This window comes from Streptomyces sp. Ru62, from assembly GCF_002920615.1.
GTDB lineage: Bacteria > Actinomycetota > Actinomycetes > Streptomycetales > Streptomycetaceae > Streptomyces.
Window position 1 is genome coordinate 1 of record NZ_PQSU01000035.1, and the last position, 91,304, is coordinate 91,304.

Below are 91,304 nucleotides of genomic sequence, written 5' to 3' on the forward strand. Positions count from 1 at the left end.
GACCCGGCCTGTGGTCGGCTAACGCCTGCCCGACCGAGGAGGGAGCCCCCCGGGCGGGGCGGCCGTACTGCGTCTCCATGCCGGGCGCGGCCCCGGAAAAAGGCCGTCTGATCTGCGCTTTCGACTTGACGTGGAGCTCAAAACTTGATTGAATTAGCAGTGTCGGAAGGGGGCGGGAATCCCCGGAAGGCACCGGACCTGCGGTCCACACCGAAGAACCTCAACGAAAGGGAAAGAGCATGACTGGAGCACTGGACGACGGCCCCGTCTTCGTTGACGACACCCCGGCCATCCCCGCGAACGTCGCCGAGCAGGCGCGACCGGCGTGGGAGCTGTACCAGAAGACTCCCGGCGCCACCCAGATTGCGGAGTTGATCACGGATCTGCTGCACCTGGCCGACAAGATCGAGCGTCCGGGCGGCGCCGAGCGCGCCATCGAGGAGGCTGTGGCCGAGTACCGGCGCGATCGGGCGCGGTACCTGGAGTTCATGGTCGAGCGGGTCAAGCGGGGCCGGTCCGCCACCGCCCCGAAGCTCCCGGTGTACCTGGGTCAGTTCCGTCCCGCGGGCCAGGACTGGATCACCATCGCCGAGGGCTACGAGACGGCCGAGCGTATCGACGTCGCGGGCTGCCTCACGGTCCAGATGCAGAAGGCCGACTTCCGGACCGGCGAGATCCGGGCGCACGTGGAGGACCTGGCTCGCGGCGCGGTCCTGACCGCCGATAACGGCACCGCATTCCGCGTCATCGAGAACCCGGCCCGCCAGGGCTGACCCTCACCCCTGCGGGGTGGACGGGGCGGGAATCCCGCCCACCCCGCCGGATCCACCACCGAGAACCTCAACGAAAGGCACCATCGTGGACTTCACCCTCGCGGACTTCGAGAACCTCGACCGCATCCCGCTGGACGGCACGAACGCGGTACTGCGGCCGGTGTTCGACCCGGTCCTGCGGACCTTCGCCGTCCAGCTGTGGGAGGGCGACGGTGAACCCAAGGGCATCCACGGCCTGGTGGAGGTCTTCCAGTACGCCGACGAGCCGCTGGAGGCGATCGACGCCTTCCTTGCCGAGCACGGTGTCCGTGCCCTCACCGGCGATGAGGCGGTGCTGCTCTACGCCGGTCTCGTCCAGGCCAAGGGCGGCCCGGACTGGCTGATCCTCCAGATGGACATCACCACAGCTCTGCAAGCCTGACCGGTTACGACTCCTCAGGCGGGCGGGGGCGGGAATCCCCGCCCGCCTGCGGGCCCCGGCCACCGAAACGCCTCAACAAGGAGCACGTCATGAGCAGCGCCGCCGCCCCGACCCCCGCTTACCGCGTGGATCTCCACAAGAGCCCCGCCGTCTACCTCGTGATCGTCGACGACCGCGACCCCGGCTGGGCCGAGCGCCGCAAGGAAGACTGGCATCCCAGGCGGCGCGTGGTGTACGTCGAGCGCCAGGCCGACCACCCGGCGGAGCGGCGGGCCCAGTGGGAGGAGCTGACCGGCTCCTGCCTGGACGCCGAATCCGAGTCGCTGAGCGTGCAGACCTACACCGCAGTCAGCCACGCGCACGCCGCCTCCCTCGCCCGCCGCGAGTACACCCTGTCCAGCGCCGTCGCCCGCATGGGCGAGGTGATCGCCACGCACCTGGAGGACGGCGGTAGCGGATGGGTCGCGATCCGCCTCACGGACGGCGGCAGCGACGGCGAGCTGTACGGCGACTACGAGGACGCCTGGACCGCCCAGGAGCACCCCGAACGCTGCACGTACTTCCCGATCTCCCCGCTGACGCCGTGGACGCCCCGCATGTGCGAGGAGCACCTGGAGTTCACGACCCACCTGCGGCACGGGTGCATGGTCTACGGCCGTCCGACCTGCCGCTGACCCGCAGCCGCCGGTGACGCGGGCGGGGCGGGAATCCCGCCCGCGTCACCGGCCCGACACCGATCAACCTCAACGAAAGGCCAGTCATGACCGGCTTCCACCAGAACCTCTCTGACGACCGGGCGATCACGGCCCCCCTCACCCAGCTCCGCGCCGCAGGGGTCCACTGCCTGCCCGGCTGGGACCGCAGCGCCGAATACGTTGCCGTCCCGCTCGCCGACGGTGCGACGCTCCGCTTCACCGGCACCACCCTGCCCGACGACGACGGGATGAGCGACGACGTCAGCATCGAGCACCCGGTCCGGGCCCACGAGAGCTGGCGGGCAGAGGTTGCCCACCCCGTTGACGGCACGACCGAGCTGTACGACTCCGCGGACCGCCCGCTTCCCTTCGACCAGGACACGGCAGCCCTCGTCGCCGCCATCCTCCAGCGCCTTCCCCGGCATGGCGGCAGCGTGCCCGCGGAAGACCCGGCGGAGGCCGGAAACGCCCAGTCCGGCGATTGATCTGCGGCCACCGTCCGGTGACGCGGGCGAGTGGCGGGAATCCCCGCCCGCGTCACCAGGCCAGCAGCCCGACACCGATCAACCTCAACGAAAGGCACGAGCATGACCACCACGACCCTGGCTTTCCGGCTCGGCACCCCTGACTGGGAGCGCCGCTACCCCGTCCTGATCGGCGAGAACACCGTGATCGGCGCGGTTTTCCGCTGGCACCGCGACTGGCTCACCCTCACCAGCGAGGGCGAGCGCAACCTTGGCCGTCCGGAGAAGGGCCGCCGCGGCGTCCGCCAGGCGGCCGCGCAGGCGGCGGCCGCGCAGGTGGCCGCCGAGTACGCGGCCGGTCGGATCACGGCCCTGACCCTCTCGGACGTGACGGCCGCCGTGCCGGTGCTGGACGGCGACGTGCCGCTGCTGCACCCCCGGATGCCGCAGACCCCCCGCAACATCGAGACCGCACAGCAGGTCATGGCGGCGCTGACGCTGCACCGCTGGAAGCCCTACACCGGTTTTCCCGGCAGCGACAACCCGTGGTGGCAGGAGTGCGAGCTGTGCGGCTGGCAGGGTCCGCGCTACTGGTCGCACCAGCGCGGCCGCAACGGCGAACTGCCCAGCACCTACCGGCACCCGGCGTCCGCCGAGTTCGAGGCGCCCGCCGGGTGCGTCGGTGACGCCAAGGTCCGCGAGCTGATCGCCGCCTACAGCCGGTAGCTCCGCCCCGTCGCTCGCCCGGCCAGCCGGGCCCGGATCATCCCGGGCCCGGCTGGCCACTGGCCGTGGGGATGCCGCCTCACGGCCAACGAGCCGGCGGGGCGCCGGCCGCAGACGCAAGGCGGCCGACGGGGCGCAAAAGCGTGGGAATCCCGTCGGCCGCAAGGCCCGGCCACCGAAGGCCCTCAACAGGCCGTCAACCGAGCACGCCAACATGGTAGACGCGTTCCGCACACACCGAGGAGCAGGACTGATGAAGACCATCGACGGACGGTCGTACGCCACCCGGGCCGAACTGTCCGAGCGAGCCGGGTACAAGGGCGACGCCACCCTGCGCGCCCTGTGGGCGGACCGCGAGGACAACGGGCACCCGCCCGCCCGCAGGATTGACCGCGTCCTGTACTGGGACCTGGAGGAGTGGGAGCGCTGGTTCACCGCGTACCAGCGGCAGCGCAACGGCGTCGACTACAGCGGCAACCCCGACGAGGAGCTGCCCCCCGCCGACCAGGCGAAGGTGCTCGGGATCGACGTCAGCGCGATCAGTCACTACCGCGACAACCCGCCGCCCGGGTGGCCCGCCCCCGTGCGCACCGAGGAGCTGGAGAGCGGCCGGGTGCGCGAGTACCGCACCCGGCGCCAACTGTGGGAGTACGCCGACTCCCGCCCGCGGGCCGGAGCGGCCGGCCGCCCGCAGACGAAGGGGCCGGACCCCCGGGTCGCCCTGGCGGTCGAGGCCCTGGCCGCCGAGCCCGGCCGGAAGGCGGGGGAGACCGCCAAAGCCCTCGCCGAGCAGTACGGAGGCCACTGGACCACCTGGAGAGCAGCCGTCACCGAGGCCCGCAGGCAGGGCTGACCGGCGGCCGGAACGTGCCCGGCCAGCCCCGCCTCGAACGGGCGGACGCTGGCCGTCGGTGTGGCCGCGAGAAGGACGAGAAACCAGCCCTGATCTGCGATTTCACCTTGACCTACACCCCAAAACTTGATTGAATTAGCAGTGTCAGACGGGGCGGGAATCCCGGACTGACGCCACCGAGAAGCCTCAACGATCAAGGACGGACCACATGGACGAGACCGCACCGGAGGAGCCGACCCCGCAGACCTGCCTCCGGGTGGCCCGCGAGGCCGCAGCCCTCGCCGTCGCCGCGGCGGACGAGGCGATGAACGCTGTGTGCCGCAGCCGCTCCGGCAACACGGCCCGGCTGGAAGAGGTCATGCACGCGGCGCACCGGGAGGCCACCGAAGCCGAGGGGCACGCCGCCCGGGCGGAGCAGTGGGCGGCCGACCCGGAGATGCGGGACAGCGCGCTGCGCCACTGCGCCCGCGGCGCCGTCGACCACGCCGTGCGCGCCCAGGAGACGGCCGGGGTTGAGGTGACGGCCGCCGTCCTGCGGCCCGCCCTGGAGCGCAGGCTCACCGCCCAGGAGTACGCCGAGCTGGAGAGCGAGCGGCGCCGCGCGGAGGCCGAGCAGGAGGCCGCCGAGCGGGCCGCCACCGGCATGGACAGCGACAACCGTCACTTGGCCCGGATGAACGCCTACCTCGCCGAGAGCGCCGTGCCCATGCTCGGGTGGACCGTCGGGCACGTCCGGGTGCTGGAGGCGGCGGAGAGCGGCCGCCTGTACTGGCGCGACGGACAGGCCCGGCAGGCCGCCGTGCACGGCGTGTGGAGCGGCGGCCGCAGGGTTCACCGGGAGCGGACGCAGGATCTGCGCACCGCTGGGTTCCTCACCGCGGTCGCCGGTCCCGACGGCGTCGAGGTGCTCGTGCCCACTCCGATGGGGCAGGTCGCCCTGGAGCTCGCGCGGCTGCACCCGGCGGGCCTGTACGACAGCGACACGGCGGCATATGAGGCCCGCTACGCCCGCGTCGCGAAGCAGTACAAGCGCATGGACGACAAGAAGGCCGCCGCCCGCCGTCTGCCCGCCCTGGAGTACGGCGCGGTGGGCCGGTACCGGCGGCCGGTGACGCTCGCCGAGCAGGAGGCGCGCGCCGAGCGCGAGGCCGCCGAGCAGTGGGAGGACGAGGGCGGCTACTGCCCCGGCGTCCCGACCCCCGCGCCCGCAGTCGAGGACACCGCCCGATGCCCCTGCTGCGGACTGCACAAGGCCACCGTGGCCGGTGTCCTCACCCCGCACAAGCCCACCCGCACCGCGGACGAGGACTGCCCCGGCAGCGGACTGCGCCCCGGCGCCGAGACGCCTCGCCCGGCCGCCGAACCCCGGGCCAAGGACGCGCCGGCGGCAGCCGCCGAGCCCGCGCCCGCACCGGGTGCGGACGAGCTTCCCTGGCCCCCCGGGGTGCGGCTGGTATCGCTGATGTCCACCCGCTACCGGGACTGGTGGGGGCTGGAGTGCGGCCGGTGCGTGCCCGGCGTCAGCGCCCCGCTGCCCGGCAAGTGGGACGACAAAGGCGACGCCCGGATCGCCGCCTACGCGCACTACGACGAGGCCCACCGCCCGGCCGACGACGTGCTCACCGAGCAGGAGATCGCCGAGGTGGAGCGCTGGCCGCTGTCGGACGCTCAGCGCACCGTGCTGCACTGGGCCGAGCACTTCGAACTGCGGGAGTACGACGACGGGTTCTGGGCCCTGGACTGCGTCCCGGACCGCTGGGACGTCAACAAGCGCGTGGCTCGCGCGCGGGTGACCGGACTGTGGGCGGCCGGGCTGCTGGACGTGCACCTGGACAGCTCCGGCCGTCGCCTCGCGCCGTCGCAGACGGGGCGCCGGGTGGCCCGGATGCTGTGGCGCGCTGAGCGCCAGGGCGTAGCCGAGCCCGCAGCGAAGGACGCCAAGCTCGCCCCGCTCCCCAAGCGCAGCAACGGCTACCCGCTGCAGTCCGAGGGGCGCCGCTTCAAGGGAGAGGAGCGGCCCGCCGCCGCCCCGGCCCCGGCCCAGCCCGCACCCGTCCCTGCGGCCGCCGAGCCGACGCCGCCAGCGGTGGCGACAGTGGCGGCGGTGCGCGCCGACCAGCCCCTGCTGCGGCGCCTGTTCGCCCCACGCGCCGCCTGCGAGCAGCGACCCCAGCACGGCGTCCACACGGTCATCCGGCGCCCCCAGCGCACCCTCACGCCGGAAGAACGCGAAGTCGTACGGGGCACGGCGCTGTTGAACCTGCAAGGCGCCCTGATCATGGGCATCACCGACCCGGTGCCCAACGCGTCGCCGATGCCGGAGGAGGCGGGTGCGTGGGTGCGCGAGCACGTGTGGCCTGCGCACTTCCAGGCGATCGAGCGCAAGTACCCGTGGGGGTTCCACCGGTGGAGCATGTGCGAGCGGGGCACCTGCTGGAACTGCCTGTCCGGGCGGTGCGACATCTGCGTCCACCGGCAGAAGGGCGGCCCGGACGTCGACGGCAACTGGGACTCGGTGACCAACCATCAGGGGCGCACTGTCGCCCGGCTCATCCTGCGGCCCGACGGCGAGCCGTGCGTGTGGTGGTGCCGCTGTGCGTGCCCCAAGGACGGCCCCGCTCCGGCCCGTCCGGCAGCGAAGGTGAAGCCCGCTCCGGCCGCGCCGCCGGCGGCGCCCGCACTCGCTCCGGTACCGGCCGCGACGCCGGTCCGGACACCGGAGGCGGGCGCGCTGCAAGCCGCCTTGTGGTGACGCGGGGGGCGCTGCCCCCCACACCCCCGGCCCTCTCTCGGAGGGGGCGGGGGGACGCAGGCCGACCTCGCGGTGAGTGGGTGGGGCGTGGGGGTGGGCGGCCGGGGGGGCTCCCTCCCCGGTCGGGCACCCGGAGGGGACCACAGCCCGGGCCGGGCCGCCAGGCCGAGCCGCCTGCGGCGGTCGCCTTCGGCGAGCCTGGCACCCCGACCCGGCCCGCGGTCGGCTGACGCCTGCCCGACCGAGGAGGGAGCCCCCCGACCGGGGCGGTCGTACGGCGTCCCGACGCCGGAGCGGAAAACGGCGTGTGACCTGCACAAACACCTTGACCCACCCCTCAAAACTTGATTGAATTAGCAGTGTCGGATGGGGCGGGAATCCCGGACCGGCACCCACCGAAGACCTCAACGACAAGGACCAGGGGTACATGATCGAGACCGAACCGGAGGAGCGCACGGCACTGCCCGAGTGGCTTGCCGACGTGGCGGAGGACCTGGCGGAGGACGCGGCGGCCCTCCGCCAGGCGGCCGGACATCCGGACCTGATCGAGTGCCGCCGCACGGCCGATCTGCTCGTCGACTTCGCCCAGGCTCACGGGAGCGACGAGGCCGCAGGGTGGGCACTGGACGCCATGCTCCGCGTCATCCAGTGCGCGTACGCCGTCGTGGACGGTGAGACTGGGGAAGCCGCCGAGTGTGGCCGCGCAGCCAAGGGCGAACGCGCCGCGATGACGCTCGACCGTCTGGAGTCCGAGGACACCGCCGACCGGCTCGTGGCCCTGGACCGGGAGACCTACGAGCTGTTGCAGTGGTACGCGGCCCCGTGGCCAGTGGAGTGGCTGTTCCCGCCGGCGAAGGACGACCAGGGCCGCCCGCGCCGCCCCCGGATCGTGGTCCTCTTCACCGGTCCGGGCGGACTGACGCACGGCATCCTGCGCATCCTGCGCGCCAATGTCGACATCGTCGGCGTCGACCTGGACCGTGGGGCCGTGGCGACGTCGACGGCCGCCGGGTACCGCACCATCCACGCCGACGTCACCGACCTGGACCCCGAGCACCCGTGCCTCCAACACGTCACCGGGATCGCGCTCACCCCGCCGTGCCAGGCGTACAACCCGTCCGGCCTGCGCAAGGGCCACTACGCGGGCGCGATCGCGCTGATCGAGCACACCGTTCTGGAGGCCGCCGCGGCCGCCGGGTTCTGCCCGGTCGTCACCCCCGACGGTGGCGATGTGGCGCCCGGCTGCGAGGACGGCTACGCGCCCCGCTCCCGGATGACGTGGGACGAGGTCCGTGAGCCGCTGGAGCAACTGGAGGACGCCCGTGCCGGACTGATGGCGGAGGTTGTAATCTGGCCCCTGGCAATGCTTGCCCGCGGCGGCAGCGTGGAGTGGGTCGCCGTCGAGCAGTCGAGCGCCCTGCCCGCCCGGATTGAAGCCGCGCTGATGGACCGGCTGAGCGAGGCCGGATGGCACACCACCGAGGCGTTCACGCTGGACGCGGTCGACTACGGCTCCGCCTCCCACCGCAAGCGCCGCCTGATGGCCGCCTACCGTGGCGAGCGCCCGTTCGTCGACCTGACGCCCGCCGAGCCGTTCCCCGACACGACGTTTGCTCAGGTCGTGGGGTGGCCCACCGGCCGCACCTACCTGACGCGCGGGAATCGCCCCGTGGACCCGGTCACCGGCCGCGCCAAGGGCGGCAGCGCCCGCAGCGCCGACCTACCGTCGACGTGCGTGACGGCGACCGCCTACGGCTGGACGTGCGCTGAGACCGGCGAGCGGATCTCGCAGGAGGACATCGGCCGCCTGGTCGGCTTCCCGGCTGACTACCCGTGGCGCCACGTCGGCCGCGGCCGCGGCGTGCGGAACATGGCCCAGCAGGCCGCCGACGTCGTCTGCCCGATGGTGTCGGCGGCACTGTTCGGACGCATCCTCGGAGACCGCCAGTGGGAGGCCAAGACGCGGGCGTACGTCGAGGAGCTGTACCGCCCGGTGGAGGTCGAGGAGGGCGGGCAGATGCTCCTGCAGATACTGTTCTCGCCGCGCATCTCGGCGCAGAACACCGGCCGGTCGACCGTCGCCTGACGGCCACACGGAAGGGCCCCGGAGATCCCGGGGCCCTTCCGTGTGCAGCGGGTCTGTGCCCCCGCCGACCCGCACCCGCCCACGGCGTCCGCCGACCCGGAGCCCAGGGCGCCGACCCTTTTCCTCCCCCCTCCCCGCAAGGCCCTTCCCCAGGCCGGGGGACGGAGTGTCAAGGTGGAGCGCCCGCACCGCAGGCGTGTCCGTGAGGAACGAACGGACACGGCGAGGAGCGGACGTACGACCTTGACGCGGAGGAGTCCGGCCGGACACTGGATCGGCCGGGGAGGGAGTGATCACGACGAAGGGCCCCGCGCAGCGGGGCCCTTTCTCTGCGTTGCTGGTCAGTCGGAGGCGGTGCTAAGCGACGCCGACGGTCGTGGACGAGTCGCCTTGCGACGGGATGGCTCCCGCCGGCGATGCCGTCTCCGGCACCGCTCCAGAGGACTGTCCGTCGGTCTTCTTCACCGACGACCGCGACCGCTTCGAGCGAACCCGGGGACGCTTCACCGGCTCGTCCGCGCCCAGCTTCGCCAGTTCCTCCGGCGTCCACCCAGCCGCTTCAGCATCGACGTACGCCTTGCCGTACGGCACATCGAGTTCGGCGAGCTGGTCCAGCAAGGCGCTCCGCCTGGCCAGAACTTCCACCAGGGGACCCACGGCCGCTTCCCGGCGTTCCTGGAGTGCCCTCAACCTCTGCAAGATCACATCTGCGCTCGGCATGCGGTGATCGTAACCACCGACATCCCGGCGGCCGACCGAAATACCTGTGCAGTACCGCAGGTGACAGCAGCTTTGACCGCACGTCACGACTACCCCGCGCCTTATGAGGAGACAGTAAGCGCCGGAAGCGAGTTATTGGTTACTGATATCAGTAACCGGGACTTCGGCTGAGCACCGTAAGGTGGTCAGCCGAAGATCATGTCCGGGCACGGACCGGTAGCAGGGGAGGCCGTCGTGGTCGAGTCAGTGGCAACGGACGGTCAGCGGCGCCCTCCAGTGCGACGCCGCGAACGCGAAGCCGGCGGCCGACGCTCCAACCGATTTCTGGTGTCCTACAACGACGCCGAACTGACGATCGTCCGCACCGCTGCTGAGCGAGACAACCAGGCACTCGCGTCCTGGGTCGGCAGCGCCGCCCTGGACGTGGCGACGGAGAAGGTCATTCCGGTGTCGGCCGATACCAAGGACGTTTTGCAGGAGCTGATCCAGTCGCGCGGACAGCTGCGCCGCATCGGCAACAACCTCAACCAGATCGCGCATGTCCTCAACTCCCATGGTGAGGTGACCGATGCTCAGGTGAGGGCGGTGCTGGAGTATGTCCAGGCGGCGGTGCGCCGGGTGGACGAGGCCACGCTGCAGCTGATGCGTGAGCGGCGGCCGCGGCTGTGATGCCGAAGAAGGCCCGCGACGGCAACGACACCTCGGGGCTGCTGCACTACCTGTACGGACCGGGCAAGCGGGACGAGCATGTCGATCCTCACCTGGTGGCCGCCTGGGACCCCAACATCGAGGACCCGGCGCGCTCGCCGGGCATGACTCTCACCGACCTCGCGCTGATCCTGGACGCCCCCGTGTACGCCCTACCCGGCAGAAAGCCGGACCGGCACGTCTACCACGTGGCGGTGCGCAATCCGCCGGAGGACCGGACGCTGACGGATGCGGAATGGGCGCGGGTGGCACGCGAGCTGATGCACGCCGCCGGCATCGACCCGCACGGTGATGACCAGGCCTGCCGGTGGGTGGCCGTCCGGCACGCCGACGATCACATTCACATCGTGGCGACCCGGGCCCGGCAGGACGGACGGCAACCCGACATCAGCTGGGACATCGTGAAGATGCATGAGGTCGCCCGCCGCTTCGAGGTCGAATTCGGGCTGCGCCGACTCACCCACGGCGACGGCACCGCACGGAAGTGGCCGCGCACCGGGGAGGCGGAGAAGGCTACCCGCCGTGGCCTGCACGAGGCCGCCCGCGAGACATTGCAGCGCTTCGCTCGTGAGGCAGCTGCGGCCGCCACGAGCGAAGCTGATTTCTTCGCCAGGCTCGACGCGGCCGGGCTGCGGGTGAAGCAGCGGATTGCCCCGGATGGGCGCGTCACCGGTTACTCGGTGGCGCTGCCCGGCGACCGTGACGGACGCCAGCAACCGGTCTGGTTCTCTGGCTCGCGGCTGGCTGCGGACCTGTCACTGCCCCGCGTGCGCGAGCGGTGGCAGAAGACTTCAGTCACCCAACCGTTGTCGCCGGCGGAGGCCTGGAAGGTGGCAGAGGTCAAGGTGCGGCAGGCGGCCGCCTACCTCGGGGCACGAGGGCTGCACCAAGGCGCCGGGGACGTCGCCGCGCTCGGCGACCTGGTCGTGATTGCCGCAGTCGTCGCGCCCCGCTCGGTGCGAGATCAGCTTCGCAATGCAGCGCGTGAGTTCGAGCGGGCCTCTCGGGCTCCGGCTGCGCGGAGTCTGGAGGGCCAGGCACGCGCGCTGTACCGCGAGTCGACACAGGTGCTGTCGAAGTCGGTGGCGGCCGCGGGCCGTAGCGACACGGTTGCCGTGCTCGGTTTCCTGCTCGCCCTGATGACGGCGGTGGAGGCCTCTCGGAGGTGGCATGAAGCGCAGGAGCACCGGGCCCAGGCGCACGCCGCCGGACGGGCCGGGAGACTGCTGCGCGAGGCGGTTGAGGTCACGGCGGGCGTGGCCGCGGCTCGCAGGTTCAAGCCGCGCCGGCGGAAGACGTCCGCTGACCCGGGCGGGCCCAGGCGGCGCCAGGCGGTCGCGGGTGACCGGCTGATGGCAGGTGTCCTTCAGCAGGCAGTCCCCGAGCACGCTCACCAGATCATGGCTGACTCGGCATGGCCAGCTCTGCGGGCTCGCCTGGCAGAGGTTGAGAAGGCCGGCGACGACCCGGCCGACGCGCTTGCAGCGGTAGCCGCTCAGCGGGAGTTGAACTCTGCGGACTCGGTTGCTGAGGTGCTTGTATGGCGGCTGGACGGCTGGAGGCGGCGGCGAGGTTCGGCGGCCTCCGCCTCTGGAAGTCGCACAGCTACCGCGCCAGCGGGTACGGGGCGAGCCGACCGGGGCCGCAGGCAGGGAACGCCCTCGCCGGGCCGACGGATGTCCGGCGAGGAACAGCAGCGTAAGGACGGCCCGAGTCGAGGCCGCTAACGAGGGGAGAACACGACATGGCGACACCTGCGGGGGAGTCGTTCAGCGAAGCAACCGGAGAGGCAGTGCAGACCGCTGCCGCGGCGGTACGTCTGGTCCTGGCCATCGCGGACGCTACGCGACGCCACGAGCAGCGCAGGCTGCTAGGGCAGGAGAGGGACTGGCCGAAGCGGGCGGTGGGTGAGGTAAGCGAAGACGTCAAGCGTCTGCTGCCGCCCGACGTCTCCGCGGCTCTCATGGAGGAGGTTGATTGGCCGTTTCGGGCGCAGGAGTTGCTGGCGCTGCGCGAGGCGGGCGTCGACCTGGGAGAGTTCCTGCCGCGTCTCGGTGAGATCGCCGTTAGCGTGCGGGATCAGGTAGCGGCTAAGTCCCGGGAGACGCCTAGTTCACGGTGGGAGCGGGTCGTGCGCGAGACCCTGCCGGCGGGGCCGGTGCGCGAGGCGCTCGTGTCGGCTCCGGGCTGGCCGGAGCTGGCGTTGGCGATGGACAATTTGGAGGGGCGAGGCGTCAACGTGCGCGAGGTCCTGGCGGCCGCGTATGACGAGGCTCTCGGCGTCGCCCAGGTGGTGGCGGCGGGGCTCGGTGCTTCGGTGGAACCTGCGGTGAGTCAGGATGCCCAGGAGTCCTACGGACCACTGACCACGGGGCTCGACATTCCCAGGAACCTGAATCTGTCCAACCGCGTCAGGGCTCTCCAGCAGCTCGCCATCTCGCCATCGGACAACCAGCGCTATGCCCGGTGGGTCATGGAAGCGATGGCTGGCCGTGACCGCGAGGCCAACCTGCTGCTGTCAGCCCGGAAGTGGCCGTTGGTGGCCTACCGGATGGCCAAGATGGAGGCCGAGGGAAAGCCGGTGCGGGAACACCTGAAGCACCTGTTGACGGATACCTCGTGGGCAGCCGGGCCAGACGGGCAGCTTGGGGCCCGTCTGGTGCAGGCCGCCGCTGAGGCGCTGCGCCGACCTGTCGGTCACGCTCAGCCGGTGAAGGCCGTCAACACCGCAGCTGCGCGGGCGACGTCGACCACCGTGGACCCTACTGGGCCGCAGGCGGCGAAGGGCGCGACGCCTGCTGAGCCGGCGGTCACCGCGCACAGGCAGGCAATGTCCGCGTCCAAGAGCGGCAAGACCCGATAGCCGTTCCGTCGGCATCCGTGTGCCGCAGGCGTGACAAGGATCTGCGGCACACGGTCAGGTGATCACCGTTGGAGCAGTCCTGCCCGGTAGCGTGGAATACGGCGCCAGACTGGCCGTGTAGCCGATGTTGATCAGCGGCACCAGGTGGGCATCTTCCACACCCTGCACGCAGTGAATCGTGTTGATCATCATGCTGTGCGGGATGATCGATTCCGCTAATTTTCGACCGTGACTGCTTCGCAACCTCCCTCGATACGCGGGCTTTCTGTCGACTTCAGCCGCATCCTGTTCGGTCCCCAGGCAGATCAGATCCACGAGCCCTGGAGGCGCCTGTTCAGCGATCCGCAGTTCAGCTTCCGGGAAGGCCTGACTCCGCAGGAGCGAACGGCGCTGTCCTATGAGCGCTTGCACCTGATCAACGAGGCGATAGCCGACCCTGTCGCTTTCGCGTCCGACATCGAGGCCCTCACGGCGATGCACGAGTGGGCTGGTGTCGTGGACGCGGGCATGGCGACCATCGCGAGCATTCACTGGAACCTGCACATAGGCAGCCTCCTGGACCACGACCACGATGGGCGTGATCTATCCCTGTACGCCCGTATGGAGCGGATCGGGACTTTCCTGTGCACCGAACTGGACCACGGCAATGACGCGGCTGCGATCGAGACCACCGCGACGTGGGAGGCGGGCGGCTTCACGCTGAACACTCCGACGCCCGGGGCCTGCAAGTGGATGCCGAATACGTCCTCCGTCGGGGGCGCCAAGACCGCTGTGGTGGCGGCCCGCCTGGTGGTGGACGACATCGACCGCGGCGTCTTCCTGTTCCTGACTCCGCTGACTGACAACGATGGCAGTCACTACCCGGGTATCGAGGTGCAGCCACTGCCGCAGACGGCGAGCGCTCCGGTCGACCACTGCGCCACCGCGTTCCGTGACGTGCGGTTGCCCTTCGAAGCTCTGCTGCAGGGGGAGCACGGTCGGCTGTCGCGCGACGGCACGTTCAGCAGCGCGCTGGGCAATCCGCGTAAGCGATTCCTGCGGTCAATCAGCCGCGTCCATTCGGGCAAGTTGTGCATGGCCGCCTACAGCCTGGGCGTGGCACGTCATGCCCTGGCGGTCGCGATGAGGTACTCGTACCGGCGCCTCACCTCGGGGATGACGACCGGGCGCAAGGTGCCCCTCATCGAACACCGCAGCCATCACGCCCCGCTGCTGTCCGCCGTAGCGACGACGTACGCGGCAACGCTGCTGCACCGCAGCGTGGTCCGGCAGTGGGCCAGCTGTGCGGACGCGGAGCAAGCTGACATCGAGCGTCTGGCAGCCATCAGCAAGGCGTGGATTACCTGGCAGGCCCGGGCCGTGATGACGGAATGCCGTGAGCGCTGCGGCGCGCAGGGCCTCCTCCTAGCCAATGGCATCGCGTACCAGCTGGCCGCGAATGAAGGCACGGTCACCGCAGAGGGCGACAATCGCGTGATCTGGGTGAAGGCGGCCGGCGAGATGCTGATGGGAGGGTTCACCCCGAAGCCCGCCTCGGAGGTACCCGCGGCCGGCCGGTCACTGGATGAGTCCGCCTTCTTGCAGGACCTGTTGACGGACATCGAGCGAATCTGGCACAGCAGGGCCCGCAGTCGGTTGCGCAGCGGCCGCCGCGGCAACCCTCTCGCACGGTGGAACGGGACGGTGACACCCGCCCTGAGCCTGGTCGAGGCTCACGTCCACCGCCTGGCAGCGGAGGCCCTGCTGAACGCTGTCGACCAGGCCTCCGATCCGCGGGCCCGAGAGGTGCTCCGGCATCTGCACCGCCTCTTCGCGTTGCGCCAGGTGAAGGCCCACAGCGGCGACCTGCTCGCCGACGGCAGTCTCACCGCGGATCACGTTCGCCGCCTGCCCGATGTGGAGGAGGTGACCATGGAGGCGCTGCTGCCTCACGCCACGGAACTGACCGACGGCTTCGGCGCCTTGGAGTCGTGCATGGCGGAGCACCCGATGCTGTGCCAGGCGGGAGACCACCAGATGGTGCCCGCGTAGCCCGGTCACCGCTTCGCTCCGCCGCGCCCCTTTACTCAGACCGCGTACAGCGAGCGGTGCGTGGTGTAGGTGAACCTGTCGCCGGCACTGAGCGCGTGGACGACCTTCTCGCAGTACGCCCAGTACTCCTGCTCCTGCTGGGCGTTCAGCGCCATCATCTTCACCGGGCCCGCCGGGGCTGCCTGACGGATGCCAGCCAGCAGGTGCGGGGGCGCTTGCAGGGACAGGACCCGCAGGACACGGCGTAGGCAGTCCACGAGGTCCACCCCCTCGCCGCCGTCAGGGCCGCTGCCGGACTCGTTGATCTCACGCAGTATGTCAGCCAGCGGGTTGGACCACCCATCGAGCTGTGCTTGCCGCAGCATCGTGTAGCAGGCCTCAAGACGGCGCACCCGGTCACCGGCTTCCACGGCGTACAGCCTCGTCAGGCGCTGGCCCGCTACGCCCTCCAGGACGTAGTCCTCTTCCTCGAAAGCGGCCTCCGGCACGTGGGCGCGGAATCGCAGCGGGAGCATCTGTTCGATCTCGCCCCAGCTGTCGTAGGCGTCCCGGACCGTCCGCATCTGCGAGTCGGTCAGTTCCGTGGTGTACCAGTACTGCAAGGAGTAGAAGAGAGGCTGCTCCAGCGGTATGAAGCAGGACTTGAAGACCGGGTCGTCCGGGATCAAGAACACGGCTCCTCCAGCGGTATCGGGCGAAGATTCATGGTCAACTCGTCGACGCGCCATCGAAGAGGAGGGTCACAAGGCGGACACTGGCGGCTTCGGCCACCATGACGCGCACGTGCCCGTCCCCCTTCCGGGCATGACGCAAGGAACAGACACGCCCATTGAGGCCTGAGTCCGCCCGGGGCACTTCCCTCATCCGGGGGTCGTTGGCGAGGTCCGCGAGCAGGCGGCGGACGGCCGGCTCGGAGGGGTACTGGTAGCGCAGCAGACGGCACTCTTCGATGAGGTAGGGCGCCCACTCCTTCTCCCAGTGGGCGAGGGTGACACCTCGCGCATCCGGCGAGAGGAGTGCCCACCGCCAGAGGTTCTTCGGAGGGACACCACCGGCGAACATCTGGGCGAACGGTGCATTGTGGGCTATCAGCCGTCCGTCGGGCGTAAGGGCGCACATCATCTCTTGCTGGCCGTCGACCACGTGCCGCCAGTGCGGTGACGGTGCGACCGGCGGCAGCATTGGTTCCGACCTGAAGAGGTCAAGGTGTGCTACCCGCGTGTCATGCCTGCTGAAGCGAAGAACTTCGGTGATGCGGGTGAAAAGCTCCGGGGAAGGCCGCAGCCGCCCGCTTTCCACCTTCTGGTAGACACCGGCGCCACTTCCGAGGACTTCGTCGACGTCGGGCTGCCGCAACTTGGTCGAGCGCTGCCCACCTCGGCCGCCAGGACGGGGCTCCAGGCCCACCTCCGGCCGCGTCCGCATCGAGCGGTAGCGCCTCATCAGTTCCCGGTATTCGCGCGCTGGTCCGCGCCTCACAACTATCCCCCTGACTGCTCGATGAGCCCCGCCCCATACGCACTGACATTGCGCGCAGATCTCGTGCGCGCGGCTCTGGAACGTTGCTCCATCACCTGGTCTGAACGATGATCAGCATCCAACCATGCATGCGGTCTGTTCTGGTAGGCGTCACCGCCCCCCCACCGCTCGGCTCATCCATCCATAAGCCATGAAGCGGACACGCCCCCTGGACGGCCAGGTCAAGCCTCCCGCTCGACCGAGTGAACGGGTGGATGAATTAGCTAACTCTCCGTATCGAAAGACAGGTGATCTTCACTGTGAGTCTCACGCATGACGCCATACCGAATGCCGTACCAGGGGAGCGGTCGGTATTTACCTCGCCAGCACCAGCCGCCAGTTCCACGGACGGTAGCGACTCCGTAACGCCGCCTCCCGCATGCCCCTTCATGCTGCACGGCTCCCGGCCGGGCGGTCTCAGCAACGCCCAGGAGGGGCAGCGGCTGCGGAGCATGGGCCCAGCGCCGGCAGCTCAGCTCCCCGGTACGCGGGCGCGCGTCGTGGTCGACCACGGCCTCGCACAGAGGCTCACCGCCGGGTCGAACGTGAGCCGGGACGCTCGGGCGCACTGGCCGGACCTGGCCACCGCAGAGGGACTGATCGCCGCCTGGACCGGAACGCACAACGCCCTCAACAGCGAGGGAGCCGATCACACACGATTCAGGGCACCCATTGCCGCTGCCCTCTCGCGCCGCCGTGTGGAAGCGATGACGCCCGTGATCGAGGCCATCGTGACCGAAGCACTGACCGACCTGGACGCCGAGACGGGGGTGATCGATCTGGTGCAGGCCTACGCGCTGCGCATCCCCGCCCAGGTGATCGTGCGCCTGCTGGGCGTACCCGAGGCGGTCCTGACCGCCTTCCAGGGGGCCGCGGCCGTCTTGTTCGACACCGCGGCGAGCCCGGCCGAGGTCGACCATGCCAGGAGAACGCTGCTCGACCTGCTCGGGCAGATGGTGGACAGCAAGCGTCGCAGGCCCGGCGACGACCTAGTCAGCGACCTCGTCAGGGCCGCGGACGCATCCAGCGACGCCCTGTCCGATCAGGAACTGTGCGACCAGCTGATGCTGATCGTGATCGCGGGTACGGAGACCACCGTGCACGCCATCGGGACACTGCTGGTGCACCTGATGACGCACCCGCTTCAGCGGGCCCTCATCACCGACGGCACGGTCGAGCTGGAGGACGCGCTTGAGGAGAGTCTGCGACTGCAGCCCCCCGTCAGCTCGGTCCCCCTCCGCTTCGCTGTCAGAGACTTCACCGACTCGGTCACGGGCGAGGCCTTCACCCGTGGAGAGGCCATCCTGATCCACACCGCGGCGACCGGTCTCGACCCCCAGGTGCACGACGACCCGGAGGTCTTCGATGTGCGCCGGCCGACCTCCCGGCGGCACCTGGCATTCGGCAACGGTCCCCACTTCTGCCCCGGTGCACCCCTGGCCCGCCGCGAGGTGGTGACCGCTGTGGCCCAGTGGCTGGCAACCTTCCCCGACTCCCGGCTGGCCGTGGACCCGGACCAGCTGCACCTGGTGCCCTCGTTCATCTCGAACGGGTACCAGACCATCCCTGTCCACCTGCGGTAACCCACCGGACGTAAACGCCCAACGGGGCGGCAGCGAACCGCTCGCTGCCGCCCCGTGGCCGTGTTTGACCCGTCCCCGCGGCCTAGCCGCCCGACGCCTCCTGCCAGGCCAGGATCTCCGGGCTGTGCGGCAGAACTGCACTGAGGTACTCGGCGGCCCACGGCGACGTCTGCAGCAGCTCACGGCCCCGTTCGGCACGCATGTCCAGGCCCGCCAGCGCTGTCGGAGTCGCGATGCCAGACACGAAGTGAGCGTTCATCTCCGCGATCTTCCACGGCAGCGCCGCGTAGTCCCGCCGGCACATCAGGTCAACTCCTGTGTACGCCGCGACCCACACGAATGACGTCTGGTCGGGCCGCACGCCCGGCTGCAGCTCCTCCAGCCTCTTGGCCTCCTCCAGCAACTGGGTGACCCGCGGGATGTACTGGGACCAGAGGTAGCCGAACGTTTCCTCGTGATCCTGATCGGTCGCCAGCCGGGCAGCTGCTTTCACCACCGGGACCTGCGGTGTGAGCCACGCCAGAGTGATTGAGGCATCGACAACCGCCTGCAGGGGCCCCACCACCGGCGGGGTGTCGTCCATGGCGAAGCCCTCGGTGACGACGGCCACCGCTATCTGCTGCTTCGTCTTGAAGTGGTAGTAGAGGCCGCCCTTTTTCAGGCCGGTCCGATCCAAGATGTCCTGGATCGAGGTCTGCGAGTAGCCCTTCTCCGCGAAGAGGGCCGCCGCCGTATCGAGAATCTCTCCCCGCGTGGCCCTCCCACGAGCCTGCTGGGCAGGTTGCCGCTGCACTGTCACGTTCTCCATCTCCAAGGCGCTTTGCGGCCGGCGCGGGGCCCACCACTGCTTCACCACGATGCGCGATCTTCCTCTGGCCGGCTGAGCGCAGCGACGGTAGCCGCACAATCACTGTGCTCACTACACCGGCGTTGATTTCCCTTCCTGCGCGTGGAAGAGTCACGATCATCCAACCAGTCCTGTGGTCGGTTTTACAGCCGGTCCGGGGAGGCGTGACCGACGGTCTCAAGCCATGGGTCGGTTTTCTGTTCGCGCAGCTGACCGGCTTCAGAGTGCGGGGGTCCGCGGCGGTGCTGCGCACTGATCCGCCTTCGACCGGAACACCACAGAACAGGTTGGAGGCGGCCGGACCTTGATTCATGCAGGAACGGCCGCGCACGACCACACCAGACCGGATCTCCATCCGAGGGGGGACAGGCCAACGTGAGCCACCACGTCGGCCTGCAGGAGGACCAGTCCACCGCACCCGGCGGTAGGCAGGGGAGGACTGGTCCTCCTCACACCCTTGGTTGGCCCGGTCACCACTGACTCGCCCAAGTCAGCGCCCATCCAGCGAGACGCCCAATCCGATCGCTGGGGGCACTCCCGCAGGCGTGCGCAACCACGTCATGCAGGTCGGCACGCCCGGCGTGAGAAGCACGCCGGGACTCGGGTCGGCCGGAGCACGGAGGCCCCCAGCTCTCACACAGGAGGCCTCCGTGCCCATTCCACATCGCTCTCGGCACCGCCTTGTGCGGCGCATGAGGCAGACTGCCGCCGTTTCGGCCGTGTCGATCGCCCTCATCGGCGGAGCGGTAGCCCTGGCGCCGGCCGCGACGGCCGTGGGCCAGTCCGCCTGCTCCGGCCCGACCTACAACCTCCCCGTCCGCACCAACACGGGCAGCGTCAACCTGCGTTCGGGCCCCGGTACCTCTTACTCGTCCAAGGGCCTGCTTTCCAAGGGCACCAAGGCGACCTGGATCTGCGACAACTCCCGAGAGAGCTGGGCTTACGTGAAGATCAAGTCGGGGGTCCACAAGGGCACCTTCGGCTGGGTCAGCAGTCGGTATATCGAAAGCGACTGATCAGCCTTCACACCGACGAGGTCCCGGCGCGTAACGCTCCGACCGGACCTCCCCGCTGACTCCCGGTCAGGCGTTCCCGTGACTGGCCGGGTGCGGCCGAGTGCCGTGGCTCCGGCCGCGATGCTCCGGCCCCGTGGGGTGCCGTCGTCCCCCTGGCGGCGCCCCACGGACTGTCCCTCACTCCCACCAGGACCTGACGCCCGGAATCGGTCAGACGTCAGGTTTCTCCCATGCCATCAGGAGTGCCCGTGCCCGCCACCCTGTCCGCCGCCCGTCCAGCTGCTCCGCAGGCACCCTTTGCAGTACGCCGGAGCACCAGGCAGGTGTGGGTGCTCGTCGTCGGGGCCGGTGCAGTCCGCGCAGCTGGGTTCTCCTATCCGTTCCTCGGCTATCGTCTCTCCGACCTCGGGTACACGGCCGGGGGTATCAGCGCGGTCCTCGCCCTGTACGGCGTGGGCTGGCTCGCCGGCCAGGTCGTCTGGGGGCGCCTGTCCGACACGGTGGGCCGTCGTGCCACCCTCGTCAGCTCGATGCTGATGGCGGCGGTGGTCCTGCCGTGCCTGGCCGGTGCCACTGGCCCGATCGCCATAGGTGTCTCTGCCGTCCTGGCAGGGGCCGTGTTCGATGCCCCGCGGCCAGTCGTCTCGGCGGTCGTCGCCGACCAGATCGACGACGCCGCGACCCGTGCGAGGGTTACCGGCTGGCGCCACTTCGCCACCAACGTGGGTGCCGCGATCACCGGAGCGGCGGGTGGACTGCTCGCCGGCACGACCGGCCTCCCGGCGCTGTTCTGGGTCAATGCGGTGGCCTGCGCGGTCTTCGCGCTGGTCGCGCTCCGCTGCGTGAGTCCGGATCGGCCCCCACGCACTCCGTCCGCCGGGTCCCGCAGCGGCTACCGAGCAGCACTGCGCGACGCGCGGCTCTGGCTCCTTTGGACGGCCAGTGTGTGCACGCTGACACCGCTGGCGGGTCTTTTCAGCATCATGCCGCTGCTGATGACGGACGCGGGACTGCCCGCCTCGGCCTACGGCTGGACCCAGGTCGCCAGCGCGGCCGCCGTGCTCCTGCTGACCCTTCCGCTCAACGGCTGGCTGGCCAAGCGCGCCTGCCGTTCCTCCATGGTGGAGCTGCTCGCCGCCAGCGCGCTCGTGCTCGGGGTCGGCATCGGCTCGGCAGGCCTGGCCACCGCGTCCTGGCAGTATGCCGCCGCCGCGGCCGCCGCCGTGCCCGGCGAGATCGTTGCGTTCGTCGCGGCAACGGCCGTGCTGGACCGCATCACCCCGCCCGACGCCCGAGGGCTGTACGCCGGGATCTGGGGGTCAACCCTGGCCACCGCCATCATCTGTGCCCCCGTGCTCGCAGGCTGGTCCCTCGCTCATGGCGGACCTCAGCTCGTCACCCTGACGACCCTCGCGTGCGGCGCCGCCGGCGCCGCGATCTGCGTGCCACTCGCGCTGCTTCTTCGCCGGAGCTGAGCACCGGGACAGATGCCCCCACCCTCCGTCCTTGACTCGTTTGGAGTGCCGACATGCTGCACAACGCCTCGGCGTCGACCACCGTCCAAGACCGCCCCCTCCTCCTTCTGGGAGCCGGTGCGAGCACCTACCGGGAACACCTGCTCCAGCGGTTCGCCGCGCAGCGCCCGGTGGTGCTAGCGGACAGTGAACAGCCCGACTGGGTTCGGCCCTACGTGCATGACCAGCTGATAGTCGACCTCGCCGACACCGAAGGCGCCTCCGCCGCGGTCAAGCGGTACGCCGAACAGACCCCGCTCAGCGGGATCGGCACCTATATGGAGCACCACGTCGTGCTCGCCGCCCGCCTGGCCAGGCAGCTCGGTCTGCCCGGTGCCGACCCCGAGGCGGTGGCGGCTTGCCGTGACAAGGCGGAGAGCCGCCGACGGTTCGCTGCGCACGGTGTCCCCTCGGCTGACTCGCAACTTGCTGAAGACCAGGAGGCGGCAGTCGAGATCGCACGGCGCATCGGCTATCCCGTCGTGGTGAAACCGAGGGGGATGGCCGGCAGCGCCGGAGTGGTCAAGGCCACCACGGACGATCAGGTGCGCTCCGCATTCCAGCGCGCAGGGTGGGAGACGGTTCTGGGCCTGGACAGCTATGCCGTGCCGGGGGTCCTGGTGGAGGAGTACCTCAGCGGGCCGGAGATCAGCGCGGAGACTGTCGTCTGTGGCGGTGAGGTGACAGTGGTGGCGATCACCCGGAAGCAACTGGGGCCGGAGCCCAGATTCCTCGAAGTCGGGCATTGTGTCGACGCCAGCGATCCGCTGCTGGCCGACGCCAAGGTGACTGCAGCCGTCACGGATGCCGTCCGCGCGCTCGGCCTTGAGGTCGGCGTCCTGCACATCGAGATGCGTCTGACGCGACGTGGACCGGCTCTGATCGAGGTCAACGCGCGACCCGGTGGTGATCTCATCCCGGTCCTCGTGGCTCATGCCACCGGAATCGACCTGGCGGGGGCGGCGACCTCACTGGCCACCGGCTCCGTTCCCGACCTGACCCCCATCCGTCAGCGAGCGGCCGCAGTGCGGTTCGCCTACCCGGACCGCAGCGGCGTGGTGACGAGACTGTACGCACCCGCCTCCCTCCGCTTCGAGGCGTGGCTGGAGCGGCTGGTGTTCACCCGGCAGCCCGGCGACCAGGCCGTGACCCCGCCGCAATCCATCAGCGAGCGGCTGGCCCACTGGGTCGTCACCGGTGCGGACCGGAGCGAGTGCGAGCGACGGCTTGCCGCCGTACGGTCCCAGATCGCCCTGGAGGTCGGCGCACCGACACGAACGACCAACTGCTCTCGCTGACCACCTGCCCGCGCCGCCCTCTGCTTTGGAGCCAACACCCATGGCCCTCACCATGCCGCCGTCCTGGTCGGCCGCCCGCCTCAACTACGCCCTCGATGTCAGCAGGGACCAGAGGCGGGCCGCGCTCGGCCTGTACCTGCCTGTCGGCTACCCGACCCGCGACTCCAGCATGGATGCACTGCACCTCATGGCCCAGGCAGCCGACGTCCTGGAGCTGGGCATCCCGCACACTGACCCCCACCTCGACGGACCAGTCATCCGGCAGGCAGCAGCACAAGCGCTCGACGCAGGCTTCCAGATGCCCGACCTGTTCCGGGCCGCCACCGAACTGACCGCCGCTACCACCGCGGCGCTGCTGGTCATGTCGTACTGGGCGCCCATCCACCGATACGGCGCTCAGGCCTTCGCCAACGAGCTGGCGGCGGCCGGCGGCGCGGGCGTACTCATCCCCGATCTGCCGGAGACGGCGGCCTCGGCCTGGCAGGCGACGGCCCGCGCCGCAGGACTGCATACCGTCACGCTCATCCCGCCTCACGCGTCCGCCGCTCACCTGGCTGCCATCGGTGCCACCACCAGTGGCCTGGTCTACGCCCCTGCCACCCCCGGCGTCACCGGCGCCCAGCGCCCCCTCAGCCCCTATCTGCCACGCCTCGTTCGTCGGCTCCGATCCGCAACCGGTCTGCCCGTCGCCGTCGGCATCGGCATCAGCACGCCGAGCCAGGCCGCCCAGGTCTCCGCGTACGCCGACGCAGCGGTGGTCGGCTCAGCCGTCATCCGCCGCATGCAGGACCGCCCGAACGCCCCGGCAACAGCCGCTGCCGAAGCCGCCCGCGAATTCGCCGACGGGATCCGCAGCGTCCATCGTGCGGCCTGACCGCCGAGCGCGACCGCTGTTGTGCGTGGTCGACACGGTGCGTCCCGAGTGGCTGTGTTCACGGGCCGGGTCACCCTGCCGGGTCGGTGTCGCCTCCCCTGGCGAGAGTCCTCCGCCTAGCCGCGGAGATCACCGGCTGGGGCCCGAGCACGCCGCGGGCGCGCAGCTCGTCCAGGTCGGGCAGGCGGATGCCGGGCAGGGAATCGAGCAGGTCGGCCTCAACAGCGCGGATGGACACGGGCGTCTGAGGGCCGGTGCCCAGGTGGCGGCGGACAGTCACTCGATCATCGTACGCACGGTGCACGCCCGGCTGCTGAATCCGGCGAACCCGAGATCACGACCTTCAAGCGCAGGTAGAAGAGGGGAAGTTGCGGCGTGATTACCCATCCAGAGCGAGCAACCCCAGACGCCGGGGCCGCGGTAGCCCTGCGATACGCGCTGATTCCCTGCACTGGCTCTCGCCTCGCGCAGGAGACGGTCGCCTGCATGCTCGACCCGGAGGCATCGGGGGCGGCCCGACTGTTGCACGCCGGTGAATCTCTTCCGTACGGAGCACGACCGGTCCTGCTGGCCGACACCACGGTGTACGGCGCGGTGTCGGTCGAACGCATGCTGCGCGCCTGGACGACAGCGCTGCCCCGGCCGTGGCTGTTGCTGATCGCGGATGCGCCCATGCGACCGGCGGCGGCGGCCCGGTACCGCTTCAGGGCCCTTCGGTCCCGGCTGGCCGGCATCGCCACGGTGCCGTACCTGCCAGCTCTGCGGGCGGTCGAGGGGGCCAACGAGGCCCTGAAGGACAAGGACGTTATGGCCGCTGCCGCGAAACTGCGGCGCGAGATGGAAGGAAAATGATCAGGCGATGATCATGCACACGGTCACGCACCTGGTCGTGCTCGCCGACGGGCTCATTCCCGGGGCCAAGCCGACCAAGATTCCTGGCCTGTCCGACCCCGTAGCCCGCCTGTTCGGGTACGGCCTGTGGTTGATCATGCTGGCCGGCGTCGGTGGCGTCGGGTTCGGTCTCTTCAAGCTGGCGGTCTCGGACAAGTCCCGTCATGGCGGCGGAAGTGAGTCGTTCAAATGGATGGGGTCCGGTGTGGTGGCGATCCTTTTGTCCAGTTCGCTGATCTCCATCCTCAACGGCGTCGCGGGCTAGGGGGCAGGGGTGTCGCGGACCAGGGGGACATGGAACACGAAGGGCGTGTGGGCCACCGGAGTGGCCCTCGCCGCGGTGGTGGGCCTGACGGGCTACCTGGCGCTCAGCGGTGGGAGCGACAGTGGCCACGAGGGCACGGGAGCGGGCGGAGCGAAGCCCGGCGTTTCCAGCTCGGCCAGTGCCACCCCGGCCTACCAGGTGCCTGACGACTGGACGGAACCGGACCGGTGGGCCGCTCTGCCGCGCGGTGCGCGGACCGACAAGTGGGGCAGTGAGGTCGACTACCCGCAGACGACAAACGGTGCGGTGGCGATGCTGGCAGCCGCTCAGTCCACCACCGTCGACGAGCAGAAGTCGACCGTGGACGAGCATCTACGGATCTACCACTCCTACATCGCGGCCCAAGACCAGAGCGGGGCGGCCGCCGAACGCGTGGAACTGGGGGCCGTGCAGACCGACAAGACCCTGCACCGGCAGATGGGCGTCAAGCCGGGCAGCCCATTGCCGTCCGGCGCATACGTGCGCACGGCCGTGGTCGGTTTCAAGGTCATCAAGGATTCGACGGACGAGGTGAGTGTCTGGCTGCTTACCCGCGTGGTGCAGAAGAACGGCGAGACCGCTAAGGAGCAGGTCGCCTTCACCCGCAGCGTGGTGGCCGCGCGCTGGGAGCACGGCGACTGGAAGACGTCCGCAGAGGCGACCGTGGCCGCCCAGCGCCAGGTGCAGGGGCAGCCCAAACCGGCCGGCGCCGCGCCCGGCGACGAGAAGTTCAACCGCGCCGGGTGGACGGCGATCCGGGAGGCGTCGTGAGACGCCTGGCGGGCCTCCTGATCGCCCTGATCGCTGTGTTGGGCCTGACGCTGACCGGCGCCCAGTCGGCCGTCGCCGACGGGCCGATCGCGGGCGGCGCGGACATCGCGTGCGAAATCGCCGGTGGGGGCGTGATCGGTGACGTCATCGGCAGTGTCACGGGTGGGGACGACCCCGGCGTGTGCGAGATCGTCGGTCACGAGGTCGAGAAACGGATCCACCAGGCCTGGAAGGCCGTGTGGGACAGCATCCTCGGTGACGTCATCAACTCTGCCAAAGACGTCGTCAAATGGGTCATCAAGAAGGTCCTGACCGTCGCGCTGCAGGGCCCCTCGATCGATCTGGCGGGCACCGGACTGTTCGGATCGCAGGCGACGTTGGCAGGCATGCTGACCTGGCTCGGTCTGGTCATCGCCACGTTCGGGGCGATGTGGCAGATCGGCAAGATGGCCGTCACAGGTCAGAGCAGACACATCGGACGCGCGATGCTCGGCTGGGTGGAGTCCACCCTGTTCTCCGCCGTTGGGGTGGGACTGATCGCGGTCCTGGTCACGGCCGGGGACGCGATGACCAACGGGCTTGTCGACGCCACCTTCAAGGACGACGGCGACGCCTACGAGAAGATCGTCAACACGCTCGTCCCCAACGGGGTCAGCAACCCGATCACGATGCTGTGCATCGTGGCCATCTTGCTGCTGGTTGGGTTCGTGCAGCTCATCATGATCTTCCTGCGGCAGAGCGCCATCCCGATCCAGTGCCTGCTGCTGCCCGTGGCCGGCGGCGGCCGCACCGGCGGCGAGACCACCCGCCAGTGGGCCCCTCGGCTGGTCACCTCGATCTGTGTGGTGATCGCCTACAAGCCGATGCTGGCCATCATCATCTGCGCAGGTTTCAGCGAGTTCGGGCACTCGCACACCCTCGCCGAGTGGCTCCGTGGCTGCGCGACGCTCATCCTTGCCGTCCTCGCGCCGGGCCCGCTCACCAAGCTGTTCGCTCCCTTCGGGGAGGCAGTCGGGACCGGGCTGGCGTCCGGGGGCATCGGAGGTGCGTTCGCCAGTGCCGGAACATTCCTTGCGGGCCGCATGGGCACGGAGCGGGAATCGGGGGAGGGCGCTGGCCCCGCAACACCCATGCAGCATGCCCAGTACGTCGCGCAGAGCATGGGCGGTCAAGGCGGCCAGGGCGGCAGCGGAGACGCCGGTGAGGACGGCGGGCAGGGCAGTGACGCCCAGCTCCAGGCCACCCGCAACGCCTCCGGCAGCCGGGTGCCGGGCCAGTCCACCGGAGATCCGGCGGTCACGGGTACGAACGGTTCCAACGCCGCTACACCGAGCGGACAGACCCCCGGTGTCGCCACCGGCGCAGGCAGGCCGGTCGCCGGCGGCGCCGTGGCCATCCAGGTCCTGGACGGCATCAACAACGGCGTCCAGGGCGCGGGCGGGCAGATCGGAAACGGGGGCAACTCCCAGTGACCACCCATGAGGTACCCAAGGCGTTGATGGCCGACGGCTTTCGCGTACGGCGTGAGTTCGGCTTCGCCGGACTGAACAAGACGGCGACGATGGTCGCCGCCTGTGTCCTGGTCGCGGACGGTCTCATCGCCACACAGGCCCCCATCACTCTCCTGGTCACCCTCCCGGTGACGCTGGGGATTTTCGCGCTGGCCGCGGCCCGCCGGCACGGCATGTCCGCGCTGTCCTACTACTGGGCCCGGCTGTCATGGCGGCGGGCCGCCCGGGCCGAGGCCACCTCCTACCGGCGGATCCTGCTGCCGCACCCCTACGGGCTCGACCTGCCCGGCGTGGGCGCCAGCAGCACCTTGATCAAGGCCTACGACCCGACCACCGGCAAGGACGTAGGCGTAGTGCACGACCGCGTCAGTGGCCGCATGACCGTCACCACGCTGCTGGCACCCGGCGGCACCCTGATGGCCCCCACCGGGACCGTGCAGTCCAACCTGCGCACTTGGTCGGCCGTGCTGGACGCAATGAGCACGGATGAGCAGATCAAAGGCGCGAGCGTCACCATCCAGATCACCCCAGGCGCGGGGGAAGCCCTCGCGGACGACGTGCGGGCCCGCAGAGACCCGGGCGCACCAGCCCTGGCCAGGCGAATCGTTGACGAGCTGGTCCGCACGACCCCGCACGCGACGGCGAGCGTGGCGCCCTGGATGTCCGTCGTAGTGGACCCGACCGCGTCGGCCAACCCACCGCAGGAGCTATCCGAGCAGGTCGCCGAGACACTGCGGGTGGTGGACTCCCTGGACCTGTCCGGAACCGGGGCCGACATCCTGCGTCGCGCAACCGACGTCGACCTGCGACGCATCGTCCGCAGCGCCTACGACCCGTCCGTCTTCAATGCACGCGACGCAGACTTCGCCGAACTGTCCTGGGCGGAATGCGGGCCCCAGGCAGCCGACGACGCCTGGACCGAGTACGCGCATGACGGCGGGGTCTCCACCAGCTGGGTGCTGCGCGAGATGCCTCGCCGCCCGATCTCCTACAGCGTGCTGCTGCCCCTGCTCGCCCCGGGCCGCTTCCAGCGCCGGATCACCCTGGCCTACCGGGTGCTCGACCCGCACGAGGGCGAGGCGGTGCTGGAGCGGGAGATCAGTCACGCCTACCAGCGCGCCCAGGCAACCGCCGAGGTCAAGGGGCGCGCCAAGTGGTCGCAGAAGGCCGACGCACAGCGCGCCGAGCAGGCCGCCGCCCAGGTGGCCGGCGGCTCCCAGGTGGTCGACTGGACGCTCATGGTCACCGTCACCGCCCGCAGCACCGACGAGTTGCCCGCCGCCCGCCAGGAGCTGGAACGCGCAGTCAAGGCCACCCGGGGGATCCGGATGCGGCCCGCCTACGGAGCGCAGGCTGCGGTTTTCGCGGCCCAACTGCCGATCGGCTACAACCCGCTGGTCCAGGACTGAGAGAGGGGGACCACCACGATGGCACGCAAGTCCCGGCTGCCGGAGGTGACCACGCCCAAGCGGCTCACCCGGCCGGTCGAACAGGCCCCGCCCCGCGAGGACCGCCGGTCCGGCAAGAAGCACCGCTTCGCGCCCCGCCGGGGCTGGGGAGGTCGGTTCGGCGGACGGGCGCCGGTGGAGGACACCGGGACCGTCTACACCGGACCCACCAGCCAGGTCGGCAGCCTCTACCCCTGGCTGCTCGGGGCGGGCCTCCCGCCGCGCGGGGTCCCGGTCGGCCGGGACGTCCTGACCGGGGAACTCGCCTGCATCGACCCCTCCGGCTGGACCGGCCAGTACACCACCAACCCCGGTGTCTGGGTGATGAGCCAGCCCGGCGCGGGCAAGAGCGCTCTGGTCAAACGGATCTGCCTGGTCTACTCCGCCTACGGGCACATGATGGTCTGCCCCGGCGACGTCAAGGGCGAGTACACCGCCCTGGTGAAAGAACTCGGCGGTTCGGTCGTGCGCATCGGCGACGGCGTCGGCCGCATCAACCCGCTCGACTCCGGCCCGCTGCGCGGGCGTGTGCAGTCACTGCCGGTCGACCGACGGCAGGCGCTTCTCGACGTCCTGAACGGGCGCCGCCTGGAGACACTGGTCGCGCTGCTGTCCACCAAGCACGGTCTGGGCCGCAGCCCGGACGAGGTCGAGCGCAGCGCACTCGACACGGCCGTTTATCTCGCGTCGGCCGCCCAGGAGTCGGGCAGCGACCCCATCGTCACGGACGTCACCGATGTGCTGCGGGCCGCGCCGGAGCCGCTGCGGGTCAAGCTCGCGGCTGAGGGCGAGACCTACCAGAACCTCACCCGATCGGTCATCGCCGGGCTCGACAACCTCGTCGGCGGCCCCCTGCGAGGCCTGTTCGACGGGCCCACCACGGTGCCGCTGGACATCGCGGCACCCGCGGTCTCCGTGGACATTTCCGCCCTGCGGGCCCGAGGCAACGACGTCCTGTCCGCCGGGATGATCGCGACCTGGGCCTACACCTATTCCAGCATCGACTCCGCCCGCAGCATCGGGCTGCTGGACCGCAAACTCGTGCTGCCCATGGATGAGATGTGGCGGGCACTGCGGAGCGGCCCGGGCCTGGTCGACGCCATGGACGCGATCAGCCGCCTGAACCGCGTCACGGACGACGTCACGATCTACGTCACGCACTCCCTGCTCGACGTCGAGGCCCTGCCGACCGAGATGGACCGGGCCAAAGCACGGGGCCTGATGGACCGCTGCGACACCTGGGTGCTCGGCGCCAGCACCACGGAGGAACTCCAACGCGTCACGGGCAAACGCTCGCTGACCGAGCAGGAGATCATGATGGTCAGCTCCTGGTCGTCGGCGACGTCCACCGGCCTGGACGTTGCCCCGAGCTACGACGAGGACGACACCCGCCCGGTCGAGGAGGAGAGCGTCCGGCATCCGGGACGCGGCAAATACTTGATCAAGCTCGGCACGCGGCCGGGCATCGCCGCCTCGCTCGAACTCACCTCAACCGAGCAGCGGCTGTACCGGACGGACGCCAACCGGCGCCGGACCACGGGGGTGGGTAGCAGATGATGACCGAGAACGACCGGATGTGGGCCGCCGCCGGGATCCTGTTCGGCGGGGTGGCCACCCTGTCCGCCGCCACCTGGGCCGGAGCTGCCACCGGTGCGGTCCTCACCGGTGAGGACGTCGCCCCCGCCTCACCGCTGACCGTCTACCGCATGGCCTCCGACTGGGCCTCGGTGTGGCCGCACTCCCAGACCGCGTCGGCCGTCGGCGCCGGCCTGGTCGACCTGGCCGTCACCGTCCTGATGGTGTGGGCGCTGCGCGTCGCCTTTCGCTGGTTCCGCAACCCCAGCCATCTCGCAACCCTGTACCAGGTACGGGAGCTGACCCCCAAGCGCGCCGCCCGCACCGCGACCCGGCTGCGCGCCTCACTCAAAAACGTCAAGCCAGGCAACGTCAAGCGGGCCGACCGCGGCGTGCTGCTCGGCGACCACATGCCGTCGGGTGTGGAGCTGCGCGGCTCCGACGAGGACACCTTCGCCGCCATCATGGCGCCCCGCGCTGGCAAGTCCACCGCGATCGCCATACCGGTGGCGGAAGAAGCCCCCGGCCCCCTGCTGATGACGTCGAACAAGCCCGACGTCTACGCGGCGACCATCGCCAGCCGCTCCATGGTCGGCCAACCGTGGATCTTCGACACCCAAGGCGTGGCCCAGTCCGAGCGGCGCATGTGGTGGGACATGATCGCCCAGGCGGAGACGCTGGAAGGTGCCGAACGGCTCGCCAGCCACTTCATCACCCAGATCAGGTCCGAGCAGGCCGACCCGTTCTGGCACCAGTCCGCCCAGGACCTCCTCGTCGGCCTCTTCCGTGCCGCCTGGTGGGACGGTGGCACCGTCCGCGACGTGATGCAGTGGCTGTCCGACCCCGCCGAACAAGCGCCCATGCGGATCCTCCATCAGCACGAACCCGTCCTGGCCGAGCAGGTCGAGTCCTCCGTCTCGATCGCGCCGGAAACCCAGAGCGGGATCTACCAGAACGCCCGTACGGCGGTCTCGGCGCTGCGCGACGAACGGGTGCTGGCCTGGGTGATGCCGGACAAGAACTGGCCTGCGTTCGACCCTGAACACTTCGTCACCAGCAAGGACACGCTTTACCTGTTGTCCAAAAAGGGCGGCCCGTCCAGCGCCGTGGTCGCCGCGCTCGCCGACGCCGTCTTCACGGCCGGCGCCGAGGCGGGTGAACGCAACGGCGGCCGTCTGCCAGAGCCGATGCGTGCGGTCCTGGACGAGGCCGCCAACATCTGCAGGATCGCTGACCTGCCCGACCTGTACTCGCACCTGGGCAGCCGGGGGATCACGCCGTATGTGATCCTCCAGTCGTACCGGCAGGGCGTGATGGCCTGGGGTGAGGTCGGCATGGACGCCATGTGGTCCGCCGCCACGCGGAAACTGATCGGTGTCGGCATCGACGACTGGAACTTCGCTCAGGGCGTCTCCACCCTGGTCGGCGCACACTTCGTCAACCGCAGCTCGCATTCCAAGTCCAAGGACGGCTCCTCCTACAGCGTTAGCGAGCAGCGCGAGCAGGTCATGGACCCCGCCGAGATCCGAGCTATGCGCAAGGGGACCGCCCTGCTGCTGTCGACCGGCATGCCCGTCGCCCAGATCGCCCTGCGCCCCTGGTACGAGGAAAAGGCCATGGCCCACATCGGTCCAGCAATGGAGAACGAGGAGTACGCCATCACCAAGAGGGCCGTCGCGGCGTACGAGGAGCGGAAGGCTGCGCGCCGTGGCCGATGACATGCCCGACTTCGACGTCCCCGTGGGCATGTTCCAGGACGTCGAGGACATCAAGGCCAGGGTCGCCCGCCTGGAAGCCCTGGTGCAGACGCTCGCCGGCGGTGAGTTCGACAGCGAAGTGGGGGAGGCGCCCGAGGAGACGACGGCCGACGAGGACACGGACGGCCCGGCCGACCCCGAGGACGACTGGAAGTACCCGCCCTTCATCCTGCTGCTGGACTCGCCCGAGTACGACGACGAGCTGCGCGCTCTGACTGAGTGGGTCGAGGGCGTCCTCGTTCCCGGCTACCTTGCCTCGCCGAGCGCTGACGCCCGCTGGTGCCACCTGTGGTGGGAGCACCCTGTCGCCATTGCCCGCCTGCATGCCCTTTGGCTGGCCTGGCAGGAGTGCACCGACCCGGCCTCCTGTGGCTACACCGGGCCCAGCGTCTGGCACCGCGACCACCTCGATCCGTGTATGCGCGAACTGCGCTCGTCCACCGGGCCGTTCCAGGGCTGCACCAAGACCGAGCACCAGGTCGCCCACCGCATGCCCAGCACGGTGCCCAGCGCATGGCGTCAGGAAGGCTCCTGACGAGGGGCATTCGACGGCCGGGTGGGGCATCGCGTGCTCTCGTACGGCAGCACGTCGCAGCACGTAAGCACCGCCGAAGAGACAAGCAACGGGGGAGGACATGAAAGGGCTCATCCGGGCCGGTGCCGCGGTCGCTGCCTTCTTAGTGCTGGCGATCACCGGCATGGTGGCGCTGGTGCTAGCCGACGACGCCGCCGAGGCCACCGAGATATCCGACGGCGGCCACGGGCTGCGCGGCGTTCCTACCGAGTTCCGTCCCTGGATCCTCAAGGCATCCCAGGCCTGCAAGGAGCCCGAGCTGACTCCTGCGCTGCTGGCCGCCCAGCTCTGGCAGGAGAGCAAGTTCAAGACCACGAAAAAGGAGGCCACCAGTGAGGCCGGCGCCCAGGGCCCGGCCCAGTTCATGCCAGCGACCTGGGCCACCTGGGGACGCGACGACGACGGCAACGGGGAGGCCTCACCCTGGGACATAGGCGATGCCGTCATGGCGCAGGGCCGAATGATGTGCTCCCTGCTCAAGCAGGCCAAAAGCAGCGGATACCCGGGCGACGTCCGCGCGCTTGCCCTCGCCGGGTACAACGCCGGGTGGAACGCCGTCGAAACCGCCCGGGGCGTCCCCCGCTACGCGGAGACCCAGAACTACGTGCAGATCATCCTGTCCAGCATGCGCCGCTTCCAAGGTCCCGCCCTGGTGGAGGTCGCCGGATCAGGAGACGGACCGGACGCCGTACGCAAGGCCGCCGCCCGTATCGGCACGCCATACTCCTACGGCGGCGGCGGGCCCGACGGCCCCAGCACCGGCTTCTGCGACGGACACAACGGCTACCTCAACGGCCGCTGCGCCGCCTCCAGCACCGTCGGTTTCGACTGCTCCTCGCTGGTGCAATACGCCTACTGGCCCGACCTCAAGCTGCCCCGGACCGCGGCCGCGCAATACGGCGCCACATCCGACCGTCCTGTCTCCCGCAGCGACCTGAAGGTCGGCGACCTGCTGTTCTGGTCGCACGGCGGCAACTCCGGCTCGATCTACCACGTCGCCATGTACGCCGGAGACGGCAACGTCGTCCAAGCACCGCGCACCGGAAAGCACGTGGAGCTGGCTCCCCTGACCTCCGCCATGCCCGAACGCGACTACTACGGCGCGACCCGCCCGTGACGCTCAGGCAAGGGAAGAGTTCGTGCGCTGCCCGGTAGTAACTATCGTGGGCGCTGGCGTGGTTGCGCACGCCGGCACCCCGGTGAGCGGGATGGGCCCCGTCGCTGGTGGTGCGTTGACTCTGGGCGAGTCACAGGTGGCCGCTCCGACGTGAGTAGGAGCGGCCACCGCGTTTGGGACTACTGGGCGAGGTAGTCGAGAGCACGCTGAAGTAGCGGGCGGTGGGCGGCGTACAAGGTACGTCCGGCGGCGGTGATCGCGGCGTCGAGCTGGGCCAGGGAGCCGAACGGCCACCAGTTGGCGTCGAGGGCGTCGCTGTCGGCGACGGCGGTCACCGTGGCGGGCAGCCGGTACAGGGCGCTGGTGGAGGCGACCCAGGCGTGGTCCGACTGCCGCCAGTCGTCCACGATGTCCCGGCCGAGGATGACCGGCTGGTGGTCGGTCAGGTCGACACCGGTCTCCTCGCGCAGCTCCCGGACCAGGGCGGCCGGGGCGGTCTCGCCCGGGTCGACCATGCCGCCGGGGATCGCCTCGACCCCGATGTCGCTCCGGGTGATCAGCAGCACCCGCCGGGCGGTGCCGTGGCCCGCGACCACGATCGGGTCGGCGGCGGCGTTCTCGCCCCACTTGCCGAGGTTGCGGCCGGTGCGGCCGGTGCGGCCCTGCGGGTGCAGCGGCCAGCCCCGCTCGTCGAGCCGGAACGGCACCAGGGCGGAGGCGATCCGCTGGTCCCAGTCGCGGACTTCGGCCGGCGTCGCGGCGGCCTCCGCCCAGTCGGGCACCTGGTCGGCGAGCGCGGCGGGCAGCAGCTCGGGCGGCGTGACGTCGGCCGGCGCGTACTCGGGCCAGGACACCGACCAGTCGCGGAGGGCGGCGGGGACGGCGGTGGTCTCGGTCATGATGGGCATCTCCTGGTCTCGTGACGGGTCTGGGAGCGAGGGGCGGCCGTGCGCCTGGCAGTGAACGGCCGCCCCGGCGGTCAGTCCTGGGTGGGGCGCTTGCCTGTCAGGGCCCAGATCTCCCACTCGCTGGGCATCCGGGCCTGGAGGGTGTCGCGCCGGTACTGGGCGGTGGAGCGGGCGGTCACCCCGAGGGCGCGGGCCAGCTGGCCATAGCTGCCGCCGCTGGCGGCGTGGGCGCGCATCGCGGCGTCGCGAATGCCCTCCAGGCGCGGCAGGAGCCGCTGCTCGACGTCATGGATCGCGTTGACCCAGGTGTCGGCGGTGGCCGGGCGGTCCGGACGTGCGCCGGGACCGTCGTCCTGGTCGGCGGGGACGGTGTCGGTGCGCAGGACGGCGAGTGCCCACAGCGCCCCGGCCATCGCGTCGGCCAGCGGGCCCAGTTCCCCGCCGATGGCCTCGGCCTGCTCGGCGGTGAGGCTGATCGTGATGTCCACGCCGCCGAGCGCGGCCTCGTTGCCCTCGCGGAAGCTGATCGACATGGGTGGTCCTCCCTCACGAGTGCTTGCTGTACGGGAGTTCGTACGGTCTGGCAGTCATGACTGTACGGGTTTCCGTACGGTGGTGCAAGGGGTTGTCCCATCGGCTGTGGGTCGGCGCAGGCGGCGGCGGAGGCGTGGACGCGCTTCGAAAATGTGTGGCATAACGAGGGCTATCCTGCGGATCGGGCGACGGCGAGCGTCGCCCGGAAGGAAGCCCCGCGATGACTACCGAAGTTCCCTCCGCCGCTGAGCCGGATCCGTCCGTGCTGCTCTGCTCCAGTGACCTGGTCGGCCCGTGCGCGACCTGCCAGCGCAAGACGCACAAGTACGGGCGGGGCGGACTGCCCCTGTGCCAGTGGTGCATGGGCCTGGCACGGGAGCGATGGGGGTCGTCCATGCGATTCCGCACCACATCGCGCAGCTAGCTGCACGACCGCGGCGCGGCCCCCGCAAACCGCGGCCGCGAAGACGGCGACGGTCGTCGCCCGTACAGCGTCTAGTCGAGAACGCCCAGCTCGGTGTCCGGACGGCAGTGTGGGCACGCCGGCACCTGATGCCGGAGAGCGTCCGCCGCCTGAGCCCGGGTCGCCGGTCGGCACCGCCCGCTCTTCTTCGCTGCCCAGCAATCACCGACGTGTACGGCGTCCACGTTGATCCGGTTGAGGCCGTACTGGATGAGCCAGCCCGCCGCCAGCGCCCGCCGCTCCTCGGCAGCCCGGCGCCCGGCCTCCCGCATCTCCTCGCTTGCGATCCATTGGTCGATAAGTGCCAGCTGCCGCGTGGCCTGCTGCTCAACGACGCGGCGGGTGAAACGCAGCATGTCGAGTCGGGACAGGGGGCGCGGGTCGTTCATGCGTTCGATATTAGAGGGTACGCTGCCCACCGGCACCAGAAGGGGGCGAGAGAGGAGGAGGCGGGCATGCACGATGACCTGCGGATTCTCACGGCCCTCGGCATTGACCCGGCGCGCTTGGGCCCAGCCCCGGACGGGCCGCTGCGCCACTCCGGGGCCAGGGATCGAATCCACCCGCCAGGCCGCCATACATGCTCAGCCTGCGGAGCCCCTGCCGTCGCCACCTGCCGCCGGGCCGTTCCCGGGCTCGGCCTGCGCTGGCAGGACTCCTGCCGTAACTGCATGATCATCACGTGCGGGCTGTGATGCAGCCTCGGTGACGGCGGCGATGACGAGCTGCACCTGGTCGTCATCCAGCACGGCCAGGGTGTCCCGCAGGTTGATGTCGTACTCCCCAACGAGCGAGGCCGCGACCGCCAGGACGGCCGTCTCGCTGCTGGACGTTGGCACTCCCTCCCTGAGCAGGTCACCGATCTGGTCCCAGCGCAGGTGCTGGATCGGGCCGCCGTGGAATGGCGAGCGACGGGTCACGTCAGGGATCTCCGTCACGCGCTCGTACCGACGATGGGTGGCGAAGTCCCCCGGCTCCAGGAACTGCCGGAGCCAGAAGGCGTCATCGTGCTGGGACAGGAGTCGGCTCGCGGCGAGCATCTGCTCATTGCCGACTCCGCTGGTCACCTCGAAGAAGAGCGTCTGAAAGGTGGACTTCACAACTCAGCTCCCGTGGTCGGGCGGCGCTGGACTCGATCACTGTCCCGGCCACCCGCCCCAGCTGCTGGACGACACGCCTCGATCCACGAGGCTGACAACCAGGAAGGGCCCCGCCCGCGCGGCTGAAGCCGGGCGAGGCCCTGGTGGAGGAAGCAGGCGGCGTCCCCTGGCTACCGGGGTCAGTGTGCGGGAGGCGCGTACGTGATGCCGACGTCGCCGGCGGACGTCGCGGCGAGAGCCACCACCCGCCAGATCACTGCGGGGACGCCGTCCCGGGGCCCGTCGCAGGCGTCGTTGAGTTGAGTGCCGACCCTGGTTGGTTCAGTCCTCGTCGCTTCGGACGATGCCGCCTGGCACGTGCGGGTCGAATCGGCCGATACGCATGGCCTCGATGCACTGCAGGACACGGGCGAAGGACGTCAGCCCGTACGTGATGTATCGCGTAGGCGAGTCCCCGAGGACGCTTTCATGCTCGATGGGAACGCCGCCCATGATTGCCCAGTACGTGTCACGCACCTTGTGCTCGGGGTGAGCCCCGATCCACGCCATCTCGGCGTCCGACGCGAACTCCTTGGCGCTCGTGCAGGTGTACTGGTCCCAGTCCACGACGGGCTTGGTCGGGTCGAGCGCGGCGATCGTGCGGATCTGCTCGATGCAGCGCTGGTAGATGCGGGACAGCTCGGCGTTTAAATCTTGGCTCATCAGGTTTCTCCCTCTCCCGCGCCGGACCGTCCGGCGACTGGTGAACCCTGCCCGAGGCCGCAGTGGAACAGTCGCGTCGCCTCATATGCGATCCAGTGGCCCGAGGGGGCGAAATCGGTCGAGGGCGGCCCCGTCTGCCGGAGCCGCCCTCGTTTGCTGTCCGGGGTCAGTGCTGGTTCTCGTCCCGCGCCTGAGCTACTTCGGTGCGGAGCTGAAGGGCGAGGGCACGGGCCTCTTCCGCCTGCTGCGCCGCTTCAGGACGCCCGTCCTCCACGGCGATGCGGTCGAGCAGTGCGGCCTTGCGCTCGGTCAGGCGGGCGCGGGCCTCCGGGTCCGGCGGGGTGCGCATGTCGCCGTAGAGGTGCTTGAGCGCGTCGAGGACCTGGACCATCTCTTCCGCCGTGCTCAGGGCGGGCAGGTGGCCGGTGACTGGGTGGTCCGTCTCCCGGTGTGCCGGGATGTGCTCGCGTGCCCATGCGTCGAGGTTCCGGCCGGCGGTGGTGGGCGCGTACGCAGCCTCGTGCAGGCGTAAGCCGCGTACGGGGGCGCCGGGCGGGGCGGGGCAGTGCGGCTCCTGGAGGGCGAGCTGCCACTCCGCGACGGCGTCCTTGTACTTCTCGTGCGCGGACTGCCGCTTCATGTCGAGCTGCTCGCCGATGGCCTCCCAGCTCGTGTGCTTCTGCCGCTCGTAGATCACTGCGCGGGCCAGTACCTCCTGGGCCTGGTGGACCAGGTCGAGGGCGTCGCCGACGACTTCGCCGGGCCGGGCCCACATGTCGTTCGTCGTGGGGACGCCGGCGGCGGCACGGTCGGCGAGTTCGCGCAGTTCGGCAGAGAGGGCGAGGCGGGCCAGGGCGGTGCGGCTGTAGGCGAAGCGCTCGCTGGCGGAGTCGTGCTCAGCATCCGTCATGTTGTCAGGCTAGGCCTGACGAACGTGACTGTCAGGGTCGGCCTGACGAGAGCTTGACTCGTACTGTGCTCGCGCTCGCGTGAGGCTCGTTTCATAGGTGGTGGTGGGGGGGGATGGCGCCTTGGGTCGTCGCTGAACGACGATGAGAAGAGGGGATCTCTTTCAGCCGCTGCTGAGGAGGCCCGCAATGGTATGGGGATGGAATCAGAAGGCGCTTCGTGCCCTAGTGGGCATGGTCGTCCTGAGCTTTGCTTTTCGGACCGTTCCCAGACTGGACCTGGGCGTCGTGGGCGCGTTCGTAGGTGGGCGTAGGTGTTGACCTGGCAGTACGAGGGCCCGGATCGCCGACGGCGGCGGCCGGGCCCTCATCGTGACCAGGTCAGCGCTGCGTCGGCCTGTGGTTCTGCTGCTGCGACTCGGCGCCGCCCCGGCGCAGATGTCCGGCCTGCTTCGCGGCGGCACCCGGCTTTTTCGCGATGCCGTTCGGCTTCTTCGACCCGCGCCGCGTAGTCGACTTGCCCCGCGCGGCCGCCGCGGAGACGCGCCCGGCCTTGGCGGCAGGCAGCGGCCGGGACAGTGCCTCCCCGAGCTGTCGCAGCGCCGGGATGTCCACCGTGGCGGAAGCGGCATCCCGCGACGCCGACGGCGGCCCGCTGGGGGAGGCGTAACCGGTCGCGGCGTCCGCGACGCCCCGCAGAGCATCGGCGGCCGGTGCGTCCGGGCCGTTCCCCTCGCCCCGCTGCCGCAAGCGGTCCGCCGCCGCCTGCGCCCATCCGGCGACCTTGTCGCACGCGGCGATCGAGACCTTGCGGAAGAATTCGCCGACGCGGTGGTCCCCCATCAGCCGATCGAAATGCTCCCCGGCCCGCTCTTTCATGACGCGGAACAGGTGGCCGAACGCGCCGCGCACCGTTTGGATCTGGCGCCACTCTGGGAGGTCCTGGAGCGCGGTGTCGTGCGTATCGGCCTGCTGCAAGGCGGCGTTGACGTCGGCTGCCTGCTGCGGACCGGGCGGGGGCGCCGCCGCTTCCACCGACTTGTCAGGGGCGGCAGTGGCCGGGTCGGTGGCGGCGGGCGGCGCCGCCGGCGCGGCGGGGGCGACGGCCTCAGCGAAGGCGCGTTGCAGCGTCGCCAGGTCAGCGTCGAGGTCGGCGACCAGGTCCTGAGCGGTGCCGTTCTCCGGCGACACGTGCTCCTCCCAGGCCTCCAGGACCGCCTGGAACTCGGTGCGGACGTCCAGCGGCCCGGCCGGGGGTTCCGTCACTGCGGTGCCCGCGGGCGGGGTCTCTGTGCTGGTGGTCCACAGCGGCAGCTCGCCAGGCTGCCGGACGGCTACCGGCTGCACTGCCTGGAGGGCGTCTTCCAACGCCCGGCGGATGCCATCGACGGCGGAGTCGAGGGCCGGACCGTTGTCCTCGGGCGGTGCCGCACCGTTCGGGCTCTCCGGGCCCGCAGCGTCCGCGGGCTCCGCCGGTGCGGCCAGAGGCTCCTCCCGCGCTGCCTGACTGGTCTGTGAGTCCGGGACTTCGGGACTCTGCAACTCCGTGGGTTCCTCGGACGCCCCGGTGTCCGCCGCAGTGGTGGGCTCCGGCCGCACCTCGGGCGCGGGCTCGGTCGGGGCAGCCTGTTCACGGACGGCGGCCCGCTCCGCCTGGACCGCGGCGAGCGTGGCCTGCACCTGGTCTTGCAGGCGCCGTGAGTCGTACAGGAGATGGGCCAGCGGGAAGGCCATCTGACGTCGCTCGGGATGCGCCGGGTTGGTCGGCAGCGTCGCTCCCCACTGATTGACGGACCGCTGGACGGCGTCGAGATGGCTCGTCATCTGCTGGGAGTTGTGGCTGTCGGAGACGGCAGTGGTCACGACGGCGAGACTGCTGATCAGGTCCTGAAAGCGCGCGTCCTGCTCGAAGTCGGGGTAGGCCCGTCTGGCTGCGTAGATCACCGCGTTGCGGTGGTGCTCGGCGGTGTCGCGCAGGTTCGTCCGCAAGGCGTCCACCCGCTGATGGGGCGTGTCGCCGACAGCCGCGTCAGCCGGCGGACCGTACGGCGCGCCGGTAAGCGCCGAGTAGATGACGGCTGCATGGCCTGCCGCACCCTGCGGCGTATCGGCCAGGTAAGTGACGTCGGCGGGCAGGTCCTCGACGGCCAGCCGCGCGAACCATCCGAACTCTGCCGGGTGGATGGTCGCGATGACGAGGTCGCCCTGCAGCACTTCGCCGGAGTCGAACGGCTGGCCGTCCAGCCCGGACAGGCGCAGCCGGTAGCTGGCGTCCCCAGCGAGCGCGGCGGTCTCGACGTAGCGCTGGGGCTCGGGTGGTTCCTCTGTGGTCGGTTCGCCGGGTGCCTCGGTGGTGTCCGGGATTGGCGGGGTGGTCATAGTCGGTTCCTCCGAAGCGTCTCGCACCGTCTCGTCACTCGGGGCGGCCTCACCCGCCAGGGCCGGAGCCGGCGCGGCCGCCGTGCCGGGCTCCGGCGTCTGCTGGTCGCCGTCCGTCGTCTGGGGGCGGTCCTTCTCGTGGAACGACGCTTCGCGCTGTTCCTCGTGCATCCCCTCATCTGGGGTCGCGCCCGCGGGCTCCGGTGCGGTCTGGGGGGCCGGCAGGCGATCCGACGCCGGATCGTCGTCCACCACGGTGTCCGCCGCGGTATCGCCCGAAGCGTCGTCGACAGCGGCTGACGGATCCCGCTCTTTCCGGGGGGCCGGTGCTGGGTTGTCGTCCGTGACGCTCTCCGTCTCGGTGTCCGCGGTCGGCGTGCCCGCAGGCGGTTCCCCGAGGCCTTCGGCGGCCGCGGCCGGGGCGTCGGGGCCCTGCTCGGTGCGGGGCTCCGGGGCGTCGTCGGCATCGGCGGGCGGCTGTTCGGCGGGTCCGGTGTCGGCGGCCGCGCTCTGCGGGGCGGCGGTGTTCCGCTCCGCCGAGTTCGCGGTGAGGGCGGCCAACTCCGCCTCGAAGGCGGCGACCGTCGCCTGCGAGCGGGAGGCCAGGAGGGCGGCGGCCTCCCGTACCTGCCTCAGTGGGCCGCGCAGGTCTTCGTTGACCACGGTCTCCAGGACGCCACTCCAGACCGCCACTGTGTGGACCTCAAGCACCAGATCGGCGGGCGAGATCGCGGGCCCCTCCCGCAGCATCCGCTCAGCGTCCCGGTAGGCCGTCGCCAGCTGGGCGACGGGGTTGGTCGGGATTCGCTGGCCGTCGGACCGCTGCTGCCGGTCCGCCTCGTAGTAGCGCTGGACCGTGGGCAGGGCGTCCCACCGCGCGAACGCCGCGCTCAGCCGGTCGATGTCCGCCTGTGCTTCCCTGTCGGTTTCGTACGGCCCGGCAACGTCGAGAGTCGCCAGGTCGACGTCCAGGAGCACCACGTCCAGCTCCGGCACCTCAGCGGCGACCGGTGCCTCAGCTGCTGCCGACGTCTCTGGGTGGTGGGCCTGGCGGTGCGCCAGAGCCAGTGCCTCACCGGCGGGGGCGCGGCCGGCGTCCTCGGCGACATCGGCGCGCTCGGTCCAGCTGCACACACACCACGCCTCGACCCACGACATACCCGGGCCGCCGAGGGTGACGGCCGTCGCGTGCGGCACCCCGTCAGCAACCGCCGTGGCGTGGAGGCGGAGCCGTTCGAGCATCGGCGCCCACGCGGACATGTAGCTGTCGACGGCGGTGCAGGATGCGATCAAGGTCCCCGACTGGTCCTCGATCAGGAGCGGCGCCAGGTCACCGGAGGCGGTGCGGCCTTGCCACTCCCGGCGGACTGTATAAGAGGCGCCGGTCTCGGCGGTGATCGTCCACGAGCCGTCAGGGTGGTACTGGATCGCCTCCGACTCCCCGACTTCCGGCAGTATCCACAGTCCGGCGTCATAGCGCATGCGGCGGGCGACGGTGAACCCGGCGGCCAAGTCCCCGCCAGTCTTGGTCGCATGCTCAGCGACGGCCGCCAGGGCCGCGCTCTCGCCCTCGCCGGCACCGATGCTGATCACGTCCCACCGGCCCGACGGCTCTACGCCGTGCCAGGTCGCCCGCCACATGATCCCCCGCGCGTCCTTGCCCTGGTTGTCGTGGGAGATCTCGTACTTGCCGACGGTCAGCCCGGGGCCGGTGACGGTGAACTCATACGAGGACAGCTCGCCATTGCGGCCCCGCGGGCTGACGGTCAGCGTATTGACGTCGACGACCTCGGGTACCGCCTCAGCAGGCTTCGTCGCCGCGTCGCTGCCCCCCACCCCCAAGCCCGCGAGTTCGAGGATTGCGACGGCCACGCGGTCGGCCTCGTTCGCCGCTTCCATGGGGGTCGAGCCACGCCGGGCGACCAGCGCGGCCCGGTCCTGGCGGACTGTGAACGCCTCATCCGCTGCCCGCTTCTGTGCCTTCGCGTCCCCACCCGCAGCCTTCACCTCCGCTCGTGCTTCACGCATGGCACGGTCGTCGCCCGCTTCGCACGCCTCGGCGATTATCTGAGCCGTCAGAGCCTGGGCGGGCCATGGGGCGGTCTCTCCGGCATCCAGCGCGGCCGACAGCATCTGTCCGGCAACCTCAGCGATTCGGTCGGGCCACTGCCGCCAGTGCAGGTCGCCCACCTTCGGATCACCCTTGGCCAGGGCCTCCACAAGGCTCTGAACGTCGCGGTGGCCGATGTGCCTGTCCTCGTCGTTCAGGAGCCGGTGAGACAGGCACCGCGCGCACACGGTGTAGTGGCCAAGTTCGCTGCCCTGGTCAGTGTCGACGGCGACCGTGTACCGGGCACCCGACCGCTTTGCGCTGCACTTGCCGACGTGCGGCGTCGACGCATCGCAGTACGCGTCCGGCGTGTCGGTCATGTCGTCCGTGAGCTGGGCTACGACGCGTAGCCGCGCGTTCGGGATGGCTTGCTGGGCTGAGTGCCAGATCTTCCACTCGGCGACGTACTGCCGGTTATCCGGGCCCTTGCGGGACCAGTCCTCACCGGTGCGGCCCTGCGCGCCGTCCGGGTCGGTCAGGTGCTCCCAGCCCCACCGGCACGACGCGATGAGGCCGATGCGGCCGAACCGGCTGACCAGGTACACGCCCTCTTCGAGCTGGACGCGGTCTGTGGTCGTCTCGAACTGGGGGGCCTGCGCCGTCAGGTGCGCGTACCGGGCCCACAGGGACGCGAACCGGGTACGGGTCGCCGAGTCCTCACGGATCCGCGCCAGCACGGCGGTAAGGGGCCGGTCCTCCAGGTTCGCGGCCCACCAGTGGGAGCCTTCAGCGTCGTGACCGGCCTCCCACTGGTCCTCATCCGGACGGGCGTACGTCACAGGGCGCAGCCGGAACGTGTGTCCGCCCGCCGTTGTCAGAATCCAGCCCGTTGCCGGTTCGCGCGAGTCGGTGAACGACACGGGGGCGATCGTCTCGCCCTCGATGAGCGCCGCCCGAAGCTGCGCTTCTCGCCCGTCCTCGGTCATCACCGACTGGGCAAGTGGTTCATCAGCAGGATCGGCCCGGCTGTCCGAGGCCGTCTCCGGCTCCGCCGGGCCCTCTGCCGGGTCCTGTGCCGGATCGTCGAACAACCCGAGCTGTTCTGTCCCTGCGCCGGGTGCGACCGCGCTCCCTCTTCTCCGGGCGCGAGTTCGGTCGGGGGTGGGTGTTGGCGTGGGCTGCTCGACGTCGGCCGGAGCCGCCACGAACGCGTGCTCGGCGGCCACGGCCGGGTCGTCCGGGCTGGGCTCGGTGCGTTTCTTCCGGACATCGGCGGAGGGCTGTTCGGTGGCTTCCTTGTCGGCGGCCGCGCTCTCCGGGGCGACAGTGTTCTGCTCTGCCGAATTCGCGGTGAGGGCGGCCAACTGTTCCTCGTGGTCGTGCGCACCCGAGTCAGCGAACGCATGGCTGGTGACGTCAGCGCCCTCGGCTTCCCGTCGGGCTTTGGGAGTTAGGGCCGAAGGGCCGGATGATTCGGTGGCCGCCATCTTCTCGCTCGCGGCCTCTAGGACTTCGGTGATCTCCAAGCCGTAGAAACGCTCACCTTCGACATCTGCGGCGTACAGCCCGTCGTCATAGCTGATCTCGGCTCGGCGGTACTGCCACTGTCCAGGTCCGAGCGATCCAAGCCGGACCCCTTTGAACTCTTCCGGCGGCGAAGGCGGCAGGTTCGCGTCTGGCGTCTCGACGGAATCGTCTGGCGGAGCGCCCCTTTCACCCTCGGCATGCCACAGGAACAGCCGGTAGGCGTCGCCCTTCGTACGGCACCAGGCGTCACCTTTACGGCGTGTGACGAAGCCGGTACGGCCGGGGCTCTCGCAGGTGACATGCCACTGCCCGTCTCGTTCCTGGAGCAGCCGGCCGGGAGACCAATCGAATCGCGTGAGCTGGGCGGTGTGGTCGCCGTGCTGCACATGGAGGACGGAAACGGTCTTAAGGGGGTTGCCAGCGAGGCTCTCCTGCGGCGAGACAGTCTGCGTCAGCCCGTCGTTGGTCGAGGCCTCCGAGGTGGCGGACACGTCACTCGCCTCCTCACTTGTAGCGGTACGGTCCCGCGCCCCTTGCTCAAGGTGGTCGGCGTCGGCGCGTAGCTGGCGAGCCTGTACGTCGAGGTGCTGGCGCAGCCGGTGCAGGGGCAGGCCGACGTAGCGGTTGAGTATGTCGTCGTCGGTGGCAGCAAACAGCGCGGCCGCGGCGGCCTCCGCGGCCTCCATCGCCGCGGCGTTGGCCCGGTAGGCGTCCACGCCCCTCGCGGTCGCGTCGATCGCCCCGATCGCCCCGCTGAGCGCCTGGATCTCGTCCTGGGGGCCAGCGCCGTCCGGCCAGACGCGCGAGGTGACCTCGGCGACGGCGGCGTGCAGGTCGTAGGTCCGCTGAGTCTCCAACGCGACCTGGTCGTGGCTGCCGTGGCGGCCGAACACTGCGGCGACGACCTGCGGTGCCCGCCGCTCGCGCGGCACGACCTGGACCTCATCCGTGAGGTTCAGGGCGAAGCCGTTGGCGGTGCCCTTGGCCACGTCGCGGGTGGAGAACGCCATGACGCTGCCCCTGCGGTTGTTGTCCGCGAACCGCAGTTCGGTGACGGTCTCGCCCCGCGTGCCGCCGTCGGCGATGAGGTCGCCCAGACGGATCTGCGCCACGGTGCGGGTCTCCGGCCGCAGGTCGTCACGGTGTTCAGCCGGGATGAGCTGCGCCCGCGCGGGCAGTTGCCGGATGAAGACGCTCTCTGGCGCGGTCACCTCCCTGCCGGTCTGGTCGAGGATCACGGCATCGAGCAGCGTGGTGTTCTGGTGGTAGTCGCGGTACCCGGGGTAGACGGTGCCGGTGACGGTGGCTGTTTCCGGCACGGGCAGTCCCCAGGCCTCGCCGTCCCATTCGATGCTTCTGCCGCTCACGACAATCGTGATCCGGTCGCCGCCCTGTAGCGCCTCGCGGGCGACCTCGTGGGGGTCCTGCGATGCTGCGGCGGTAGCCGTCTCCTGTGCTGCGGGTCCTTCCGGCTGCTGTTCGTTGTGCTGCTCGGCATCGGCCGGCGGGGCCTCTGGGACGGCGGCGGTCGCGGGCTCGGCGGCCACGCGGGTCCCCCAGATCTGGCGGGCGCGGGCGAGTTTACTGACCTCGGATCGCTCCACGTTGAAGGTGGAGACGACGTGCTCGAAGCACAGGGGTTCGCTGTCGCCGACGCGGTAGAGCGGCTGAGGCTCGGCGTCTGCCGCGTGCAGGTCGGCCCCCCCGCACCTTCCGCCGGCCGCCAGGGCGAAGTCGTAGTCGCGGTGGTGCGCGCGGAGAGGCCTGGCTGCGTCTTCGCGGGCCTCCCGGACCACACGCTCGCAGATCTCGACCGCTTCGCCCCGGCTTTCTGCCCTGCCGAAAGCCCGGACCTCTTCGCCGTCGATCTCGATGTGAGGTGTGAAGAGCTGGGTGCCACTTGCTTCGTGGCGGGTCACTTTGACCACGAACGGCACGCCGTCCGCGAGGACGTCGAAAACCAGCTCCGGCCCGCGTGGCGTGGTCTCGCCGACCACGACCGGGATTGGCTTGCGTACTACGGCCAGGCCCTTGCGCGGCACATAGTCGGCGTACGAGGTGAGGGGCTCGGCGGGGATGGAGTCCACGGGGGGCATGTCCTTGAACGGCACCTGTTCCGCCGGCCCGTCGGCGGGCCGCAGGTCCACAGCGGCGCCGTTGAGGGCGTATGTGTAGCCGGTGGCCTTCTTCCCGCTCCGGCTGAGGACGTGGTACTCGCCGGTGACGCCGGTCCGGTCGGTGCTGACGTACCAGGTGTCCTTGCTCGCGCCGGGTGACATCACCTGGCCGGTCACCTGCTGGCCGTTCCGCCCGTCTCGCCAGGTCACCCACGAGCCGATGTCGTACTCCGCGGGCGTCAGGCCCGGGGCGTCCTGCTGGTGGGTCAGGCTCAGGGGCGGCAGCGGCCGGAACGGCGCCAGGCGGTTGGCCGCCTTGTAGGTCCGGCGCCACCGGGCCAGCTGATCGGCCTGTTCCGCGGGCGTCTGGGTTGCCTGCTCGTCCTTGACTGCGACGACCGCAGCGAATTCGCTGCGGCGCCGCTGATAGTCCTCCACGGCCTCCTGGTGGAAGCCAGCGTCCGCAGGGACGGCGAGCAGGGTGAACGTCAGCCGCCCGTCAGCGCTGGTCAGGCGCTCTCGCCCGTCGTCCGCCGCGCCTGCACTGGCCGTGTCATGCCTGGCAGGGGCCGCCTCGGGCTGGACCTCTTCTACGGTCATCTGTCCGTCCGGGATGCCGTCGCCGTCCCCTTCCGTGTCCGTCTCCGGCTCATCCTGCGGGGCCGGGCCCAGGATGCGTTCGGGCGGTGCCAGGCCGAACTCCTCGTACAGGTTTGCTGTTCCGTACCCGTCGCTGTCTTGCTCCGGGGTCGGCTCGGTCGGCTGCTGACTGGTGTTGCGCTGTTCGAGCGTCGGCGGGGATGCCTCGCTGTCCGCCGGTTCCGTGTCCAGCTTGTGCAGTTCGCGCAGGGCGTCATAGTGCTTGCTGGTGCCGTGCTCCGGCTCGCGCACCATGTAGTTGCCGTTCCGGGTGTAGCTGATCACGGTGCCGATGAACTCAGGCTGCGGCACGTAGGTCTTGTTCCACGTGTCGTAGTTCATGGGGGTTACGCGGACCTGCTCGCCGGGCGCGTAGAGGGTGGTGACGTCTTCGACGGCAGGCGCCTCCGCGGAGGGCGGAGGGCGTTCTTCGGTGTCGCCGGGCGGCTCGGCGGACTGCTCTGCCGGTTCCTCGGTGCTACTTTCCTCTGGCTCCGGCGAGGCCTGCTCCCGAGGAGCTTGGGCCTCATCCACAGGGTGGGCGCCGGAGCTAGTAGTGCGCCTGCCGGTCGTTTCGTCGGGCGCAGGCGCGGGCACGGGTGCCGGGTTCGACGCCGGCGCCGGGGCTGTGGGCAGTTCGGGGGCGGGGGTCGTCTCGTCGAATACGGCGAGGGCAGCCGCAGCCTGGTCCACTTTGGCCTGATAAGGAGCGCGCTGCTTGGCTCGCTCCGCGATGGCCTTCTTGCGGCTCTCCGGAGTGGGGTACTTCTGCGGATCGAGCATGGACTCGGTCAGCTCCGGGAGCTTGTCCCGCTCGGTGACCGCACCGACCACGGCGTCCAGCAGCTCGACGCGGCGCCGGGCGTGCTCGATGGCCGGGCCGTAGTCGACCGAGGCCTGCTGCGCGGCGAGCAGCGTGATCTCGGCTTCCAGGACCGGAAGACGCTCGCGGTCCATGAGCTGGTGGTCTTCGGCCTTCTCCAGCGCGGTCGCCAGGCGGCCGATGATGGTGCCGCCGAACTTCGGGTTGGCCAGGTCACCGATGGAGCAGACGGATTCGCTGTGCCGCAGGTCGGGGAAGCCGACGTGGGCGCGGATCTCGCCGCCGTCCAGGATCTCCGGCCGTACCGCGAAGTCGAGCCCTCCGAAGGTGCCGATCACCGTCCACGACCCCATCCCGAGGCTGCTGTGGCCGCGCAGGGCGTCGGCGACGGCCTGGCGCACGACCGGGCCGGCCTCGCCACGCTTGTCGAAGTCGCGGCCGCCGACCCGGATCTGGAAGGTATCGCCGCGGATCGTGGCGGTGACCTTCGGCAGGGCGGCGTCCCGGGCGGCGATGGCGCGCTGGGTACTGGCGAGTTCGTTCTCCTTGGCGAGCAGCAGCTCCGCCTGGCGGACGCGGTCGGCGGCCGCGTTGCGCCGGTCGGCTTCCAGGCCCTTGAGGCGGACCTGGGCCTCCATGAACTGCCGCATGTACGGGTTGCCGCCGATTTCGGCGGCCATCGTGGCGTAGTCCCAGTCGCTCGCGCCGATCTCTTCGACGGTGTCGTTGTCGTCGTCGCCCTCGCCGGGCGGGCGCTGGATGTCGCGCAGGCCCTCCGCCTTGGAGGTGAGCAGTCCGACCTGCCAGGCGTCCATGCTGCCCTTGGTGGCCAGGAAGTAGATGTTCACTTCCTCGTGCTGGTTGCCGGGGCGGATGACGCGGCCGTTGCGCTGGATCATGCTGGCCGGGGTCCAGTCCTGGTCCAGGTGCATCAGGGCGTAGGCCCGGTTCTGGCCGTTGAAGCCGGTGCCGAGGACTTCGGTGGAGCCCATGAGGACCGCGATGCCGCCGTTGTTGGCGGCGTCCGACATCGCGGCCTTCTTCTCCGGGGTGGCGTGGTCCTGCGCGAACTGGACCATGTCGCGGGGCACGCCCCGGGCGGCGAGCAGGTCACGCAGTTCGGCGTAGGCGTCGAAGCCGCCCTTGTTGCTGCCGCCGGGGGTGCCGCTGTTGCAGAAGACGAAGAACAGCCCGCCGGGGACCGGGTGCGGGGTGTCGTCGCGGCTGGATACGGCGTAGGTGTGGTCCTTGTGGGCGTGGTAGCCCGCCGCGATGATGTCGGCCGCTGTCACCAGCTTGTTCGCCGCGGGCGCGCCTGCGTCCACCAGCCGGGGGTCGAGCGCGACCGCGCGGCCCTCGCCGGAGACGGCCAGCATGTTGTCCTCGTCGCGGGTGACCTCCCCGGCGTGGATCGCCTGGCCGCGGGCCACCAGGGCCTGGAGCCGGGCGCGCTGGTCGGCGGTCGGCTCCACCAGCACCAGTTCCGGGGCGCCGCCGGCGAGCTTGGGCCGCTCGATCCCGACGTCGTCGCCGGTCTTTGTGTCGGCGGCCAGCCCCCACATCACCTTCATCGTGGACTTCGACACGAACCGGGAGAAGCGTTCGACGATCGTCAGTCCGCTGCCGTCCGGTGCCATCTCGATGCGCTGGACCTTCTGCCCGAAGGTCTCCGACCACAGGTCCGGGCCGTGCACCCCGAACTGGTCCAGCAGCCACGGCGTCGCCAGTTCGAGCACCGAGTACTGCTCGAAGATGGAGTTTTCCATCGGCGTGCCGGTTGCGAGGGTGACGGTGGGGCGGCCGCCGTGGGCTTCCGCCACCTGGTGGTGCCACCTGAGCTTTTGGTGCAGGTCGACCGCGCGGACGCTCGCGGTCTCGCCGCCGGCCTCCTTGGAGCGGAAGCCCACGGCGGTGAAGCGGTGCGCTTCGTCGATGAGCGCGTAGTCGAACCCGAGGTCGTTCCAGTACACCTCGCCCGGGGTGCGCATCGGTGCGGCGTTGCGCCGGATGCGGGCTTCCACCGTGGTCAGGCGCCGTTCCAGCTGCATCAAAGCGAAGTTGTTGTGCGGGACTCCGCGCTCGCGCTTGAGCTGTTCCTTGAGCGACTCGATCTCGCGGAAGAGGTACAGCTCTTGCTGCTCGGGGCTCATCCGGATCGACCCGAAGGCGCCCTCGGTGAAGATGACCAGGTCCGGGGTGTTGGCGCGCAGCCACTCCAGGACCGGGCGCCGGTTGCCGTCGGCGAGGTCGTCGGAGGTGATCAGGCGGATGTCGGCATTGGGGTAGAGCAACTTGGCTTCGTCCAGCCACTGCCGGGCCAGGTGCGGCTGGACCACTGCGAAGGGCTTGGTGATCTGCCCGGAGGCTTTAAGGGCCTGTGAGCCCAGCACCATCGTGGTGGTCTTGCCGAGGCCGACCTCGTGTGCGAGGACCACGCCCCGCTCGAACTGCATCCGTGCGGCCGCCGAGAGTTGCCACGGGTGTGGGGTCCGTTTCGGATTGTCGGTGTACCCGGCCAGGGTCGGGGCGAGACCGTCGTAGTTGCGGACGACGTGTCCGTTCATCTGCCGGTTGTAGGCGTCGGTGAGCAGCGTGACCCGGGCGGTACTGGCGGTGCAGTAGTCCTCGAACGCCGACCGCATCGCGTCGGCCTTGTAGCGCATCGCACGGGTGGCGTCCTCGTCCACCCCGTCGCCGTCGAGGACGTTGACCACCATCGAGGCCCGCCCGAGCAGGGCCTTGGCGATGTGCACCGCCGAGCGCCGTTCGGTGCCCTTGAGCGCGTTGATCGCGTCGGGCACCTTGCCCGCGGCCAGGGACCAGCCGTAGCGCTCGTTGTGGCTGACCTGGAGGGTCGGGTCGCCGAGGTACTCCCGCAGGAAGCCCTGCACGAGGGGCGCGGGAATCCAGTGCGCGCCGAGTTGGGCGGTGAACTGCCCCAGGCGCTTGGGCGGCGGCTGCACTGCTTCCAGCGCGGCGACGTTCACCGCGTACGTCGGATCGGTGGCGGCCGCCTCGCGGGCCTGTTCGAGCTTCACTCGGACCGGCCCGGACAGGTAGGCGCCGGCGTGCTCCAGCTTCTTGGTGACCGGGTTGTCGAAGACCTCGGTGCCCAGGCGGCGGCGGGCCTCTTCGGGGGTGGTGCCCAACAGGGAGGCGATCAGCGGCAGGTCCACGCCGCCGGTGGCGCCCATCACGGCCGACAGCGCCGTCTTCGGGTCGTCCGTGGGCTCCAGGTCGCCGCGGCGGGTGCCCGGCCGCCGGGTGAGGACCTCGGAGGGTACCGGCCGGTCGTTCGCCCGGTCCCAGTGCTCCAGGCCCAGCACGACGGCGGCGTGCGGGTCCTGGTGGAACCAGCCCCAGCCCGTGGGAAGGCGTTCGTCGTCGGCCAGGTCGACGCCGGCGGCGCGGGCGGCGGCCCTGGCCTCGTCGGTCGGCAGTGCCATCCGGGTCTGCCGGGGCCGGGACAGCGGTCCGTGCGCCGTGGTGTAGGCGGTGTGCAGTCGGGCGAGCTGGCTGCGGACCTCGCGCGCACGGTCGGGGTCGCTGCCGGTGCGGTCCAGCTCTTGCAGTTCGCTCGCGGTGTCGCGCAGTGACAGCAGTGCCCGCAGCTGCTCGGTGCCGGTGACACCGTCGGCGGTGATGACCCGGACCGGATCCTCGCCGTTGATGTGCTGCCAGATCCGCCCGTCGTCGTCGGTGTAGAGGCGGCCGGTGAAGTCCGTCGCGTGCTTCTCGCGGGCGGTCTGCAGCAGCAGCGGCGCGCGGTCGGGCCCGTCCTCGTGCGGGACGTAACCCTGGCCGTCGGCGACCGCCGCGGCGGCGGAGGCCTCCATTCGCTCGCGCAGCAGCCGGGGGGCCTCGCCCGGGTCGCCCTGTACCGTCACCCGCGGCCCGTACGGCCCCGTCTCGGACGTCAGGCGTCCCAGCACGTTCTCGGGGTGCTGGGTGAAGTAGGCGTTCACCGGGAGGGTGTTGCCGCCCAGGTCCCGCTCCGGTGCGTCGATCCACGTCTGGTCGCCCGGTTCCTCGCCCTCCGCGCGGCGGCGGAAGACCAGCACATCGGCGACCACGTCGGTGTCGGCGGTCTCGCCGAAGGTGCCCGCCGGCAGGCGGTACGCGGCTGCCAGGTCGCCCCAGCGGGACATAGCCCGGCGGGCGGAGGTGTCCTCGCCGTCCAGCGTCCACCGCGAGGTGATCACGGCCATGTAGCCGCCCGGCCGCAGCAGTGCGAGCTGCTTGATGATGAAGCCGTTGTGCAGGGAGTGCCCGGTCGCGCCGTAGCGGCGTTCCCCGAATGGGGCCTGCGCGAACGGCACGTTCCCGATCACCAGGTCGAACGTGCCGACCGGGGCGTCGGTGTCGGTGAACGACTCCGGCAGCACGTTGGCGTGCGGGTAGATCCGGGCCGCGATCGCCGCGGTGGTGGGGTCCACCTCGACGCCGGTCAGCCGCGCGGTCTCCGGGGCCACCCCGAAGAACGCGCCGGACCCGCATCCGGCTTCCAGGACCTCCCCGCCGTCGAAGCCGTACGCGGCCAGGCCCTGCCACATCGCCTCAGCGACGCCTTGCGGGGTGTAGTGGGCCGACAGCACGGCCCGGGAGGCCGCCCGCCACTCGAAGGGGTCCAGCAGCTCCCGCAGCTCGCCGCGCACCCGGTCGTACGACTCCCAGCGGGCATGGTCTGCCTCGAACCGGCCCTCCCACTCGCCGCCGGGTGCGTAGATCGGCTCATCGGGGTCCGGCTCGTCGAGGAACACGGTCGGGACCGAGCCCCAGCCTGACCAGCGGGCCAGGACGCGCTTTTCCTCGGTGGTGGCGCCGCGGCGGGCGCTCTCCAGCTCCCGCAGCACCTTGATGGCTTCGAGGTTCGCCTCAGCGCGGGCCATCGGACCGCGCGGCAGGTCGGCCGGGTCGGGGCGGAACCGCGCTACAGGTTCTCCAGCTCCCTGCGGATCGCCGCCAGCTCCAGTGCTTCCGGACTCAGCGGCGCCGCCGGGCTGTCCGCGTCCTCCGGCGGCGGCAGCATCTCGCGCAGCACCTGCTCCCGCGCTGTTGCCTTGATCTGCTCCATCTGCCCCACCCGGGCCTGGTAGCCCGTCTCCGGCTCCAGGGCCTCCTCCAGGTCCTCCTCCGCCGCGGCGATCGCCTCGCTCATCTGCGCCCCCAGCTGCCGGAAGTACCGGTCCGGGTCCTGCATCGCCGCCAGTTCCTGCGGCCGGAACTCCTCCCAGTGCCTGCGCAGCAGTGTCTCGTACTGGCTCGTCGTCGACATCGGCCTCGCCTCCCTCTTGCTCGTTGACGGTACCGGCCAGCGCCGCCATCTGCGCCGCCAGCCGGGACTGGTCCACCCCGCGCCGGTCGACGTCGCCGCCGGCGGCGCGGACCTGTTCGATCACCGCGTTGATGCCGATGAGCGCGGCGCCCATCGTCGGGATGCGCCGCTTGGCGGCCTCCCGCTCCCGCTTGGGCAGGTTCTCGTCCAGCGACTGCTCGCGCAGGTCCTCCGTGGTCCGCTCCGCGATCCGCGCCAGCTCCCCGAGCAGCCCCTCCTCGAAGTGGAACGGGTAGGCCTGCATCACCTGGTTCGTGAGCGGGTTCGCCACCTTCGTCCGTGTCGGCAGCTGGTAGGGGGTGAGGAGGGTGAGCACCCGGTCGTACTCGGGGGAGAGTTCCGAAGGCCTGCGCCGCAGCCATGACACCAGCGGGTCGTGGGCGCTGACCGGCAGGTCCACTTCCCGCTCCAGGCCCCAGGTGCGGCGCGGCAGCGTCTCCGGGTCCTGGTCGTAGCGCCGGACGAGGGCGGCCATCGCGGCCGGCGCGGAGTCGAAGTCACCGATGCTGCTGCGCTGGTCGTAGCTGGTCAGGGCGCGGAACTTCTTGCCCTCGCGCTCCACGTAGCCGTAACCGCGGTTCGAGCCGTCGATCTCCACAGTGTGGCGGCCGCCAAGGTTCAAGCCCAGCCTCGCGCGAGCGGCATCCGGGTTCTGCTCCAGGCCCCGCTGGAAGCGCTCTGCCTCCACGGCCTTCAGTCGGGCCGCCCGGGCCTCCTTGACCGCCTCGCTGTAGGAGTAGGAGGACTGCTCGTTGGTGGCGTTGAGGCTCGATCCCAGCTCGTCGCTCTCGGCGATCAGGGCTTCCAGCGTCATCTCGCCCACCGGCGTCCGCTCGCCGTAAGACCGCGCCCGCCGGGCGATCCGTTCCTCCTGAACGGCCTTGCGGTAGTCGGCGACCTGGTCGTGCAGTTCGTGCTCGCGCGGCAGGCGTGTCCACGTCCGGCCGACCTGCTCGTAGGTGCTCTCCAGCGACTCGTCATCCAGGTCCGCAGCCGCCGGACCGGCCAGGATGGTCCGGGCGATGCGGGCGTACTGCTCGGTGCGCACCGCCCTGAAGTGGCGCTCCAGCGTCCGGTACTCCTCATCCGAGGAGTGGAACGGCGTCTTGTAGCTGTTCGTCTGCCACCAGTCGCTCTCGGCGGCCAGTTCCTCGCTGCTCAGCTCGGTGACCGCTGGCGCCGTCGCCACCCGGTCCAGCAGCCGCCTCCCGCGTTCCTCCCGCAGCGCCCGGTACCGGCCCTCCGCCGCGTCGCTGTAGTTCCGAGACCGCTCCACGGAGGCGGCGTTCTCCGCCTCCACCAGTTCCTCGTACGACATGCCGGTGAGGTCCAGCGGCTCCGGCTCCGGCTCCGGCTCGGGCGGGGGAGCGGGCGCGGTCGGCGGGGTCTGCTGCGCCGGGATGGTCGCGGCCGCCGTCGGCGAGGTGACCAGGTCCTCCGGGGTCTGGCCCGGTCCGAGCACCACGATGTTGCGGTCCTGCCGGGCGAACGCCAGCAGCACCGCGGCGAGGTTGCGGTCACGGGTTTCCGGATTCCACCTTCGGCCGGTCACCCGCGCCTGCCGCTGTCTGGACCAGTACAGGTTCCCGGCCTTGACCGCGCGCAGGTCAGCGTCGTCGTACTTGTCCGTGCCGTACACCGCGGCGACGCCGTCTGCCTCCCAACGCACCCAGACCCTGTCGCGGACGCTCGGGTCGGTCGCCGCCCGGTGGTGGCGCGCGGCCAGCATCGCGAACGTCGACAGCCGCCTGTACCCGTACCCGTCGGCGACTAGGCGGGCGTCACCGACCCGGCCCACCGAGACGCCGCCCGTGCCGGAGCCGGAGGCGATCTCGGTACCGTCCGGACCGAAGACAGTGACCGAACTGCCCTTGATGAGCGCGTGATAACCCGGCACCCCGTCGACCGGCTCCGCACCTTCGGGAAGAGGCAGCGGACCAGGCGAGGCGGCCGATTCCGTCTCGGACGCGGTCTCCGTTTCCGTGTCTACCGTCGCGAGTTCATCCCCCATGCGCTTCTCCCCGTGCCACATGTCTCCGTGGCACGCCAGCAAGTACATGCCACGTCGTCTCGCCGGACCCTACTGACTGAGGTCGAAAGACTGCGATGCAGATACACCAGGGGTGCGGGATGAATGTGTGCGCTTTCAAAGGCCACCTGTACGGGCGCGTCTTCGCGATTTCTCGCCTTCTTTGTCAGTGGGGGTGGGTATCGTCGTTCGTGCACGGCCACGCATAGGCCCAAGCCAGCCTCAGCCCATGACTGGGAGCGTTCTGAGGCGAAGGTGCCAGGACCAAGAAGGTCCCAGCGCATCAGTGCGACGAGAGCACCACCGGTCCGTCCCGACGGGCCTTGTCGTATGCCCGCGCAGCTCACCACGTTCTTGCTCGCGTGCATCGGGTCATGGGTAACCGCTGCACGCCGACGAGGAGAACTCGTGGTCAAGAAGCACGGAAAGAAGCAGCGCGCCAAGAAGAAGGCGCAGCGCACCGGAGCCGCCTACAGCTCCGCAGCCGCCGGCACCACTCACACCCACACCCCACTCCCCGACCTGAGCGCCCTGTCGCTCGTGCCGCACGGCAGCTGGAGGGTGCTGGATCTCGACCTCGCCGCCCGGCTGGTCGCCGCCTGCCGGGCCGGGTGCCAGTCGTGCCAGCAGACGCTGATCGCGAAGGTGGTGAAGGAGAACCGGGCGACGCTCGCCGCGCTCGCCGGGGCCGTCTACGGCGCCCTGCCCGCCGTCGGGTTCGCCGCCTCCGACCCGACCCGCCAGTGGGCGCCCGTCGCCCGCACGGCCATGCAGGCCGGGACAGGCGACGAGGCGTTCGCCGCCGTCGACGCGATGGACGATGCCGCCGCGGCTGCGCTTCTGAACGACGCGCTCGACCATTGGTCGATGGGCGACGTCGCCGTCCTGGCCGAAGCCGTCCGCACGGCCGCCGAGGACGTGCCGCGGCGCAGGCCCGCCGACCCGATGGGCGCCTTCCGGGCGGCCGGGATCGGCGTCTTCACCCTGGACGAACTGGACCTGCCCGACGGCGCCGACGCCTACCACCTGAGCGAGAACTACGGCGTGTTCGTCGGGCAGACCGCCACCCCCGACGGGCGGCCGCTGCCGATGCTCACGCTCTACCCCGAGACCGAGGGTGCCGGGATCGAGGACCTGGAGGCCCGCACCGACTGGGAGCACTGGGGTCTGCACGGCATGCCGGACGTAGACACGTCCTGGCGGCTGCGCGCGGCGATCGCCGACCGCTCCCTCCAGGGCCTGGTCCACGTCGACGACGACGGCGAGGACGACATCGAGCTGTGGCGGGCGGCGCAGGCCGTGAGCCTGCCCATGGACTGGTGGGCGCTGCTCGAACGAGCCCAGCACGTCCTGGTCGTCGGCCCCGTCAAGGAGGCCGATCAGCAGGCGCTCCAGGCCGCCGGCGACGCGGGCGAGCTGCTGGCCGTCATCGCGCGCGTGAGTTTCCGCTGATGGCCGCCCGTGCCCGCCGCGAACGGACCCTGCGCACGTACCTGCCCGGCATCGCGGACGTACGGATCTGCGGCGACGAGGCGACCGTCAAGGCCGTCCTCGAAGCCCTGGGCAGCGTCTTCCGCACCACCAGCGCCCGGGAGTACGACAACGGCCAGCGCGCCTACCTCCAGCTCGACACCGGCTGCACCGATCCCGACTCGGACTGAGCGCCCCTCACCTCCGGTCGGAACACAGGAACTTGTCCAGGCGAGAGGCACACAGCCCCGGTGCCGTTCGGCGCGCACCCCCCTGCACCACGGGAGCGCTGTCCGCGCCGGGCGGTGCCGGGGGAGCGGGGGTCTGGGGGGCGGCGAAGCCCCCCAGCAGCCACCGGTCCCAGCCCGGGCATCCCGAGGAGACCCGCAGATGCACCAGGAAGCCAATCCCCCCGCCTCGCAGGCGGAGACCTGCGCCGACGGCGTGGTCTGGCTCCGCCCCGAGTACCAGGGCCGCCAGAGCGAGCTGGTCACCCTGGCCGACGGTGCCCGGCTCGTCGGCGTCAGCCGGTCCGCGATCTCGAACTGGCAGGCACGGCACGCGAACTTCCCCGCACTCGTGCTGCTCACCGGGTCGCTGAACAAGAGGACCAAGTGGGTCGTCGCCGCCGAGCTGGTCAGCTTCGCACGTGCCCAGCAGCAGAGGAGGAATGGCCCCCGGACCGGCCGCCGGCGCCCGCAGCGCCCGGGCGCCCAGATTGCGGCGGAACAGACGGCGCACTACGAGGAGGTGCTTCGCACGTTGACTGAGCGGGAGCAGCGCCAGGTCAAGGCCCTGGCCCGCACCCGGGCCGCCAAGCGGGCGGCAGGCCAGAAGCTCACCCGGGCCCGGGCCCGGCTCACCGCCGAGATCGAGGCCGTCGCCCGGCTCGGCACCGCACAACACCATGACACGACCACCGAGAAGGAGCCCCGACCGTGACGGATACGACCACCGAGACCACGGCCGCCGACGCCGGCGCGACCGCCGCGGCGATCCCCCCGCAGGAGCCCCACGTGCCGGAGGCCCTGGGAGCCACCCGGCTCGCGCTGCTGCTGGCCGACCACACCGGCGAGCCGGTCACCCCTGAGGACGTCGCTGTCCTCATCGACCAGGAGGCGCTGGTGGCCTGCGACTCGTACAAAGGCTGGCCGATGTACTCCACGACGGCCGCGCGCGAACTCGACGTCGACCTGGTGCGGTCGGTCGTCAAGGAGCGGCTGGCGTGGGAGAAGGCGAGCCTGCCCCGGGCCGCGGCCGCCGAACGGATCGGCTGGCACTGGAGCGACCTGGTGCGGATGGGCAAGGAGGGCCGGATCACCATCGGTCGCGGAGATCGGTACCTGATCACCGACCTGGACGCGATGGCCGCTGAGGCCGACGGCGAGCAGTACGTCACCGCGCAGGTCGCGGCCACGGACGTGCTGGAGATCCGGGCGAGCGACTGGAAGTACGTCGAGGCCGCCGGGTGGATCCGGCCGGCGGACGTGTATGAGAAGGAGGTGGGGCGGCACCGTACGGTCACCGTTTCCCTCTATCGGCTGGGCGACGTCCGAGCGCTGCGGGACCTGCCCGGCGTCGACTGGGATGCCGTCCGGGGCCTGCCGAAGGGGGCGCCGTCCCCGCTGCGCGAGTACGCCAGGCTGGCCCCGACCCGGGCGGCCGCCGTCCGCGGCCTCGCCCAGTGTCTCGCCGACCGGCACGGCGTGACCGTCTGGGCCTGGAACAGCCCGTACTCCGGCCGCTGGGAGCTGGACTGGGAACGGGTCGAGGACTCGCCCACCGAGGCCACCGTGCGCCAGGAGCTGGCCGAGGACCCGGTTGCGGGCGCATACGCGGGCGAGATCGAGCTGTGCCCGGCGTGGGGTGAGATCACCCGGGAGGCGCGGCAGCTGCTGGAGCCGGACCGTGCGGTCGTGCTCGATACCGAGACCACAAAGCTTTACGGCCGCACCGTCGAGATCGCCGTGATCGACGCGGCCACCGGCAAGACGCTGATGGACACCCTGGTCAACCCCGGGGACGCCGAGATCAGTGACGGGGCTCGCTGGGTGCACGGCATCACGGACGAGATGGTTGCCGACAAGCGGCCGTTCGAGAAGGTGCTCCCCCAGCTCCGCAAAGTCACCAAGGGGCGGACGATCCTCGCCTACAACGCGGAGTTCGACCGGACCGTGGTCCTGGGCGACGTCGCCCGGGCCGGGATGAAGCCGATGCACCTGGAGCCCGTGGACAACTGGTACTGCCTGATGCAGGCGTACGCCGACTGGATCGGCTCCCGCAGGTGGCTCCGACTCGGCGGCAGCCACCGAGCCGCCGGCGACTGCGAGTCGGCCCGTCAGGTACTGATCAAGATGTCGCAGGGCCGGGGTACGGCGTTCACCCCGGCGCCGCCCGCACCGGGTGACCCGGTCAGTGGGCCGCCGCCGGGGACGATCCTGGCCGCGACCGCCGTGCCGACCACCTGACACACCGAGCGTCCGCCGGGATGCGGACACTCGACTTACAGACTGCCGGAGTCTCGTACTCCGGCAGTCTGTGTTTGGGCCCCGCCCCAGTCCAGATTGCCGCGGAGGAGCGCCGTGAGTCGGAGCGGCAGCGCGGTGAGGAGGCCCGGCCACCGACTCCGGACTAGGTGGTCTTTACGGCGGTGCAGACCCATTCGCCGGGGCTCATGTCACCGCTCAGCTTGTCCCAGTCGTGCAGCGGTCGGAAACCTTCGACGCGGACGTCCTGAGGTTCGCCGCTCAAGTGGCGGACTCTGGCCCAGCCCTTGGCTACGACTGTGGGGAGCCGGTTGGGGCGGGTCCCGTACACGGTGACACGTCGGGAGACGAAGCCGGACTTGGTCCAGGTGGCAGGGACGGAGATCTGGTACGAGTCGTATTCGGGCTGTGGGATGTCCATGCAGGTCAGGGTGACATCGGAGGGGTGGTGTGTTGGCGGGTTTCGGGGACTTCGGTGAACCCTCTTGTAACTTCGCTGTACGTACAGCATAGTTGTCCATGTCGAGAGGGAGGGCAACCCGATCAGCACCGCCGCCGCAGCCACCGAGGCCAAGGTCACCGGCGCCGCCCTCTGAACCCTCTCGCCACCGCGACACCACAAGGGAGATCGCCATGAGCTACACCACGACCAGCTACGGCACCTGGTGCAACCGCGTCAGTCCCTACTCCACCAGCCCCGACTCCGACCTCGGCGACTACATCGGCGGCGCCGACAGCGCCTGGCTGGAGCGCGTGCAGGCCTCCGGAGCCCTCGGCGAGATGGAGCACGCCTACCGGGCCGCGATCGAGGCCGCGCTGCCGCCCAGCGTCAGCCTGTGCGGTGACGAGTTCATCGGCCCCGCCTACCCGGAGGACGACGAGTTCGACGGCTACCCGACGGACGACTACGGGAGCCTGGACTTCAAGGCGATGGTGGAGGACATCAGCCTTGAGGAGATCGTCGAACGGTACGACCCGATGACGCTTGAGGAGATCGGCCGCTGGGAGATGGAGTCCAAGGCGAAGGAGCCCGCCAAGGTCGCGGCCGCGGCGATGTCCCGGGCCGGTCTGAAGCCGTACACGTACCTGCCGCACCCGGAGTCCGGCCGGCCGCAGGCCATCTACCTCAAGGGCGACGTCCGTGAGGCCCTGGCGAAGAGGCCCGGCCGCGGCAAGCGCACCGACCTGAAGGACGCCGAGTGACCCTGCGGCCCTCCCAACTGCCGAAGGTGCGACGGCAGACCTTGCGGTTCCTGAACGACCCGCAGTCCGCTCTCCGCACGGGAACCAGCCCGGACATTCAGCCCGGGCTGGACGCCCTGGCTTCCGCCCTTGAAGTGGGGGAGCTGTTCTGGGTCCAGCAGGACATGGCCGCCCTGGCGATGAGCGCCGGCGAGCAGCTCGCAGCGGCACGGTGGGCCACCGCCGACCGGCCTGCCCCCTGCGGGCTGCTGTACTGGCAGAACGGCATCGGTCACATCGACGGCTACGGCGTGCAGATCCCGGTGGAGGCCTGTGCCTGGGGACCCCATCAGGGGGAGATGATGCTGTGGCTGCTCATGTCCAGGGATCGGATGGTCAGCGAGACGAAGGCCGCCCCGTTCACGCTGGTCACTGAGGAGATCCCGCCGCTGATGCCGGTCTACGGGTCAACCCTGCCGGTCGGTGACGAGCCGGTGTCTCTGGCTGATCTCGACTCGCAGCTTCCGCAGCCGGTCGTGGCGGCTCTCGCGTCGGCGTGGCTGCTCATGCAGCAGCCGCTGCTGATCGACCGGACTCGGGAGCGTGCCGACAAGCCGACCGCCCGCGCGTACGCCCGGGATGGTCTTCCCGCGCCGGAGGTGACCGTCGTCGATCTGCGTCGCCAGTACACCCCGCAGGACCAGGACCCGGGCGATGGGGAGGGCAGCCGGCACTACCGGTACCGGTGGGTGGTGTCTGGGCACTGGCGCAACCAGGCGTACGGGCCGGAGCGGTCGCTGCGTCGGCAGACGTGGATCCCGGCTTATGTAAAGGGTCCGGATGGGGCGCCGCTGTTGTCGACGGAGAAGGTCAACGTGTGGCGTCGTTGAGGCGGCGCCTGTCCCTGAGAATGGTGGGGGCGGGCGCCGCGGTGCGCGCGTCCGTCCCGTCACGACGGGGGATGCGTGACGGGGCGGGCGTCTTGAGTTTGGCACGCCGGTTGACAACGGCGCCCGGGCGCGCGGTCAGGTCTGTCGTAGGCAGTAGCTTCTGGATCAGCTACCGCCCACGGCCCAACTGCCGTCCTGCGGCACTCCGAAGCTGAGCTTCCAGGGTTTGTGACCGGGGGCAGTGCACAGCACCCAGAGCCGGATGGGAGCGTTGCCGTGGTCCTCGCGCCAGCGCCGGTCCCCGTCCACGCCCTCGTACCAGGACGGCTTCAAGGACGGTTCGACGGCCAGCCGCCGACGGTTCCCGGGCTGAAGGGGGAACGCCGGCACCGTACGGCCCGTCTCGTCGGCTCCGTCGGTACGGGGGCGGAAACGGTACGGCCCCCAGATGATCGCTGCTCTCTGCTCGCGCGTCGGCCCGCCGGCCAGGTCGGGGGCAATGGAGCGGTCGAAATCGTCCCGCATCTCCAGTCCCACGGCGAGTTCACCGAGAGCGGCCGGGGAGTCAAACCGGACGTACAGCGCAGGGAACGGCTCTGTCTCCAACTTGATCCGGAGTTGGGGCGTCAGTTCCCTGTGCCAGCGATCCCGTTCGATCTGTGCAACAGAGGTCGCCGTGTCGTTCGCCTTGCTGGAGGCTTTCCACGCACCCCACGCGGCGAGGCCGCTGAACAACGCTGAAGCTGCGGCTATGGACGTATCCACGATGCTCATGCCGGACTCTAGCCCGAACGCCGTACCCGTCCGGCACCCTCCGGTCGCGAGGAGCCCCACGGAGGCTTAGACCGGACTCATGAGTGAAGGCAGCGGGAAGGCATACCACCCCGGTGAGATCGTTCCCGGGTCCGGGATCAATGAGTGTGACTGTGGGCAGCAGCACCAATGGAACACCGATGTGAAGGGCCACCGGTTCCCCCCGCTGAACGGCGAGTGCAGTGGCAGCGGCTGGAAGCTGAAGGCCGCCAGCCACCCCAGCTGACCGGGCGGGTCGAGAGATGGTGCTCCGCCCGCCAGTGGAACCCATGCTGGCCCAGGCCCGTGATGACCTGCCTCCGCCCTCCGCGCTCCCTGGTGACCTCGTATTCCAGCCGAAGTGGGACGGCTACAGGGCGGTCCTTTTCACTCCCTGCCCGGCACCCGGGCCTGTGCTGCTCCAGTCCCGACGGGGCAACCTGGTGCAGTCCCGGTTCCCGGATCTGGTGCGCGCGGCCTGGACCCTGCCCGACGGCCTGGTCCTCGATGGCGAGCTTCTGGTCTGGTCGGGTGGCCAGCTCTCCTTCGAGGCACTCCAGCGAAGGGCGGCCTCAAGCGGCCGGACCGCGGCCCGGCTCGCCGAGGAGATGCCAGCCCACTTCATCGTCTTCGACGCCTGCCAGATCGACGGCCAGGAGCTACTGCACACGCCCTACAGCGAGCGTCGCGCCCGCCTGGAAGCGGTGTTCAGCGAGTGCCGCCTGACCGATCCGTGGAGGCTCTGTCCCGAGACGACCGACGTCAGCCTCGCCCAGGAGTGGTTCACCGACTGGACAGAGGTCCCCGGCATTGAAGGCCTGGTGATCCGGGGCAGCCAGCAGCGGTACCTGCCCGGAGCCCGCGCGCTCATCAAGGTCCGCAGAAGGAACACGACCGAGGCCGTCGTCGGCGCCATCACCGGTACGCTGCACCGCCCCCAGACGCTCGTACTGGGCCGGTTCGATCAGGCCGCAGCCTTGCGTCCCGTCGGACGGAGTGCCCCCTTGCGCCCCGACGCCGCCCGCCAGCTGGCCGAGCAGCTGTCACCGGCCCGGCAGGGCCACCCGTGGGAGGGCGTGCGATTCACCAGCTCATGGGGCTCACGCACACCGCTCGACGTCGTACTCGTCGCCCCGGACCTCGTCGCCGAGATCGTGGTCGACACGGCTCAGGAGCGTGGGGCATGGCGACATCCCGTGCGTTTCTCCCGGCTGCGTATGGACGTCGCCCCGGCGGACGTGCCGCCCTTCGGTGCGGGTGCCGCGCCGTCCACCGAGTAGGCCGGGCGCCCGAGCCCGCCGCTGCGCAGGAGATCCACGCGATGCGAGCTGCGGTTACAGCGAGGCCCCGGTCGCCGATCCACTTGGTCTCGTGGCACGCCACGCGGTCGATAGGGGTTCGTGTACGACGCGGCGCCGGTCGACTGCCAGACTTCCGGAGTCGCGGACTTCGGGGATACCGGAGTCGCAGAGTCACTGATGCAGAAAGGAGAGGGTTATGTCGAAACGGAGCAAGCGCGTCGCCGCCGGCAACAACAAGGGCGGCACGGGCAAGTCCGGCTGGGTCGCGAACGTTGCGGCCGCGCTCGCCGACGAGGGGTGCAGAGTTCTGGTCGTCGACGTGGACCCCCAGGCGAACGTCTCGCGCAGGATGGGGCGCCCCTACCGCAAAGAGAAGCCGCTCGTCACCACGGCTGAGGTCATCAAGTCGGGCGAGGTCGGGGTGGCCGCCGACGCGATCGTGCCATGCGGGTGGGGTGGCATCTACGGCCAGCGGATCGACATCATCCCCAGCCGGTTCGACCTGGAGAACCGCATCTCCGAAGCCGCAGTGATCGGTGCCCGCGGACGCCTTGCCCGCGCACTGCAGGGCGCCGACGACGACTACGACTTCACCTTGTTCGACTGCCAGCCCTCCCTGGGGCACCTCACGCAGGTCGCGCTGGCGGCCGCACGCTGGGCCGTGGCGGTGGTGGAGCCGGAGTACGACGGCGTCGAGGGTGCCGTGCGGTTCCGGGACTTCATCGCGGACGAGATCAACCGCACCGAGATGGGCAATCCGGACCTGACCTTCGCCGGCGCCATCCCCTCTCTGGTCGACGGCCGTCTCGCAGGGCACGCCCACCATCTCAAGTCGCTGCCGGGCATCTTCGGCGCGGACAAGGTCTGGGAGCTGATCCCGGCACGGTCGGTGGTGAAGGACGCCGCAGACGAGGCCCTGCCGCTCGCGGAGCTGGGCAGCCGGGCCACCGAGATGCGGGAGGTCTACAAGACCGCCGCCCAGCGCATGATCAAGGAGTTCTCGTGACGCCGCAAAGGACGCGGTCCGTCGTCTCTTCCGACTCCGGCATAGGCGGTAAGCGCAAGCCGCTGACGCCCGAGGTCGAACCCATCCTCGGTAGCGAGGGGGAACGTCAGAGGGGATCCCGCACTCCCGAAGTGCCGGACTCCCCGACTCCCGAAGTGCCGGAGTTCGGCAGTTCCGGCGATCCGAAGTGGGTGACGCTGGAGCGCAAGGAGGCCCGCTTGCGGGCCGATCAGCTCTCCGACCTCGCTGACCTGCGGCGGCACGTGAACGCCCGCCGTCGGGACCGTTCGGAGATCATCACCGACAACACCCTGATCAGGGTCGCCGTCGACCTGCTGCTGCGGGGGTACGCCCACCGACTCCGCGGCGACACCGAAGAGGACCTGCTCCATTCCGTGCTGCCGAAGCGCCGCAGCGTCCAGGCGCAGGAAGAGGTCGGTCAGGACGTGGCCGGCAGGGAATAGTCTGGGACTTCGGGACTCCCTGAGTCTGTAATTCAGCCAACGGGTGCGGTTCGCGTCAACCGCACCCGTTCGTTGTGTCGACACAATGAAGTTCCAGTACGCTGCCGCCATTCGTTGTTCCGGCACAACGGGAGGATTCCGGGTGGACAACGTCGACATGATGGCCGAGCAGATCGCCGATCTGCTCCGGCGGGCCGACGCCGAGGGGACGGCTGCCGCTGAGCGTGTGCAACTGCTCGCCACGGCGATCGGCCTCGCGGTCGATCCCCTGCAGCAGCTCGAACTGATGATGCTCATCGCCGACACGGCGGGCCGTGCTGCACGCGACGCCGCCGGCCGCGCCCTGCGCGGTGAGGGCCGACCCGACGGCAAGGCCGCAACCTGGACGGAGATCGCCGCCGCCGCCCACCTGTCGAAGGACACCGCCTTCCGCCAGTATCACGGCGGCACCGCACTGTCGTGGTCCCCCGCGGCCCGCGGTGTACGGCAGGCCGTGCGGCGTCCCGCCCCCGGGGAGGCACGCTGATGCCGGTCGACCGGAGCCTCAAGGGGCCCGAACTGCTGCTCGCGGCCGCCGCCGAAGTGCGATCCCGAGGGGAGATCTCCGAGGCCCGCAGCCGCCAGGTGCGATGGGTCGCAGGTGAGTACGGCCGCGCCCTCGCTCATCCCGACCACCCGCTCGACATCGACACCGAGGCGGGCCCGCTGTTCCGCCGCGACGCCGTCGACGCCTACCTCGACCTCGCGGGCCGCGGTGTGCTGCGGGTGCGCCAGGCCGCCGCGCCAGCCAGCGGCGACCACTCGCGTCAGATCCGCATCGAGGTCCTGGCACTCCTGGCGAAGGCGGCCGGGGTGTACGCCGACCTGCCGCCGCAGCCCGACCCCGCCCGCAAGCAGCCTGTGCCCAAGCGAGCCCGCTCCCTGTTGCGGTCCTCCCTGGAGGAGGCCGCCGACCAGGCCGCCCTGCCCGGGCAGATCCGGATGCTCGCCATCGGCGCGATGGTCGCCGACACCGGGGCCCGCTCCGGCGAGGCCTGCGCGTGGCGGATCGACGACCTGGCCCCGTCGCTCGAAGAGGTCCGGACCGTGCGCAGGCCCCAGGGGTGGAGCGAGGCAGAGGCCTACGTCGAGCTGATCACCCTGTCAGGGCTGTCCCGGGCCGCCCTGCGTCGCTGGCTCATCGAGCGGCATGCGCTTCTGGAGCGAGTGCAGGGCTCCGCGTCGGCGCTGTGGGTGAGCCTGCACGCCAATCACCGTGCCGACCATGCCATCCCGGCCGGCACGCCCCTGGAGACGCGCGGCCTGTACCGCGCTTGGACCCGGGCCGTCGAGCAGACCAACCAGCAAATGGCCGGTGAACCCTCGTGGGTCCCCCTGCCTACCCGCATGGAACAGCTGCGCCGCGGCGTCAGCCCGAAGGCCTCACCGGCGCCCCGGCAGCCCGACGCTGAACTGGCGGTCGTCCTCCTGGACGACGTCGCCGCGTGCGGCCGCGCCCTCGCCGCGGTGCGGCGCTCCGGTGAGCCGGACACCACCGAAGAACTCGAAGCCCGGCTCGCCTGCCGCAAGGCCCTGCGGGCGGCGTGGGCCGAAGGGATCGAGCACGCGATGCAGCTGTCCGCGCTCGTCGACGCGGGCCTGACCGACACCGCCGATCTGACGGCCGCCGGGTGGGAACCCGCCCTGCTCGACGCGGTCGAGCGCGCCGCCGGGTGGGGGCGCCCCTCCAAGGCCAAAACCGTCTGACCAGCACCACACATCACCAGAGTCCCGGAGTAGCAGACTCCGGGACTCACATATTCCGGCACTCCGGGAGGCCCGGGCTGCACCCGACCCGCTGGGCCGTTCGTTGTACCCGGCGCAGGCCGGGTGACCTCGCCCGGCGGGAGGCGAGAGGAACCAGCATGACCACCATCGACCCGTGCGCCGAGCTGAAGGCACGCATCGCGGAGATCAAGGAGCGGTTCGCCGTCGAGTCGGTGGACGCCACGGTGACCGTCCGGCGTGACGACGGCCTCTACCGGCACCTGGAGGTCAACATGCCGAAGTCCTCCGCGTACTGGTGCGAGGTGATGACCTGGCCCGGCGCCCTCGCGATCACCGGGCACACCGGCAGCCACGTCTTCCGCCGCGACGACGACATGATCGCCTTCTTCCGGCAGTGCATGGTTCCTCACGGACCCGCGTGGGACGTCGACACTCGCTACTGGGCGGAGAAGGTCCAGCCTCATGGCGAACGGAACGTCCAGGCGTACGCCGAGGACCGGGTGCGGGCCTACATCAAGCAGGCCGCCGAGGAGGGCGAGGCCTCCCACCCGGGTCTGGTCGACGAGGTCGAGGAGGAGCTGTTCTCCCGCTACAGCCGCGCCGACCTGGAGACCGAGGCGGGCGCCAAGGCCGCCCTCGCCGCGTTCGAGTTCGACGGCTTCCGATTCGACACCACCGGGTGGGAGTTTACCGAGTACGACTACTGGTTCATCTACACCTGCCAGGTCATCGCCTGGACCGTGGCCCAATACGACGCGCGGGTCCCGGTCGCCGCCTGACCCCGGCCGCGACCCCGCGCGACATGGAGAAGCCCCCGGCGGCGCTCGGTGCAGGAGCAGCCGCCGGGGGCTTCATACGTCGCCCGGGCCCACGGGGGGAGGCGCCGGAGGACGGCTCAGGAGGACGCGGCGGCCGCCGCTTCGTCGGCCGGAGCGGCCGCGGACTGGAGCCGGTCCAAGCGCTCGTACAGCGCGCGGATCAGCCGGGCCCGGATGTGCACCCCGTTCAGGCTCGTGCACGGCTGCGACAGGCGGCCGTCGGCCTCTTGCAGGATCAGCTCAGCGAACAGCCGGCGGCCGTCGTTCTCGGGCAGCCGGGCCGTGCAGCGGCGCACCTCGTCGGCGACCACCCGCGCCGCCCCGGCGAGCAGGTGGCCGATCGCCGCGACGTCGTCGGCCGGCACGTCCAGCGGGGAGGACCACGCCAGCGCCGTACGCACCACCTGCTCGTGCACCTCGCGGTCGGGCGGGAGTTCCGCCGTGAGACGGCCCTGCGGGTCGTACAGGACGTGGTGGGTGCTGGTCATGACGTGGCCGCCTCCTGGTGGTCGCGGGCCAGGGCTCGCAGATGGTGGGTGAGTCGGTCGGGGTGGATCAGCGGCGGGGTGTTCTCGCGCGGCGGACTGACCCAGTGGGCCACCGGGCTGCCGTGCTGGCCGGCGGGCATCAGCAGCTGGAAGCCGTCGCTGAGGACGCGCACGCCGGGAAGACCGGCGGCCGCCTGGCCGGTGCCCGGGGGCACCAGGACGTACAGCTGGTCGCGCAGGTGGTCGGCGAGCACCGGGTAGCCGTGGCGCGGCCCCACCCGCATGGCGACTAGCGCGTCCAGGCCGCGCGATATCGGGGAGACGGCCACTGCGTCCCAGGTGCGGCCGCACGCCACCCAGCGGGTGCGGCCGTCACCGCGCACCCACTGCGCACGGAGCCGCCCGGAAGGCTGTGCGAGCCGGTGCCACGTCGAGGTGGAGGGCTTGGCGGACTTGGCCATGTCCCGACCCTACGGACGGTATACACGACATAACCCACGCGAAGTGCGTGGGTTGTCGACTCCGTCCCGGAGCGTTCATGGACCGCATCCAGTTCGGCCGCCGCGTCGCTTACTGGCGAGGACGCCGCCGCCTGTCCCAGCAGGAATTAGCCTCCCTGATGCAGCGCTCTCTGCGCTGGGTCGAGGACCTGGAGGGCGGCCGCCGCCAGGCCGACCCGAACCTGTCGGTGGTCACCGAGATCGCCTCCCGGTTGAACGTCACGGTGGACCGGCTGCTGTACGGCCCGGTCGCGCTGTGCCCGGCCGACACTGAGATCGAGGCCGTGCGTGCCGTCCTGCAGCGCCACGACGTCATCACCGGCCGCACCGACGCCGGCGACACCGAACCGATCTCCGTCGCCGCCCTGCGCCGCGCCCTCATGTACGCCCGCACCGGGTTCCAGGCCGGTCACTTCGCCAAGCTCGGCACGCAGATCCCCGCGCTCCTGGTCGACGCGACCCGGGCTGCCGAACGCCATCAGGGCGAGGATCAGCAGGAGGCGTTCCGGCTGCTGTCGCTGTCCCTGGAGCTGACCGAGGCGGCCGCCATCAAGTGGGGCGACACCGAACTGGCCGTGGTCGCCGGACACCGCGCGGTCGCGGCCGCCGAACGCTCCGAGGACCCCGTCATCATGGCCAGCGCCGCCCGGCACCTGGCGGACGCGATGACCAGCCACGGCCAGGCCAAGGCCGCCGTGGCGTTCGCCACCGCGGCCGCCGAACGCCTGCGCCCGGAGCTGCTGCGCCGCGGCTCGCTGGGGCTGAGCGTGCTCGGGATGCTTTTCCTCAAGGCCGCTCTCGCGCAGGCCGCCGTCGCCGAGGCGGACGACCATAGTCCCGACGCGGCGGCTCGGGCCGTGCCCGTGTTCCTGGACGAGGCCGACGAGTACGCCGCCCAGCTCGGGGCCGACGGCAACGAGCTGTGGACCTCGTTCGGCGCGACGAACTGCGGGCTGTACCGGGTCGCCGCCCACGTCCAGCTCTGCGCCGGCGCCGATGCCGTGGCCGTCGCCAAGGAGATCCCGGCCGCCGGGCTGGAGGCCCTGCCCCGCGAGCGGCGCGCACATCTGCTGACCGACCGGGCCCGGGCCGAGACGCAGGCCGGGATGCGCGAGGAGGCCGTCGCCACGCTGCTGGAGGCCGAGGCACTCGCCCCCGAGGAGGTCGTGTGCCGCCCCCGCACCAAGGCGCTCGTCGAGGACCTGCGGCTGCTGGGCGCGGGCAGCGCCGAGGGGCGCTTGCGCAGCCTCGCCGAGCGCTGTGGACTGCCCCGGTGACCACGAACCGCACTCTGTACGTCATCGCCTGCGCCGCGCCGCCCGCCCGGCGCCTGTCCGTGCCGATCAAGGCAGCCCAGCGGGCCGGATGGGACGTCTGCTTGATCCTCACGCCGTCCGCCCACCGGTGGCTCACCGAGGACGCCGAGGGCGAGATCGAGGCCCTGGAGCAGCTGACCGGGCACCCCGTGCGCCACCAGTACAAGCTGCCCAGCCAGCCCGATGTGCTGCCGCCGCCGGACGCGATGCTCGTCGCCCCGCTCACCAACAACACCCTGGCGAAGTGGGCGACCGCCGTCTCCGACACCCTCGCCCTCGGCCTGATCACCGAGGGCATCGCGCTCGTGCCGATCGTCGCCCTGCCCCACTTCAACGACGCCCAGGCCGCCCACCCGGCCGTCCAGCGGCACGTCGCCTTCCTGCGCGAGGCGGGCGTGACCGTTCTGCTCGGGGAGGGCGGGTTCACCCCGCACAAGCCCAAGCACGGCAACCTGGACGCCTACCCGTGGCAGGCCGCGATCGACGCCCTACCAGCCTGACCAGCAGCGACCCGCCCTGAGTCCGTAAGTGCCGGAGTCCCGTTACACCGAAGTCCCGGAGTCACAGACTTCGGGACTTCTGCTTCCTGAGCCGACCACGTCAGCCGAGGTCGTCGAAGTCGTCGGCGGGGTGCGGGGTGACGTGCTTGCAGTAGTGGCAGACCGCCCCGTCCTGGCGGTCGACGGTGGAGCCGCAGCAGCGGGGGCACTCGCCCCCTTCGAGCACCGGCCCCGTGCCGCGCGCACAGCCCGGGCACACGTGGCCGGCGGCGTCGTCGGCCCGCCAGCCCGCGGCCGCCAACAGGCGTGTGCGGCGCCGCCGGCGAGGCCACCTGGACGACGCCCGGCAGGGGAGGGCAGGGGCCGCGCACCTGTGGAACCGCTCGTCACGCCTGCCACAGAACACCGCCGAGAACACCCCTGGACGGCGCCAGGAGCGCCGATCCCGGCATGGAGGTCCCGGAGTGCCGATCAAGCCCTGAGGGCCGCACAGGGACGCTTAGGGACGCGTCGACCCCCTCTTGTGGTTGCCGCCCGTAGGGCGTCCGCTGTCTCATCGGTGGAGCCGGGGGCGCCGGTGGCGCCCCCGGCGGAGCCGATTGGGCTGTGTTGAGTCGCCCCGAAGGGGCGTCCCCTCTATGGGTTGACCTGCACGTATGCACTCAGGTCAGCCACCCACGGCGCGGGCCCGTCATCACCTCAGCCACGGCGATGCCGTCACCCCGGCACCGGCCTTCACCCAAGCGGGTGACGGGCCCGCGCCTCTCTCTTCTAACCCCTAACAGGCCCTTGCGCTCTTGACCAGTGGTGGTGGGTCGCTCCGCCCGCCTTCAACCTGCGGCCTCCATCGTGGTTGCGGCTCCGACCTGCGCTTTCAGCGTCGGGAGGTCACCTCCGGCCACGGCGGTGAGGCTGGAAGTAACGCCTGTACCGGGGGAGAAGGGGGACGCGAACGGCGGGCGCAAGGGCCTGTTAGGGGAACGGGGCAGCCGCCCACCCCGGCCTGCCCTGCGACTGAGCTTGTGGTGACCACTGGCCGGCCAGGGGCTCTCTTCGGGGAGGAGGGAACTGTCTGGCGCCGTGGCGCCATCGATCGCGGCGAAGCCGCCCTCGTGCTCGCGCGCCCACTACAGGTAGTTGGCCTACGGCGTTCAGCGGCGCATACGCGCCGCAAGGCGCACAACCCCGATCTTGGTACCGATGACCTTGGTACCGATGACCTTGGTTTCGTTTTGCGGTGTCGTTTGGGCTCCCTTGGGAGGTGTCGTTTCGGCGTCTCCGGGAGGTGTCGTTTCCGCGCCTTCGGGAGGTGTCGTTTCCGCGACCTCCGGAGGTAGCTCTAACGCAACCCTCGAAGTGACCTGCGGTTTTTCAGGTCGATGGGCGAAAACTGGGCCTGAAAAACCGTGGATCGGGCGGTGCTGGTTCAGGTCATCGGCCCTCTGGTCCCACCCGGTCACTCCCCGGCCGGCGGCAGCTCCGGCGGGCCAGGCGTCGGGAACCAGTAGGCGGCAGGCCTGTGGAAGTCGTCGGCGGTCGCGAGCATGGCCATCATGGATGGCGCTCACAGCGTCCTTGTCTCCGTCGACGCCGCACGGCGGTGTGTGGGCACACGACGACGCCCCGTCGGAGGGTGCCCGCGGAGCGAAGGCGGAACAGGGTGGGTCAGCAGTTCGCTGACACGTGGTGGGATCGCGGCAACGATCGCCACGGCACGCCAAAATCCCGGTCCGCCCTGGCGATCCAGGGGAACCGGGTCTCGGGACAGCAGGGGGCGAAGGGGAGGACCCGCAGGCCCTCCCCCGTCCCGTCAGTGCATGGCGGCCAGGTCGTCCTCGTGCTGCACGTTCTGCAAGCCCCGGCAGACGCCACACAGGCCGTCCAGGGCCTTCGTGTCCCGACCGCATGGCGAGCCGTCCCAGCGGGAACCGGAGCACTTCACCGGCTCCGGCAGGGCGGGCGCGGACGGAGCCGACTCCAGGGCCGGAGCCGGGGCCAGCGGCGGCACCTCGTCACCGCCGAGAGCCGCCAGACGGGCCCGGTGCGCCTCCCGGGCCGCAGCTCGCGCCGCGAGCTGCGCCGCCAGTAGCTCGCCGAGCTGATCCGCCCCGGCCTGCCGGGCGTCCTCCCGAGCGGCTGCCGCCTCGGCGAGCACCCGGCCCCGGGCGTCGCTCCACTCCTCGGGCGCCGTCGCCATCCTGGCGATATCGCGCGCGGCCTTCTCGGCGGCCTCGACGACGTCGCGCTCCATCCCCGTCACGCACTCGGGGCACACCTTGCCGTCGGTGCCGCGGTCCTGCTCGCACGACGGGCACATCACGGCGCGGGCGGCGCGGCGGGCATCGGCGGCCGCCGCCTCCTTCGCCGACTTCCGTGCAGCGGCGTGGTCGGCCTTGTGGTTCTTGCCGCGCTCGATGCACAGCACGCACGCCTCGCCACTCTCCAGCACCGTGCCGTCCTCGCAGCCGACGTCCGGGCACTCACCGTGCCGCAGCATGGCCACCGCCGCGCCCACCGGACGCTCCAGCTGGCCCGCCTCGAACTTCGCCTCGTACCCATGCGTCGTCCAGCGCCGCCGCACCCGGTCGACCAGCTGCTCGGCGGTCCGGCCCTTGAGGGCCTTCGTCACCGCCGTCACCAACGTCTTCGGCGCATCGGTGTGCGCCGTCTCCCGCATCGCCGCGCGCAGCTCCGGACGGAACGCGCCGAGCACCTTCAGTACGTCCGGAGGCAGCGCCACCTCACCGCCGGCCCCGCGCCTGGACGGCTTCGACGCCGAGGGCTTCGGTGCCGCGCCCTCGGCCGGGGCTGAGCCCTGCGCCGGAATCGCCGCCGTCTTCTTGGCGGCCTCCATGCGGCCCTCCCACTTGGCGGCCGACCGGAACTCCGGGTGCCCGGCGTAGAACTGCTTGAGCACCATGTCGCCGTCGTAGCCGACCGGCGGGTTGTACCGCACGAAGTACTTGTAGCCCTGGCGCATCCCGCCCGCGTACCGGTACTTCTCCACCCGGATCGCGCCGAGCGCCTCCAGCTCCTTGCGGTAGCGCGCCACCTTCCGGTCGTCCTTCAGCCCGAGGATCGCCGCGATCGCCTTCTGCTTCGGGCAGGCGATCCGCTTCCTCGGATCACGCAGGTTGACGTTGATGTGCTCTGCCAGGAACGCGTACATCTTGAAGGCCCGCGGAGAGCACCCCGACAGCAGCACCCACACCGGCACCGGCGTGGCCACCGTCGGCCAGTCCTCACCGACCAGCTCGTCGCCCTCGTTCTCGTCGAAGCCGTCGAATGCGTCGTCATGGAAGCTGCTCATGCGGCCACCTCCGAGACCGGAGTGGCCAGGTCGTTCTTCAGCACAGTGATCGTGCTGGGTGGTCGAGCGGTGGTGCTCATCGTGCTGAGGTCTCCCCTGGTATCGGGGAGCCGTACGACGGTGGGTTCATCACCAGATAGGTGACGCGGCGCACGTGTGGCTGTTTGGCGCGGCCGGGTCTGGCTATTCTGATATCGGTACCCGGGCCCCTGTGGTCTGGTGCCCGGCGATACCGCCGACGTACGACTCAAGAGCTTGGCGAAGCGGCGAGTCGACTTCATGGACGGCCGTTCCTGGTGGCTCAGGGGCGGCCGTCGAAGCGTTTACGGGGGCTGCTCGTAGGTCATGGCCTCATCTTCCTCCCTGGTTCAGTTGCTCCAACGGGGGACACACCCGGCGAGTTGCGTCCCTCGCCGGACGGGGACGTTTCCGTTCGAGTCCCGTCACGCGGAAGCTGTGGGCGCCTCCGAGGCCCGTCGCGCCTGGACGAGGTAGGCCAAGGCGGTCCCGAGCATTCCGTACGCGGCCGACTCGTCGTCAAGGTCTCTAACGTCCGCCACCGCTTCTGCGGCGCGATCCAGCTGGAGCGTCACCGCGGCAGGGAGGGCAGCCGTGCGGGCGTACTCAGCCAAGGCCTCTCGTACGTCGGACAACGAGGTCTCTCGTGACAGCGGCCCGGGCCCTGCCCCCTTGGCGAGAGCGGGGAGCCAGCCGTCCTCGGCGAGCGCGTTCCGCAGCTCGGCGAGGATCTCGTTGCTCGTGAGTCGGTCGGTCATGGCGGAGTCCTTTGCGGGCGATGGGCTCCCGCCGGCGCGGGAGCCCATCTGTGATCAGACCAGGGGGACGGAGTACCGCAGCTTCCAGCCGGGGCTCAGCGTGTGGCGGGTGACCTCCACGACCCGGCCTTCCCCGGTCGTGCCGATGTGGGTGATCGAGAGAACCGGCTCGCCCGGCTGGAGGCCGAAGGCCTCGGCTTCGGCCGCGGTCGACGGCCGCAGCTGAACGTCCTCGGTGGCCTCCTGGCCCTGGTCGAAACCGGCCTCACGCATGCGGCTGATGATGCCACCGACGCCGGTGTCGACCTGCTCGATGCCAGCGGCCTGCGCCACGTCGACGGGGATGAACGTGTCGGCCAGCTGGACGAGCTTGTCGCCGTTGTACATCCGGCGAGCCCGGATCACGACCTCCCCCTGCTCCCCCAGCAGCTCGGCGACGTCGGCCGGGGCGGTGCCACGCGACACCGTGACGTCGCTGCGCGGAGAGCCGCCCCCGCGGCGCAGCTCACCCTCGTACGCGCCGTGCGCTCCGTTCTCCTCCCGCTGGGCGGTGCGGTAACGGCTGCGTGCGTCGCGGGTGATCACGCCGTCAACGCCGATCGTGTTGCTTGCCATCTAAGGTCTGCTCCTTGCTATCGGGATTGGTGCGATCTGGTGGCACTGCGCCGAGGCGCAGCGTGGGACTAGGCGCCGATCTCCCACTCGTAGGAGAGCCGCCACTTCGTGCGGGGCATGACGTGGAGGCCGACCTCCACCACACGCCCCTCTGCCGTCAGCCCCTGGTGAGTGATCTCCAGAACGGTTTGATCGACAGGGATGCCGAGGGCGCTCGCCTCCTCAGCGGACGCGGGACGCACCTCGATCTCCTCACGCAGTCGGACCTGCGCGTACCCGGCATCCGCGAGCCTGCTCTTGCTCCCGCCGGCGCCGGTGTTCTGCTGCTCCAGCTGGGGACACTCGTCTGCCACGTCAGGCGGGAACCAAGAGGTGGCCAGCTGGATGACCTCCGTCACCTCGCTGCCCTCCGGCAGACCGACCGACATGACGCGCTGCCGCTTCAACGCCTTCGTGGCGTGGTGCAGGCCCAGCAGGGAGGCCACCGGCTTCGAGGGTCGCTCACGGGCGATCACCGTCGGCACGGACTGGGAGACCAGGCCCAGGCGGCGGATCTCGGCCTCGAACGCGCCTACCGCCCCTCCCTCCGATCGGGCGCTGGGGAGGTACCTTCCGGGACCGTCGCGGAGGATCTTGCCCAGCACGAGGCTGACGTACGTCCCCTTCCCGCGCCGCGAGAAGACAAGTCCCTGCGCCTGTAGGACCCCGTAGACCTCGCGTGCGGTCTGGTAGGCGATGCCCTCAGCCGCTTGCAGTTCGGGGACGCTCGGCAGCAGTGACCCGGGCGGGTAGACGCCCCGCTCGATCTTGCCCTGGATGCTCGCGGCGATCCGCTGCACCTTTCCGGGCTCTTTCTTGGTCACGGCTGTCTGGCCCTCGCTTCCGGTGTGGTTCTAGATCGACGCTGACAGCATGACATGTCTAGTTGTCTTCCGGTAGTCGAGGCACCCTCAATTCGTCTCTAGGCTTAAAAATACCTGTTCAGAGCAGGTACAGCGCGCCGAATAACTAGACAGGTTGACAGTCGCCAAGTCCAGTGGGTTAATCGAAGCGCCCCGCCTCTTAACTAGTCATCTGAGTGGGAGAAGGGGGCGAAGAACCCGTGCGCCCTGCCCCAGGGCACCGCCATGCCAAAAACGGGCTCTCCGGCCGCCTGGAAGCCAAGCCGGAGAGCCCGCGCAAGGGCCGACCGAGTAGAGAGGCACGACCCTATGAGGACCATCGTCGCAGGCCGCATCGTCGGCAGCGAGAGCGAGTACATCGAGGCCGCGATGGGTTTCGGCGTCGACTTCGCCGCCCTCCGCGCCGCGTCCCCCGAGCTGCGGTCCGACTTCCTGGAGTTCCTGATGGACACCAGCGACCCGGACAGCGCCATCGACCGCGAGAACATCGAGCACCTGCGCCGCGTGCTGGGCGTCCGCCCGCCGGCGAACGTGGTGCCGCTGCCGCGGCGCGGCACCGCCGTCCTGAGCGCTGCGAAGGGTGGTCGGGCCGCATGAACTTCACGACCTCCAACCCCCGCTTGACCGTCCTGTTCTCCCTGCTGCCCGTGATGCTGGGCCGGGTGCGGCTGTTCGCCGCGCTGGCCGGCGGCGCCTGGCTGTTCGGGATCGAGCTGGGCGTCATGGCCCGCGTCGGCATGGTGCTGATCGCGCTGGTGGTCATCGCCCTGGACGCCGTCCTCACCCCGCCGGGCGCGCTCGCCTCTCCCGCCATCCGCACGGTGGCGGGCGGCTACCGGGACAGGGAGGCGGCGTGAAGACCGTGACCACCCCGCCGCGCGGCCGCCAGGCCGAGACCGCCGCGCAGTCCCCGGACATGACGGACTGGACCGCCGCTGACTTCGACTCCTGGGAGGTCCTGACCTCCCTGCACGTCACCGACCCGATCACCCGCGTCACCCGGGCCCGCCAGGGGCACGGCCAGGAAAGGACTCGCTGATGGAGACGACGACCTACGAGGGCCGCCGTCAGCTGGACAAGGTCGCGGCCCGCGCGGCGGCCACCCAGGCCGAGGCGGAGGGGCGGCGCACCAACGCCCTGACGGACATCCAGATCGCCGAGGAGCGCGACAAGGCCGTCGAGCGCACGCGTCTGCGCAAGCAGGCGGCGAAGACGAAGAAGCTGGAAGAAAAGGCCAAGCGCCGGGAGAAGAGGGCCGCCGCCCGTAAGGCCCGCAACGAGCGGCTCGCCGCTGCGGTCGGTCAGCCGCTGCCGTGGGTGATGACCGTGGTCGTCACCACCATCGGCTTCGCCTTCCCCGGGCAGTTCTCGGCAGTGGTCGGCCTCGGTGTGATCTGGGCGCTGGCGCTGCTGGTGCCCCTCTTCATCGAGGGCTCGACGTGGGCAATGGCATGGTTGCGCAAGTGGGCGGTCGCCAACAACAAGCCCGCGGGCCTCTACACGGTGATGCAGTGGTTCTTCGCCTCGGTCGCGGCCGCGCTGAACGCCTGGCACCACGCGGACAAGCCGCAGCTCGCAGTCGTGTTCGCCGCGTCCAGCCTGTTCGGCGTGGCGGTCTGGGAGATCTACATGCACTCCCAGAGCCACGCGGCCGGCGGCCGCACCGCGGAGGAGATCCGGATCGCGCTGCTGCGGCGGATCACTCACCCGCGCGTCACCTGGCGGGCCATGTGGCTGCGCACCGCGACGATCCCGCCCCTGTCGGAGGCGGACGCCTGGGACCGTGCGTGGCGCCAGGAGCATGGCGCCGAGCCGGGCGTGAAGAGGAGCATCCTCAAGCGGTTCGGGAAGCGTTCGGGCAAGGTCGCCGGGCTTGTGGAGCAGTACGACGAGCTGAGGCCCACGGCGTCGCTCGCGATGTTCGACGCGCCCGTCGAGCCGGTGCGCGAGGTGCCCGCCGACGAGGGCTGGGTGATCGACCCGAAGGCCATCGGGAGGATCCTCGCGGACCCCGCGAACGCTCTGCGCGCGGACCGTACGCAGGTGTCCGCCGCGAAGATCAAAAAGGGTCCCGAGGTCACTGCTGAGGGGCCGCTGCAAGGCCCGCGCGCGGCCCGTACGCGCGCCGCGAACGAGCAGGTCAAGCCCAACAACCCCCCCTCTGTGCGGGGCCGTCAGAAGGGCTCTGACGAGGGCCGCTCGAAGCAGTCCCGCGTGGCCCGTGCGCTCGCTGCGGAGACCGCTCGCGCGGCCACTCCGGAGCAGGCCGAAGCCGAGAAGACGGCGGCTCGCGAATGGGTCCTCGCGCGGCTGCGCGCGGGCGAGGACACGGGCTGGAAGGACGTCCAGCGGTACTTCGCGAAGGAGGTGCCAGAGGAGATGCGGGTGGTGCGCGGGGAGACCTGGTGCCGTCAGCGGATCAGGGAAGCCGAGCGCAAGCACAAGGGTGATCCGGTGCTGGAGCTGGCCGCGACCAGCTGACATCCACTTCCCGCGAAGTCTGTAAGTGCGCGAGTCCCGGAGTCACGGACTCCCGGAGTCTGGACCAACTGAACTGAGCGAGACGGGGCCGGTCCCTCACCGACCAAGCGATGGCCGTCCCCGTCTCGCCACCACCCCAGATGAGGAGGCGAGACCAGCATGAACGAGACCGACGAGCGGACGGCGGAGACCGGCCGCGGCGAGGCGGTCGCGAAGGTGATCCGACTGCCCTTCGCCGACACCACGCCCGAGGTCTCTGACACCCCGGCGCCCGAGGCCCCCGCGCCCGCGCCGGCGGCCCGTGTCGACATGACCAAGACCGAGCCGCCCGCGCCGGTCGAGGGGACGGTGTTCACCGCCGCCGAGTGGGAGCTGGGGGAGGACCCCGAGGGTGATGCGCCGTGGATCAGCCCGGCGCTTCGCACCCCGGAGGGCCGCACGGCTCGCCGCGCGTACGTCCAGCGCCAGGCCCGGCGCCGGGTCCGCCGGTGGGCGGCGCGGCAGCGGACGCCGCGCGGCATCGTGCCCACCACCATCCGCGGCGGCGTGCGCCTGCACCGCTGGGTGCGCGGGGTCGAGGGGCAGAACGCCGACGCCGCGAAGCGCCGCGCAGAGATGCTCGCGCGGGAGGCGGAGCGGGCGGCCCGCCGGGCCCAGTTCGCGCTGCTCCAGCGGGACGCGAAGAAGAAGGCCGCCGACATCGCGCAGCAGGAGTCGTCGATGGCCCTGGTCCAGGCCACGGCGGCAGTCTCCAGGGCCCGCAGCAAGTTCCTCCAGCGCGCCTCCGCCGCCTACCTGCCGATGGCCGGGATCGACGCCGCCGGGTTCGTGTTCATGGACGGCCTGCTCGGTCTGGGCGCGGGCGTGCTGGTCAACCTCGCCGTCCTGGCCCGGGTCGGCCGCCAGCCGGACATGTCGCCGGAGGAGCTGGAGGAGCTGGAGCGCACCGAGGCTGGTCTGCCGGACCGGTTCGAGATGGGCATGACGCCGCGGGCGTTCGAGGCGATGCTGCACGAGGCGCTGACCAAGGAGATCGGTGTCGCCGTCCACTCCTTGCAGATCCGCCCGCGCAACTGGGGCTTTGAGATCGTGGTCGTGCTCAAGAACCAGACCCCGGAGAAGCTGTCGGCGAACCTGGACCTGCTGGAGGCGTGCCTGCCGGGCGTGCGCACGAATTCGGCGCTGCTGCAGCAGTCCGCGCAGGCCCGCAACGAATGCGTGCTGCGCATTCCGGGTGACGACCCGTGGAAGGCAGTTCCGGAACTCCCCTACCGGAAGCCGAAGTCGGTCACCACTCACGAATTGCACAAGGCGCAGTTCGGCGCCGACATGTCCGGCCGCCCCCTGGCCCTTCCGGGCAAGCGGACCAGCGCCGCCTACATCGGCAAGTCCCGCTCGGGCAAGTCGACGATGCTGCGGGCCCGCCTGGACGCGCTCACCGCCACCAGCGACCGCATCATCGTGGGCATCGACCTCGGATCGTACGGTTCGGGCTTCGGCCCGTACCGCAAGTGCATGTCCGCGGTCGCCCGGACGCCGAAGGAGGCCCGGGTCGTTCTCGAATGGGCCCTGGCAATCGGAATGGGTCGCCCCAAGCTGTTCGACCGGCTCGGAATGGGCCTGAACTGGGAGGCCAGCCCGGAGCGGCCCGGAATCACCGTCGTTATCGACGAATTCCCGGCCTTGGTCATGGCGGCCAAGAGCGAGACGTTTCCCGAGCCCGAGGAGGGCGAGGAGAAGCCGCTCCGCCTGGACGAGCTGGTCAAGCAGATCAACCTCACCTCCCTGAAGTCCGACGTGGGCGTGGAGATCGCCTCCCAGGGCGTCACCCGCGACCGGGTGGGCGCGAACATGTGGCTGGCCGAACTCCCGGTCCAGGTGATGTGCGCCTGCGACAAGGACGACATCGTGCAGATCGCCGGCGGCGGCGCGATGGCCCAGGGCTGGCGGCCGGACCGGCTGCTGCCCGCGATGGGCGACGCCGTCAACGACGCGTCCGTGGCGTACGTGATGGCTGGCGGCGACTACTGCGAGCCGATCCCCTACCGGGCCTGCATCACCAGCGACGAGGAGGCCGACCGCCGGGCCGCCGAGCGGGCCGCGGCCGGGATGTGCGAGCTGGACGCCGAGTCGGCGGCGTTCGTCCCCGGCGTCGTGCTGCCGAACCCCGGCGGCGGCGACCCGTGGGACGAGGACGAGGTCGAGGAGGAGCCGGTCCCGGTCCTGCTGCGCACGATCCGCACGATCTACCGGGACCTCGGTAACCCGAGCGGCCTGACGGAGGACGAGCTGTTCGACCAGCTCCACCAGTTCGACCCGACGTCGTGGGACCTGGACCGCTTCGTCCCCGAGGGTGGCGAGCCGATGACCAAGGGCGCGGTCCTGGCCCTGGTGCTCGACAAGGTCCTGGCGCCGCGCGGCCAGAAGTGGACCAAGGAGTCGTACCGGCCCAAGGGCGCCTCCAAGACGGTCAAGGGCTACCGCCTGCGCGACCTCAAGGCGCTCATCGGCGAGGGCGACGAGGCCTGACCCGCTTCCGGAACACCGGGAAACATGCAGGTCAGCGAGGGGGAACCGGCCCGGAACAGGGCCGGAACCCCCGGCCCCGGGCCGGAACATGTTCCCCCTCCCGGACCCTGTTCCGGACCTGTTCCAGGGCCCTGACCTGCACGTTTCCCCCAGTTCCGCCGTTGTTACGTCCGAAAGATCACGAATGTTCCCCCGGAGGAGATCCGATGCCGATCAGCCCGTGGAGGGCCCTCAGCCCCGACACCGGTGATCACTACCTGTTCTTCGAGCGCCGCTTCCGCTACGTCGTCGAGGACCCCGAGCACACGTGGCGCCGGGTGTGGGTTCCGACCGTGATCGCCTGCCCGGTGTGCGAGGCGGACACCGGCCTGCGGCTGGCCTTCAAGACCGGCACGGACGTCGTGGTGGAGGCCGCTTGCCCGGTCGGGCACACCTGGGTCGAGCCTCGCGTCGACGTCTCGCAGTGGATGGCGTACTGCCGCTACCGCGCCGGGCAGCAGGAGATCGACTGGCTGTGGCTGATCGAGGCCGGGTTCGGCGAGGAACCGCCCCCGCCGATCGACTACGTCAAGGAGATCCGCGAGGGCGCGGTCGAGGTCGCCAAGTACGGCCGGCGCAAGGCGAAGGCGAAAGTCCGCCGCGAGATCCGCAAGGTCAAGAAGAAGGTCGGCAAGCGGGTGCGCAACGAGGCCATGCGCCCGGTCGCCGCCTTGCTGCGGACGGCCTGGACCATGCAGGCCGGAGGCGTCGATCCGGCCAAGGCCGCCCGCCGGCGCCCGACGGAGCCGAAGCCCCCGAAGACCCCGCCGGTCTCCGCCTACCGCAAGGCCTACGGCGTCCAGGCCCCCGAGAAGGGACCGAAGTGCCTGGTCTGCGAGGACACCGGCCGGATCACCGCCCCCGGGATCTCCGTTCCCTGCGTCGAGTGCGGCGGACCGGCCGCGGCCGCCCTGGCGGCCGCCGAGCGCCGCGCCGAGCGCGCCCGCCAGGGCAAGGACGAACGCCGCACCAGCACCACCAAATGACCCGCCCCGGCGCTCGCGCTGGTTCCCGAATCTGTAACTCCGGCAGTTCCGCAGTTCGGGATTCGGCGGGAACGCCCGGTCGACCCGGCCGGATTCCCCGACGACGAAGGAGCCACCGTGAACGTCCCCTCCAAGCTCACCGCCCTGGCCGCCCGCCTGAGGGGCAAGACCTGGGCGCACGAGAGCACCGAGGAACTCGCCGCGGCGCTCGACCAGCAGGTCGAGCAGCTGCGCGACGACAACATGCCGGGGCACCTGGCCGGCGCGGCGAGCCTGACCAGCGCCCCCGCCTACCAGCCCGGCCTGATCGACCTGCGCGGCGACATCTACGACGCGGCCGTCTACCTGGACGCCCTGACCACCAGCGCCACGGCGCTGGGCGACGCCGACCTGGTCGAGGCACTGCGGGAGGCGGGCGAGACCGCGCACGAACTGGTCGCCCGCCTTGCGGCCGCCGCCCACGCCACGATCCCCGCCCCCGCCGTCCCGGTCTCCCAGGTCGCCTGACCAGCGGAAACAAAAATGCGCCTACTAAAAGTAGGCACACGCTAGACAGGCCCACAAAAAGTAGGCATTCTAAGAGTGCGGCGCCCGACCGGGAGCCGCGCACCGACGGGAAGGGAATCCCGGCTCATGACCGTGACGCACCTCAACTCCGCCGACGGCCACGGCCTCGCCCTGCGGGCCCGGCGCCACACCACCCACGTCCTGCGTCTGGTGGGCGACCACATCTCGACCGTCGCCGTCGGCGTCGCCGGCGCCGGTGCCCTCGCCTGGATGGCCAACGACATCACCGAGTTCGCCCCGGTCCTGAACATCACCGTCAACATGGCGACGCTGCTGATCCTGGCCACGTGGGGCACCGCCCTGCTGATCAAGGCCTTCGCGTACGACGTCGCCGACTGGATCGACCCCGACGCCCGCGACGGCGACGACCTGTGGAAGATCGCCAAGGACATCAAGCAGATCGCCCGCGACGTACGCACCGGCGCCAGCTACGACGACGTGCGCCTCAACGTCCAGTGCAGCAAGGTGCTGCCCGCCGTCGAGCAGCTGCTCGGCGCGATCGGCGACTCCTACGACGACAACGGCGAGGAGGACGAGGCCTCCGCCGCCTACAACGCCGCGCTCAGCGTGCGCGAGGCGGCCTGCCACTTCGGCGAGAAGTACGGCGAGAGCGCCTGACTTCGCCCCGGGGCGGCCGCCATCCCGGCCAAGGAATCAGCCGGCCGCCCCGGGCCCCGAACCCGCTCCAGAGCGGAGCAGGAGGAGAACCCATCCTCCCCCATCCCGAAGGAGCTGACGAAATGCCCAAGTCCGACGCCGAGAAGGCCGCCGAAGCCCAGCGTGTGCAGCAGGTCCAGCAGCGCCTGGCGGCTGCGAAGGCCACCCGTGACAAGCGCAAGGCCGACGCCGATTTCGACTTCTGGGCGGACGTTGCCGCCGCGATCGACAGCGGCGAGGTCAAGCAGGCCGAGGCCTGCGAGGCCATCGACTACAAGCGCGAGTACGTCCGCCGCCAGCTGATCGAGCACCGGGCCCAGGCCGCGGCCCGGGCCGAGGCCGCCGCCTCCGACTCGACCGACTGACCCACCCCCGCGAGGAGCCCCCGATGCCCGAGCAGACCCCGGCCCCCGGCCAGATGCCCGCCCCGAAGACCCCCATCGACTTCCTGAGCGAGCACCGCGCCTACGTGGGCACCACCGCGGCCGCCGGCACGCTGCTGGCCCTGGCCCGGATCTGGAACGCACAGGGCGCCGAGCACAGCCCCGGCGCCGCCGGGCTCATGCTCGCGTTCGGTGCCGCCTCCGGCTACTTCGCCGCCAAGAACGACGAGGAGACGGTCAGCGCCGTCTTCTCGTCGATGGCGCTGACCTTCGGCGCCCTGTCCGTCGGCGTCTACGCCGACCCGATCACCCCGGCCCTGATCATCTGGATCGTCGCCGTCATCGCCTCCTGCGTCCTGATCGCCCGCTCCCGCCGCGACGACCGCCGCGCGGCCACCGCACACGCCAACGAGATGGCCGCGCTCAACCTGGACCGCAGCGCGGACATCACCATCGCCAAGATCGAGGCGAACGCGCAGATCGAGGTCGCCCGCGAGCAGTCCGCGGCCGCCGCCGCCATCGAAGAGGCCCGCGCGCACCGCGCCGCCCTCGCCGACGGCCCGCTCGACCCGATCGCCATGCTCCGCGCCACCGGCCAGCTCCCGCCCCTGCACGTCGTCAAGGACGCCGACACCGACGACGAGCGCCGCACCGCCTGACTATCCCCAACACCACCCCACCCGACTCACGAAGGAACAACCGCTATGCGCGAGAGCACGTGGGAAATCCTCAGCTTCTTGATCCCCGGTCTCATCGGCCTGGCCATCGTCTTGTTCGCATGCTTCGCCCGCTGACCCCCCAGTCCCCCGCCACGCCGCGACAGGAGAACTCCGTGAAGGTCCGACTGCCCTTACTGGAACGCATGCTGAAGCGCCCCTTGGACCGTCGGTGGAAGACCGCCGAAACCCTCGCCGACCTCGGTGACCTGATGGCCCTGTGGCTTGAGGGTGAAATCACCTCCTGGCCCGGGTACGCGCCGGGCTACGGGCCCGACGAGGAGACCCGCGAGCTGATCCCGACCCTCGCGGCCGCCAACCGCGCCGGGTACGTCACCATCGCCTCCCAGCCCGGAATCCACCCCGAGATGGGGTTCGACGGGCTGATCCGGAAGCAGAAGGCCGCCGTCGAGGGCTTCGTCCGCGACCGCAATCTGCTGCGCGACCTGGTCGACGCCGCCTACGAGGCGGGCATCGACGTCGAGGTCGCCGGCACGCTCGACACCGGCGAGCGGGGCATCGTCGTCACCCTGCGCGACGGGAAGCCCCACACCGCCTTCGGCGGCTACCTCAACGGCGCCGAGCTACGCGGCATGTGGCCGGGCATCGGCTCCGGCGCCCTGGACGACGTCTTCCGCTCCGTGCGGATCACCCTCGCCGCCCCCGAGTACGGCGCCGCCGCCGGGATCCGGGTGTGGCAGGTCCTGGAGTCCGTCATCAGCCGGGTGCCCGCCGCCGGCGGCACCACGTCCGACCCGCGCTGACAGCTGCCCGCGTCGCCCGGCCCGGGGAGCGGGGCGGCAAGGGGAGCCGGGACAGCCCCGGTCTCCGCAGGAACGCAGAAAAGGAGGTGAACCTCATGGCGCATTGGGCGGTTGAGATCCCGACCCGCACCCCGGGCGAGCAGCCCCGGACCGGCGTCCAGTGGTTCACGTATCCGGCGTCGGCCTTCCCCTGCCGCGGCGACGTGGTCGAGAAGGTTCGCGAGGACGTCGACACCGAGACCGCGATCCGGCACCGCGCCGGTGCGGTCGCCGACGTCGGCGCCATAAGGGTCGTCTGGCACGACGACGTTCTGTAGATCCGCCCCGGGGCGGGCGGCACCACGACCAAGCAATGCGCCCGCCCCGGGCCACCCGAACCCCTACAGAGGAAAGGGCACTGCCCATCATGGCTCAGAAGACGAACGGAAACCCGACTCCGATCATCGCGATTCCGCTGGCCGACCCGTCGGTGCCGTACCCGGAGATCACCGGCGACGAGCCGTGTCTTCAGGACCCGGACTTCTGGTTCCCCGAGCAGGGCGTGAACGCCGGTCCGGCCAAGGCCTTCTGCCGCACCTGCCCCATCATGGCCGACTGCCTGTCGTGGGCCCTGGCCAACCCGCACCTGGCCGGTGAGGGCGTCTGGGGCGGCACGACCCGCACCGAACGCAACGCCGCGCGCCGCAACGCGATGAGGCGGGCGGCATGACGAACCCGGTGAACGTCAGCCTGGCCCTCGCCGCACTCGCCCTGGCCGGCGGATGGGCGCTGCACGTCAGCCGCCTCTACCGGCGCCTGGACCGCTCCCGCCACGATCCGCTGACCGGGCTGTGGACCCGCGACGGCTGGACCCGCCGGGCGGAGCGGATCATCGCCCGCCGCCCGCGGGCTGCGGTCCTCCTCGCGGACCTGGACGGCTTCAAGCCGGTCAACGACCTGCACGGCCACCCGGCCGGCGACGCCGTCCTGAAGGCCGCGGGCGAGCGGCTGACCGCCTGGTGCGGCACCCACGGGGTGGCCGGACGGCTCGGGGGCGACGAGTTCGTCGCGATCGTCGACGACGACGCCCGTCTGGACGACCGGCTCGCCGACCTCGCCGAGCTGCTGCGTCAGCCCGTCGAACACCAGGGTGTGACGCTGACCGTCGGCGCCTCCATCGGTGCCGCCCGGCTCGCCGCCCTCTCCGAGCCGTCCCTGTCGGCCGCGCTCAAGGCAGCCGACCAGGCCATGTACCAGGTCAAGGGCCGCACCCGCCGCGGCCGCCGCCTGCTGCTGGCCCCGGCGCTCGCCGCCCTGCGCTCCCTCCCGCAGCGCACACGCCTCGCGGCATGACCATCGCCGCGCTCCGGAGCCTCCTGAACGAGGTGCAGCCGGACGTGGTCCGGCCGCCCGCCCCCCAGCTTCCACCCCGTCGAATCCATCCCCGCAGCAAGGAGAACACCCAGGTGAACGCCTACGACGCGGTAGTCCGGTCCATGCACCAAAACGGCTACAGCTCCGACCAGATCTCCGCCGAGCTGAGCGTCCCCAGGGACGAGGTCGCCGAGATCATCGCCAGCACGGAGCAGAGCGACGACGGGCGGCCCGACCCGGCCCCGGCCCCGGAGCCGATCACCGAGGCCCTGCCCGAGGTCGCCGCGCTGCTCGCGTGGGCCGCCGCCCACGAGGACACCACGGTCCGCACCGACGGCGAGCAGGCGGCCGCCGTCCTCACCGCGCTGCGCGAGCGGCGCACCATCGACGCCGAGCTGGAGAAGATCTCCAGCGAGGAGAGCCAGCTGGAGGAACGCCTCGCCGTGCTGCGCGCCCGCAGGAACACGCTCCAGCCCCAGCCCGCCGGCGCCAAGCGCAAGCGGCAGGCGCGGGACTACGAGCCCGGCACCGTCCGGGCGTGGGCCCGCGCGAACGGCCACGAGGTGCCGGACCGGGGCCAGATCCCGAAGAAGGTCCTGGACGCCTGGCGGCAGAGCCAGCGCGCCCCGCAGCTGGCCGCTGTCAGCTGACCGGCCAGCACCCCCGCACCACCCCGGGGCGGCCGCCATCCCGGCCAAGGAACCAGCCGGCCGCCCCGGGCCCCGAACCCTTCACACAGACTCAGGAGCACTCGGCAATGACCGACACCATCCCCGAACCGTCCGTGATCGTCCTCATCGGCGCGAGCGGCTCGGGTAAGAGCACGCTGGCCCGCACCTGGCCCGCCGACTACCGCCTGGAACTCGACTTCTACCGGTCGCTGGTCTCCGGCGACGAGGGTGACCAGGAGGCCACCGAAGACGCGGTGTTCCTGCTGGACACGGTGCTGGAGGCTCGCGTGGCCCGTGGGCTGACCTGCGTGATCGACGCCACCAACTCGCGGGCGGACGTGCGTCGGCGCCTGGTCGACGCGGCCCACGCCTACGACCTGCCCGCCGTGGCAGTGGTGATGACCTCCCCGCTGGACGCCTGCCTGGCCCGCAACTCGCGCCGCCCCGCCAACCGGCGTGTACCCGACAGCGTCGTCCGACGGCAGTACGAGCAGATCGCCGCCGCCCGCCCGGCCCTGCGCAACGAAGGCTTCGACCACGTCGTCGCCGACGACGCGCTGCTGCGGCTCCGCCTGCTGCTCCAGCGGGCCGTCGACCGCATCCACGCCGAGCACCAGGACGACGGCGACCACACCGAACGCGCCCGCCGGGTGCTGGCCCGCCGCTTCTTCGGCGAGGACATGGCGGCCGCCTTCACCTGGACTCAGCTGCGCCCGAACCACGACCCGATCGGTGCCATCGTGGTCGGCGGCGACGAGATCACCCTCGCCTATCGCACCTGGTATCCCGACCCGCTGGCCTGGGGGTTCGAGGCACAGGTGCCCTGCCTGGGCGGCTGCCCGGGCCCGGCCTGGGTGGAAGTGCGCACGCCCATGGACCTGCTCGCCGTCTACGACGACGACTTCCCCGAGGACGCCGTCCGCTGCGACCGCTGCGGCGCCGGCACCACCGCGCAGAAGGCGGTGAGCGCATGACCCGGCAGAGCTTTGATCAGCTGCACGAGCCCAGGACCTGGTACGGCCTCAGCGGCACCCGGCTGACCGGCGAACAGGTCGCCCAACACCTGGAGGCGGCCGCCCGGCTGATGGAACGCGAAAACTGGGACCCGCAGGTACACGCCCCGTTCTCCGGCCGCCACCTGCGCGACGCCCTGCACAGCACCGCCCAGGACGGCATGGGCGACGCCGACACCCAGTGGGTGGCCCGCACGGTCATGGAGACGCTGCTGCGGGCTCACACCGGCGCCCCGTACGTCGACTACGAGATCTGGAGCGAGCACCGCGACCGGACCCTGACCGACGTACTCAACCTCCTGCGAGCCGCTGCCATCGTCGCCCGCGAAACCGGGCCCTCCGCACCGCCTCCCACCCGCCCGCAACTGACCGCGCCCGACAGCCCGTCGATCACCGGAGGAGCACGGTGAGCATGGCACTCAACCCAGACACCGGTGAGGGCTTCGACGCCCCGACCCCGGCCGAGGCGTACGCGGGGGCCCCGGAACTGCGGCGCGAAATGCACGCGGTCCTGGAGCTAGGCGCCGTACGCGACGGCCGCCGCGCCGGGATGGTCACCGAACCGCCCACGGCTGATGACACGGTCGCCGAGCGCGTCTACCTGCTGCGCCGTGCCGCACTCATGGACCGCATGGCCATGGACGATCCGGGTCCCGGCGCCCGTGGCGCCGCCGCCCGGGCCGCCTACCAACTCGCCCAGTTCGACCACCAGCACCCGGCGATGACCGCCGGACCGCACGCCCCCCGGTCGAGTGAGTTCGACGTCAGCCAGCGCCCGTACGTCCGTCAGGAGTACGCCGCCTGGACCGCCGTCGGACAGCCTGGCAGCACCAGCTGATCCCAGGAAGGAGACCGGCATGGCCGACATGCCGAGCCGTTCACCACCCTGTTCGCCGAGGCCTGCGCCGCCGTTCTCGACTCCATCGCCGCTGCCCGCCACACTCGAACTCTGACACCGGAGGGACCGTGATGACCGCTCAGCCCGTCCACCAGCCCGCACCGCCGCCGTCCCCGGCGGCCGCCGCGAAGCTGCGCGAACGCATCAGCCGGCACCAGCGCGCCGCGCAGTGGCTGCCCGCGTTCGAACGCGACTGGGGGCACGCCCTGGAGACGGCCCGGCAGACGTTCGACCTGACCCCGCTGCACGAGACGATCCGGGAGTGGAGCGGCCGCCTGGACACCGCCCCGGCGGTCGCCGCGTTCCTCGCGGGCGGCATGGACACCTCCGACGGCGTCCCCCTGGAGGACGTCATCGGGGCCCGCGGATGACCTCGGCCTGGCCCGCCCGTCTCTCCCCGAACGCCTCCGCCGTGCTCGCCCAGCTTCGGCCGGAGGTGCGGGAGATGGTGCGCGATGTGCTCGACATCGCTTCTCGCCAGCCGTGGGGCTGGCCTCAGTGGGACCCTACCGACTCCGAGGGGCAGAGCCTGCGCCGCGCCGATGTCGGCCCGCTGACGGTCGTCTACTTCGTCAACGAGCCGCGCACACACCTGTATGTGCTGGACATCGTCTGGGTCGGGTGACCGGCCGCCTCCCTCTCTAACGACGCCCCCGCCGGCCCGCCGGCGGGGGCGTTGTTGTGCTCGCAGGCTCCAGAGGCATCACCAATCACAGACTTCGGCGTACCGTGCTGATCGCCCTTGCCCACGAGAACGAGGAGAGTGTCCCGCCGTGACCACGCACGCGGTGCCCGGCGCTGAGCGACGACCGCCGATATCCGCCAGCCGCACCGCCGCCGATGGCGACGTCCTGGTCCCCATCCGCGGCGGCCTGCTCGCCTCCGCCGTCGTCGTCGCGGTCAACGCACTCGCCCTCGCGGTCATCGGGTTCACCGGCTCCTACCGCTCCGTGCGCGACCTCGCGCTCGGCTGGGGCTGGGGCTGGTTCGCCTACGTCTTCCCCGTCGGCATCGACGTCGGCATCATCGGCCTGATCGCCGCCGACCTGTTCCTGTGCGCGATCCGCACCCCGGCCCCGGTCCTGCGCTGGTTCGCCTGGGTGCTCACCGTGGCCACGGTCGTCTTCAACGCCTCCAGCGGCTGGCCGGCGGACGGCTCCGCCGGGTGGATGGACTACGTCGAAGCCGCCGCGCACGCCACGATGCCCGGACTGGTCGTGGTCATCACCGAGGCCCTGCGCCGGGCCATCGCCCGCCGGGCCCGCATCGCCGACGGCCGCCAGTTCGAACCGCTTGGCATCGCCCGCTGGATCCTCGCCCCCCTCCCGACCTTCGGCGTGTGGCGACGCATGCGACTGTGGGACGTCTACACACGCGCCGAAGCGCTCGATCTGGAACGCGACCGGCTCACCCTGCGCGACGAGCTGCGCGAGAAGTACGGCGCGAAGTGGAAGAAGAAGGCCCGCCCGGTCGAGCTGCGCGCCATGCGCGACGCCGGCCGGGGCCTGCCGATCCCCGCCCAGCTGATCGCGAACACCGCGCTGCCCCCCGCGAACGCTGACCGCGTGAACGCCGCGAACAGCGACCCGAGCGACCGTGAACGCCCGACCCTCACCGAGGGTGCCGCGAACACCGCGAACGGAGTCGTGCACGCCGGGGGACCGGCACCCGCGAACGACATGTCGACTAGCCCGGACAGCGCGAACGGTCATCTCATCGACATGGAGACAGCACGGACGGCCTGGGAAACGACGAGCGAACACCCGCCGTTCGCGGGCGTCGAACCGACACCCGAGATGGGTGCTGACCTGCGCGATTCGCACCGCGAACGGACAGTGGTACCCGCGGCCGCACCCTCGCGGACGGTCGTGAAGAGCACCGTGCCCGCCCCGTACAGCTCGGCCGGGGCCGCCGCTGCTGACGACCGCGAACTGGTGGGCGCGAACGTCGCGGCGTTCGCCGCGAACGCCTCCGCGTACGCGGCCGGGCCGACCGTGAACGGCGCGAACGGATACCGCGAAGGCGTCGCTGGGCCCATGGTGGAGGAGAGGTACGAACGGCCCGGAGAGCGGTACACCGAAGACCGCGCCGGGCGCCGGCGACTCGCGGAGGACTTCCTCCGTGCCAAGGAGACCCAGCAGCCGCCGCCCTCCCAGGCGAAGTTCGCGGCCCTGGTCGGTGTCGCACCCTCCACGATGTCCAAGGCGATGAAGGAATGGCGCGAGGAGCACAGCCGCTGACCGGGACTGTTGTGTCGACCCAACAACATCCCGTCCCGCGCCCTCACTCCGTTGTTTCGGCACAACAGGGTGGAGGCGTATCGGGTCCGGCCGGGTGGCCGCCGTCGGTGGTGATGCGGGGGGCGCTGCCCCCCACACCCCCCGGCCCTCTCTCGGAGGGGGTGGGGGGCGGAATTGATCTTGAGGTGAGTGGGTGGGGCTGGGGGTGGGCGGCCGGGGG

Annotated in this window: 84 protein-coding genes; 62 read left to right on the forward strand and 22 right to left on the reverse strand. The window is 70.9% G+C overall.

Going from position 1 to position 91,304, the window contains the following annotated elements:
* The first annotated feature begins 239 nt into the window (after positions 1-239).
* The 8 genes from C3492_RS35305 to C3492_RS35350 all read left to right on the forward strand — a co-directional run bounded on the left by C3492_RS35305 (position 240) and on the right by C3492_RS35350 (position 8,770).
* Entirely contained in the window at positions 240-773 is a 534-nt protein-coding gene (locus C3492_RS35305) for a hypothetical protein (protein WP_103816729.1), read from the forward strand.
* Between the two features lie 85 nt (positions 774-858).
* Positions 859-1,194 (forward strand): hypothetical protein, encoded by a 336-nt coding sequence (locus tag C3492_RS35310; RefSeq protein WP_103816730.1) that lies wholly within the window; start codon positions 859-861, stop codon positions 1,192-1,194.
* Between the two features lie 89 nt (positions 1,195-1,283).
* The gene (locus C3492_RS35315; protein ID WP_103816731.1) at positions 1,284-1,868 is read left to right on the forward strand and encodes a hypothetical protein; all 585 of its coding nucleotides are present in this window, start codon (positions 1,284-1,286) and stop codon (positions 1,866-1,868) included.
* Positions 1,869-1,954: 86 nt separating this feature from the next.
* Positions 1,955-2,374 carry a hypothetical protein gene (locus C3492_RS35320; RefSeq protein WP_103816732.1) on the forward strand — a complete coding sequence of 140 codons (420 nt, stop codon included), beginning with the start codon at positions 1,955-1,957 and terminating at the stop codon, positions 2,372-2,374.
* A gap of 102 nt (positions 2,375-2,476) precedes the next feature.
* On the forward strand, positions 2,477-3,079 hold the full coding sequence (locus C3492_RS35325) for a hypothetical protein (protein ID WP_103816733.1): 603 nt from the start codon (positions 2,477-2,479) through the stop codon (positions 3,077-3,079).
* Positions 3,080-3,332: 253 nt separating this feature from the next.
* Complete coding sequence (locus C3492_RS35330) at positions 3,333-3,932, forward strand: hypothetical protein (RefSeq protein ID WP_103816734.1); 600 nt, start codon at positions 3,333-3,335, stop codon at positions 3,930-3,932.
* A 208-nt stretch (positions 3,933-4,140) separates the two neighbouring features.
* Positions 4,141-6,684, forward strand: coding sequence for a DUF6248 family natural product biosynthesis protein (locus C3492_RS44910; protein WP_181140710.1), 2,544 nt, complete (start codon positions 4,141-4,143; stop codon positions 6,682-6,684).
* A gap of 427 nt (positions 6,685-7,111) precedes the next feature.
* The gene (locus C3492_RS35350; protein WP_181140711.1) at positions 7,112-8,770 is read left to right on the forward strand and encodes a hypothetical protein; all 1,659 of its coding nucleotides are present in this window, start codon (positions 7,112-7,114) and stop codon (positions 8,768-8,770) included.
* A 357-nt stretch (positions 8,771-9,127) separates the two neighbouring features.
* Here the strand turns inward: C3492_RS35350 and C3492_RS35355 are convergent, their stop codons facing one another.
* Positions 9,128-9,490: a hypothetical protein gene (locus C3492_RS35355; protein WP_146075744.1), complete on the reverse strand. Its 363-nt coding sequence runs from the start codon at positions 9,488-9,490 to the stop codon at positions 9,128-9,130.
* A gap of 327 nt (positions 9,491-9,817) precedes the next feature.
* Here C3492_RS35355 and C3492_RS35360 point away from each other — a divergent pair, with 327 nt between their 5' ends.
* From C3492_RS35360 to C3492_RS35370, 3 genes are read left to right on the forward strand one after another with little or no spacing between them, the layout of a single operon-like run.
* Entirely contained in the window at positions 9,818-10,159 is a 342-nt protein-coding gene (locus tag C3492_RS35360; RefSeq protein ID WP_181140712.1) for a MobC family plasmid mobilization relaxosome protein, read from the forward strand.
* Entirely contained in the window at positions 10,159-11,925 is a 1,767-nt protein-coding gene (locus C3492_RS35365) for a relaxase/mobilization nuclease domain-containing protein (RefSeq protein ID WP_146075745.1), read from the forward strand. Before C3492_RS35360 ends, C3492_RS35365 begins: the two co-directional genes overlap by 1 nt.
* Positions 11,926-11,942: 17 nt before the next feature.
* Positions 11,943-13,061 carry a hypothetical protein gene (locus C3492_RS35370; protein WP_146075746.1) on the forward strand — a complete coding sequence of 373 codons (1,119 nt, stop codon included), beginning with the start codon at positions 11,943-11,945 and terminating at the stop codon, positions 13,059-13,061.
* Between the two features lie 54 nt (positions 13,062-13,115).
* On the opposite strand, the gene C3492_RS44915 is transcribed toward C3492_RS35370, so the two are convergent.
* The gene (locus tag C3492_RS44915) at positions 13,116-13,253 is read right to left on the reverse strand and encodes a hypothetical protein (RefSeq protein WP_181140713.1); all 138 of its coding nucleotides are present in this window, start codon (positions 13,251-13,253) and stop codon (positions 13,116-13,118) included.
* Between the two features lie 36 nt (positions 13,254-13,289).
* On the opposite strand from C3492_RS44915, the gene C3492_RS35375 reads away from it, so the two are divergent.
* Complete coding sequence (locus tag C3492_RS35375) at positions 13,290-15,092, forward strand: acyl-CoA dehydrogenase (RefSeq protein ID WP_103816741.1); 1,803 nt, start codon at positions 13,290-13,292, stop codon at positions 15,090-15,092.
* Between the two features lie 35 nt (positions 15,093-15,127).
* Here the strand turns inward: C3492_RS35375 and C3492_RS35380 are convergent, their stop codons facing one another.
* On the reverse strand, positions 15,128-15,766 hold the full coding sequence (locus C3492_RS35380) for a hypothetical protein (RefSeq protein WP_103816742.1): 639 nt from the start codon (positions 15,764-15,766) through the stop codon (positions 15,128-15,130).
* Between the two features lie 34 nt (positions 15,767-15,800).
* Complete coding sequence (locus tag C3492_RS35385) at positions 15,801-16,535, reverse strand: sulfotransferase (RefSeq protein ID WP_103816743.1); 735 nt, start codon at positions 16,533-16,535, stop codon at positions 15,801-15,803.
* A 464-nt stretch (positions 16,536-16,999) separates the two neighbouring features.
* Between C3492_RS35385 and C3492_RS35390 the strand changes: the two genes are divergently transcribed.
* Positions 17,000-18,193, forward strand: coding sequence for a cytochrome P450 (locus C3492_RS35390; RefSeq protein WP_103816744.1), 1,194 nt, complete (start codon positions 17,000-17,002; stop codon positions 18,191-18,193).
* 82 nt (positions 18,194-18,275) lie between these two features.
* Here the strand turns inward: C3492_RS35390 and C3492_RS35395 are convergent, their stop codons facing one another.
* Positions 18,276-19,049, reverse strand: a complete 774-nt coding sequence (locus tag C3492_RS35395) for a TetR/AcrR family transcriptional regulator (RefSeq protein WP_258056071.1) — start codon at positions 19,047-19,049, stop codon at positions 18,276-18,278.
* A 683-nt stretch (positions 19,050-19,732) separates the two neighbouring features.
* On the opposite strand from C3492_RS35395, the gene C3492_RS35400 reads away from it, so the two are divergent.
* From C3492_RS35400 to trpA, 4 genes are all read left to right on the forward strand, one after another.
* Positions 19,733-20,056 carry an SH3 domain-containing protein gene (locus C3492_RS35400; protein WP_103816745.1) on the forward strand — a complete coding sequence of 108 codons (324 nt, stop codon included), beginning with the start codon at positions 19,733-19,735 and terminating at the stop codon, positions 20,054-20,056.
* Positions 20,057-20,304: 248 nt separating this feature from the next.
* Positions 20,305-21,531: an MFS transporter gene (locus tag C3492_RS35405; protein WP_181140714.1), complete on the forward strand. Its 1,227-nt coding sequence runs from the start codon at positions 20,305-20,307 to the stop codon at positions 21,529-21,531.
* Positions 21,532-21,584: 53 nt separating this feature from the next.
* Positions 21,585-22,868, forward strand: a complete 1,284-nt coding sequence (locus tag C3492_RS35410; RefSeq protein WP_103816747.1) for an ATP-grasp domain-containing protein — start codon at positions 21,585-21,587, stop codon at positions 22,866-22,868.
* Positions 22,869-22,908: 40 nt separating this feature from the next.
* Complete coding sequence (trpA, locus tag C3492_RS35415; RefSeq protein WP_103816748.1) at positions 22,909-23,742, forward strand: tryptophan synthase subunit alpha; 834 nt, start codon at positions 22,909-22,911, stop codon at positions 23,740-23,742.
* Between the two features lie 70 nt (positions 23,743-23,812).
* On the opposite strand, the gene C3492_RS35420 is transcribed toward trpA, so the two are convergent.
* Positions 23,813-24,022 (reverse strand): hypothetical protein, encoded by a 210-nt coding sequence (locus tag C3492_RS35420; RefSeq protein WP_103816749.1) that lies wholly within the window; start codon positions 24,020-24,022, stop codon positions 23,813-23,815.
* A 206-nt stretch (positions 24,023-24,228) separates the two neighbouring features.
* Here C3492_RS35420 and C3492_RS35425 point away from each other — a divergent pair, with 206 nt between their 5' ends.
* The 9 genes from C3492_RS35425 (at position 24,229) to C3492_RS35465 (ending at position 33,690) form a co-directional block, all read left to right on the forward strand.
* Positions 24,229-24,594, forward strand: coding sequence for a hypothetical protein (locus tag C3492_RS35425; protein ID WP_103816750.1), 366 nt, complete (start codon positions 24,229-24,231; stop codon positions 24,592-24,594).
* 7 nt (positions 24,595-24,601) lie between these two features.
* Positions 24,602-24,898, forward strand: a complete 297-nt coding sequence (locus tag C3492_RS35430) for a hypothetical protein (protein ID WP_258056072.1) — start codon at positions 24,602-24,604, stop codon at positions 24,896-24,898.
* A gap of 45 nt (positions 24,899-24,943) precedes the next feature.
* On the forward strand, positions 24,944-25,708 hold the full coding sequence (locus C3492_RS35435) for a hypothetical protein (protein ID WP_258056073.1): 765 nt from the start codon (positions 24,944-24,946) through the stop codon (positions 25,706-25,708).
* On the forward strand, positions 25,705-27,180 hold the full coding sequence (locus C3492_RS35440; protein WP_146075747.1) for a hypothetical protein: 1,476 nt from the start codon (positions 25,705-25,707) through the stop codon (positions 27,178-27,180). The genes C3492_RS35435 and C3492_RS35440 overlap by 4 nt, the downstream gene beginning before the upstream one ends.
* A complete protein-coding gene (locus tag C3492_RS35445; protein ID WP_258056074.1) occupies positions 27,177-28,628 on the forward strand; it encodes an SCO6880 family protein in 1,452 nt (483 codons plus the stop codon). The genes C3492_RS35440 and C3492_RS35445 overlap by 4 nt, the downstream gene beginning before the upstream one ends.
* A gap of 18 nt (positions 28,629-28,646) precedes the next feature.
* The gene (locus C3492_RS35450) at positions 28,647-30,224 is read left to right on the forward strand and encodes an ATP-binding protein (protein WP_103816753.1); all 1,578 of its coding nucleotides are present in this window, start codon (positions 28,647-28,649) and stop codon (positions 30,222-30,224) included.
* On the forward strand, positions 30,221-31,960 hold the full coding sequence (locus C3492_RS35455) for a type IV secretory system conjugative DNA transfer family protein (RefSeq protein ID WP_103816754.1): 1,740 nt from the start codon (positions 30,221-30,223) through the stop codon (positions 31,958-31,960). Before C3492_RS35450 ends, C3492_RS35455 begins: the two co-directional genes overlap by 4 nt.
* Entirely contained in the window at positions 31,950-32,534 is a 585-nt protein-coding gene (locus C3492_RS35460; RefSeq protein WP_258056075.1) for a DUF4913 domain-containing protein, read from the forward strand. Before C3492_RS35455 ends, C3492_RS35460 begins: the two co-directional genes overlap by 11 nt.
* Positions 32,535-32,634: 100 nt before the next feature.
* Positions 32,635-33,690, forward strand: coding sequence for a bifunctional lytic transglycosylase/C40 family peptidase (locus tag C3492_RS35465; protein ID WP_103816755.1), 1,056 nt, complete (start codon positions 32,635-32,637; stop codon positions 33,688-33,690).
* Between the two features lie 179 nt (positions 33,691-33,869).
* Here C3492_RS35465 and C3492_RS35470 read toward each other — a convergent pair whose 3' ends face one another.
* Both C3492_RS35470 and C3492_RS35475 read right to left on the reverse strand, forming a co-directional pair.
* The gene (locus tag C3492_RS35470; RefSeq protein WP_103816756.1) at positions 33,870-34,589 is read right to left on the reverse strand and encodes an NUDIX domain-containing protein; all 720 of its coding nucleotides are present in this window, start codon (positions 34,587-34,589) and stop codon (positions 33,870-33,872) included.
* 80 nt (positions 34,590-34,669) lie between these two features.
* The gene (locus C3492_RS35475) at positions 34,670-35,131 is read right to left on the reverse strand and encodes a hypothetical protein (protein WP_103816757.1); all 462 of its coding nucleotides are present in this window, start codon (positions 35,129-35,131) and stop codon (positions 34,670-34,672) included.
* Positions 35,132-35,352: 221 nt separating this feature from the next.
* Here C3492_RS35475 and C3492_RS35480 point away from each other — a divergent pair, with 221 nt between their 5' ends.
* Positions 35,353-35,556 carry a hypothetical protein gene (locus C3492_RS35480; RefSeq protein WP_103816758.1) on the forward strand — a complete coding sequence of 68 codons (204 nt, stop codon included), beginning with the start codon at positions 35,353-35,355 and terminating at the stop codon, positions 35,554-35,556.
* Between the two features lie 71 nt (positions 35,557-35,627).
* Here C3492_RS35480 and C3492_RS35485 read toward each other — a convergent pair whose 3' ends face one another.
* From C3492_RS35485 to C3492_RS35510, 5 genes are all read right to left on the reverse strand, one after another.
* Positions 35,628-36,173: a DUF6233 domain-containing protein gene (locus C3492_RS35485; protein WP_308461172.1), complete on the reverse strand. Its 546-nt coding sequence runs from the start codon at positions 36,171-36,173 to the stop codon at positions 35,628-35,630.
* Positions 36,174-36,179: 6 nt separating this feature from the next.
* On the reverse strand, positions 36,180-36,695 hold the full coding sequence (locus C3492_RS35490; protein ID WP_103816759.1) for a hypothetical protein: 516 nt from the start codon (positions 36,693-36,695) through the stop codon (positions 36,180-36,182).
* 321 nt (positions 36,696-37,016) lie between these two features.
* Positions 37,017-37,397 (reverse strand): hypothetical protein, encoded by a 381-nt coding sequence (locus C3492_RS35500; RefSeq protein WP_103816761.1) that lies wholly within the window; start codon positions 37,395-37,397, stop codon positions 37,017-37,019.
* Positions 37,398-37,563: 166 nt separating this feature from the next.
* Positions 37,564-38,307: a hypothetical protein gene (locus tag C3492_RS35505; protein WP_103816762.1), complete on the reverse strand. Its 744-nt coding sequence runs from the start codon at positions 38,305-38,307 to the stop codon at positions 37,564-37,566.
* Positions 38,308-38,686: 379 nt separating this feature from the next.
* Entirely contained in the window at positions 38,687-55,186 is a 16,500-nt protein-coding gene (locus tag C3492_RS35510) for a DEAD/DEAH box helicase family protein (RefSeq protein ID WP_146075748.1), read from the reverse strand.
* A gap of 426 nt (positions 55,187-55,612) precedes the next feature.
* Between C3492_RS35510 and C3492_RS35515 the strand changes: the two genes are divergently transcribed.
* The 4 genes from C3492_RS35515 to C3492_RS35530 all read left to right on the forward strand — a co-directional run bounded on the left by C3492_RS35515 (position 55,613) and on the right by C3492_RS35530 (position 59,142).
* Positions 55,613-56,656: a hypothetical protein gene (locus C3492_RS35515; RefSeq protein ID WP_103816764.1), complete on the forward strand. Its 1,044-nt coding sequence runs from the start codon at positions 55,613-55,615 to the stop codon at positions 56,654-56,656.
* Entirely contained in the window at positions 56,656-56,865 is a 210-nt protein-coding gene (locus C3492_RS35520) for a hypothetical protein (protein ID WP_103816765.1), read from the forward strand. Before C3492_RS35515 ends, C3492_RS35520 begins: the two co-directional genes overlap by 1 nt.
* A gap of 199 nt (positions 56,866-57,064) precedes the next feature.
* Entirely contained in the window at positions 57,065-57,616 is a 552-nt protein-coding gene (locus tag C3492_RS35525; RefSeq protein WP_103816766.1) for a hypothetical protein, read from the forward strand.
* Positions 57,613-59,142, forward strand: a complete 1,530-nt coding sequence (locus C3492_RS35530; protein ID WP_103816767.1) for a 3'-5' exonuclease — start codon at positions 57,613-57,615, stop codon at positions 59,140-59,142. Before C3492_RS35525 ends, C3492_RS35530 begins: the two co-directional genes overlap by 4 nt.
* A gap of 163 nt (positions 59,143-59,305) precedes the next feature.
* Here C3492_RS35530 and C3492_RS35535 read toward each other — a convergent pair whose 3' ends face one another.
* Positions 59,306-59,581: a hypothetical protein gene (locus C3492_RS35535; RefSeq protein WP_103816768.1), complete on the reverse strand. Its 276-nt coding sequence runs from the start codon at positions 59,579-59,581 to the stop codon at positions 59,306-59,308.
* Positions 59,582-59,793: 212 nt separating this feature from the next.
* On the opposite strand from C3492_RS35535, the gene C3492_RS35540 reads away from it, so the two are divergent.
* Both C3492_RS35540 and C3492_RS35545 read left to right on the forward strand, forming a co-directional pair.
* Positions 59,794-60,363 (forward strand): hypothetical protein, encoded by a 570-nt coding sequence (locus C3492_RS35540; protein ID WP_103816769.1) that lies wholly within the window; start codon positions 59,794-59,796, stop codon positions 60,361-60,363.
* Positions 60,360-61,232: a hypothetical protein gene (locus C3492_RS35545; protein WP_219822109.1), complete on the forward strand. Its 873-nt coding sequence runs from the start codon at positions 60,360-60,362 to the stop codon at positions 61,230-61,232. Before C3492_RS35540 ends, C3492_RS35545 begins: the two co-directional genes overlap by 4 nt.
* Positions 61,233-61,397: 165 nt before the next feature.
* Here C3492_RS35545 and C3492_RS35550 read toward each other — a convergent pair whose 3' ends face one another.
* Positions 61,398-62,006 carry a hypothetical protein gene (locus C3492_RS35550; protein ID WP_146075749.1) on the reverse strand — a complete coding sequence of 203 codons (609 nt, stop codon included), beginning with the start codon at positions 62,004-62,006 and terminating at the stop codon, positions 61,398-61,400.
* Between the two features lie 308 nt (positions 62,007-62,314).
* On the opposite strand from C3492_RS35550, the gene C3492_RS35560 reads away from it, so the two are divergent.
* From C3492_RS35560 to C3492_RS35585, 6 genes are all read left to right on the forward strand, one after another.
* A complete protein-coding gene (locus C3492_RS35560; protein WP_258056077.1) occupies positions 62,315-63,304 on the forward strand; it encodes an ATP-dependent DNA ligase in 990 nt (329 codons plus the stop codon).
* A gap of 217 nt (positions 63,305-63,521) precedes the next feature.
* Positions 63,522-64,331 carry a ParA family protein gene (locus tag C3492_RS35565; RefSeq protein ID WP_103816773.1) on the forward strand — a complete coding sequence of 270 codons (810 nt, stop codon included), beginning with the start codon at positions 63,522-63,524 and terminating at the stop codon, positions 64,329-64,331.
* Between the two features lie 131 nt (positions 64,332-64,462).
* A complete protein-coding gene (locus tag C3492_RS44920) occupies positions 64,463-64,795 on the forward strand; it encodes a hypothetical protein (protein ID WP_181140715.1) in 333 nt (110 codons plus the stop codon).
* Positions 64,796-64,937: 142 nt separating this feature from the next.
* Positions 64,938-65,321, forward strand: a complete 384-nt coding sequence (locus C3492_RS35575; RefSeq protein WP_103816774.1) for a hypothetical protein — start codon at positions 64,938-64,940, stop codon at positions 65,319-65,321.
* Complete coding sequence (locus C3492_RS35580; RefSeq protein ID WP_103816775.1) at positions 65,321-66,541, forward strand: hypothetical protein; 1,221 nt, start codon at positions 65,321-65,323, stop codon at positions 66,539-66,541. Before C3492_RS35575 ends, C3492_RS35580 begins: the two co-directional genes overlap by 1 nt.
* 158 nt (positions 66,542-66,699) lie before the next feature.
* Positions 66,700-67,341 (forward strand): hypothetical protein, encoded by a 642-nt coding sequence (locus C3492_RS35585; protein ID WP_103816776.1) that lies wholly within the window; start codon positions 66,700-66,702, stop codon positions 67,339-67,341.
* Positions 67,342-67,457: 116 nt separating this feature from the next.
* On the opposite strand, the gene C3492_RS35590 is transcribed toward C3492_RS35585, so the two are convergent.
* The gene (locus tag C3492_RS35590; RefSeq protein WP_103816777.1) at positions 67,458-67,868 is read right to left on the reverse strand and encodes a restriction endonuclease; all 411 of its coding nucleotides are present in this window, start codon (positions 67,866-67,868) and stop codon (positions 67,458-67,460) included.
* A complete protein-coding gene (locus tag C3492_RS35595) occupies positions 67,865-68,329 on the reverse strand; it encodes a hypothetical protein (RefSeq protein WP_103816778.1) in 465 nt (154 codons plus the stop codon). The genes C3492_RS35590 and C3492_RS35595 overlap by 4 nt, the downstream gene beginning before the upstream one ends.
* A gap of 77 nt (positions 68,330-68,406) precedes the next feature.
* On the opposite strand from C3492_RS35595, the gene C3492_RS35600 reads away from it, so the two are divergent.
* Positions 68,407-69,645 (forward strand): helix-turn-helix transcriptional regulator, encoded by a 1,239-nt coding sequence (locus C3492_RS35600; RefSeq protein WP_103816779.1) that lies wholly within the window; start codon positions 68,407-68,409, stop codon positions 69,643-69,645.
* Positions 69,642-70,184 (forward strand): flavoprotein, encoded by a 543-nt coding sequence (locus C3492_RS35605; RefSeq protein ID WP_103816780.1) that lies wholly within the window; start codon positions 69,642-69,644, stop codon positions 70,182-70,184. The genes C3492_RS35600 and C3492_RS35605 overlap by 4 nt, the downstream gene beginning before the upstream one ends.
* A 100-nt stretch (positions 70,185-70,284) precedes the next feature.
* On the opposite strand, the gene C3492_RS35610 is transcribed toward C3492_RS35605, so the two are convergent.
* The 5 genes from C3492_RS35610 to C3492_RS35630 all read right to left on the reverse strand — a co-directional run bounded on the left by C3492_RS35610 (position 70,285) and on the right by C3492_RS35630 (position 75,748).
* Entirely contained in the window at positions 70,285-70,485 is a 201-nt protein-coding gene (locus tag C3492_RS35610) for a hypothetical protein (protein WP_103816781.1), read from the reverse strand.
* Positions 70,486-71,994: 1,509 nt separating this feature from the next.
* Positions 71,995-73,494: a hypothetical protein gene (locus C3492_RS35615; protein WP_103816782.1), complete on the reverse strand. Its 1,500-nt coding sequence runs from the start codon at positions 73,492-73,494 to the stop codon at positions 71,995-71,997.
* A gap of 443 nt (positions 73,495-73,937) precedes the next feature.
* Positions 73,938-74,270 carry a hypothetical protein gene (locus tag C3492_RS35620; protein WP_103816783.1) on the reverse strand — a complete coding sequence of 111 codons (333 nt, stop codon included), beginning with the start codon at positions 74,268-74,270 and terminating at the stop codon, positions 73,938-73,940.
* A 54-nt stretch (positions 74,271-74,324) separates the two neighbouring features.
* Positions 74,325-74,885, reverse strand: coding sequence for a UTRA domain-containing protein (locus C3492_RS35625; RefSeq protein ID WP_103816784.1), 561 nt, complete (start codon positions 74,883-74,885; stop codon positions 74,325-74,327).
* Between the two features lie 68 nt (positions 74,886-74,953).
* Positions 74,954-75,748: a GntR family transcriptional regulator gene (locus C3492_RS35630; protein WP_103816785.1), complete on the reverse strand. Its 795-nt coding sequence runs from the start codon at positions 75,746-75,748 to the stop codon at positions 74,954-74,956.
* Positions 75,749-76,096: 348 nt separating this feature from the next.
* Here C3492_RS35630 and C3492_RS35635 point away from each other — a divergent pair, with 348 nt between their 5' ends.
* The 21 genes from C3492_RS35635 to C3492_RS35735 all read left to right on the forward strand — a co-directional run bounded on the left by C3492_RS35635 (position 76,097) and on the right by C3492_RS35735 (position 91,084).
* Complete coding sequence (locus C3492_RS35635; RefSeq protein WP_103816786.1) at positions 76,097-76,384, forward strand: hypothetical protein; 288 nt, start codon at positions 76,097-76,099, stop codon at positions 76,382-76,384.
* Positions 76,381-76,644 (forward strand): hypothetical protein, encoded by a 264-nt coding sequence (locus tag C3492_RS35640; protein ID WP_103816787.1) that lies wholly within the window; start codon positions 76,381-76,383, stop codon positions 76,642-76,644. The genes C3492_RS35635 and C3492_RS35640 overlap by 4 nt, the downstream gene beginning before the upstream one ends.
* Positions 76,641-76,826: a hypothetical protein gene (locus C3492_RS35645; protein WP_103816788.1), complete on the forward strand. Its 186-nt coding sequence runs from the start codon at positions 76,641-76,643 to the stop codon at positions 76,824-76,826. Before C3492_RS35640 ends, C3492_RS35645 begins: the two co-directional genes overlap by 4 nt.
* Positions 76,826-78,268 (forward strand): DUF2637 domain-containing protein, encoded by a 1,443-nt coding sequence (locus C3492_RS35650; RefSeq protein WP_103816789.1) that lies wholly within the window; start codon positions 76,826-76,828, stop codon positions 78,266-78,268. Before C3492_RS35645 ends, C3492_RS35650 begins: the two co-directional genes overlap by 1 nt.
* A gap of 159 nt (positions 78,269-78,427) precedes the next feature.
* Positions 78,428-80,797, forward strand: a complete 2,370-nt coding sequence (locus tag C3492_RS35655) for a hypothetical protein (protein WP_103816790.1) — start codon at positions 78,428-78,430, stop codon at positions 80,795-80,797.
* A gap of 206 nt (positions 80,798-81,003) precedes the next feature.
* On the forward strand, positions 81,004-81,822 hold the full coding sequence (locus C3492_RS35660; RefSeq protein WP_103816791.1) for a hypothetical protein: 819 nt from the start codon (positions 81,004-81,006) through the stop codon (positions 81,820-81,822).
* Positions 81,823-81,939: 117 nt separating this feature from the next.
* Positions 81,940-82,329, forward strand: coding sequence for a hypothetical protein (locus C3492_RS35665; RefSeq protein ID WP_103816792.1), 390 nt, complete (start codon positions 81,940-81,942; stop codon positions 82,327-82,329).
* 126 nt (positions 82,330-82,455) lie between these two features.
* A complete protein-coding gene (locus C3492_RS35670) occupies positions 82,456-83,007 on the forward strand; it encodes a hypothetical protein (protein WP_103816793.1) in 552 nt (183 codons plus the stop codon).
* A 122-nt stretch (positions 83,008-83,129) separates the two neighbouring features.
* Positions 83,130-83,411, forward strand: a complete 282-nt coding sequence (locus C3492_RS35675; RefSeq protein WP_103816794.1) for a hypothetical protein — start codon at positions 83,130-83,132, stop codon at positions 83,409-83,411.
* Positions 83,412-83,434: 23 nt separating this feature from the next.
* Entirely contained in the window at positions 83,435-84,088 is a 654-nt protein-coding gene (locus tag C3492_RS35680; protein ID WP_103816795.1) for a hypothetical protein, read from the forward strand.
* Positions 84,089-84,261: 173 nt separating this feature from the next.
* A complete protein-coding gene (locus C3492_RS35685; protein ID WP_103816796.1) occupies positions 84,262-84,909 on the forward strand; it encodes a DUF6919 domain-containing protein in 648 nt (215 codons plus the stop codon).
* A gap of 95 nt (positions 84,910-85,004) precedes the next feature.
* Complete coding sequence (locus tag C3492_RS35690) at positions 85,005-85,226, forward strand: hypothetical protein (protein ID WP_103816797.1); 222 nt, start codon at positions 85,005-85,007, stop codon at positions 85,224-85,226.
* Positions 85,227-85,315: 89 nt separating this feature from the next.
* Complete coding sequence (locus C3492_RS35695; protein WP_103816798.1) at positions 85,316-85,618, forward strand: WhiB family transcriptional regulator; 303 nt, start codon at positions 85,316-85,318, stop codon at positions 85,616-85,618.
* Positions 85,615-86,241 (forward strand): GGDEF domain-containing protein, encoded by a 627-nt coding sequence (locus tag C3492_RS35700; RefSeq protein ID WP_181140716.1) that lies wholly within the window; start codon positions 85,615-85,617, stop codon positions 86,239-86,241. The genes C3492_RS35695 and C3492_RS35700 overlap by 4 nt, the downstream gene beginning before the upstream one ends.
* Positions 86,238-86,912 carry a histone-like nucleoid-structuring protein Lsr2 gene (locus C3492_RS35705; protein ID WP_103816799.1) on the forward strand — a complete coding sequence of 225 codons (675 nt, stop codon included), beginning with the start codon at positions 86,238-86,240 and terminating at the stop codon, positions 86,910-86,912. The genes C3492_RS35700 and C3492_RS35705 overlap by 4 nt, the downstream gene beginning before the upstream one ends.
* Before the next feature lie 107 nt (positions 86,913-87,019).
* Positions 87,020-87,907: an AAA family ATPase gene (locus C3492_RS35710; protein WP_103816800.1), complete on the forward strand. Its 888-nt coding sequence runs from the start codon at positions 87,020-87,022 to the stop codon at positions 87,905-87,907.
* A complete protein-coding gene (locus C3492_RS35715) occupies positions 87,904-88,356 on the forward strand; it encodes a hypothetical protein (protein ID WP_103816801.1) in 453 nt (150 codons plus the stop codon). The genes C3492_RS35710 and C3492_RS35715 overlap by 4 nt, the downstream gene beginning before the upstream one ends.
* Positions 88,357-88,358: 2 nt before the next feature.
* The gene (locus C3492_RS35720; RefSeq protein ID WP_103816802.1) at positions 88,359-88,784 is read left to right on the forward strand and encodes a hypothetical protein; all 426 of its coding nucleotides are present in this window, start codon (positions 88,359-88,361) and stop codon (positions 88,782-88,784) included.
* Positions 88,785-88,915: 131 nt separating this feature from the next.
* Positions 88,916-89,215: a DUF6247 family protein gene (locus C3492_RS35725; protein WP_103816803.1), complete on the forward strand. Its 300-nt coding sequence runs from the start codon at positions 88,916-88,918 to the stop codon at positions 89,213-89,215.
* Positions 89,212-89,469 carry a hypothetical protein gene (locus tag C3492_RS35730; protein WP_103816804.1) on the forward strand — a complete coding sequence of 86 codons (258 nt, stop codon included), beginning with the start codon at positions 89,212-89,214 and terminating at the stop codon, positions 89,467-89,469. The genes C3492_RS35725 and C3492_RS35730 overlap by 4 nt, the downstream gene beginning before the upstream one ends.
* A 148-nt stretch (positions 89,470-89,617) precedes the next feature.
* A complete protein-coding gene (locus C3492_RS35735; RefSeq protein ID WP_181140717.1) occupies positions 89,618-91,084 on the forward strand; it encodes a DUF2637 domain-containing protein in 1,467 nt (488 codons plus the stop codon).
* Positions 91,085-91,304: the final 220 nt, after the last annotated feature.

What these genes read in the sequence shown, in the direction of transcription:
- C3492_RS35410 (WP_103816747.1), top strand. Translation starts at nt 21,585, where the DNA reads ATGCTGCACAACGCCTCGGCGTCGACCACCGTCCAAGACCGCCCCCTC.
- C3492_RS35600 (WP_103816779.1), top strand. Translation starts at nt 68,407, where the DNA reads ATGGACCGCATCCAGTTCGGCCGCCGCGTCGCTTACTGGCGAGGACGC.
- C3492_RS35690 (WP_103816797.1), top strand. Translation starts at nt 85,005, where the DNA reads ATGGCGCATTGGGCGGTTGAGATCCCGACCCGCACCCCGGGCGAGCAG.
- C3492_RS35470 (WP_103816756.1), bottom strand. Translation starts at nt 34,589, where the DNA reads ATGACCGAGACCACCGCCGTCCCCGCCGCCCTCCGCGACTGGTCGGTG.
- C3492_RS35595 (WP_103816778.1), bottom strand. Translation starts at nt 68,329, where the DNA reads ATGGCCAAGTCCGCCAAGCCCTCCACCTCGACGTGGCACCGGCTCGCA.
- C3492_RS35325 (WP_103816733.1), top strand. Translation starts at nt 2,477, where the DNA reads ATGACCACCACGACCCTGGCTTTCCGGCTCGGCACCCCTGACTGGGAG.
- C3492_RS35365 (WP_146075745.1), top strand. Translation starts at nt 10,159, where the DNA reads ATGCCGAAGAAGGCCCGCGACGGCAACGACACCTCGGGGCTGCTGCAC.
- C3492_RS35320 (WP_103816732.1), top strand. Translation starts at nt 1,955, where the DNA reads ATGACCGGCTTCCACCAGAACCTCTCTGACGACCGGGCGATCACGGCC.
- C3492_RS35520 (WP_103816765.1), top strand. Translation starts at nt 56,656, where the DNA reads ATGGCCGCCCGTGCCCGCCGCGAACGGACCCTGCGCACGTACCTGCCC.
- C3492_RS35455 (WP_103816754.1), top strand. Translation starts at nt 30,221, where the DNA reads ATGATGACCGAGAACGACCGGATGTGGGCCGCCGCCGGGATCCTGTTC.
- C3492_RS35625 (WP_103816784.1), bottom strand. Translation starts at nt 74,885, where the DNA reads ATGGCAAGCAACACGATCGGCGTTGACGGCGTGATCACCCGCGACGCA.
- C3492_RS35655 (WP_103816790.1), top strand. Translation starts at nt 78,428, where the DNA reads ATGAACGAGACCGACGAGCGGACGGCGGAGACCGGCCGCGGCGAGGCG.
- C3492_RS35590 (WP_103816777.1), bottom strand. Translation starts at nt 67,868, where the DNA reads ATGACCAGCACCCACCACGTCCTGTACGACCCGCAGGGCCGTCTCACG.
- C3492_RS35680 (WP_103816795.1), top strand. Translation starts at nt 83,435, where the DNA reads ATGCCCGAGCAGACCCCGGCCCCCGGCCAGATGCCCGCCCCGAAGACC.
- C3492_RS35355 (WP_146075744.1), bottom strand. Translation starts at nt 9,490, where the DNA reads ATGCCGAGCGCAGATGTGATCTTGCAGAGGTTGAGGGCACTCCAGGAA.
- C3492_RS35330 (WP_103816734.1), top strand. Translation starts at nt 3,333, where the DNA reads ATGAAGACCATCGACGGACGGTCGTACGCCACCCGGGCCGAACTGTCC.
- C3492_RS35510 (WP_146075748.1), bottom strand. Translation starts at nt 55,186, where the DNA reads ATGGGGGATGAACTCGCGACGGTAGACACGGAAACGGAGACCGCGTCC.
- C3492_RS35725 (WP_103816803.1), top strand. Translation starts at nt 88,916, where the DNA reads ATGACCGCTCAGCCCGTCCACCAGCCCGCACCGCCGCCGTCCCCGGCG.
- C3492_RS35540 (WP_103816769.1), top strand. Translation starts at nt 59,794, where the DNA reads ATGAGCTACACCACGACCAGCTACGGCACCTGGTGCAACCGCGTCAGT.
- C3492_RS35560 (WP_258056077.1), top strand. Translation starts at nt 62,315, where the DNA reads ATGCTGGCCCAGGCCCGTGATGACCTGCCTCCGCCCTCCGCGCTCCCT.
- C3492_RS35585 (WP_103816776.1), top strand. Translation starts at nt 66,700, where the DNA reads ATGACCACCATCGACCCGTGCGCCGAGCTGAAGGCACGCATCGCGGAG.
- C3492_RS35670 (WP_103816793.1), top strand. Translation starts at nt 82,456, where the DNA reads ATGACCGTGACGCACCTCAACTCCGCCGACGGCCACGGCCTCGCCCTG.
- C3492_RS35675 (WP_103816794.1), top strand. Translation starts at nt 83,130, where the DNA reads ATGCCCAAGTCCGACGCCGAGAAGGCCGCCGAAGCCCAGCGTGTGCAG.
- C3492_RS35550 (WP_146075749.1), bottom strand. Translation starts at nt 62,006, where the DNA reads ATGAGCATCGTGGATACGTCCATAGCCGCAGCTTCAGCGTTGTTCAGC.
- C3492_RS35710 (WP_103816800.1), top strand. Translation starts at nt 87,020, where the DNA reads ATGACCGACACCATCCCCGAACCGTCCGTGATCGTCCTCATCGGCGCG.
- C3492_RS35525 (WP_103816766.1), top strand. Translation starts at nt 57,065, where the DNA reads ATGCACCAGGAAGCCAATCCCCCCGCCTCGCAGGCGGAGACCTGCGCC.
- C3492_RS35430 (WP_258056072.1), top strand. Translation starts at nt 24,602, where the DNA reads ATGATCATGCACACGGTCACGCACCTGGTCGTGCTCGCCGACGGGCTC.
- C3492_RS35465 (WP_103816755.1), top strand. Translation starts at nt 32,635, where the DNA reads ATGAAAGGGCTCATCCGGGCCGGTGCCGCGGTCGCTGCCTTCTTAGTG.
- C3492_RS35475 (WP_103816757.1), bottom strand. Translation starts at nt 35,131, where the DNA reads ATGTCGATCAGCTTCCGCGAGGGCAACGAGGCCGCGCTCGGCGGCGTG.
- C3492_RS35485 (WP_308461172.1), bottom strand. Translation starts at nt 36,173, where the DNA reads ATGGCGGCCTGGCGGGTGGATTCGATCCCTGGCCCCGGAGTGGCGCAG.
- C3492_RS35500 (WP_103816761.1), bottom strand. Translation starts at nt 37,397, where the DNA reads ATGAGCCAAGATTTAAACGCCGAGCTGTCCCGCATCTACCAGCGCTGC.
- C3492_RS35730 (WP_103816804.1), top strand. Translation starts at nt 89,212, where the DNA reads ATGACCTCGGCCTGGCCCGCCCGTCTCTCCCCGAACGCCTCCGCCGTG.
- C3492_RS35505 (WP_103816762.1), bottom strand. Translation starts at nt 38,307, where the DNA reads ATGACGGATGCTGAGCACGACTCCGCCAGCGAGCGCTTCGCCTACAGC.
- C3492_RS44915 (WP_181140713.1), bottom strand. Translation starts at nt 13,253, where the DNA reads ATGATGATCAACACGATTCACTGCGTGCAGGGTGTGGAAGATGCCCAC.
- C3492_RS35565 (WP_103816773.1), top strand. Translation starts at nt 63,522, where the DNA reads ATGTCGAAACGGAGCAAGCGCGTCGCCGCCGGCAACAACAAGGGCGGC.
- C3492_RS35620 (WP_103816783.1), bottom strand. Translation starts at nt 74,270, where the DNA reads ATGACCGACCGACTCACGAGCAACGAGATCCTCGCCGAGCTGCGGAAC.
- C3492_RS35580 (WP_103816775.1), top strand. Translation starts at nt 65,321, where the DNA reads ATGCCGGTCGACCGGAGCCTCAAGGGGCCCGAACTGCTGCTCGCGGCC.
- C3492_RS35615 (WP_103816782.1), bottom strand. Translation starts at nt 73,494, where the DNA reads ATGAGCAGCTTCCATGACGACGCATTCGACGGCTTCGACGAGAACGAG.
- C3492_RS35480 (WP_103816758.1), top strand. Translation starts at nt 35,353, where the DNA reads ATGACTACCGAAGTTCCCTCCGCCGCTGAGCCGGATCCGTCCGTGCTG.
- C3492_RS35315 (WP_103816731.1), top strand. Translation starts at nt 1,284, where the DNA reads ATGAGCAGCGCCGCCGCCCCGACCCCCGCTTACCGCGTGGATCTCCAC.
- C3492_RS35715 (WP_103816801.1), top strand. Translation starts at nt 87,904, where the DNA reads ATGACCCGGCAGAGCTTTGATCAGCTGCACGAGCCCAGGACCTGGTAC.
- C3492_RS35695 (WP_103816798.1), top strand. Translation starts at nt 85,316, where the DNA reads ATGGCTCAGAAGACGAACGGAAACCCGACTCCGATCATCGCGATTCCG.
- C3492_RS35385 (WP_103816743.1), bottom strand. Translation starts at nt 16,535, where the DNA reads ATGAGGCGCTACCGCTCGATGCGGACGCGGCCGGAGGTGGGCCTGGAG.
- C3492_RS35350 (WP_181140711.1), top strand. Translation starts at nt 7,112, where the DNA reads ATGATCGAGACCGAACCGGAGGAGCGCACGGCACTGCCCGAGTGGCTT.
- trpA (WP_103816748.1), top strand. Translation starts at nt 22,909, where the DNA reads ATGGCCCTCACCATGCCGCCGTCCTGGTCGGCCGCCCGCCTCAACTAC.
- C3492_RS35720 (WP_103816802.1), top strand. Translation starts at nt 88,359, where the DNA reads ATGGCACTCAACCCAGACACCGGTGAGGGCTTCGACGCCCCGACCCCG.
- C3492_RS35660 (WP_103816791.1), top strand. Translation starts at nt 81,004, where the DNA reads ATGCCGATCAGCCCGTGGAGGGCCCTCAGCCCCGACACCGGTGATCAC.
- C3492_RS35635 (WP_103816786.1), top strand. Translation starts at nt 76,097, where the DNA reads ATGAGGACCATCGTCGCAGGCCGCATCGTCGGCAGCGAGAGCGAGTAC.
- C3492_RS44910 (WP_181140710.1), top strand. Translation starts at nt 4,141, where the DNA reads ATGGACGAGACCGCACCGGAGGAGCCGACCCCGCAGACCTGCCTCCGG.
- C3492_RS35425 (WP_103816750.1), top strand. Translation starts at nt 24,229, where the DNA reads ATGCTCGACCCGGAGGCATCGGGGGCGGCCCGACTGTTGCACGCCGGT.
- C3492_RS35400 (WP_103816745.1), top strand. Translation starts at nt 19,733, where the DNA reads ATGAGGCAGACTGCCGCCGTTTCGGCCGTGTCGATCGCCCTCATCGGC.
- C3492_RS35640 (WP_103816787.1), top strand. Translation starts at nt 76,381, where the DNA reads ATGAACTTCACGACCTCCAACCCCCGCTTGACCGTCCTGTTCTCCCTG.
- C3492_RS35450 (WP_103816753.1), top strand. Translation starts at nt 28,647, where the DNA reads ATGGCACGCAAGTCCCGGCTGCCGGAGGTGACCACGCCCAAGCGGCTC.
- C3492_RS35650 (WP_103816789.1), top strand. Translation starts at nt 76,826, where the DNA reads ATGGAGACGACGACCTACGAGGGCCGCCGTCAGCTGGACAAGGTCGCG.
- C3492_RS35305 (WP_103816729.1), top strand. Translation starts at nt 240, where the DNA reads ATGACTGGAGCACTGGACGACGGCCCCGTCTTCGTTGACGACACCCCG.
- C3492_RS35705 (WP_103816799.1), top strand. Translation starts at nt 86,238, where the DNA reads ATGACCATCGCCGCGCTCCGGAGCCTCCTGAACGAGGTGCAGCCGGAC.
- C3492_RS35370 (WP_146075746.1), top strand. Translation starts at nt 11,943, where the DNA reads ATGGCGACACCTGCGGGGGAGTCGTTCAGCGAAGCAACCGGAGAGGCA.
- C3492_RS35700 (WP_181140716.1), top strand. Translation starts at nt 85,615, where the DNA reads ATGACGAACCCGGTGAACGTCAGCCTGGCCCTCGCCGCACTCGCCCTG.
- C3492_RS35535 (WP_103816768.1), bottom strand. Translation starts at nt 59,581, where the DNA reads ATGGACATCCCACAGCCCGAATACGACTCGTACCAGATCTCCGTCCCT.
- C3492_RS35390 (WP_103816744.1), top strand. Translation starts at nt 17,000, where the DNA reads ATGCTGCACGGCTCCCGGCCGGGCGGTCTCAGCAACGCCCAGGAGGGG.